Below are 114,086 nucleotides of genomic sequence, written 5' to 3' on the forward strand. Positions count from 1 at the left end.
ATTCATTTGAGTGAGTTTGGCGGCCATAGCGGCAGGGCAATTCCTGTACCCATACCGAACACAGAAGATAAGCCTGCCAGCGTTCCTTACTGTACTGAAGTACGAGAGTCTTCGGGAACTCTGGATCGCTGCCATCTCACTCATTTAACCTTATCTACTCTTTTTCTGAATTACAACTTTTAATATCAAGAGCTTTGAGTTTGTTTTTGTGTTTTCAACTTAATATTAACTCTTATAGCTCAGGTTTTGTTCTATTCAGTATGCATGCATTTCATGGTATGTAATCATCCATATGTACAGACAATATCATTAGAATAGAGGGTATTGCAGGGTTGGCATTCATATCGAAGTCTACCTTCTGTAGAGCATTGCTTTACCAATAATAAGCATATTTTCATCATTATTGTAATAAAAGAAGGAAATGTTCCCGCGCAAAGCGCGGTACATATCCTTAAAATATAAACTAAGGCAATCACTGTTCTTCTACTTGAGTAACGATCACATCTTCACCATGGACTCTTCTATGTGCTTCACGATTTGCAACTTCAATGAACTCTTCATTTGCAGTCTTTTTACCGCTGACCCATTTATCCATAATCACACATGTTACAAGGTCACCTGTCACATTTACAGCAGTACGGCTCATATCCAGTATCCTGTCAACTCCGATAATAAGTGCGATACCGGCAGTGGGTATACCAACACTGTTCAATATCATTGCAAGGATCACAATACCTACTCCTGGTGTTGATGGTGTACCTATGGAAGCTCCCACCACAGTGATCATGATAAGTACCAGTTCGCCGAAACCAAGGTCTATTCCAAATGCCTGTGCAAGGAAGACGGCTGCTATGCTCTGGTAGAGTGCTGTACCGTTCATGTTAATAGTAGCGCCAAGTGGAATAACGAACTGCGATATAGAAGGCCTTACATTCATGTTCTCTTCAGCTGTTTTGATGGACAATGGCATAACTGCAGCAGAGCTTGATGTAGAGAATGCAAGCAGTAATACATCTTTTATCGTTCTCAGGAATTCGATGGGGTTCTTTTTCGTAACTACCAGGATTATTAACATGTAGACAAAGAGCATTACTAATAATCCTAGAAGGACCGTGCCTACGTAGACCAACATTCCGGCAAGCGCATCGATACCGAGGTTCAGTGTGAACTTGCTGATAAGTCCAAATACCGCTATAGGTGCAAGTAACATGCTCCATCTGACCACTGTCATGCTCACTTCCTGTAATGATCCTAAAAGTTCCAGCAAGGGCTTTGATTGGGTTGGTGCCATAGAAACAAGAGCAACACCTATTATTATTGAGAAAATAACGACCTGTAACATTTGTCCTGTAGCAAGTGCACCTAATGGATTGGTTGGAAGTATCGTAGTGATCATGCCGGGAAGCTCGGATACTTCAGGAGTGGCGATAGTACTGTCATCTACCTGTGCTGCATCAGAGCTCATTGTGTTCTGGACAAGTTCGCTACTGATATAGGTCCCAGGGTTTATCGTCAATGCAAGTGTCAGTCCAATGAGTATGGCAAGTGCGGTCGTAATGAGGAAATATCCAACGGTACGAACACCTATCCTCTTCAGTTGTTCCATATCCTCGCCGGCAGCAATACCTCTGATAATGGATGCAAATACAAGAGGCACTACTATCATCTGTAGAAGTGCGAGGAAAACATATCCCGGAAGTGCCAGCCATTCACCAATGGTATATGACATATCCGGATCAATGAAGCCAGAAGAGGGTCCAAGAACAAGTCCGGTTACAATACCCAATAACATTCCTATTAGGATCTTCAGCCATAGGCGGCCTTTTACAAGTTCCTGAAGATGGTAATTAAGGTGTTTTAACGAACGCGGATGTATTAGGGTAAGAGGTTCCGGTAATTTATACCTGCTTGACATACCCATAAGTTATTTTTAATCATTTATGGGTTTATGGTTCTTCCAAGAAACTAAAAATGCTTATTGAACTATTTTCTGCGTAATATGCTCTCATCTATAGGGTAATATTCAGTAGCAGACCCAATAAGCTCTGCTGCCGTGTTCCTTTCGAACGAGTGAACTTCCACCCGGACGCCGCATGCTTTCAGGTGGTTCACAAGAGCTGTGAAATCTCCGTCACCACTGACAAGTACAACTGTATCTACCTTTTCCGATATCGCGATCGCATCAATGGCGATCCCCATATCCCAGTCACCTTTGGTAGATCCATCCGGTCTTATCTTGAGCTGTTTGGACCTGACCTCCCATCCGAAGTTCCTTAAATGATATTTGAACCCGGACTGGTCTATCTCTTCGGTCTCCACAAGGTAAGCGATAGCTCTTACAAGTTGTCTTCTTTTTAGTACGGTAGCAAGTAATTTCTCGTAATCCACACGACTATCAGAATAGATGTTCTTAGCAGAGTAGAACATGTTCTGGACATCCGCAAAAACAGCTATTCTCTGACTCTCGAATATATTATGCTCGTTATTGTGTGAATTGACCATGTTCCTTGTCTCCGTAGTATTGCTTTAATAAAAATGATATCATGTCCTCTTCCTATTTATCTGGACCTGCTCGTTTCGGGCGGGCAGACATTTATGCAAGTTTGCACTTTATATGTTTATTTAATATCATCAGGAGGAATAACATGGGTTTATTCAATAGGATGGGAACAGTAGTCAAGTCAAAAATGAACAAACTGATGGATCGTATGGAAGATCCCCGCGAGACACTGGATTACTCTTATGAAAAACAGCTTGAAATGCTTCAGGATGTAAAAAGAGGGGTTGCAGAGGTTGCTACATCCAAGAAGAGACTTCAGTTACAGCGCTCCAAATTATCACAGAGTATCGAGAAACTTGATTCACAGGCAAGGGAAGCTATCTCTGTCGACAGGGAGGACCTGGCACGTCTGGCACTTGAAAGGAAGAGTGGTCTCTCAGTCCAGATACAGGGCCTTGACCAGCAGATAGCTGATCTTGAGAAGGAACAGGAGAAACTTGTTGCAGCCGAGAAACGCCTGTCTACAAAGGTAGAGGTTTTCAGGACCAAGAAGGAGACCATCAAGGCCCAGTATTCTGCAGCCGAGGCACAGGTCAAGATCAACGAATCAGTTTCCGGTATCAGTGAAGAGATGGCAGATGTAGGTATGGCAATAGAAAGGGCTGAGAACAAGACCGATCAGATGAAAGCCCGTGCATCAGCACTCGATGAGCTTATCGAGGTAGGTACACTTGATGATCTCACCAGCAGTGGTGACGATATCGACAGGGAACTTGCAAAGATAAGTTCGGAGTCCAGTGTCGACCTTGAACTTGAGAAACTCAGAAAGGAGGCAGGCAAATGATTATAAGGATAGTGGGCGAAGGTCAATATGAAGTGCCAAGTGCCCTTTTTGATGAATTGAACGTAATTGATAACAGGATAGTTGACCTCGTCTCTAAGGGTGATGAAGAGGGTTACAAAATTGAGCTAGCCGGTCTCATCGAGAAGATAAAGATGAGTGGTAAGCAGCTTGATGATGCAGACATCGTAGAATCGGACATAATCGTTCCACCTGAGGACCTAACATTCGAGGAAGCAAAGGATGTCTTTACAGGTGTAGGGATACTTGAAGATTAAAAATAAGATCGGAGCAATTAAATGTTTCTTGCCTAAAAAGGCATGCTCCACAGGGGATACCATTTCCCCACTTCTTTTTCTATAGGAAGCTCTTTTTCCATAAGGGATTTCAATCTTAGTTCAAGTGTATTGTCCCTGTTGTTCTTTCCCTGAGGTGCGAATGGATAGTAACTTCCCTGCTTGAAGTTATATATCCAGTAGACAGGTCCTTTGCTCTCGAACCTGTAAACCGCACATAGTATCTGTTCACCGAACCCTTCTTCCACAAGTGTCTGGGATATCATGTGTATATTGGTCACAAGATCTTCAAAGTCCTTATCTTTGAGTATGACCCATAGAAAATTATACTCATCCTTTTCAATTGAGTACTCTGTGCCTGTTTCTTTGGTGCTGAACGCAAGGAGCTGCTCTATCTCTGCCCTTGCATTCTCATGTTTGGACATATCCATTGACTTGAAACATATGCCTGCAACAGCAGATGGTTTCAGGTTAAGGTTCATTTCAAGGGTTATGACTGCAGTTGAGATGGCAAAAAGCTTATCCATCTTTGCTTTCGGTACCTTGCTTCTTCCAAGCACCGAATCGATCATGTCGAGGAATCCCATCAGAGTTCGATCTCCCTCTGTAAGTCCTCAAGTGCAGCGATCCTCTTTTCCATTGAGGGATGTGTTGATAGCAGGTTCATCATGGAGCCGGATATCGCGGGTATTATGAAAAAGGCATTCATGCCTTCTACCTTACGCAGGTCCTCTGTGGGTACCTTTGCCATGGTGCCGCTGATCTTCCTGAGAGCTGATATAAGATTGGTGGGCTCTCCGGTGATAAGTGCAGAGCCTCTGTCCGCAGCAAATTCCCTGTATCTTGAAAGGGCACGTATAAGCAGGAAACTGATGACCCATACAAGTATGGAAACTATCCATATTGCTATGAGTGCTCCTCCATTTGAATCTCTGCGGTTGCCTCCGAAACCTCCGAAATAGAGGCTGTATCTTACGATGTAGAATGCAAGTGTTGAGATGAAACTTGCAATTGTCAGTATTGCCATATCTCTGTTCTTGACATGGCTTAGCTCGTGTGCGAGTACTGCTTCAAGCTCTCCCTGGTCGAGCCTGTGCATGAGGCCCGTGGTCACAGCGACAACAGCACTCTTAGGTCCTCTTCCGGTTGCGAAGGCATTAGGTACTGAAGTATCTACAATGGCAACTGTTGGCTTTGGCAGACCTGCTATAACACAGAGCCTGGTAATGGTCTCGTGGAGTTTTGGTTCCTCTGCTTCAGAAACTACCCTCGCACCTGTGGTCCAGAGAACAAGTTTGTCGGAGTAGTAGTACTGCGCTCCCATGAATATTGCGACGAAGAGGAGCATGAACATTGCGGAAGTGCCCATGTATGCCAGAAATGCTAGGAATCCTAAATAGACCGCAGCCAGCAGGAACATGGTGAACAACATTCTTCCTTCCAGCCCCAGATCTTTTTTCCATTCTACCATTTAAATACCTCATATTTGAAATTTATACAATGTATTATTGCTTCAGTATTTATAGTTCTTCTTCCAGAAGGGCTCCCTTCTGCCAGTCGTTGATGATCCTAATAGCAGCTCTGGTCTCATCGATAGCCCCTTTCTTCTTCAGGAAATTGCACTGTGTTCCTATCATCTCAAGTATATCGTAGGAATTCTCATCCGTGATCTTTACTTTATAGAATGATTCCAGTATCTCCTTGTTGTCCTCGACCATTCTTTCGATGATCTTCATAGCAACACCTATGGGGTCTTTGAGATGAGTGGAGTCCTTGACACCAAGCAATCCCTGTATGTACTCATCGTGCTCGTCCAGCGGGAACACACCAGGTGTGTCCAGGAAAACGATACGTGACCCTGCATTGACGATCTGCACACCCTTTGTATGTCCGGAGATTGCAGATGTTGAGGCTTTACCTCTTCCTGCAACACCATTGATCACTGATGATTTACCGGTATTTGGGTATCCGATACAACCAACTGTGATATTGCGGCCCTGGATGTCTGCTACTTCCAGTATCTTGTGTCTTAGCATTGTAGTACCGAACCTCTGCTTAGAGGAGACAAAGACCGCCGGAGCTGTCTTGGCCATGCGGGACTTTGCTTTTTCGAGCTTTTCCTTTGATACCAGATCACATTTGTTAAGAACTATAATGAACGGCTTCTTGATACGTTTCAGTTCCCGCTCGATCTCACTGTTCCTTGTATCATCTGGAAAACGTGCATCAACTACTTCTAGAAGGATGTCAGCTTTTTTAATGACGTCCTTCACTATCATTTTTTGACTTGCCATGATAAATTCTCAGTGTCAGAAAAGTGTTATTGAATATCTTAATTCTGTTCCCTCTTACTATTTGAAAGGTTATATTCTCTTTGATACGATGTACTTATGAGTGTTAAAGAATAAATTAAGCATGCTTATATTAGCATATTATGGAGCGTGCTCTATCAAATGGCAACAATATCTATTGACCCTCAATTATGCAGTCATTGCGGGATCTGTACACAAATATGTCCTCTCGGTATCATACTTCCAGGGGGAGAGGATGATATGCCTTTCATGCCGGATCCTATGGATGAGGTATGCGTAAAATGTGGTAACTGTGAAGCTTTTTGTCCTGAAGGGGCGATATCTCCATTATTCAGTACGAAACATTCTATTGTATCCGATCCACTATCAGATAACATGGATCCTGAGCAACTGGGTGCATATATGCGCGCACGCCGCTCTATACGGAACTACAAAGATGAGGTCGTTGATAAGGGAACTATTGAGGAGATTCTGGATATTGTCCGCTATTCTCCTTCAGGTATCAATATGCAGCCTGTCAACTGGCTCATTGTCCATGAACCTGATGAAGTGCGCAAGATCTCTGCACTTACTATAGACTGGATGCGTGATATCATTGACTCTGATATGGAACATCCAATGAAACCCATGATGTCATCTCTTGTCTCTGCTTATGATATGGGCGCAGACCCTATATGTCGTGGTGCTCCCCATCTTGCAATAGCCTATGGTGCAGGGAATCTGGCATATACGGATTGTGTGATCGCATTATCATGGTTCGAACTCTCAGCACCCTCATTTGGACTTGGTGCCTGTTGGGGAGGTTTCCTCAAGGTTGCAGCAAGTTCCTACCAGCCTCTGATAGATGAACTTGGACTTCCTGAGGGTAATTCTGTACAACATACAATGATGTTCGGTTATCCTGAATATAAGGTCCATAATATTCCAGGCAGGAATCCTGTGAAGATAACCTGGAAATAATTCCAGGACCTGTTTGTTTTATTTTGCGTTGCTACTTTATGCGGGCATTATTTATACTAGTTTATTATATTTCTACTGAATACTCAATTAGAGCATCTCTCAATAAATTTTAGGAATCCTTAAGTAGGATCTAAACACTAACATGGCACCATAAATGGAACTATCTAGTTTCAGTTTCATATATTCCTTGAGCAATGGTCCTAAAAATACAACAATAATGGTCGGTGTGGCTTTATACCTCGATCACAGAATCATCAAAATCGATAAGTTATGACACTATCTGATAAACCCCGGGTCCTTGTAGTAGATGACGAGCCAATGAACATTGAGCTTCTTCAGGCTTATCTGCAAATGGATTATGAAGTCCTCTCAGCACACGATGGATATGAAGCATTGGAAGTAGTTTCCAGAGAGGTTCCTGATATAATACTACTGGATGTTATGATGCCGGGTATCAATGGTTATCAGGTATGCGAGCAGATAAAAAGTTCTGAGAAGACCCGCTTTATCCCTATTGTTCTGGTCACGGCATTATCCGGAAGGGATGATCGTTTGAAAGGTATTGAGGCAAATGCCGATGATTTTCTGACCAAACCTGTTGACAGGCTTGAACTTAAAATGAGGGTAAAGTCCCTGCTCCGTATAAAGGACCTTCAGGATAATCTTGTAACAGAGCGCGACCAGATACAGAATTATCTGGATGTGGCAGCAGTAATGATGCTGGCTATTGATAATAATGGCATTATCACTCTCATAAATAAGAGGGGTCTGGATATACTTGGGTATGTGAGGGAAGAAGAAGTCCTGGGCAAAGACCTTTTTACTAATTTTATTCCTTCATCATCAAGGCTGGAGATAGAAGCTCATATATTTTCCACCTTTGACAATGATACGGAAAAGATCAATTATTATGAATGTCCGGTACTAACAAAGCAAAATGAACAGCGTATGGTATCGTGGTATTCGAAGCCTCTCATTGATGAAGATGGTAATGTTATGGGTGTTCTCTGCTCAGGTCAGGATATAACCCAGAGGAAAAAGGCAGAGGAGAAACTAAAAGAGAGGACTCGTGCCATGGAAGCTTCTATCGACGGGATGGCCATTATGGACAAAGATGGTGTTTACTCTTATGTTAACAATGCCCATGCACGTATCTTTGGGTATGGCAGTCCTGATGAGCTCATTGGAAATAAATGGGATGTACTTTATGAGGATGCTGAGGTCGAACGTTTCACCAATGAGATATTACCTGAGTTCCGTTCAAATGGTAAATGGAAAGGTGAACTTGTTGGAAAGAAAAAGGATGGGAACCTTTTCTTCCAGGAAATGTCAATAACTGTTCTTGATGATGGTTTTATCTCTGTGGTAAGGGATATATCCGAGCGTAAGGAAGTTGAAGCAAAACTTAGTAAGTATGCTTCTGAGCTCAAGAGCTCAAATGAACTAAAAGACCTCTTTACTGACATCTTACGTCATGACCTGCTGAATCCCGCAGGTGTTGTCAAAGGATTCACTGACATGCTTCTGTATGAGGAATCCGATGAGAACAAAAAGTACAAGCTCCAGCTGATAGACAATAATGTAACTCGCCTGATAGAGATGATAGAATCAGCTGCTAAATTTGCAAGGCTTGAGGACATCGATGAACTTGAGTTCAGGTCGAGCGATCTTACTGGTATCGTTCAGAACGTAGTAGAGGAGTTCGGACCGCAGCTCAAAAAGAAGGGAATTACTCTGGATATGAGGGTGGACCATCCATGTCCTGCAATTATCAATCCACTTATTGATGGCGTTTTTGTGAACTTTATCTCTAATGCCATAAAATATGGTCCTGCTGATAGTATCGTGGTAGTTGATGTGCAGGATATGGGGGACAAATGGAAGGTGATGGTGTCTGATTCCGGTGATGGTATCCCTGATAAGGATAAGGAACTGGTCTTTGACCGTTTTAACCGCCTGACCTCCAAGAAAAAAGCTGTGAAGGGTTCAGGTCTTGGTCTGGCCATTGCGAAGAGGATAATCGAACTTCATGGTGGAAATATAGGTGTCGAGGACAATCCTGCAGGAAAAGGAAGTGTTTTCTGGGCCACTGTAAAAAAGACATGAGGTTTATTTGCCTATATCCTCGTACCATATCTCAGGTTTTTCCTGAATGAAATCTCTCATAATGGTCTTGCATTCCTCTATGTCAAGATCGATCACTTCTACTCCGTGTTCTTTCATGAAGTCTGCCGCACCATCGAAGGTATCAGATTCACCAGCGATCACTTTTTTTATGCCGAACTGTACTATAGCTCCTGCACAGAGATAACAGGGCATCAGTGTGGAATATATGGTAGTATCATTGTATTTGCCGATCCTTCCTGCACTACGGATACAATCGATCTCAGCATGTGCAAGGGGATCATCATGCTGGACCCTTCTGTTATGTCCTCTTCCAATGATCTCTCCATCCTTCACAAGGACCGAGCCGATCGGTATGCCATCTTCTTCCAGTCCTTTCTTTGCTTCCTCGATAGCTGCTTGCATGAACCTGTCCATATTATTCCTCATTGTATTACCTGATGAACTGACTATATTATATGTCTATTATAATATATTGCTCGGTCTGCTTGCAGTAGCATGACTGTTATAAGGGTCAAAGAAAAACAGAAATTATAATTGTATGCTTGCGCATACTTTTGTTGATACTGATCAGAGTGTCAGCATAAGATTTCCAAAAAAGCAACTATCCTCATGTGCACTTATTGCAGCAGGCTTTAGTATGGAGATGCCTTTGTTCATTGTTTTTGATGCAGTGAGTATGTCCATAAGTGATAATTTTCCCTCTTCGAACCTGTCTCCTATGGTCTTCATGCCTTCAATGAAACCTTCTTCGATCACATCTACGGGATCGATCCCTGATCTGATGGTCTCCATTGCTGCATTTGTTGCTTCGGCATCATTGAAGTTTATCACTGAGTTCTTAGCTTTGTTGATAAGCTCCTTCTTTGTAGAATCATTATCGTTCATGATCTCATCATATCCTCATGCATTTTCTTCTAAGTGCGTAGTTTTGCCTTCAGGATGCTTTCACATCCAGTGTCCACTACCTTGTTTTCTGATATGAACTTAATCTACCGAAAATATATTTCAGTCAGTAAAATATATAGGTGCTATATTTTTTTGACATCTATAGAGCAATACAAAAAAGTGTGATGTTGAAAGGGCATAGTGCCAGATGATGGTACTATTGTCGGGCTATGTCCTTGTTTATCCTGAAGACACGATCGTTCTTACGAACGACATCATCAACAGCAAGTCCGATCTCATTTCCTCTTTCTATGGAATCTACCTTTTCCCCTTCATGGAGGATGGAATCGACTTCCTGTTCCAGATATGTGGTATTACCTTCAATGATGATCGTATCGCCTGTTTCCAGTCCCTGTTCCAGTAATTTGACCGCAGCAGCAGCTTTCTTGGGATAGTAATTTGTGACAACACCTACGGCTTCACGCTTTACAGGTGATGCATTCATGTCAAAGTCATATGCAAGGCTGTCCGGTCCTGGATATCCAAAATAGAAACCGGTTGAAAATCCCCTGTTGTATTCAAGTGCCATTCTTTCTTTAAGTGGTGTGACCTTGCTCTTTTCATATTTACCTTCTTTGAAAAGGTCCAGAGCATTGCGGTAGTATTCTGATATTGTGGCTGTATACCCTGGATTACGTAATCTTCCTTCCACTTTGAACGCATCGACGCCTGCATCCACAAGTTCAGGTATGTGTTCTATCATGCAGAGATCCTTTGCGCTCATCAGGTATTTTCCTTCGATATCAACGATGGCTCCATTATCTGAATGCAGGGACCATTCCCATCGGCATGGCTGGCTACATTCTCCGCAGTTCCCTGATTTTCCAAGTAAATATGCTGAAAGGTAACATCTTCCGGAGATGGCCTGGCACATTGCTCCGTGTACGAACACCTCAAGCTCGATCTCAGTATCTTCGCTTATCTCTTTTATCTGCGCAAGGCTGAGCTCCCTTGCAAGTACTACTCTGCTTGCTCCCAGTGACCTGTAGAACTCTGCTGTGACCTGGTTCGATACATTTGCCTGGGTGGAGATATGTACTCGCAGATCCTTGTCTGCTGCTTTTATGATCGTGGCAGGGTCCCATGCGATGATGGCATCCACATTTGCAGATGCAGCGCATTCAAGTACTTCATCCAGTTCATTCAGGTTATCCGGATATATTACTGAATTCACAGCAAGGTATCCGTTCATTCCGTTATTGTGTATCTCTTCAACGAAGTCTGCAAGGTTCTCGGTGCTGATCTCCTGTGCTCTGGATCTGAGGCTGAGCCTGTCAACTGAGAAATAGACCGCATCTGCATTTTCTCTGCATGCTTTCAGGGCTGCCAGGTTCCTTACACCCATCACAAGTTCCGGTATTTTGACTTCGTTCTTATCAAGGGACATTGCTGTATGGATTCAAATTAAGATTTAAATTACTTGTGTTGAAAGGACAAGTAAAATTGTTCAAAGAACAACTTTTGTTCGAATCCGGGAACATATATATACCATTAAACACTATATTGCAGTATCGAGCAAGATTAGGGTTGCCTAATATTGCGAGGGAATAAAAGAACAATAGCATTCGCCTGAATGTTGCTTTCTGTAAAAAACGATAGAGGTAAAAAATGGCTCCGATCATACCACTTGTAATGATGCCGGAAGGTAAGGACAGCAAGATAATTTCCATCAATGCAGGTAGTTCCTTGCTCAGTCGTCTCAGATCTATGGGTTTTATAGAGAACAGTCTTCTTAAGGTCAAGAAAGGCATCAACGGTTCTCTGATAGTTTCCATCAACGGGTGCGATTACGCACTTGGTATGGGAATGGCCTCTAAGATCATGGTGCAGGAATACTCTGTATAATACTTTTTTAATTATCCTTTTAATTTCTACACTTGCAGTAGCTGCAAGTCTTTATAATAATTGTAATAAAAAAAGTTGAAGCTCAATGAGCTTCGTTTAAAGATCATTCTTCTCTTTTATGGAATATGAATGCAAGCCCTATTATTGCAGCTACTGGTAGTGCAATTGTAGGGAATTCAGGTATCTCCTCAGTTCCTCCATTTTCTCCTGGGTCTTCTGGAAGATCATATCCATATTTGTAGACCGTTACATCGAAGTTATTACAATTTGCATTTTTGATCTTAATAGAATGTCTGACATTTTCAAGACCTGTTATCTTCAATGTCCTGATGGTCTGTTTATCGATGGATTGTGTCAGCTCTACGTTGGAATATGTGTTACCAGACCAGACTTTGTTCCCGTCCACATATACACGTGCGTATCCATCGTTCTTGTCACTTGCAAAAACGATGCAGAATTCAGTTGTTGCATCTTCTGTCTCAATGAGCATAAAGTCGCCATCATTTATTATCGCAAGCCTTCCATCCGGATCGGTCCAGGTGCTACCTGTGATGCTGGTTGAGAAATAGTTCTCAAATCCAGTTATTATTGATGCAGGGTTCCCGTAAACATAGATATCCGGTGTGGTATCCTGCTCTGTGTAGGACACTGTAGCTGCTGAAGCTGGTGCCGGGGCAGGTCCATATCCTGCTGAAGCTGTTCCAATTATCATTGATGCTGCAATTAGCATCAAAACTATCTTCTTTATATCGAATTTCATATTAAACCACCAAGTTTGATACGTGTCTCTCCTATCTCTGGAGCTGTATATATACATTCTGATTTAATTTTGAATGTTATAATGATACTCATCATCATTTGGGTGATCTTGGAAGGTTGCATGAGCTACGCTCATTGTGCAGATATGAGCGATATATGGTGATTCAATAAAAAAAGAAAAAAGATTTAGAATTGCTTCTTGTTGCCGCTTGGTCCCCTCATGTAGTTCCCAAACTCGGAATCAATAAGTTGTAAGCCATTGAAAACAGGTCCGTCCTTGCAGACCCGCAGACCTTTTTTATCCATGCAGCAGGCACCACAAACACCGATCCCACATTTGAAATACCTGTGAAGGCTGAACTCTGTCTTTTCAAGAGCATCCTCTTTCTCAAGCATTCCAAAAATAGCTTTCATCATCATCTCAGGACCACATGTGTATATCCTGTCATAGGCTTTGATGTCTGTCTCTGCAAGGATATCGGTCACAAAACCACATCTGTGTGCTGATCCATCGTCTGTTGTCAGGTGCAGTTCGCCGCATGATGTGAAATGGTCTACAAAGAGCAGTTCATCAGCATTTCTGGCCCCGAGTATGGTGCTCATACAAACACCTGTGGATGATGCGTATTCTGCAAGAAGTGCCAGAGGTACTGTTCCTACTCCTCCTGCGATAAGAAGTATCTTTTCATCCTTGTCCGGTAATGTGAATCCCTTTCCGAAAGGTCCTCTTATTCCGAGGGTATCGCCTTCTTTAAGTGCGAACATCTTTTCAGTTGCATCGCCTACCTTTTGCACAGTGATGGAATTCTTGCTTGACAGTCCCATTGGGATCTCGTCAACTCCTCGTATCCAGACCATGACGAATTGACCGGCAATTGCCTCGTCGAAATTCCTGTCGAACACGAATGTCCTTGTTGAGGGTGTTTCCTCGATAATTTTTGTTATTGTGACATCAATGGGGTACATTATATCCTCTCATGTGCAATTCCGATGATGTCTGATACATCACGGTATCCTTTTTCAGAAACGAACTTCTCGATACCCTGTGCAATTGAGCTGAAAACCTCAAGTCCTTCATAGACTGCAGAGCCTATCTGTACTGCACTGGCGCCAGCCATCATCATTTCGATGGTATCTTCCCATGTGTATATCCCGCCAACTCCTATTATGGGTATATCAAGGGCTGTGAACAGGTCATAGACACATTTCATTGCAACTGGCTTCACTGCATGTCCGGACAATCCACCGAACCTGTTCCCGAGTATTGGGTAGCCGCTGTTGATGTCTATTGCCATACCCTTTACGGTGTTGATGGCTACAACAGCATCGGCACCGCCTCTCTGTGCTGCCTCTCCTATTGAAACAATATCTGTGACATTAGGTGTGAGCTTCACCCACACGGGAATATCCACTGCATCTCTGACCGCGGCTGTTATGCTCTCAACTGCATCGGGATTGCTTCCAACGGATGCTCCATATCCAAGTGCATGAGGACAGCTTACATTCAGTTCGAAAGCATCAGGTTCAGACTCAATGAGTCCCAGTGCCACATCTACGAACTCTTCCTCAGTGCCACCGAATATGCTTGCAATGACTGGTGTGCCTGCTTCTTTCTTTGCGATAGCAAGCTCATTCTTGAAATCAGGGTAAGATGGATTTGGTAATCCCATTGCATTAAGGAATCCGTATCCAAGGTCTATCATGCTCGGATTCTTGTGACCTTCCTTTGGCTCAGGTCCAATGGATTTGGTTACGACAGCTCCTGCTCCTTCCTTTGCGACACGCACAAGGGATGCACCGGTGGTGCCCATTATCCCTGCGGCCAGAATGGTGGGATTCTCAAGCTCAATTCCTGTTATTTTAATCATATTGCCCCTGCACTTCTTCAGCAGTTCCTGCTTTTAACTGGCAGACCGCTCTCTGTACAAGTTCCTTGCCGCCCATTTGTACAAGAGCTTCTGCGAGTATCTTCGCGTTGATCTGGTAGTTCTCCGCAGGGATCACCTCATCTATGAGTACATGTTCTGTACCATCCAGTGCCAGTACTTCACAACGGATGCTTATTTCATTCTTGCTTATGAACTGTGCGAAGGAGCCGATCGGTGCAGTGCACCCTCCTTCTACATCAGCGGTCACGATGCGCTCGATCTCTGTCTCGATCCTGGTCTGCTGGTGATCAAGGTTGGATGTGACCTCTTCTGCCTCGGATCCGGCAGGTGTTACTACTGCTATGGTTCCCTGGTTTGCTGATGGGCAGAAATGTTTAGGGTCAAGGCGCTCAACATCCATTTCCCATCCCATTCTCTGAAGTCCTGCTTCAGCAAGGAGTATACCATCGTAAAGCCCTTCCTCAAGCTTTCTTATTCTGGTATTGATGTTACCTCTGAGGTCCTGTACATGAAGGTCTGGTCTGTATCTGAGTATCTGGGCTCTTCTACGCATGGATGTGGTTCCAAGGACCGATCCTTCCGGAAGCTCATCTATTCTTGAACCATCAACAGTTAGCAGTACATCATATGGTGAGTCACGCTTGAGCACCGCGGATGTTGAGAGTTCTGCAGGACGGACGGTTGGCAGGTCTTTCATAGAATGGACGGATATGTCTATCTCACCATCAAGCATCCTGTCATCCAGTTCTCTTACGAATGCTCCTACACCTGCAACCTCATGCAGGGGTCTGTCTGTAAAAGTGTCACCGGATGTCTTTATTATCTTCCTGGTCGTGCTGACTCCCAGTTCTGACAGAAGACCTTCTATGGTCTCTGTCTGTGCAAGGGCCAGTGCACTTCCGCGGGTTCCTATTATCATGTGAGTTCACCGTTCATTTAAGGTTTGCTTCGTATGCAGAGAGTGTCTTTTCAATATCATCCTCTGTGTGAGCAGTTGAAATGAAGTTTGTCTCGAATTGTGATGGAGGGACGAAAACACCGCTTTCAAGCATCTTGAAGAAGAACTTGATATACCCTTCTTTATCACATTTGAGGACTTCCTGGTAGTTCAGTGGCTTGTCTCCAAAGAATATCTTGAACATTGATGCGATACCAACGACATTATAATCAAGATTCAGGTCAGCAACGATCTCTGTCAACCTGCTTCTCATCATATCTCCGGTTGCGTTGAGCTTCTTGTGGACCTCTTCTTTCTCAAGTACATCCAGTACTGCAAGTCCTGCTGCAACTGATGCCGGACTTCCGCTGAAGGTTCCTGCCTGATAAACGCTTCCGGAAGGTGCGATCATTTCGATTATTTCCTTCTTTCCTCCGAAGACACCGATCGGCATTCCTCCGCCGACTATCTTACCAAGGGTTGTCATATCCGGTGTAACACCGAAGTATTCCTGTGCTCCACCCATTGCAAGTCTGAATCCTGTAATTACTTCGTCGAAGATGAGAACTACGTCATTCTCTTCAGTGACCTTGCGTACCTCTTTAAGATAGTCGCCTTCAGGAAGTACAGGTCCTATGTTACCCATTACAGGTTCCATTATGACCGCGGCCATATCGGTCTGGTTCTTTTCGATGAGCTGAGTAAGTGCTTCTATGTCGTTGAAATGTGTCTGTAATGTGTGTTTTGTAAAGTCCTCTGGGATCCCGAGTGAATCTGGCTTGCCAAGTGTTGTTGCACCTGATCCTGCCTTGACCAGAACTGCATCGTGTGCACCGTGGAATCCACCTTCGATCTTGATGAACTTGTTCTTGCCTGTGAATCCTCTTGCTGCACGGAGTGCGCTCATGGTTGCTTCAGTTCCTGTAGAAACAAATCTGAGCATGTCAATACTTGGGTAAATTGATGCTATCTTTTCAGCAAGGTTGACCTCAAGGTCTGTTGGAGTACCATAGAGCCATCCTTTCTCAAGCTGGGAGATTATTGCCTGCTTGATGATGGGATTTGCGTGTCCCAGTATGTTCGGACCATATGCAAGACAATAATCGATGTAATCATTTCCATCGATATCTCTTATCTTTGAACCATTTGCTGATTCTGTATAGAATGGGTATGGTTTGATAGCTCGTACCGGACTGCTGACCCCGCCTGGAAGGAGGGTCCTTGCTTTGTTGTATAGGTCTCTGGACTTTTCTAATGACATAAGAACACCTTGATCATTTTAACATCTGTGCCATATCCTTGGCAAAATAGGTAATTATCATATCGGCACCTGCACGTTTAATCGACATAAGTGATTCGTACATTGCCTGTTTCTCATCAAGCCAGCCATTCTGGGCTGCTGCTTTGAGCATTGAGTACTCTCCGCTGACATTGTATGCTGCTGTTGGTATCTGGAATTCGGTCTTGAGGCGGTATAGTATATCTAAATACGGAAGTGCTGGTTTGACCATGATTATGTCGGCACCTTCTTCAATATCAAGGGCAGCTTCCATAATCGCCTCGTCGGAGTTCGCAGGGTCCATCTGGTGGGTGGACCTGTCTCCGAAACAGCATCCTGATCCTGCTGCATCTCTGAAAGGACCATAGAATGATGAAGAGTATTTCGCAGCGTAGGACATAATGGGGATGTTGTGATAATTATTCTCATCAAGTGCACTGCGGATCGCACCTATCATCCCATCCATCATTCCTGATGGTGCCACCATATCAGCACCGGCCTTCACGTGACTCACTGCAGTCTTTCCGAGTAATGGGAGTGTGGGGTCGTTCATTATCTCTTGATTATCGTGGTCGACCATTCCACAATGTCCGTGACTGGTGTATTCGCACAGGCACACATCAGTTATCACAAGCATATCCTTTCCGAGCTCATTTTTTATCTCGCGGGTTGCACGCTGTACAACATCGTCATCGCCCCATGCAGAGCTTCCATGCTCGTCCTTTTTCTCCGGGATGCCGAAAAGTAATATTGCAGGTATGCCAAGGTCGGCAGCTTCCTTTGCCTCATCTGCGATCACCTCTACCGGCAGATTATAGATGCCAGGCATTGATGCGACTTCCTGTGGAGCATCAATTGTCTCATTGGCAAACACAGGATATATCAGGTCATTAACAGACAATGAAGTCTCACGTACCAGGTCTTTTATCTTGCCACTTCTCAGCCTTCTCATTCTGTGCTCGGGGAACATTTTACCAGCTCATCCTTTTCTTTTATAATGGATCTGTTTACGCTAAACACTCTGCCAACTGATTCAAGCAGCTCATCGTCACCGATCTCTGCTGCATACCTCAGTACTTTGGTAGGCTCTGCCAGCATTTTATTGATTATTGAGTGTGTGAGATCCTCTATGATCTGTTGCTCGGTCTCACCAATTGTATGATATGCACTAAGTTTTGTGAGGGCTTTCTCTTTCTCATTCACACGAAGTTTGTATGACTGCGCATACAATTCGGATACAAGTGCATCAGCCTTCTGCCTTTTGTATTGTTTAATAAGGAGATCGAACTCTTCATCGATAATGGCCTGGGCTTTCTTCGCCTCTTCCATTCTCAGCTCAAGGTTCTTCTCGTTTATTACCCTCAGGTTGTCTATATTATATAGTGTCACATGAGGTATGTCCGATATTGATGGATCGATATCCCTTGGGTTGGCAATATCTATCAGAAGCAGTTCCTTATCCCGTAAGCTCATTGCTTTTTCTATCTGCTCATGCTTCAGGACGTAGTGTGGAGCTCCGGTAGCACTGATGACAACATCTGCTCTTCTGAGGTTCTCCTCGATCTGGTCGAAATGAACTGCATGTCCTCCCATCTCATCTGCAAGTTCCTGTGCAGCAGCATATGTCCTGTTAGCAATGTACATCAGCTCGATCTCTCTGTGGGAAAGTGCACGTGTAACCAGTGTTCCCATCTCGCCAGTACCTATGACAAGTACCATCTTGTCCTTGAGGTCTCCAACGGTCTCTTCAGCAAGGTCTACGGATGCTGATGCAATAGAAAGTGCACCGCGGTTGATCTCTGTCTCGGTCCTGACACGTTTACCTACCTGGATGGCTTTGCTGAATGCTGTGTCCAGTGTCCTTCCGGAGGTTCCGAGTTTCTTTGCAACAAGATAGAGGTCCTTTATCTGTCCCAGGATCTGGTCTTCTCCTATTATCATGGATTCCAGACCTGATGCCAGCCTTAGCAGGTGCATGATGGATTCCTCGTGTTCGAAGAAGTCCACTATATTAGAAGAGAGTCCCATTTTCTTTGCGAACTGGAACAGGACAGTACTACCTTTTGGAGAGACGATATATATCTCCACGCGGTTGCATGTCTTCATAACAACACATTCACAGACCAACTCGTTGGAATGCAGGTCCTTAAGCATCTTTTCGATATCCCCGTCCCATGCTTCCTCGATCTCCTCTACAGTTGCTTTGGAATGGGTGATCACCATACTGGTTATCTCAGTCATGGGCACCTCTTATTAATATGATATCTTTAGTGGGAGTGTCTATGTACATGTTCATCTGACTTTCTCGCTTATTTTCTTCCTTACTATATCCTGTGCTATCTTAAACCCTTTTTCATAGGATTCTTCAAGGCCGTCCCATACTTCTTTGCTTTCCAGGATATCCCATAATATGTCCTTTCTGTCTCTCTGGTTAGGGACCTCTTTCTTCAGGTATGGTCTCATCTCGCCCTGTATCCTGATCATGTCTGCGAATTCAGGGGTGATGATCTTCTCTACCTGCTGCCTTGTGAACCTTGAAAATGCAGGGCTTGATCCGGTGGTGGATATACTGATGGTAAGGTCACCACGTTTTATCACTGCAGGAACTGTTACGTCTCCAATGGCATCAACTTCATTTGTGAGGATATTAAATGCCTTTGAAAGCTCCACTATCCTTTCATTGATCGTCCTGTCATTGGTGGCAGGTATTACAAGGAAAGCATCCTCTATGATCTTATTGACATCATCATCAGTAAGCTTTCCTGCATCTGCTTCTATGAGTGTGATGTGGTTCTTACGTTCCAGTTCAAAAAAAGTATCAGAAAAACTCCGGCTAACAACAGTTACACTTGAATATTCTGAGAACAGGTTAGCTTTCCTTTCTCCTACGGACCCACTTCCAAATATGACGACCTTTTTATCGCTCATATCTATCAGCAGTGGCAGGAAGTGGTTCTTGTCTTTCATATCTCCATCTCCGGGAATATCTGCCTTCTGCTTTTTCTGGAAATTAGTTAAAGATTGCGATTACAATCTAACTCCAGTTTTCTTGAATTCCCTGTCACTGAAAAGAAGTTTATAATCTTTGATGCATGTGGCTTCGGATATTCTTGCTGCAACTTCCTCACAATCTTCTTTTGTATAGGAATGTACCATTGTGAAAAGGTTGTAATCCCATCCTGCTGCCCTTGGTCTTTCATAGCAGTGTGTGACCTCTGAGAAATCTGCCATTATATTGCCGACTTCCTCTGTCCTTTCATCAGGAACGTTCCAGACGCACATCGCATTAGCTACGATCCCAACATCTCTGTGTCCTATGGAAGCACCGAATCTGCGGATCTCCTCTCTTTCTTTCATCTTCTTGAGGCGATCGATCACTTCCTGCTCGCTTATTCCAAGTTCGCCGGCAATTTCTGCAAATGGTGATCTTTTAAGTGGAATACCGTTCTGTGTCAGTCTTATTATCTTCTCATCGATGTCATCCATATTATCACCTGATATCGAACCTGACTCCTATCTTGAACAGTTTTTTTGTTGGCAGGTCTATGAACTCAAGTCCTGTCCTTTCTCTGAGTTCCTCTAATATAGTATCTATTCTGTCCCTGTTGGGTGCTGATATGGTGAACCAGACATTGAATCTCTCGGGACGATGGTAGTTATGGGATACTTCGTGGTATTCATTGATGTAACCTGCAACCTCGTCTACTTTTTCATCAGGAACTGTGACAGCCACCAGGGTGCTTGTGCCTCCAACTCCTTTACGGTTGATCACCGGTCCGATCTTCCTGACCGCACCTTCGGCGTGGAGTCTGTCAAGTCTTTTTATCACTTCATCTTCACTGATGCCCAATTCCTCTCCGAGCTTCTGATAAGGCTCTGTCTCCAAAGGAAAATCCAGCTGGATAGTATTGAGTATCTTCTTATCGGTATCATCAAGAGATATCATTTAAGATCACTGTTTTTTAGGTACGTATATGCAGTATGGCTCTTCCTCAAGGTAATCGCCTGTGGCGGCATATGCACGGGCACGGCAGCCACCGCATACTGTATTATATTCACATCTTCCACACTTGCCCTTAAGTTTTGAAACATCACGGAGGTCATTGAATACCTTTGAGTTCTCCCAGATGTCCTTAAAACTCTGTTCTTTTATGTTCCCTGCCAGTGCAGGAAGGTAACCGCAAGGGAATACATCGCCAGTACTGGATACAAAACAAAATCCAGTTCCTCCAAGACAACCCTTTGTCATTGCTTCATATCCGTGTGTCTTGACGCTGATCTCGATGCCTTCTTTCTCTGCTCTCTGGCGCATTATCCTGAAATAGTGTGGGGCACAGGTGGCCTTGAGCTGGATCCCTGCATCTTTTTGCTTATCGTAGAACCAGTTGAGTATTCTCTCGTATTCCACAGGTGGGATCTCGTCGTTCTCAAGTTCCTTTCCTCTTCCGGTGGGTACCAGGAGGAATATGTGAAGTGCATCAGCACCGAGTCCTTTTGCCATGTCAAGTATTGCTGGTATCTCGTCGATGGTGCGTTTTGTAATGGTGGGGTTTATCTGGAACCCTATGCCTGCTTCCTTAAGGTTCTCTATTCCTGTCAGAGCACCTTCAAATGCACCTGGCATACAGCGGAAATCATCATGTGTCTGCGGGCTTGAGCCGTCAAGGCTGATACTGACCCTTTGTATGCCGACACTTTTGATCTTGTCTGCCATTTCCGGTGTGACCAGTGTCCCGTTGGTAGCCATGGCAACACGAAGTCCTTTTTCTGTGGCATATTTTGCGATATCGAATATGTCATCCCTGACAAGCGGTTCACCTCCGCTTAGTATGAGGATGGGGTCTCCGATCTCCTTTATCTCATCGATGAAGTGGAGCGCTTCTTCAGTTGTAAGTTCGCCTTCGGGCTTTTTCTCGGTGGATGAGCCTCTGCAATGTTTGCATGAAAGGTTACATCCTGCTGTCGTTTCCCAGGCGATGAGTCTTGGAGGTTTTACCATAATTGATCATAAAAGTTTTTGTTCGTAGGTCTGCCCATATTACCTATATATAGGATGGAACTATACTACTGCACACCCATATTAATACTTGATTATCAGGGCAACTGCCTCAGTGTATATATTAGTTCACCCGTGTCTGTTATTTGCTACAAGGGTATATCTTAATGCTCATGAGGTGCAAAGGTTAACCTGATATAGAGGTGATTCTTTATAGGCGCACTAGAAATTGCATTCTCTATCACATGGATCGTACTGTCAGTATATATTGCATATTTGTTACGTTCTCGTATGGGGTTATTGCATCGATATCGCAGAATGGCAAAATGACAATGAGGCCATAATGAGGTGTTCTTATGGATAAAAAACAAAAAACGGTTCTTGCAGTTATTTTCATTGCTATTGTCGGCTTTGCGGGTCTATGGAATGTGGATCTTTCGCAGGGTTATCTTATGATATCTGATATCTCGTCGAATTCAGGCGATCATGTAGGTCATGATGTCAATACAATGGGCATGATCAAGAACGGAACACTGTCTATATCCACAGATGGTACTTCCTTTACACTTCAAGATATTGAAGATCCCTCTTATGAGTTGAATGTGGAATATACTGGTTCTCTTCCTGCAAATCTTGTGGAGGGCCAGAGTGTCAGTATCAGTGGTAAAATGGTTTCAGAGGGAATGGTTGAAGCAAACCAGATAGTTATGAGCTGTCCTTCGAAGTATTCTGAGTGATCAGGCGGTATATGATGTTACAAATAGATGATCTGGATGAGTATCAGCTTATCAAGGCTGCAAAGGATGAGATGGTCCGCTCTATGGATGACCGTTCCCAGATGAAGAGGATGTTACTTCATATATGCAGCTCCGGTGGGAAGAATATCAGGCCGGTCATGCTGGTGCTTTGTACTGATATGTGTGGTGGTGATCCAAAGAGCAGTGTCAATGCAGCACTTGCGATAGAGTTCATTCATTCTGCTTCACTTATCCATGATGACGTCCTTGACGGTGGTCTTATGCGCAGGGGTGTGGAATCTGCTCATGAGAAATATGGTATACCTGCAGCGATCCTTTGTGGGGATTTCCTGATATCCAAAGCTATCTCTCTGATATCCGGGTATGGTAACAGTGCTGTCAACGAGTTTGGAAGGGCTGGTATGTATATGGCCGAAGGTGAGACCATTGACATATCCAGTGCAAGTGAGGAATTCAGGGAAAAGAACTATTTTGAGTGTATCACTAAAAAGACCGGTTCTCTTTTTGCAGCAAGTGCTGCTATAGGTGCATATGTTGCATGTGCTGACGAGGATACTGCACTTAAATTAAGGTCATTTGGTGAGAATGTGGGCAATGCCTACCAGATCGTTGATGATCTACTTGAGTATCTTGATAAGCTCGAGGACAAGAGCTCTACCTATGAATCTGTTACATTGCCTCTTCTTTACAGGAGGGTAATGGACCATGATGCTGCTGTGGAGAAGACTGTGCAGCAGGTACGTCTTTGCGTGCAGAACGCAAAGGATATCCTTGCATCTTTCCCATCTTCGGATGCAAGAGAAAAACTGGAGCTGGTTACCGACCTCATTACGGTCGATATGCTCCCTGAAGATGTCCTTTAATGTTATTTAATTATCAGGTGACTTCATGAGGGTTTATGATAAATCAGTAATTAAAGTAAATGCTAGCACTGAGAATGGAAAAGTGGTCCTTGATACAGAGGGTCCGTTATCTCCTGTTGCAAAGCCTATTATTAAACGTATCAATAAGATCTTCCAGGAAGAGAAACCGATCTCTGTGGATGAGGATAATATTATCTTCTCCACATGGGCACCACCAATGCCAGGCGGGGTATTCAACAGGATGATCAGTGCACAGGTTGCATCTATCTTAAAGAAGAGGGTGCCTGATCAGTTCTCTATTGGTATTACGACCCATTGTCCATATGATTGCATCCACTGTGGTGCAGCTGGCACTGTGGCTGATCCTATTCTTACTGCCGATGAGATCAACAGCTCTATACAGCAGGCTATCGATCTTGGTTCGTATTATATAGCTTTTGATGGTGGAGAGACCCTTCTCAGGAAAGACCTTGAGCAAATGGTGGCACAGGTCGATAAGACCCGTGCAGTAGCTACTTGCTTTACATCAGGTTTCAGCTTGACCGAGCAAAGGGCTAAGGACCTAAAGGCAGCAGGTCTTTTTGCTGCTCATATGAGCCTTGACAGCCCTGATGAGGCTGAACATGATCGGGTCAGGGGAAAGGAAGGCGCTTTCAAAAACACTGTGGATGGTATAAAGCACATGGTGAATGCGGGTGTCCTTGCTGATCTGTTTGTGGTCGTATCTCCTGATAATATCGATGATCTCGATGGTTTCTACAACTTTGCTACAGATATGGGTATGCAGGAGATGTCCATATATGAGATCATAGCTGTTGGACGCTGGCTGGACCACGAGGATGAGGTTATGACCACTAAGGATGTTGCTCGTCTTGGCAAGTTCCAGAGTTCAATGAACAAGAAAGAGGATGGTCCAAGGGTTACTTCTTTCCCTAATTTCATGGGTCCTGATGAGTTCGGATGCTTTGCAGGCAGAAGATGGATGCATGCAACAGCTGGTGGGGATGTTCTCCCTTGTGCATATACGCCTTTGTCATTTGGTAATGTTCGTGAGGAAAAGCTTGCTGCCATATGGGAACGGATGGGTAAGCATGAGGCATACAATTGCTCTGCAGATTACTGTATGATGCGCAACCCTGAATTCAGAAGCAAATATATCCACACTATCCCGGAAGGAACACAGCTTCCGGTAAGACTTGATAAATCTATGCATTGATTATTAATGTTTATTAATCGTTATGTTTAGTTAACAAACAGTATCAGCAAACCACATCTTGAATATTGAATGGCAGAGGAATTCTGTCACTTTAATGATAAATCATTATCATTAGAAGCTAGCAGGTATCCTAAAAACCGAATACTTTATATGTGAGCTAGCAATAGGAGATGATGATTTATTCGGGATAATAAGCAATTCATCACATGAGGATTAGCATGGCCAAAGAAAAAATCTTGTCGGAAATCAAAGAGGCAGAAGACAATGCACGCAAAATGGTTGACGACGGTAAGAAAAACAAGAATGACCGTATCGCCAGTGCACGTGCCGAGGCCAGAGAGATCATAAAACAGGCCGAGGTAGATGCACAGAAATCTGCACAAAGTGCAATGGGATCTGCAGAAGAGTCTATCGCTTCAGATAAAGCAAAGATCGTCGAGAATGGGGAAAGTGAGGCAAAAGTTATTGCAAGCTCCGCTTCTTCCAAGGTCGATGAAGCTGTTAATTTAATAGTAAACGAGTTCGAGAGGGCAATACATGCTTGATCTAAAGCAGATGAATCGTGCCGTGATCGTTGGCCATAAAAGCATTTTTGAAGAGACGGTCGATGCTCTGCACAAAGCAAGTCTGTTCCAGATCGAAGATTTCAATGAAGATGATTCCGGTCTCCGCATAGGAAGACCTTTTGAGAATGTAGATGACGTTTCCAAGAAGCTGATCAAAATAAGGTCTATCGCCAGTTTACTCGGTGTAAAGGATACCGAGACTAAAAAGCAGGATAAGAAATCCCTTCTTGCTTCACTGGACGGGACCCTTGAGAAGCTGGATGCTGAACTTGATATCAAAGCTGGGCAGAAAAGCAAGCTTGAAGCAGAACTCAAAGAACTCGACTCTCTTAAGAAAGAACTACTTCCATTCAATAATATTCCTATTGATCTGGACCTTTATCGTGGTTATGAGCACCTTGCTGTTTTTGCAGGTATTGTAAAGGAAGATGTGGAATCTGCAGTTTCCAGGATCACTTCTTCATACGATATTGCATACGATGCAAAGGAAGGTACTTTAGTACTGTTCGTAGCTTCTGAGAAATCTGATGAGGTCGCAGATCTTCTTGCTGGATTCGGTTTCAGGGAACTCAGAGTTCCTGCCGAGAGTGGAGTACCATCACAACTGCTTTCCGGTCTTGTCTCCAAAGAGGCAGGATTGTTAAAACAGATCGGGTCTATCGATGCAGAAATGGAGTCACTTAAAGACAAATATTCTGACTTCATTCTGGCAAGCAATGAGCTCCTCTCTGTCGAAGCACAGAAAGCAGAGGCACCTCTCAGGGTAGCTACTTCCGAAAGCACATTCATTATAGATGGATGGGTTCCTGAAGCAGACTATGCTGAACTTGAGCGTGTCGTGAAAGCAGCAACTAACGGACGTGCATTTGTTTCCAAACAGGAGATGACAAAGGACGATGAAAAGATCGTACCTATCGAGTATAACAACTCCAAGGTAACTTCTCCATTCCAGGAAATAATGGACCTTTACGCACGACCAATGTATAAGGAACTTGATCCTACAGCATTGATATTCATTTCTTTCCCGCTCTTTTACGGAATGATACTTGGTGACATTGGATATGCATTGATATTGCTTGCAATGGCAGTCGGTATCAAGAAGGCTATCTCATCAGATGCGATAAAGCCTCTCATGAACATTCTCATATACTGTCAAATATCTACTTTGATATTTGGTGTGCTATATGGTGAGTTCCTGGGATTCTCTCTCGCAAGTCTTCATACAGAGCACGAAACAGTAGCAGGATTGATTCCTGGATTCGAAACGATCAATCTCTTTGCATCTCCTGTCGGGGATGAAATGATAACTTTCCCTGTTCACAGGACCCATCTTGTGATGACCATGATCATTGCGACCGCGCTTGTCGGTTTCATTCATATAAACATTGGTTATCTCCTTGGTTTCATCAATGAGAACAGGAAACACGGAATGTCAGCAGCTATTTTTGAAAAGGGCAGCTGGTTCGTTATTGAGCTTGGACTGATCATTGCAATACTTGGATATGCAGCAGTGCTTCCATCCGTTGCTACGATCGCAGGTGTCGTTGTCTTCTTAATAGGATTCGTAATGCTTCTCAAGGGAGAAGGTATCAAAGGACCTATCGAGTTGCCTTCACTTCTCAGTAACTCACTGTCTTACACTCGTATCATAGCTGTTGGATTGTCATCCATCTATATCGCGTCAACTGTCAACCTTATCGCTTTCGAGATGATATGGGAGCCAGGAACACCAATGGGTGGAGCAACAATAGGTGCAATTATAGTGTTCTTACTTGGACACGGATTAAATACTGTCCTGAGTATTATCGCCCCCGGTTTACACTCACTCAGGTTACAGTACGTAGAGTTCTTCGGAAAGTTCTACGAAGGAGGGGGACGCAAATACGATCCATTCGGATTTATTAGAAAATACACGGAGGAATAAGAAAATGGTAACAGAAGCAGTAACAACAATGGACGCATCTGGATTGAAAGCAATTGGAGCAGGACTCGCAGTAGGTCTTACAGGTATCGCATCCGCTCTTGCAGAAAAAGACATCGGTAGTGCAGCAATTGGTGCAATGGCTGAGAACGAGAGTCTCTTCGGTAAGGGTCTTATCCTGACTGTAATCCCAGAAACAATTGTTATCTTCGGACTCGTAGTCGCACTCTTGATCAAATAATTTAAGAGCGTATTCGCTCTTAAATTTTCCAAAGGTGTTGAGCATGGGACTTGAAACTGTTGTTAAAGATATCATGGACGCTGCCCAGTCCGAAGTATCCAAATTGGATTCTGAGGCTGATGCAGAGGTTTCCCTGATTCTGGATGAGGCAAAACAGAATGCTAAAAGAATTATGGGTGAGCGTCTTGCAAAAGCAGAGGACGATATTAAAAAGATCAAGCAGCAAGAAATATCCAGTGCAAATCTTGAAGTGAAGCGCACACTGCTCAATGCACGCAAGGAAATACTCGAAAAAGTATATGTCCAGGCTGTAGAGACCATATCCACGTTTTCTCCAGAGAAAAACGAAGAACTTCTCAAGGAACTCATTAGCAATAATGAGGCAAGCGGCACAAAGATCTATTCAAATGCCGATTCTGAAGAACTTGTCAAGAAGTTATCTTCTCTTGAATACGCTGGCAACATAAATTGTCTTGGCGGCGTTGTCATCGAGAACGAAGATGGTACTATCAGGTTGGATTATACCTACGATGTCATCCTTAAAAGCGTGAATGAGCGGTTGTTGAAACAGACATCTGATATCTTATTCGGGTGATTTCTAAATGCAGCTGTTGCAGAAATTTAAGCGTGGTAACAAAAAATCCCAACCAAAAGGACATGCAAACTACGCATATACTACAGCACGTGTACGTGCAATGAAAAGTAAGATTCTGCCAAAAGAGACCTATCCTAGGCTCATGAACATGAGCATTGATGAAATTACCAGATTCATTGAGGAATCTGAGTATAAACAGGATGTCGATGAACTAGCAAGGCAGTACGAAGGTGTAGATCTTATCGAGCATGCACTGAACAAGAATCTCGCTGTAACCTTTACGAAGTTACTTAGTATCTCTGAAGGTGATGTGAATTTCCTTGTCGGTGAACAACTCAAGAAATACGATATCTGGAGCATAAAGACCATTCTTCGTGGTAAATACTGTAATGCATCCACAGAGGAGATCCTTGACGCTATTGTTGCGGCAGGAAGGCTAAGTTATACTTTCCTTTCAGACCTCGCATCAAAGGCAACATATGAGGAAGTTATCTCTGAACTTGCAAATACAGAGTATTATCCAATATTGAAGAACTATGATGGTACAAATCTCTCAGATATTGAGAATCAGCTTGATAAAATGTACTATGCCGGGTTATTTGGCGCAATCGAAGAATCAAAATCCAAGGATCGCAAGTTATTTGCAGAATTCACTAGGATGGGAATCGATCTTAAGAACCTTATAACACTCTTCCGTTTGAAGAGATCCGGTATCACTGATCCTGAAATGATGGATCTGATGATCGATGGCGGACTCAAGTTGAAGCGTAAGGACATTGAGAAAATGATAACTCTTTCCCTTGCAGACTTCGTATCAGAACTTGAAAAATCCCCCTACTGGGATGTCATCGCAGATGTCGCAGATCCGGAAATGGTATCTCTGATCGGTGTCGAGAGTCAATTGAAAAAACACAGGCTTAAATCTGCAGCAAGCTTTTCGCACGTTTATCCGATCTCAATTGTACCAATTATGGACTACATGCTAAGCAAGAAGAATGAGGTTAATAACCTGCGGATAATTATACGTGGCAAAGCTGCCAACCTCGATGATGAGACTATCAAGGAACAGTTGGTGATCTGATGGAATTAGCAGTGGTCGGAAGTGGCGAGTTTGTAACAGGTTTCAGACTGGCCGGTGTCAAGAAGATATTTGAAGTTAATAATGGCGAACTTGAACCTACTGTAGAGATGATACTTGAGGATCGAGAAGTCGGCATTCTGGTAATGCACGGTGATGATCTGATCAAACTACCGGAGATGTTGAGAAACACTATCAATGACTCTGTTGAGCCAACAGTTGTGACTCTCGGGGGTAGTGGTGAAAGTTCGAACTTAAGGGAAAAAATAAAACAATCGGTAGGTGTAGATCTGTGGAAATGAAAGGTGAAATTTATCGTGTGGCCGGACCTGTCGTTACTATCATGGGTATCAAGCCAAAGATGTACGATGTGGTACATGTTGGTCACGAAGGCCTGATGGGCGAAGTCATCAGAATCGAAGGTGACAAAGCTACTGTTCAGGTATATGAGGATACATCTGGTATCAAACCAGGTGAACCTGTAGTGAACACTGGAATGTCTCTCTCAGTAGAGCTCGGTCCAGGTTTATTAGAAAGTATTTATGATGGTATTCAGAGACCTCTGAAAGTACTCCAGGAAAAGATGGGAGACTTTATTGACAGAGGTGTAACCGCAAACGGTCTTGACCGTGAAAGAGTATGGGAATTCAAGCCAACTGTATCAAGTGGCGATTCCGTAACTGGCGGTCAGACAATTGGTGTTGTACAGGAAACAGAGAACGTTGAGCACAAGATCATGATGCCTCCAACAGTTTCCGGTACAGTTGAAGAAATTAAGTCAGGAAAGTTCAAGGTTGACGAAACCGTATGTGTCCTTACAGACGGCACTGAAGTTTCCATGATGCAGAAGTGGCCTGTAAGAATGCCACGTCCAGTAGAGAAGAAGTTCATCCCAAGAAAACCTCTTATTACAGGTCAGAGGATCCTCGATGGTCTCTTCCCGGTTGCAAAGGGCGGTACAGCAGCTATCCCTGGTCCATTCGGTTCAGGAAAGACTGTTACACAGCAGCAGCTTGCAAAGTGGAGTGACACTGATATTGTGGTCTACATTGGATGTGGAGAGCGTGGAAACGAGATGGCTGATGTACTGAACGAGTTCCCTGAACTCCAGGACCCAAAGACCGGTCGTCCACTTATGGAACGTACAGTTCTTATCGCAAACACATCAAACATGCCAGTAGCTGCTCGTGAAGCATCTGTTTACACAGGTATCACAATTGCAGAATACTACCGTGACATGGGATACGATGTATCACTCATGGCTGATTCTTCATCCAGATGGGCAGAAGCAATGAGGGAAATTTCCTCAAGGCTTGAAGAAATGCCTGGTGAAGAAGGTTATCCAGCATATCTTTCTGCGAGGCTCTCTGAATTCTACGAGCGTGCAGGTGCAGTAAAGTCACTTGCAGCAGAAGAAGGTTCAATTACAGTTATTGGTGCAGTATCACCACCTGGTGGTGACTTCTCAGAGCCTGTTACACAGAATACACTCCGTATTGTAAAGGTATTCTGGGCACTGGATGCAAAGCTTGCACAGAGAAGGCACTTCCCATCCATTGACTGGCTTACAAGTTACAGTCTGTACACCCAGGGTCTTTCTGACTGGTTTGCAGAGAACGTTGCACCTGACTGGGTACCACTCAGAGACCATGCAATGGATCTTCTCCAGCAGGAATCCGAACTTCAGGAGATCGTACAGCTTGTCGGTTCCGATGCACTTCCGGAAGACCAGCAGCTTGTTCTTGAGATCTGCCGTATGCTCAGGGAATATTTCCTTCAGCAGAATGCGTTCCACCCTGTTGACACATACTGTCCATTCGATAAGCAGTACAAATTATTGAAAGCAATCTCCAAGTACAGTGACATGGCACAGGCATCACTGGAAGCAGGAATCCCAATGAAGGATATCCTTTCCATTGAGTCCAAGGACGAACTTGCCAAGGTCAAATTCGAAGAGAACTTCGATGATGCACTGAATGTTGTCATGGAAAAGATGGACAAGGAATTTGCAGCACTTGGAGGCAACTAAGATGACCAAGGAATATAAGACGATCACAGAGATCTCAGGACCATTGATGTTCCTCGAGAAGACCGAACCGGTAGGCTATGGTGAACTTGTTCACATCAACCTTCCAGACGGCACAACAAAGAGGGGTCAGGTCCTTGATACCTCAGCAGATGTTGTAGCAGTTCAGGTATTCGAAGGTACAGGTGGACTGAACGAGGAATCCGGTGTAGTATTCTCCGGCGAGACCATCAAGCTCCCTGTGTCAAAGGACATGCTCGGTCGTATCCTTTCAGGTTCAGGAGAACCACTGGATGGCGGACCACGTATCGTTCCTGAAGACAGGGTAGATGTAAACGGTGCATCAATGAACCCATATTCAAGGATGCCACCAGAGGACTTTATCCAGACAGGTATCTCAACAATTGATGGTACAAACACACTTGTCCGTGGACAGAAGCTTCCTATTTTCTCAGGATCAGGTCTTCCACACAACGAGATCGCACTTCAGATCGCACGTCAGGCAAAGGTTCCAGGTTCAGAAGAGCCTTTCGCAGTAGTATTCGCTGCAATGGGTATTACAAACGAAGAAGCCCAGTACTTCATGGAGGACTTCGAGAAGACCGGTGCTCTTGAAAGAGCTGTGGTTTTCCTTAACCTTGCAGACGACCCTGCTGTAGAACGTATCATCACACCAAGGATGGCTCTTACGGCTGCAGAGTACCTTGCATACGAACACGATATGCACGTACTTGTTATCCTTACTGATATCACAAACTACTGTGAAGCACTCCGTCAGATGGGTGCAGCTCGTGAAGAAGTACCAGGTAGACGTGGTTACCCAGGTTACATGTACACTGACCTTGCATCACTCTATGAGCGTGCAGGTGTTATCAAGGGAAGGAAAGGATCAGTCACACAATTCTCTATCCTTACCATGCCTGGTGACGATATCACCCACCCGATCCCTGATCTGTCAGGATATATCACAGAAGGTCAGATCGTAGTTTCCAGGGAACTTCACATGAAGGGTATCTACCCACCTATCAATGTGCTTCCATCCCTGTCACGTCTGATGAACTCAGGTATCGGTGACGGCAAGACAAGAGATGACCACAAGGCTGTATCTGACCAGATGTATGCTGGTTATGCAGAAGGTCGTGACCTCAGAGGTCTTGTAGCAATTGTAGGTAAAGAGGCATTGTCCGACAGAGATCAGAAGATCCTTGAGTTCGCTGACCTGTTCGAGGACAGATTCGTGCGTCAGGGAAGAGATGAGGACAGATCGATCGAAGATACTCTTCAGGTTGGCTGGGACATTCTTTCTGAACTTCCGGAAGCCTTGCTTACAAGGATCGATAACAAGTATATCGACAAGTACCACCCTGCTCACAAGAGCAACTAACTGAAAGGTGATCCAACATGGGCGTGAAAGATGTAAAACCAACTCGTTCAGAACTTATTGAGATCAAGAGAAAGATCAAACTCTCACAGAGTGGTCACAAGCTGCTCAAGATGAAGAGGGATGGTCTTATCCTTGAGTTCTTTGAGATCCTTAGTAAAGCAAAGGATGTAAGAACAGAGCTGGATGCCGCCTATGAAGGTGCCTCCCGTAAGATCGGTATTGCAAATGCTGTTGACGGTTCCATAACCGTAAAGTCCACAGCTTTTGCTCTTCAAAGCAAGCCTGAGATCGAGCTGGAAAGCCGTAACATCATGGGTGTCGTCGTTCCTAAGATCGAGTCATCCAGTGTTAAGAAGTCCATAAACGAACGTGGTTATGGTATTCTTGGTACCAGTTCATATACCGATGAGGCAGCAGACGCCTATGAAGATCTTGTAGAAAAGGTTATCCTTGCAGCAGAGATCGAGACAACCATGAAGAAACTTCTTGATGATATCGAGAAGACTAAAAGGCGTGTCAATGCTCTCGAATTCAAGGTAATACCTGAATATGAGGAAGCAATGAGCTTCATCAGGCTCCGTCTTGAAGAGATGGAAAGGGAAAACACCTTCAGACTAAAGAGGATCAAAGGATAATCCTTTGATATTCTTTTTTTATGGATGAAAGTTCAGAAGATCGGCCTAATATGGTCGATAGATTTTTTCTAAAATTGATGCAACCCGAGAACCTTGGAAGGATTCTCAGGTGGGCGTGGATAATATCTCTTTTGATGTTAGCACTTGGCTATATATTGATATTCAATAAATTGTCCGAATATATTAACTTCTGATCTGCAAAACATAGTTCATTAGTTAGACTTGATCTCTCTGAGAGCTTCAAGCACTTTTTCTGCATGTTCCTTTGTCCTTACATTGTCCCATATTCTGGCTATGTTTCCGTCGGGGTCTATAAGGAAGGTCGATCTCACTGTTCCAAGGTATTCTTTGCCATAATTCTTCTTTGTTCTCCAGACATCATATTTCTGGTGAACAGTGGTCTCTTCATCTGAGAGGAGAGTTATACCCAGTTCCTTTTTCTCGATGAATCTGATATGTGACTTGACACTGTCCTTGCTAACTCCAAGTATCGCTGCACCCTCTGATTCAAAATCCATTTTAAGTGCAGTGAAATCCTGTGCTTCTTTTGTACATCCTGAGGTATTGTCCCTTGGATAGAAATAAAGAACAAGCCAGTTACCTGTAAAGTCTTTAAGACATATCTCATTCTCATTCTGGTCAGGAAGGCAGAATTCCGGTGCTTTCTGGCCTTCTGTAAGTGAATTTTTGCTCATGGTATATCCTATATCTGTTTTCACTTAAAGATTTTAAGCGTATGGGTATCATAAGAAAAAAGGAAGGTGTTGGGCTGGTTCTAATTGATCGGGGGCAGAGTTGTAAGTTCTTTTAAGACCAACCCATGGTCTACCAGGCAACGACTGCATATATATTTGAGCATCAGTATATATATAGTGCCCAATAATCTATATTGGTAACTTATATTTGGGCGCAGCTTATGCAATCTAACAGAAAGGCCAGCATATATGGAGCAAATGAAAATGGGAATACTGGATATCCGTGATCTTTCGATCAGCTATGATGGGAAGTCTGTACTTTCAGAGTTCGATCTCTCTGTTTCAAAAGGAGAGAAGATCCTCATCAAAGGAAGATCCGGTATTGGAAAATCAACCATCTTCAGGTTGATAATGGGATTTGGCATTCAGGCATCAGGTGAAATCTTACTGGCTGGTATTCCGATAGATGCTGATAATATATGGGATGTCAGGAAAAAGGTTGCTTACGTATCCCAGGATACGGATATTACTGAGGGAAAGGTATCCGAACTGATCGATGAAGTTCTTTCGTTCAAAGCTAACAGGCTCAATATCAGCAAGGAAAACGTTGAAGCAATAATGTCTGACCTGTCACTTTCTCACAGGATATTGAATAAAGAGTATACCAGACTCTCAGGTGGGGAGAAACAGAGAATAGCCCTTGTTCTGGCATTACTTTCTGGTAAAGATGTCTTCCTGCTCGATGAGGTGACCGCTGAGCTTGATGTCACATTAAAACAGAAGGTAGTATCAATGTTCTTTGATAATCCTCAATGGACAGTCCTTTCAATATCTCATGACAGGGAATGGGAAGAAAAAGCTACGAATATCATTGACCTTTCAGGTAAGGTGAACTGATGGAAAGTTATGACATCAGTCTTGAAGGTATGTTCTTCTCGTTCTTCCTTCTGTTGATCCCTATCCTTATTAGTTATTATATGGGTCTGAAATTGATATCACCTACGATCGAAAGTGCTTTGCGTATGGTCCTTCAACTTCTCTTTGTAGGCTTCTTCCTTACTTTTGTGTTCGACCTGAACAATGCATTGCTGAATATTGCCTGGGTACTTGTGATGATCTTTGTGGCATCACATACAGTACTGAAGAGCGCAGAGCTGAGGGCGGGCAGGCTGCTTCCCATGCTTACGTTCTTTATGGTAGTTACGAATTTGACTATGCTGCTCTATTTCAACAGGTTCATAATAGACCTGAACAACCTTTTCGATGCAAGGTACTTCATTCCTATCGGGGGAATGGTACTTGGTAATTCCCTGAGGGCCAATATCATAGGCATGGAGAATTTCTGCAATGATATCAGGAGAAATGAGAATCGCTATCTTTTCCGTTTATCAATGGGTGCCGAAAAAACAGAGGCACTTGCTCCGTACCTGCGTAAAAGCGTAGGCGTAGCATTGAAACCTACTCTCGCTAACATGGCTACAATAGGCATTGTATTTCTTCCCGGGATGATGACAGGACAGATACTTGCCGGTGCAAGTCCGTTGGTTGCCATAGAGTATCAGATAGCGATAATGATAACTATCTTCGTAACGACAATTGTAAATGTACTGCTTGGTCTACTTGTCCTGATGCACAGGGGTTTTGATGAGTATGGTATGTTCAGGAAAGAAATGATGCGAAATTCCTGATAATCCTGGTTCACACGCTCAGATGTATTCCCTTTAGCTATGCTGTCCCATTTCTTCTCCTGGTCGTGGCAGCGTCAGATTATAATAGTATCCAATATCAGATCTTTATATACTTTTCAGGAGGTACAGTTCTATGCCGGTGATGACTTTCATTGCATGTCGTATGTTCGAGGATGAGATAGTTCATATTGTCGAGACAGATGATTCTATTAAGCATCTATTGATAGTGGATAATGAAGATTCAGGAGGGCTGGTGGATAAGCTCAATGATGCTGGCTGTAATTATTCCCTTGTTCCCGGCGATGGGATAACACAACACCTGGAGGGTGATGACATCACTCTTGTGGTGGAAATGCTTGAACTTGCTTTACATGCTACTCCGGAACATCTCAGGGAAGTGGTCTATGGGAAGGCACGTGAGATGTCAGAGTACTCTGATGGCATTCTTCTTTTCTATGGTCTATGTGGCAATGTGCTCGGCAAAGTTGATACAGAGCTTGCTGATCTTCCATGCCCGGTGCGTATACTAAAAGAAGATAATGGGGATGTTATAGACGATTGTATCGGTGCGGTACTTGGAAGCAGAGCTGCCTATCTTGAGAAACTAAAAAGTTTTCATGGAGTTGGCACTTTCTTCATGACGCCAATGTGGGCAGCACACTGGCGTGAAATGGTGGTGTCTGCTGGGATGACGCCTGATCCCGATGACATAAAGCTCTCAAAGTTCGTTTTTGACTATGCAGGCTACAAGAATGTTGCTAAAATGGATACAGGTCTGCATTATGAAAAGCAGTTCGAACCTAAGGTTGAAGAGTTTGCAAAACTCTTCGAATTCAATATCATTGATATGGAGGCAAGCCCAAAGCTGTTGGTTCGTTGTTATGAACAATTGAAAGATGAGGTTCTGAAAGTTCAGGGAGTCTGTTAATGGGTCTCTGCTCTAAAAAATAAATGGATAACTTCCATTATCCATTATTCGGGATCATACTATTAAGGAGATCATTCTCCTTTGCTGTACGTTCTTACGGACTCGACCTTCTCCCAGTCATAGTAGGTGTTGATCTTCTGACCGTCCTCTTCTTCGGTGATACGTACGAACTGTTCTCCCAGGAAAAGGATCGCTTTTGAATAGGTCTTTCCTTCATTGACCTGTATGCTTACTCCTTCTCTTAGTTTCCTTGACATCGTACCATGAAGTGGGGACGATGCGTACTCAAATACTTTTTCCCATGTATCTTTCATTTTTTCACCTTTCAATTCAAAATGGTCTTTTCAAATCATTTCATGTATGAGTTGTTTATTCATACATCGGATTCCTATGTGCTATTAGCTAGTATTTAAGTATATCTAAGTACTGATAAAGATGAACAATGTACTGTAACAAATTTGATTATAATATACTATACGCTAAGGGCGTAAAATAGCATCAAATGGTCTAAAAAATAGGATGAAATGCGTGCCTGCAGTGATCTTTAATCTATATATTCATCCCTGCGGGGAGAAAATACCTCTATTGCGATGGAATCCTCAAGTACTTCAGCCATATGTGGTATTTCAGAAGGTATGTTCCATGAATCTCCTGCTGTAACTTCATGTGTCTCAGCACCGATCGTCAGGAGCATCTTGCCTGATATCATATATCCGGTCTGTTCATGGATATGGTTGTGTTGTGGGAGTGAACTTCCCTCTTTCAGGATGAACTCTGTCATAAGTGTCTTATCCCCGTGAACGATCGCTTTCATCATAATTCCGGGAAGCACTTCCTTGTAACCTGATATTTCATGCTTACTGAACATGAGACATGTTTACAACTCATTATAATTTATTATTTTTCATCAGGATAAGTAAAAAAATAGGTTGATCTTTCCTTACCGGTTACGGTAAGCAAAGATATTCTCAGTTTTGATGTCAGTACATCATACTAATGGAAGGTTTTAAAAGTCCAACAGCACAAGTCGCTTTTTTCGATGCTGTACATTTAAAGCTCTGTGGCTTCGCATCAACTTGTTCGAATTCCTTCCAGACCCTGAAATGTCTGAAACGCTGCTGCGTCTTTCTGGACAACTTCCATTCCATATTCGATTCTCCATTTCTCTATTTTATAATTTGTTAGACCTTTTGTAAGGTCTTTATTTTCAATGAATGCTCTATCTTTCTCCCATATAAGGTAAACGCATGAAATCCATATGAATGGGTCATTTTTCCTGCTCATGGATGCGCAGAAACTATTTTGCCGTTATTCTGTTTGACCGATAACTGGATATTACGATCATGACCAATTCCTTTTCAACTCTTGATTATAATTATTAATAATTATAGTTATCGCCTGAAATATCCTTTCATAAACTCATAAATTCAATTTTTCGACATCCCAATGTCATCTTTTAGAAGATACTTCTTCTACGCAAATGATGAGCCTATGTGGTCAGATAGTGCAGGATGGCCCCTTGAAAACTTCCCTTATCAAATGCAGGTCTTCGGGTTTTCCAAAGATTATACAGACATCACCTGGATATATTGAGGTATCACCATCAGGATTTGTGATCGTCTCGTTCCCTCTGCGTATGGCAAGTATGGTCGCTTTATGTTTTGTCCTTATGTTCAGTTCCCTGAGCGTCCTTCCTCTCGCCAGGCAGTTCTCTCCTACTTTGAAGGTGCTGACCTCCATTCCCGGAAGCTCATCCTTCAGGTCGAAAACCCTCTCCTGGTCCATTGAATAGGATTTCCTGAGCATACAGTAGCCGTTGGCACGTATCTCCCTTGTGAACTTATCGATATCTTCCTCAGGCACAAGATACTTTTTGAGCAGACGGACAAATATCTCTACGGATGTTTCATATTCCTCAGGTATGACCTCATCGGCCCCAAGCTCATGGAGTCTCTTCATCTCAGTGATATAACGGGTCCTGGCAATGATGTATATTTCCGGGTTCTGATCTTTAGCTGTATTGATTATTTTTCTTGTTGCGACGAGATCGGATATTCCTACAACCAGTATTCTGGCAGAATCTATGTTCGCTGATCTCAATACAGCCTCGTGACTTGCATCACCATAGTGTATCCTTTCTCCTTTTTTCTTCTCATGGCGGACGGTCTCAGGGTTTGTTTCTATGATCACATATGGTATGCCTGCATTTCTTGCTGCATGCGATAATGTTTTTCCATTAAAACCATATCCGATTATGATAAGATGATCTTTGATCTGATCTTCTTTTTCTTTTGTGAGTCCATTTGCATAGAAACCATTGATAAGTTTCTGATACGGTACTGTCTTTATCACTCTATCTGAGATGCCATATGATGATGATGTTATGAATGGTGTAACTGCCATTGTTATGATAGAAACAGCAAGGAACTTCTGATACATGTCCTGATCAAGAAGGGAATATTCCAGCCCGAAGGTCGAGAGCACGAATGAGAATTCTCCCACCTGTGCAAGTGCAAGTCCGGTAATGATAATTGTTCTTAGTGGGTATCCGAGTATAAATGTTGCAAGACCTGCTGTGACAGATTTAATGATAATGACCGCAAGTGCCAGGCCAAGCAGGTAGAGAACGTTGTCGGTGAAAAATTCAATATTCAGAAGCATCCCTATGGACACAAAGAAGAAGCTCATGAAAATATCCCTGAAAGGCATGATATTTCCCATGGCCTGATGACTGTACTCTGATTCTGAAATGATCAGTCCTGCCATGAATGCTCCAAGTGCAAGTGATAGTCCTATGCTCGATGTGAGCCAGGCAGTTGCCAGACAGATGAATACGATACTCAGAAGGAATAATTCTCTGTTCCTGGTCTTTGCTATCTGGAACAGCAGAGATGGAATTATCCACCTTGCACTTACAAGGACAAGTACGATTATTCCTATGGCTTTGAGAAGGAACAGTGGTAATGTATCACTGGAAGCTGTAGATTCGCCGGCAAGAATGGGTGTTATAAGGATCATTGGCACGATAATAACATCCTGGAATATCAGAATTCCAAGAGATGTCCTGCCATGTGGTGTATCAAGTTCTGCCTTTTCCTGAAGCAATTTGAGAACTATGGCTGTACTACTAAGTGATATGAGAAATCCTATGAACAATGATGTATTGAAGCTGAGACCGAAATATCTGTCTATATAGTAAACAAGCATAATGGTTGTTAGTATCTGGACAGTTCCTCCAAGAAGGACCGATCTTTTGATGTCCCAGAGCTCTCTTATGGACATCTCCACACCAATTGTGAACAGAAGGAGGATTATACCTATCTCTGCCAGCGCCTCTACTTCACTGATACTGCTTATTATTCCCAGCCAGTGTGGTCCTGCAAGCATTCCTGTAACGAGAAATCCCAGGACAGAAGGTAACTTCATTTTGTTGAAGAGGAGCAATATGATTATAGATAGTCCGAAAATTATCCCTATGTCTGTAAATAGTGTTAATTCCATGTTCTTTTCACAACTTCCACTGTAAATATTTCAACTTCACATTAACAGTGGCTTTAGAATTTAAAAAAGATTGTGTCTGTCAGATGTATTCATGGAAAGATGGTCAAAAAAGAAAATGTAAAGAAAAATCAGGGAAGGCTTAGAGTCCGGCCCTCTCAACGATCACATCTGCAACTTCTTTTGCACTTTTAAATGGGAAATCACTTTCTTTTAGCAAAGTACCTGCTTCTCCGGCAGTTACTGCTACGTCTCCTGACCTGCATGTGGTGTCTGCTCCTGCAGGGAATGCAGCCAGGAGCTTTTCAGGGGTCTCGATTGGGAATGTTGCATCTGCAAGTCCGCCTATGATCTGGCTGTGAATATCTTCTTTTACGCTCATATTTTTATTATCTCCTGTATTGCTTTAGTTACTTCTATGGCTTATGATGCTGTTTTCTCCGGAGCGTATCAGCAATACCTAATACGACAGTTTTTAATATATACTTAATCGGCATTGAAATATAGTAACTACAATTGAGTATACTTGAATAACCTTCTACTATTATACAATAACCTTTATAATCCGGGAGATCTTATATCCATATATGCGACAAGACCACGATTATGAGTCCGAGCTTTCCGATATCCGGTTGAAGCTCTCGGATATTCACAATGACATACGTTCCTTTATTGATTCAACAGGTCATCAGCATCTTGATTCTGTCGTACGTAGTGTGAAGGATGACTATTCAGGTGTCATTGTTCGTCATCTTATGGATGATGCAGGAAAGGGACTTGAAAAGAATATGGTAAAGAAGTGTGAGATGCGTGGTGAATGTAAAGGTCTTCTATCCAATGTCCTGCAAAAGAATGCCGGTCTTATAATGAACGATACGGTCAATGAAGCCTCGATCGAAGAGAACCGTCTTGAACTAAAGAAGCTTCGTACCATGGTGCCTTATGACAAATGTGATATCTGTTTTGCAGAAGCTTCGGATATTATGTCCCGACAGGTAACTCTCATGCGTTCCATGAAGATATACGAGACAAATAGTGAAAAGAGGTATGATCTAAGCCAGCTCCCTCCTGAGGTAGTGGTGGATGATATTCTGGAACCTTTATGCCATCAGAAACGTTTTGATATACTCAAGGCCATCACCGGTGAGACCAGGAGCTTCTCTGCCCTGTCAAATCTCACAGGTCTTCGTGGTGGGAATCTCCTGTTCCATCTTCAAAAGTTAATGGAGAGCGGCATGATAATCCAACGACATGAGAGGGGAGATTATATGATAACAGGCAAAGGCTTCAAGGTCATGGAAGGGGTCAGTAGCATCTATTCCTCTCTGAACCCTCCGAAGGGAACAGAGAAAGAATAAAGCCTGTATCTTTGGATATCTTCATTTCTTTCCATTATTCCTATTTTCAAAAATAAGTCCGGTCACTGTTATTGCAACGAATGATAATAACACTCCAAATCCTGGTGTGGCTGCTCGTTCTTTGTTGCTGGCTCTGGTTCCTTCTTCTATGACCGAATTGAGCAAGATCTCTGCCGTGTCAAGTTCATCATTGGCACGTTCCATATTGTGAATTCCAAAGCTACCATCTGACTCCACTTTGCTGATATGGTACAATGCATTGTTATAGTTCTCAAGTTGTTCCTGATAACTTGAGTTGTCATCTATCAGTGCAAGTGCATCACTGGCATTCCCTTCAATGAGCTCTAAATCCTGTAGTCTTTCTTTTATTGCTTCCTGGTCAGTGGCAATGATATTTGAAAGTGCTATATCGTGGCAGTCATCACATTCATTATCTGGTGGATCATCGTCATCATGGCCTACGACGTGGCATTTCTTGCATATATTGCCAGAGTTCGGGTCTGAAAGCAATGCTGGCTGGATATCTAATGAATGCCCCGTAACAGTTGTCTCATTCCCTTCTATCATGGTTGCCATATGGCAGTCGGTACATCCAAGTTTTACTGCATGTACATCATTGGTGTATATGGATCCGTTATACATTTCCCATTGGGTATATCTGATCACTGTGGTGTTCCCATCAGGTTCAGCTCCTCCTGAATTATGGCAGCTTGCACAGAGCTCGGTGGATGTTGTTGTCCTAAGTTCAGCACTATGAGGTTCATGGCAGGCGACACAGGTGATCCTCCATTCGTTGATATCCTCTGGTTCGGGCATACTATCTTCACTCAGGTCGTACAGTTCACCATCCTCGATGTTCAGTATCGCACCTTCCGTACTTTTACAGGAAACACATGAGCTGCTGTTGATCACCTCAGTTTCCTCAATGTTAGAAGGTTCGGAATGGCTTGCCATTGTTCCGGGGTCGAATGTATCACTACTATATTCGTTCCACTCATTGTATGTCGTTTCGTGTTGGCCACTATGGCAACTCCCGCAAAGCTCAGCAGATATGTTGGACTTTGGTGTTGTTTCAGAAGGTGTTATGATATGTATCTCAAAACCCTCCACCGGAGGTTCGTGACACATTTCACACTCTGGTGATTCCCTCACCACTTCTCCATACTATTTACTGTAAAGCCGGGGAGTACTGGCGGCATGACATGGAAGGCATGACTCAACACCCGGTTTTGTATCCTGTACCACAGGTTCGGTATAATGGGGTGAATCTTTCCACATGTCGTATTCTTCCAGATGACACTCTTTGCAATCTTCAGTGGTTGCTGCTGTGGCTAAGTTTGCTGATATAAATGTCAATAGTAGAACGAGCAGAATTTTCCGGACCAATATCACATCTAACACCCTTTAAAAGTTGGAACTCTTCAGTATATAGGTGTTTGTGTATGATCGGTATTTACAGGCAGTGTATGTTGATGTATCTCAAAAAAAGGATGGCAAAGTATTGCTACTTTGCCCTGTAATATTGTATCTCAGATATGGAGCCTAATATCTCTTAGGTGGTCTGTGGTTCTGGAAGCACTCTCTGCAATATACAGGTCTGCCTTCAGTTGGTTTGAATGGTACCTCGGTCTCCTGGCCACAGTCGGAGCATGTTGCTTTGTGCATCTCTCTTGGACCACTGGGTCTGAAGTTACCTCCGCCTCTTCCGCCTCCGCGATTGCCACCTTTGAAGCCGCCTTCGTTCCTTCTGTTTCCATCTCTTGGACCGCCTCTGAAGCCACCACTGTTGTTGTCTCTCATATTTATGTTTCCTTTGTTGTTTATTTCTGACACGTTAACTCTGGGTCAAGATACTTCGCACGATCCGTTAATTTGATTCTACCAGGTCTACAATCATTGCAGCTGGAACATAGTCACAACTATTGGATACAGGTTACTTTGTGATCTCCCCTGGGACATCCTTGGTCGTGATGCTATGGCAGTTCTCATTGAGACGGGAACCTCTTATCCCGTAATCTATACGATGCTCTTTTTTAGCAATTAACCTAAAAGAAGTAGCCAAATGGAATTATCCCTTTCTTAACCCACAAGTAAGTTAACTGTCAATTTCAAAATTGGACGCAGAAATATAAAAAGCTATGCTTACCTGCTTTTATGAAGCTTATTTCATAGTGATCAGGTCGTTATGATCTGAACGCGATGTATCTGGTGGGAACCAGAGTCGTGGTAAAATAAAGTTACAAAGTTAAATACTTAATAAAAAAAAGAGAGGTTCAGACAGGTCTTCCGACTTCTGTCACCATTACGCTCTCTACGCCTTCGACTGCTGCAAAGGCCTGCTCTACACTTTCTGTACCGCCTTCAAGGTCTCCTACAATGACGACCATGATAATAGCCTTAAGGCCGAATGCGATAGGCTCTTCCTTGTGGGTGCCGTATTCTGCGCCTTCTGGCAGTGCTGCGATCAGATTGTCTTTGAGTGCTTCGAGGTCTGTTTCAACTGAAACAGGCATGATCTTAATAGTTGCGGCTACTTCTCCCATGTTACTCGCCTCATGCTCCTACAAAGCCACATTTTGGGCATGTATATGGGTTGCTCTGCTGCCTGCAGCTTGTACATCTTCCGAGCTCTTTGCCACAAACAGGGCATGGGAAACGTACATAGCCTGTTTCCACAAGACTCTTGTTGCATGTGGTACAATTATCGACTTTACTTGCCATTTATAATCTCCTTACTGTAAATAAATATATGATCAATATAAACACTGAAAAATCAGCATGTCAGTGATTTCAGTACATACGCAGTATATAATTTAAATATTCCCCTTGATGTGAGTGCCCAGGACAGTTTTTCCGATAACAGCATCAATAACCCTTTCCGGATACAGCCCATTGACAACGACACAGTCCATCATGTTCTTTATCAGGAATCCAGGTAGTGAGCTGTCGATACATGTTATTCCCATTCTTGACAGTTCTTTTGCAGTCATCCACTTCTGAATGATGTCATCCGCCATCACTCCATCCACATCAGTGACCTTGACAAAACGTGAACTGGTCTCCTTTGCAACCCATGCGGCAATGGTGTCTGAGGTCACGTCCCAAGAATGTGGTAGTATGTCGTTCTCCCTGAGCATTCTATAAGGTAACAGAACTGATACTCCATTTGGCATTTCATGGGGGTCGTTCACGGAGTTCACTCCTGTCTTATCAATAAGATAGTAAGCATATTGTTCCATTGAGAGGATAGCCATCCAGTGGGCTGCATCATCACTTATGGAGCATTTCTCACTCAATGTGCGTATGTGGTTGGCGAAAACCCCTCCTCCCGGTACGATAAGTATGGAGTCTGTATCCTCATTGTTCACAAAATGGTCCTGAAGCGCTTTTACTATGGATGTTGAATCTTCCATAAGACTTCCGCCAAGTTTCACAACAGCCCGCATTCCGTTCAACTCCTTTCCTATAATGTGTATGGTGGGTCCTGAATCTTGTAGGATATCAAGGTATCTGTTATGATATGACTTATTCTTTTCTGGGGTTATCGATATCTTCTTCAAGTATCCTTGCAGCAGCATATGCAGGGAATACCTTTGAGGTATCAGCTCCCCATATATCGGCAACTGAGGTGCATTCAAAACCAAGTCTGGTGGCTGCCTCCTTTATGAGGAACTCGCCAAGGCCTGCAGAGACTATCCTGTTAAGGCCGTTCTTCTCAGCAACAACAGCAATGGCTTCACTGAGAAGCGTTATCTGTCTCTCCTTTATCTGTTGGGCGATATTGTATATCTCCTCTGGGGATATCTCCGAAAGATCAGCACATACCACGCGTGCAAGCCTTCTCATAGCATCAGTTCTGGTCTTGCCGGCCCCGTCTGCGGTCTCGCACGTGTATAGTTCTTCTGTGATATCTCCGAGCAGGAGGTATGCATCAGCAGTTGTCGAGAAAAGTTCTGACGCAATGTTGCATTCGCCACTTGCCACATTCACTTTCTCAAGCAAGTATGCGATGTTTGTCCTCAGTGTTCCTGCATAGAACAGTTCGCTTCTGACAAGCCTTGAGAAGTCGGTAAGTCCTGCCACATGCTTTCCATCCTTTATGGGTATGATGTCGCTGGTTGTGCTTCCAACATCCACGAAAAGGCAATCTCCTATCTCTGAACCGATAAGTCTTGTGGATGCTGCCCAGTTCGCAGCAGCAAGATCACGCAGGTTCCCTGTATCTTCATAGAAGTGTCCGTTACTGTCAATGTATCTCACTTCACAATCAAATGCATCATTTACAGAGCGCATGATGAATCCGATCCCCTGCAACTTGTCCTCGAAACAGTCTGCAAGCTCTCCTGTCATCACTACACTGACCTTGTCGGGTCTTAGTTCATTTGCAATGTCCTCTAAAGAGGTTGGTAATGTGGTATCCTTCCACAATGGTATGTAATGAAGTTCTATTATCTCGCCATCGGCTGAAGCTATCTTTGTGTTAGCACCGCCAATATCTATGCCTATTATTCTCATATGATGTCCTCTATGTCATCTTTTGTGAAAGAGCACTCCCCTTCGAGCGTAACTGATGGGGGAAGTTCTCCGAACATATTCATTAACAGAAGTTCTCCTATCTCGTAGTTGAGTGTCCTTACAAGGCCGAATATAGCTGTTGTAGGTCTTGGGTTTACATCTATAACGTAAGGTCTGTCTCCATAGACTATGTCTATCCCGACATATCCATTACATCCAAGTATCTCAACTGTTCGTTTTGCTTCCTGGAAAACTTCGTTCTGGTATTCTGCTCTATAGGGTACCTGATTCCCCTTATAGTCGAATATTGTGTCACCGTTATCATCTATTATATCGATAAGTTGTTTGTTAAGGCTCAATGGAAGTGTGCTCTGTCCACATATCATACTTACACTGAGGTGCTCACCTTCGATATATTCGGTAGCTATGTACTCGTCATTTCCGTTGATATTCGAAGTGCACATTCTCACTCCTTCTGAAGCACAGCCATATCTGGGTTTTATCACGTATCTCTTATCAGATCCTGTACTGACGATCTCTGGAACATTGACCGAACCTGATCCCAGTATTTGTGTGCATGCAAGCTTATCGGCACAGTTCCTTACAGATGTTGCCGGACAACCAAGGTTGACTGTGTTGCTTTCTATTATTTCTGTCAGATCGCCCAGTAGTTCATCCGGGCCAATAACAAGTCCTGCATCACATTCAAGTGCATTTTTTTCCAGTACATCTTCGAAGGAACTTTCATTGGATATTACCGGCTGTCCACTCTTAAGTATGCTTTCTGCGGTCAGGTATGTCACTTCGTGTCCAAGACGCTGAAAACTGTCAGCAAGGGTGCTCAACATTGCTCTTCCTTCAAGAAGCAATGTACCTCCCAGTCCTATTCCCATGGCATATTCTGCAAGCAGTATCTTCATGTTGGATGCAACTGCATTATTTGATATATCCTTTCCTATTAATATTACTGTTCTTGAAGTTGTGGTGGGGGGTGCTGGGCGTTCTTTAATGGTGATAGTTCTAAATTATAATGGCGTTGTAATTTCAAACAATGTTATATTTTAGAGTGGATTTATGTTATATATCAAGCAAAACAAGTGGATATGTGCAACAGGGGATGGTATGAGTCCTCGGTTGTGTGTGCAACAATAAGTTGGTATGCGGGGGTACTTTCCAAAGTGGTATCTGAACCATGTATCTTTCTCGCTACTCTTAAGATACTGTTTCAGTCCATAGTGGGGTTGGAACGGGCCAATTGAATTAGGGGGGTGGAGTATCACTATGTTCGGTGGTACTATGTTTTCATAGTGCTTCACTCCTCTTTATGCCCTATTTATGATCGTTTTTCATGTAACAGGCGGATATCATGTCTGTCAATACGTCTCTTTGAGTCTATTTTGATCTCTATATCTCCTATCAGGGGAATATTTTAAAAATAAATATATACTATGATCGCTGATAGGGGGAATGGGATGAACATGGACGTGAATACTGATAATCCATTTGTACAGGCACTGGTGGTCTCTACTACAATGGCGATCTTTATGGTAGGTGTTGCCTTCGGACTTATGAATATGGCAACCAGTGGACTTGATGTCCCTATGCCTGTGATACTTCTTATATTTGCAGTTATCTTCATAGCAGGCTCGGTGTATTTTGAATCAAGAGGTGCGGATTATATGGGCTCTCTGGTAGGTGGGGCTATAGTGGCTCTGGTAGCAACATTCTCAACTACGGCTTTTTTCAGTGGTGTGAAGTATTCCATAGAAGGTGGGATCTCTGCTATTGGATGGGAGCAAGTTATATCTGCATTGGCAGTATGTATGATCGCAAGTATGTTCTTGATACGGGTTCTGCAGCATAAGTTGAAGGGTGTTCTCTGAACTGTGGTATGTTGTCAGTTCATAGGATCATTTTATCTTTTGTTGACTTCATTTCTGCAAAATAAGGCGTATATGCGAAAAGTATTTATAGAACTTCAAACAATCACTAGTTCGAATGCACATTACCGCGCATAGAAAATGCGGAGATATTGATAATGGCTGATGGACCAGAGAATTGTGAAGATTTAGATTCGAAACCGGTTGACGAAGGAACTACTGATAGCAACTCCGCTGAGGCTGAGGTTGCACAGCTTAAGGATAAGCTTCTGCGCCTGACAGCTGAGTTTGATAATTTCAGGAAAAGAAGTGCCCGGGAAAAAGAGGAATATCGTAAGTTTGCAGTCGAGCAGGTGATCATTGAGCTCCTTGAGGTCTATGATAACTTCGAGCGTGCTATCGAATCTGCAAAGCAGACCGAAGATATATCATCTGTTATCACGGGTGTTGAAATGGTCTTCAAACAATTTACAGGTATACTCGAGAAGGAAGGTCTTCAAAAGATAGAATGTGTCGGGCACGAGTTCGATCCGTTCCTTCACGAAGCGATGATGCATGTAGAACATCCTGACCACGATGAGAATACGGTGGTAGATGTCTGCAAGCCAGGGTATTATCTGCACACGAAGGTCATAAGACCTGCAATGGTGACCGTTTCAAAGAAAGCTGAGAAGTAGGATCTGGAATTAGAAGGTAAGGATACCTTCAATATAGATAAAACGCAATTATTAATGATATACTATAATTAATTCATATAAGAGGTAATAAAATGGGAAAGATATTGGGAATTGACCTGGGAACTACAAACTCCTGTATGGCTGTGATCGAAGGTGGAGAACCTACAATTATACCTAATGCAGAGGGAGGAAGAACCACTCCTTCAGTTGTAGGTTTCTCTAAGAAGGGTGAGAAACTTGTAGGTCAGGTTGCCAAGAGGCAGCTTATTACCAATGCCGATAACAGTGTAAGCTCTATCAAGAGGCACATCGGCGAGGGTGACTACAAAGTAACCCTTAATGACAAGGAATACTCTCCACAGGAAGTTTCTGCAATGATCCTTCGTAAGTTGAAGGAAGATGCGGAATCATACCTCGGCGAGACCATCACACAGGCTGTAATTACTGTCCCTGCATACTTCAATGACTCACAGAGACAGGCAACAAAGGATGCAGGTACAATTGCAGGTCTTGAGGTAATGAGAATTATCAACGAGCCAACAGCAGCATCACTTGCATATGGTCTTGACAAGGATGAAGAAGACCACAAAATACTCATCTACGACCTTGGTGGCGGTACATTCGATGTATCCATCCTTGAGCTTGGTGGAGGAGTATTCGAAGTTCTCTCAACTGCAGGTGACACTCACCTTGGTGGAGATGATTTCGATCAGAAGATCGTTGATTTCCTTATTGAGGAATTCAATAAGATCGAAGGCATCGACCTTTCAAAGGACAAGGCATCACTCCAGCGTTTGAAGGATGCTGCTGAGAAGGCAAAGATCGAGCTTTCCGGTGTAACTTCCACTAACATCAACCTTCCATTCATCACTGCAGATGCGAACGGTCAGCCAAAGCACATCGATATCGACCTCACAAGAGCACAGTTCGAGAAGATGACCGCTGATCTGCTTGACAAGACACTCGTGGCTGTCAATCAGGCAATGAAGGATGCAAAGGTATCTTCATCAGACATTGACAGAGTACTTCTTGTAGGAGGTTCCACAAGGATGCCTGCAGTAACGGAGCTTGTAAAGAAGGCAGCAGGAAAGGACCCATACAAGAACATCAATCCTGATGAAGCTGTAGCAGTTGGTGCAGCAATACAGGCTGGTGTACTTGGTGGCGAGGTCCACGATGTACTTCTGCTCGATGTCACGCCATTGACCCTTGGTATCGAAACACTCGGAGGGGTCTCAACACCTCTTATCGACAGGAACACTACCATCCCTACCAAGAAGAGCCAGATCTTCTCAACAGCAGCTGACAACCAGCCATCTGTGGAGATCCATGTACTTCAGGGTGAGAGAGGCGTTGCATCAGGTAACAAGTCACTGGGCAGGTTCACACTTGACGGTATTCCACCAGCACCAAGAGGACTTCCACAGATCGAGGTCACATTCGATATCGATGCGAACGGTATCCTTCATGTCACTGCAAAGGATATGGGAACCGGTAAGGAACAGTCCATATCAATCCAGAAGCCAGGTGGACTTACCGACGAGGAGATCGACCAGATGGTCAAGGATGCAGAGATGCATGCTGAAGAGGACAAGAAGCGCAAGGAAGAGGTTGAGGTCAAGAACACAGCCGAGTCCCTTGTGAACGCTGCTGAAAAGACCCTCAAGGAAGCTGACGAGATCGCAACCGATGAGCAGAGGTCAAAGATCGAGGCAGCTATCGAGGCTCTGAAGGCTGCTCTTGAAACCGACGATATCGAAGATATCAAGGCAAAGACAGAAGAACTTCAGACCGCAGTCTATGATGTGTCCGCTGCAATGTATCAGAAGGCACAGGAAGAAGCTGCAGCTGCAGCATCTGATGCAGAAGATACTGGATCTGCTGGTGACTCCGGAGAGGAGACCATCGTGGATGCAGACTACGAAGTTGTCGATGACGACAAGTAAGTTAAACATGGATAAACATAGTAAGATGCCCTGATAAGGGGTATCTTAATACCTTTAATTTTAATTTAATGAAAATCATATAGTATCATAGGAATCATCCATGTCCACTACACGCGATTATTATGAGATCCTGGGTATATCCAAGGATGCCACAGAGTCCGAGATAAAGAAAGCTTACAGAAAGCTTGCTATGCAATATCACCCGGACAAGAACAAGGAAGAAGATGCCGAAGCAAAGTTCAAGGAAATATCCGAGGCATATGCTGTCCTCTCGGACACTGAGAAGAGGGAACAGTATGACAGGTTCGGTCATGCAGGTATAGATGGCCGGTACAGTCAGGAGGATATCTTCAGAGGTGCAGACTTTGGTGGCTTCGATGACCTTGGTGATATACTTGGAGGTATCTTCGGTGGTGGCTTCGGTGGCTTTGGAGGTTTCGGTGGCGGACAAAGAAGACAGGGTCCTATGAGAGGCTCTGATCTGCGCTATGATCTGGGTATCACCCTTGAGGCAGCAGCAGATGGTGTAGAGACCACCATCAATGTTCCAAGGGCTGAGAACTGTGGGTCCTGTGATGGTACTGGTGCGAAAGCAGGTACAAGTCCAAAGACGTGTTCTACATGTCGTGGTTCAGGTCAGGTTACACAGGCACGTAATACTCCATTTGGAAGATTCATGTCAACAACTACCTGTAACGCCTGTCATGGACGCGGTCAGATCATCGAAGAACCATGTCCTGCATGTAAGGGCACAGGTAAGATGAAGAAGGTCCGTAAGATATCTGTCAAGGTGCCAAAGGGTGCAGATAATGGATTACGCCTCAAGATAAGAGGCGAAGGTGAGGAAGGAAGTCCAGGTGCACCATCTGGTGACCTCTATGTGGTCATACATGTGGAGCCACATGACAAGTTCCAGCGTGTTGGCGACGATATCCTGTATGAGCAACCTATATCTTTCACTATGGCTGCACTTGGTGGGAACGTAATGGTCCCGACACTTCATGGGAATGTGAAAATGAATATAAAGCCTGGAACACAGACACATTCTATCCTTCGTCTGAAGGGTAAGGGTATGCCTCATCTTCACGGACATTCACATGGTGACCAGTTGGTCAAGATCATCGTAAAGACGCCAACAAAGCTGACCGGGGAACAAAAGGAGCTTCTTGAGAAATATCAGGAGCTAGAAGGAAGTCCTGATGTAAAAGGTCCAAAGGGCGGAAAGGGCATATTTGAGAAGGTGAAGGGAGCTTTTGAGGCTGGAATATAGTCACTGTCCTCATAATTCCGATTCCCTCTTCTACTTTTTTTCTATTTAATTTTTTGGACATCTTTTTATATAGCCACACTAATTATGTGGTAAGATTTAAAAACCAATAAGCATATTATGCGGTTTTGTTTTCAGTTTCGCAAGTTTCATAGGAATGTCCTATATATGAGCTTTTGAAGGTATATTATGAAGATCGTAATAATTGGTGCTGGTGAAGTTGGTTATCATATTGCTAAAGCACTTTATCAGACAAACGATGTTGTTATCGTAGACCTGAACGAAGAAGCATGTCTTCGTGCAGACGAACTTGATGTCCATGTCATACACGGTAATGGTGCAAACGTATCTATTTTGCACGATGCTCTGGATGGCGCAGGTCTCCTGGTGGCAGTAACCGGGTCCGATGAAGTAAATATCGTTGCATGTATGGCTTCCAAGCTCACCGCTAAAGGTAAAAATAAACTAAAGACCGTAGCCAGGGTCAGTAATCCTGATTATATCGACCAGCCTGTGGCCAAGCGCCCTCAGATAGGTATCGATATTATGGTCTGTCCTGAACTCTCCCTCGCATCAGAGGTCGCACAGATCCTTGCTATTCCTTCGGCCATAGATGCTGAATACTTTGCAGGTGGTAAGGTGGAGATGATGGAATTCGTTGTTCCTGATGATCACTCTCTTGTGGGCAAACATATGCAGGACCTTCATCTCGCAAATTGCTGTATCATAAGTGCCCTTTTCAGAGATTCAGAGGTTATAATCCCACATGGCGAAGATACTATTGAAGGTAATGACCACATAGTTGTCATTGGGAAACCTGCTTCCATGAAAGAGGTCCGTGATCTCTTTGGTGAGAAAGTAGGAAAAAGAAGTAAGGTCATGATCATCGGTGGTGGGGTGGTAGGTTTCTATCTTGCAAAGATGGTTGCAAAGAGCGAGTTCGACCTTAAGATCATAGAGTCTGATAAAGAACGGTCTGCTGCTATCGCTGAAGAGCTTCCTGATGTTCTTGTTCTCAATGGTGATGGTACTGATATCAATCTTCTAAAGGAAGAAGGTGTCTCTGATATGGATGTCGTGATATCAGTGACCAATAGTGATGAGAAGAACCTTCTGTGTTCTCTGCTTGCCAAACAGCTTGGAGTGAAGAAAGTAATTGCAAGATCGGACAGGTCTGATTATGTTTCCCTCTTTGAGATGGTCGGTGTGGACAGTGCAGTAAGCCCTCGTCAGGCAACTGTAAATGAGGTGCTGAAACTGACCTTTGGTCAGGGTATCGAATCTATCACTACCATTGAAGGTGAGAAGGCCGAGATCATTGAATACACCACTTCCAAGAAGTCAAAGATCGTGGGCAGACCATTGAAGAATGTAAAATTCCCATCTGGTGCTATAGTCAGTATGGTTGTCCATAACGGTAATACTGTAGTCCCTCGTGGAGAATATGTGATAGAGGAGGGCGACAGAGTAGTTGTGTTCGCTCTACAGTCTGCCAATGCAGAGGTTGAGAGACTCTTCAAATAACCACCAGGGGGTTATGATCTGAATCATGGTGTAATACTTAACGTTCTTGGTGGACTTCTAAGGTTCCTGGGAGCCATAATGATGGTGCCGTTATTGGTAGCTTTCTATTATGGTGATCCGTTATACCCGTTCCTTGTGGCTGTTGTAGTTACAGGTCTTACAGGTATCCTTCTTTCGTACAGGTATAAAGAAGCTGATGAATGGAAGATCCGGGAAGGTTTTGCCATTGTAGCATTTGGATGGCTTGCAGCCGCTGCATTTGGTTCCATTCCCTATATGCTGGATGGTATCAGTCCTGTTAATGCTCTTTTTGAATCAATGTCCGGTTTTACTACGACCGGAGCTACCGTCCTGCTTGATATAGAAGCTCATTCAAAAAGTATATTGTTCTGGCGTGGGATGACCCAATGGATAGGTGGAATGGGTATCATCATGCTTTTCATTGCTATTCTCCCTAAGCTTGGTGTTGCCGGCAGGCAGTTGTTCAGGGCAGAAGCTCCTGGTCCCACTGAAGATAAGCTCAAACCAAGGATAAGGGAGACAGCTAAGATTCTGTGGCTGGTCTATCTATCTATCTCTCTGGCAGAGGTAGCAGCATTGTTGTTGGCCAAGCTTTCTCTGTACGATGCTATAAATCATACTTTCACTACAATGGCATGTGGTGGTTTTTCACCTTATGCTGACAGTATTGCGGCGTTCAACAGTCCTTTGGTTGAGGGTATTATAACTGTTTTCATGTTCATTTCAGGAGCTAACTTTGCTCTTCATTACAGGACACTTTACACTGACCGTAATAGTCTCTTAAAGGATGACGAGTTCAAGTTCTATTCATTTATTGTAATTGCTGCTACGGTCATATTGACCTTCAGTCTCTGGAACTCCATGGGTGAGACGATCTTTAATTCATTCAGGTATGCCGCATTCCAGGTTGTTTCTATTACCACTACTACTGGGTTTGCAACAGTGGACTTCAATCTGTGGACCGATTCTGCAAAGATCGTTCTGCTGGCTGTAATGTTCGTGGGTGGATGTGCTGGATCTACGTCCGGTGGAATAAAGGTTGTCAGGATATTTCTACTCATCAAGTATGCGCAGCGTGCTTTGTTCAAATCCATTCATCCAAAGGCTGTCAAGCCGATAAAGTTCAATAACAAGACCGTTCCGGATGATGTAATGCAGGCGATCGTCTCTTTTGTGGTGATCTATCTGATGATATTCGGAATATCCACAGGACTGCTTTCCCTCATGGGTATGGATATCATGAGCTCACTTACATCTTCGATCGCAACACTTGGTAATATCGGCCCCGGTTTCAATCTTGTAGGTCCCATGGCGAACTTTGATGTAGTACCATTTGTAGGAAAGCTGTTGCTTATAGCTAATATGTGGATAGGCAGACTTGAGGTTTTCACAGTGATCGTACTGTTGACCCCTGAATTCTGGAGACGCTGATCTCCAGGGTTCAAATACCTTTTTTAGCAGTTCCTAAAATATATCCGACGTGTTTTCTTGTTGACCTTTTATTAAATAGTATTCTTTTTCCTTTATCCAGTCTTGAAAACCGTCTTCTGATATCTTTGCTTAATATCGTATATTTTAACATTCTCAGGATCATGGCGGTTGTTCTCAGGATACCGCCCATGGCTTTAAATGTGCCCAACATATCCCTGATCCTTTCAAAAGGCCTGTGTTTGTAGATATTTATATCCTTTGATCCTGTTCTTTTGAAATAATGCTCCCATTCTTCTGGTGTGTGTATATTGAACTGGAGTCCGGTAACTTCTGTGAAAATAGTTTCAGCTTCATCTATTTTTGCTTTAATATGAGGTTCGATGTTACTATCTCTATACATCTCATTAATGCCAAGATATCCTTCTGGTCCGATAACTCTCATAAATTCTTCAAAGGCTCTTTCCTTATCAAGGAATTGCGAAACAAATTCTGTGATCACGATGTCAAAGGAAGCTTCTGAAAACGGTAAATTATATGCATCACCTGTAAGGAATTCTGTCTTGTTTTCAATGTTCTCATCAAAAGCCCTTATTCTTGCATTTTTCACAGATCCCTCTGCAATATCTACTCCAATAACAGAACATCCTTTTCTCTTTGAGAGGTAACATGCACTAAAACCGCTTCCACATCCTACTATCAATACTTTGCTCGTTCTATCTATGTGGCACAGGTTGGCGAGCTCTTCAGTTGATCGTGGTCCTCCAACATGGAAATATGGAACACCAAGATAACTCATAAAGCTATAATAGTCCATTTCTTCAATTTCAGAAATTGACAGTTTTCTATTGTCCATGATGTTTCTCCATAGAATATACTGACATATTTCTATGGGGGATGTAAAAGCATTGTGCAGAATACGGGAAATAAGTAAAAAAAAGAAGATAAAGTGACCGTTTAAGGTCACTTGTCACGTTCAAAGTCAAGTTCGTACTTGACAACGTTCTTGAAAAGGACCCTCAGGTCCCACAGGAGTTTCTTGTTTGCCTTGAAGAGGGCATACAATAGGTCCAGCAGGCTCATACTGGAAAAGTTAACACCTTCCAGTGAATGTGCCAGTGAGTTGATCTCCTTGTCTGTAAAGGCTGTGAAAGTATCCTTTACTATGAGGCTGTTATCTATCTCATATCCAATAGATTCGCGCCATCTTTTCTCATACTCCTGAAGTGCATTGGTGGAAACATCACCTTTTGAAATAGCATTGTATGCAACCTCGCCGGCCATTTTACCTGCTTCCATAGCATTGATGATGCCTCCTCCTGTTATAGGGTCGGATTGCCTTGCTGCATCTCCAATGAGCATGAGTCCGTTAGCTATGGTCTTCTCTATGGTACCACTTACCGGTACTCCGCCTACGTCCATCTCCAGTATCTTAGCATCAGGATAGTTCTTCTGAACGAACTCGTTCAGATAATCAATAGCATGCTTTTCGCCTGATTCGCTACCAAGGATTCCGATACCTACGTTCGCAAGGTCTCCTCCCTTGGGGAAAAGCCACACGTATCCGGCAGGTGCGATATCATTTCCAAGATAGAAATAGCAGTAATCCTGGTCCATGCCTGTACCGCTCATAAGGTACTGGGCACATGTTTCAATGTCTTTTGGTTTCAGGGATGTATCAATACCTGCCCATCTACCGATCTTGGATTCCACTCCATCTGCACCGATAACTATCTTGGCACGGATGTCGTGTAACTCGCCAAGGTGCATGACCTTAATACCCTTGACAAAACCGTTCTCCATGATAAGATCGGTAGCTCTGGTCTTGACCATGACCTCTGCACCGGCCTTAGCACTTTCATATGCCAGTGCCCTGTCAAAGAGCTTACGTTCAAGCACATATCCTACCTCTCCACCTGCGATCTCTTCTGACATCTCTACCATGGTGCCGTCAGGTGCGAATATGCGTGACCCCTTAACGTCTGCACAGATCCAGCGGTGATCAGGTTCTATATGCTTTCTCAGCCATATCTTGCTGACCCCTTCTGCACATCTTACAGGGTCCCCTATCTCCTGTCTTTTTTCGATCAGTAGTACACTAAGACCTTTTTGAGCTGCTGTTTTTGCTGCGATAGAGCCAGCTGGTCCTGCACCAACGATCACGACGTCATACTCGCTCTTCACTTTTTCACCTCAATAGCACCAACAGGGCATATCTTTGCACAGATGCCGCAGGAAGTACATGTATCATTAGCTTCTACCCAGGTTTCGACCAATTCAAGTGCGCCAAAAGGACATACACCTACGCATGCGCCACAATATCCGCATTTGAACTTATTTATCTCAATGGTCACTATTATCACCTATAGATTTGTATAATTCGTCTCTAATAGTTTAAAAGGAAATATATCTTTCTGATACTTAAATTAGAATAACATTGGATCAGGAAGTCCTTATAGTCTAAGGACTATATTTGTTTTATGCATCAGAAGAACTGATCTTTGCTCTTGTCTTACCAGTTTCCATATCAAACCTTTCCAGAACGTATTCTTTTGATCTTCCATGTCCGTGTAGCATTATCTCCACAAGGTCATGGGGTTCATCGATATCAGTGCTCAGAAGGAAAGAATCGTATATATAGGTTGAACATTCCCTGTCCTTTGCTATATTGCAGTGGTTCAGGAAACTGGATCCGTAATATTTAACATGGAAATTGGAGGGGTCCTTTACAAAAATAACATTTGTGCCTCCTCCTTTTCCAGGAACGATAACTACATCCTCTGGTCTGGAAGTTATGTCTTTTATGTGTTCTGCCCTCACAAGGGGAAGATCGGCCATGATTATGAATATTGGCTCTTTCTCGTGGCTCAGGTATTCATTTATGGCCTCGTTCAGATCGTTCTCATCCAGCACTACATTCACTTGAAGGTCTTTTGGTACTCCATTATCAGGAGTTGTGAGGATATCTATTTCCTCTATCTCTGCATCCTGGATACTGGTTACAACATCTCTTAGCATCAGCTCTACGAAACTCTCACGCTCTTCAAGGGTGAGTGCAGGTGAAAGCCTTGATTTGGCGTTCTTTTTCTTGTATGGTATCAATGCTTTTGTCATACTGCCTCATAAAGTGCATTTCTGAGCTTTGGTGTTCTACCTGTCTCTTGTATCATCCATTTAAGCTCATTTGCAGGAGTGTACTCTCCATTGGTTCCACCTGATGCAAGGGTGATCTGGTCTTCTATAAGGGTGCCACCAAGATCATTGGCACCACATGACAGTGCTACTTGCGCCAGTTTCTTTCCAAGCTTGACCCAGGCTGCCTGTATATTGTCTACGTGTTTATGTAGTATTATCCTTGAAATTGCATGTATCTGAAGGTCATCAATGCCCGTTGTCATGAATTTCCCGGACCTGATCATCTCTTCTCCTATCTTGTTGTTATAAGGCATAAATGGCATGGGTATGAGCTCAGTAAAGCCTCCGGTGCGCTGTTGTATGTCCCTTATGGTAAAGATATGGTCCAGCCTTTCCTCTATGGTCTCAACATGTCCATACATCATGGTCGAGTTTGTTCGCAGACCTGCATTATGTGATGCTTCTATTGTATCGGCCCATTCTCCGGCTGTCAGCTTAGTAGGGCAGATTATCTTTCGGACACGGTCCACTAGTATCTCTGCGGAGGTTCCGGTCAAAGTTCCGACACCCGAATCCACAAGGATGGTGAATGCTTCATCCAGTGTCATATTGTCTCTGTTGGCTGCGTAGAATACTTCCATGGGTGAAAGGGCATGGATGTTCATGCTGGGGTAGTCTGACCTGATGGAGTCAAAGAGCTCAGCATAATAATCCATAGTCAGCTGGGGTATGTATCCGCCCTGGACACACACTTCAATAGCTCCTGAATCATGTGCTTTCCCAACTTCTTCCAGTACATCCTCAATTGAAAGTACGTATCCCTTTTCTGTCTTGAATGCGCAGAATCCGCAGGTTCCTGAGCACATATTTGTGAGGTATATGTTCCGGTTCACAACATAGGTCACATCGTCACCTACGGCTCTGGAGCGCAGGTCATCTGCAAGAGAAAAAAGTTCAAAGGGATTTGCTTCCATCAGGATGATGGCCTCTTCTTTGCTGATATTCCCTTTGTATGCATTATCTAGTATGTCATCAGTGATTACAGAGAACATTTTTTCCTCAGGCGACCTTGAGTCCCATGCGTTCCTGATCAGTGTTGATTATTGGTTTATAGGTGGTGTTCCTCTGAAGAGGCTGCCTTCCGGATGAATTGATGAACCATTCAAGTTCCTCTGCTGACATGAACTGTCCATTGGTCGAACCTGCAGACGCTGATATCTTCTCTTCCATGAGAGTTCCACCAAGGTCATTGACACCGCAATAGAGAGCTACTTGTGCCAGTTTCTTTCCGAGTTTGACCCAGCTTGCCTGAATGTTCTTTATGTGAGTGTTAAGTATGATACGTGCAAGGGCATATAACTGAAGGTCCTGCATGCCCGGGGTTGCATATCTTCCCTGACTGATCATCTCATTGCCGATCTTGTTATTGTAGGGCATGAATGTAAGTGGTACGAACTCAAGGAAACCGCCAGTCTTTTCCTGAATATCTCTTACCAGCATGATGTGGTCGATACGCTCTTCAATGGTCTCCACATGTCCGTACATGATGGTTGCTGTTGTGTTGATGCCTGTCTGGTGTGCTTGTGTGATCACATCGACCCATTCGTCAGCCTTGAGCTTATTTGGGCATATTATGTTCCTGACTCTGTCCGACAATATCTCAGCAGCAGTCCCTGGCATTGTGTCGAGACCTGCTTCCTTGAGCATTACAAGTGCTTCACCAACTGGTATGCCACTCTGTTTAGCTGCATGGTATACTTCCATAGGTGAGAATGCATGTGTGTGTATGTGTGGGAACTCTGCTTTGACAGCTCTTATGATGTCTGTATAGAAATTGATGTCAACATTCGGTAGCAGTCCTCCCTGGATGCATACTTCAGTGGCTCCCTGGCTTTCAGCATCTCTTACTTTTTCAAGTATCTGTGGGATGTCCATAATGTATCCTGTGTTGTCGCAGAAAGCACAGAACCCACAGTTTGCGATACAGCGATTGGTAAAATTGATATTGCGATTGACCACATAGGTCACGGTGTCACCTACTGTCTCATAGCGTAACCTGTCAGCAAGTTCGAAGAGCTTGAAAGGCGGCACTTCCAGCAGGAAAAGCGCATCTTCTTTTGTGGTCTTGCCTTCATATGCACGTTCTATGATATCATCCGGGATAGTAGTAGGGTTCATATTTTTTCTCCGTTACTTATCTTTATATTTAAATTGTGTGCCCCACACTCATGTTCTGCGATAGCCATCCTCATCTGCAAAGCTTTCGATGAGGTCTTTCAGGGTATCGCTGTACCACCCCTTCTTAATGTATTGTGGATATATCGGAAGCCTCTCCTTAAGAGGCACTTCGCGTACCATTTCTTTCAGCTCGGATACACTTGGCCACTCTGTCTCAGGATTGATCCAGTCCTTGGTCGTAGGTGATATCCCTCCAAGGTCGCTGGCACCACACTGTATCAGGACATAAGGGTCGATCAGATTAGGTGCTACCTGAATAGCCACATCTTCGGGAAGTATCTCCCTTGCGATAAGGATCATCTGCATCATCTCCTCTTCAGTAGGTGCAGGCATATCTGCCATGGGCGTATCTGGTTTAGGAGTGAAGTTCTGTATGATGACCTCCTGTATGTGACCATACTCTTCGTGTATCTCTGTAATTGCCAGGAGGGAATTTATCCTGTCATCAAGGGTTTCGCCAATTCCGATGAGAAGACCTGTGGTAAATGGTATGTTCAGATCACCTGCATAGCGTATTGTCTTGATCCTCTGTGACGGTACCTTTCCGGGAGACCCATGGTGCGCTGCAAGGTCTGCAGTCGTTTCGAGCATCAGCCCCATGCTGGCGTTCAATGGTTTTAGCTTTTCCATTTCTGTGTAGTTCAATACACCTGCATTGGTATGTGGCAGAAGACCATTATCAATGGCGATCCTGCATAGTTCGCAGATATAATCCACAGTATTGGAATATCCAAGTTCATTAAGCCATTCCTTATATTCAGGAACTTCTTCCGCGTATTCCCCAAAAGTAAAAAGAACTTCTGTACATCCTGCTTTTTTCCCCTGTTCAAGTATAGGGATGATCTCCTCTATCTTCATTAATTTAGCCTCGGGATCATGAGGCTCACGTCTGAAAGTGCAATACCCACATTTGTTGCGGCAGACGTTTGTTACTGGTATGAAGACATTTTTGCAGAATGTTACATATTCATTCATAATTAGTTTCCTGATTGGATCCGCAATTACATAAGTCTATTTACTTATCGTTTTTATAAGGCCAGTTATATCAAAATATCCTGCATAGAGTTCCTGATACCCAGTGCGATCCCTTCTACTTCGATACCACCTTTGCCTTTTGCTCCATCTCCTACTACATATAGGTTTGGTATCGGTGTCTTGTTCTTGATATCTGCACCAGATGGGGATCTGTTCACTGGCCAGTCGTTGGAATATGATTGTATGAGGAGTACTTCGTATTCCTTTCCTGCAAATATGTCCTTAAGATCCTCAAGTCCAAGTTCTATCTCTCTGTCAAGGTCTTTCATATCATCCCAGTGTACACATTGATGCGCCATTGTAAGGTGTTTACCTTCTGGTGCAAGGCTTGGATCGACATTTGTGACCTCATTTATTCCGTTCACTCTCTTTGCATAAGGTGTGAGCAGTACTCCGCCATGGCCGATAAGTGGTTTGTCGGATGACAGGCAGATCTTGATGCCTGCCGATGGCTTCAGTTCACTGGCTCTCTTTGCATAGTTATCAACACCTTCAACACCTGTATCCTCACCGATCAGCTTTGCTGTTGCAGGGTGTCCTATGTCACTTAATACAAGGTCTGCGTTGTGTACTTCTCCGTCGACAATGATGCCTGTGACCTTTCCGTCTTCCACTTTAAGTTCACTTACTTCTGCGGAGGTGTATATGGTCCCTCCATTTGCTCTTACAACATCTGCAAGTGCATCTGTGATCGCCTTACAGCCACCCATTGGTACTCCTGGTCCGCCAAAGTGGTAAAGGTTCTCTATTATCGCAAAACCTTCTTCAACTGGTACATCTGCGGCTCTGAGGCTCAATGCCCATCCAAAGAATGCATCTGAGATGCGGTATGTCCAGTCCTGGGCAATGTGTTCTCTGCACCATTGTTCAAAGGATCTTCCTGATGGAGGGTTCTTTCTGGTGCTTATAACATAGTATATCAGTTTGATACGGTTAATTATTGAGAATGGTGTCTTGAAATCCTCAAAAAGGAGGTCCTTATGCCCATATTTATAGTCAGTATCTCCTCTTTTCCTTGGTATCCTTATGACCGCAACAGGTTTTTTGCGCACGATCTCTACATTAACACCAACGTCTTTGAGGAGTTGTGCCAGCGGACCTGTCGGACCATGTGGCAGCATATGTAGTGCTCCGGTGCTTAGCTGAAATCCTTTATGATCGAAGTTTGTGAACCTTCCGCCGATCACGGGAAGACGTTCAAATACCTCTACATCATATCCTTCCTTTGATAACTTAGCCGCGCTAAGCAATCCTCCAAGACCTGAACCGATTATTATTGCTTTCATCCTATGCCTCAATTGCCTTGACCGGACAGTATGCAATGCATGTCCCGCAATCCACGCATGCGGATGTCATTGTTGCCTTTCCCCTTACTTCAATGGCATCGAAGTTACAAAACGCAGTGCATTGACCGCATCCTACACAGTTTTCATTCACTCTCATAGTATATTCACCGGATTTCATTGTATAAGGTTTTCAACAATAAAAAGCCTTATTGTTCTCTTTTTCTTCTCGATTGATAAATGCTGGTTCGTTTTTTGAGTGATATTTTTTCAACTAGTGTACTAATATTGATCATTTCGCCGGTCAAACAGAAATATTTATTATTATAGACATATAATTATATTATCATGGATGAAGTTGACCTTGCGATTTTGGAACATCTATGCAAGAATTCAAGGATGCACAGCACGGAGATCGCAACTGATCTGGACCTGGCGACCTCTACAGTGCATAAAAGAATAGAGAAGATGCGTGAAGTGGGTACGATCAAGGAGTTCACCGTCAAGGTAGATACTGCAGAAGTAGGGCTCAATGTTACTACTTTCATAGGTGTTAATATAGAACAGAACAAAAGGATCAATATATTGAACCGATTGAAGACCATTGATGATGTACTCGAGATCTACGAGCTTCTTGAGCCATATGATCTTCTTTTGAAAGTAAGGACATTTGATATTCACTCGCTGAAGGAGAATGTTCTCCAGGTTATCGGAAATATGGATGGAGTAAAGGATTCTCAGAGTATACTGACAACTAAATGTCACAAAGAGAGAAGTTGTACTATTCTTCGTAAATAATGACTTCGCACCACCACTATAATGATTATTCATTAAGAATATTGGGAATCTATATATAGTTACAGATCAGTTTACTTTTAGGTGGACTTATGAAGAAAGAAGTGATCCAGGTAGTCTCCAGGGACAACGGAGAGTTGACGTCTAAGAAGGTCAAAGCTGCACCGTATGAATTCACCATGGCCACACGTGCTAAATGGGAGATGGTGATCTCTAATGAGAATATGGAGATCCGTGCAGGTGAATTCAAGAAGGTCAATGTGAAAGAGATCCCTCTTGATCCGGACATGGTTGCGCTTCCATGTACATTCTCTCACCATGCAGTGGTCTCGCTGATCAAGGTAGGTGCCAAGGGTGGTGCCAAACCTGTGGATAGTGAGCGTATTATAAACTCTGCATATGTGCTGGGTCAGGAAAGCGGAAAGATAAGGGAGGGGGACCTGCTGGCAGTGCTCAATATCTTCCCTATAATGTTCACTCGTGAGGCTATGACCCCACGTTCTCTTTGAGGATACGGAGTGGTATAAATGGAAACTTGTGTTATATGCGGAGAACTGCAGGATTCCAGGCATTATGACGGATATAATATCTGTACTACCTGTGCAGATATTATGGAAGATGTCATGGGAGAATATTTCCTGCATACGATCTGGAAAAGTGAGCCAAGGGCACATGCGGCTTATCTGAACTATCTCAACAATACTACTGGATATGCATCTGATTACAAGAAGCTCTCCCGTGGTTCCGATAAATATACAAATGATATAAGCGCACGTGTTTCTGATGCACTGATAAAGGCGACCGATCGTTCATCTAATAAACGATACATCGAGCACATGCAGAAGGTCATTGAGTGGCTAAAGGCAACACCACACTTCTATCATTCCTATTTCAAGGAATACTATGTATGTCCTGGATGTGATGCATCCATATTTGATAAGTATACGCGTAAGGATGTTGGTGATTGGATGGTGATATCTTGTTCTGAGTGTGATTCGGTCATCAAGAAGTATTTCTCACCGAAAAGTATCTGATCAACTTTTTTCTTTTCCTTAATTTTTCCGGGACAATTGATCATTGGATATCTTGTATTCATTTCTGTGCCGGGGCAAGATCTTCAATATTGTTGTTTATGGAAGTGATCGGACCACCAGATGGAAGTGATCATCTGTGTGTACGACCTGTCCGGTATTCATCTCATTGTGTCGCTAGTTGGACATTGTTGCGATAAATTGGAGGTGCCAGTGGGGATGGCAATGTTCTCCTGAATTGCATAAAATAGCATGAATGTGTCTATTGTATTCGATATTACTGTTCTGTTAAAAGACATATTCGCATGGTCTGAATTGTCAGTATTCCATATTGTACAGTGGTGGCATGATCTCTGTGCAGGAACTGGGACATTTTCCTTTGCCATCTCATATTAGATCTTTGGTTTCTTTCAATGTCCCCTACTATCGTAATTGAGATAATTTAAATATGATGAATTATTATCAATTATTAGAACTTTATCTATTGAAAAATATGTCTACAGATATTGTTTCTCTATCCATGGTCGTAGTGCTGTTTGTGTTTATCGTACACGAAGGTGTTTTATACAAATAGTCTATCTACCTTTATAACTTTCAGGAGAATAGTTTATGTCAGGAATAATCGATATTAGTAACATAGCCAATAGTTACATACCGGTTGCAATAATTCTCATAGTGGCATTAGTGATGCCTCCTATAACAATGCTTATCATCAAAGTGTTAAGCCCAAGGAGTAAAGCATCAGCAAAGTACACGACATATGAGGCTGGTTCCTTACCAATAGGTAATGCCAGAATACAGTTCAATGTCGAATACTATCTATATGCCATTGCTTTTGTTCTCTTTGATATTGAAGTCCTTTTCCTTTACCCCTGGACTACAATCTTCAAGGGACATGATATCACTTATACCGCAACCGTTGAAATGCTAGTCTTTATTTTTGTTGTATTGTTTGGCTACGTTTATTTGATCAAGAAGGAGGCTCTTAAATGGATGAAATAGAGCAGACAGAAGTCGAACAAAATGATGTCATAGACGTTGGGTATACTGACGTTCCGGGCACGATGCTTACCGACTCTAATGCGATCTGTGATTTCATTAAGAAAACAAAGGTCCAGGATGTTCTCAACTGGGGTCGTAAGAACTCTTTATGGTTCATGGTCAACGCAATGGGTTGTTGTGGTGTAGAGCTGCTTGCTACAGGTATGGCTCACTACGATACTGACCGTTTCGGTATTATCCCACGTAACTCCCCAAGACACGCTGATGTATTGATCATCAGTGGTTATGTAACAAAGAAGTACCTTCCAGCTTTGAAGAGGATCTGGGACCAGATGCCTGCACCAAAGTGGGTTATATGCTTCGGAGACTGTGCGATCAGCGGTGGTCCTTTCTATGAATCCTACAGCACTCATCAGAATGTTGATGAAGTATTCCCTGTAGATGTTTTCGTTCCGGGATGTCCTCCAAGATGTGAAGCTCTGATCCAGGGATTTGTTGAGCTCCAGAAAAAGATCGAAGCAAAGAAGGACAAAGGTACTGATTATTGAGGTGAATTGATGGACGCTAATTCTATTATCTCTTCACTTACAGGCAAGTTCCCTGAAGACATCTATGATGCAGATATCGAATCTGACATAAGGGTCATTGCTAAAGTGAAGCCGGAAAATGTAGTGGAAGTATGCCGCTACCTCAAAGAAGACCTGTCTTTCGGACATCTCTGCTGTGAATTCGGAGCAGACTATCCTGACAGGAATGAGATCGAAGTAATATATGTAATAGGTTCATACGATCATCCGGTCGTCCTTACCATGAAGGCAATCCTTCCAAGGGACGCTCCAGAGGTTGAATCCGTAGTGCCTGTTTACTGGAATGCGAACTGGTACGAAAGAGAAACGTACGAACTGTTTGGTGTGAAGTATCTTAACCACCCCAACCTTAAGCCTCTTGTACTTCCACAGGAGATGCTCGGTGAGTGGCCATTACGTAAGGATTACGAAGGCTTCCCCAACAAGACAGCCAGGAATTTAGTGTGAGGGTTAATTATGGATGAAACAGTTGGACCTTCTGAAATGATAGTACACCTTGGCCCGCAACACCCCATGATGCCAGGACCATTCAGGCTGAATGCGAAATTGAGGGGTGAGACCGTTGTGGACTCCGAGGTCGAGATGGGCTGGATCCACAAAGGAATTGAAAAGATCCTTGAAAGTAAGACATATCTCCAGGGTATAACCATTGTTGACAGGATATGCTACCTTGCAGCTATGACCAACGAAGAGGCATATGTTGGTAGTGTTGAGAAGCTTGCAGGTATCGAAGTGCCTGAAAGAGCACAATATATCCGTGTAATTATGGAAGAACTTTCAAGATTACAGAGCCACCTGCTTGGTATGGGTGAATACGCATCCTTTGTTGGTTTTGTAAGTATGTTCATGTATACCATCAGGGACAGAGAAGATGTGATGTCTCTTATTGACTCCGTTACCGGAGCACGTGTCACACACAGTTTCCTGCGTTATGGTGGTGTAAAGGACGACCTTCCTGATGGATTCAAAGACGATGTTGAATACGTTTTTGGAAACCTTAAAAAGGCAATTGACAATTATGAGGAATTGTACAGTACCGATCAGATCTACAAGGCAAGAACTAAGGGTATAGGTGTTCTTACTGCAGATGTTGCAAAGGACCTCGGTGTCTCAGGACCACCACTCAGGGCAACAGGTGTTGCTTTTGATATCCGTAAGGATGAGCCTTATCTTGTATACAAGGACCTTGATTTCAAGGTATGTACACAGACAGATGGTGATGTTTACGCAAGGATCCAGGTACGTCTGGATGAGATGCGTGAGAGTATGTACATCATAGAACAGTGTCTTGACCAGATCCCTTCAGGACCGATCTTCCCGGAGGATACTCCGTATGGAAAGAGGTCACCTGTAATGAGAGTTCCAGCCGGAGAGGTTTTCCACCGTGTTGAGGATCCAAGAGGAGAAATGGGATTCTATATGGTATCCGATGGATCGGACAAACCATATCGTGTAAAGATAAGAGGACCTGTGTACCCTACCCTTCAGACACTACCACCATTGATAAAAGGCGTGACCGTTGCTGATATCGTGGCAATTGCCGGAAGTATGGACACATGTACCAGTGAGGTTGACAGGTGATCATGATGATGGATATAGAAGCAATAATCTATAATCCTCTTCTAAGAGGTATCCTGGGATTATGTATCATGGGTGCCGTTTTTGGTGGAGCCTGTGTAGCTGTCTGGTTCGAGCGTAAACTCTCTGCAGATGTACAGCAGAGGTATGGTCCTATGAGAGTAGGTCCACACGGATTACTTCAGCTCGTTGCTGATGCTATCAAGTTGTTCACGAAAGAAGATATCATACCTAAGAATGCTGACAGGATATTATTCGTTTCAGCACCGATCCTTCTTATGGGATCTGTTTTCCTGATGCTTGTGGCAATGCCTTTTGGTGCTATAATTATAGATGGCGAGAGCTATGTGATCGCAGCAACTGAGATGGATATAAGTGTCCTTTATATTGAGGCCATGTCCGCAATTTCCATTATCGGTATTTTCATGGTTGCATACAGTGCAAATAACAAGTATTCTGTTCTTGGAGCTTTCAGGAACTTTGCACGTATGATCGGATACGAAGTTCCTCTTGGTATCTGTATTGTAAGTGTTGCCATCATGGCAGGTTCACTTAACATAGTAGATATCGCTGAGGCACAGAGCCCTCTGTGGTTCATAATAATGCAGCCTCTGGGAGCTATTGTATTCTTCATTGCTCTTATGGCTGATATGGGTCGTCTTCCTTTTGACCAGAACGAGTCCGAGGAAGAGCTCATCGCAGGTTGGATGACCGAGTACACAAGTATGAGATTCGGTTACTGTTTCTTTGCAGAATATATTCACCTGATCCTTGGTTCAATGCTTGTAGTACTATTGTTCCTTGGTGGATGGAATCTGCCTGCATTCCTGACCGATATAACTATCCTTGGTATAATCCTTCCAACAGTGTTCTTCCTGTTGAAGGTAGCTCTGGTGATACTCTTTATCATCATGATCAGATGGGCTGTTCCAAGGTACAGGATCGATCAGGTAGTAGACCTGAGCTGGAAAAAACTTCTACCATTGTCCCTTCTTAACCTTGGATGGGTTATCGGACTTGGTCTGCTGGGGGTATACTAAATGGTTATTAAAAATATTATAACAGCAGTTAAGAATATTTATTTCGGCCCTCCTGTTACAAGAATGTGTCCGGAAGTACCAACAAAACTTTCCGACAGGTTCAGGGGTTTACAAAAACTGGATAAGACCAAATGTATAGGTTGTGGAATATGTGCCAACACATGTCCAAATAATGCTATTAAGATAGTCAGGGCACGTATCAACCCGGACAGCGACAAGCAGAGATGGTTCCCTGCAATAGACATCGGTCACTGTCTGTTCTGTGGTCTTTGTATCGACCAGTGTCCAAAGGACGCACTTGAAAGCACAAAGGTATACCTGACAGGTGTGATCCGCTGGAACCATGAGGATCTTCTCTTCACACCAGACATGCTGGCAAGGGAAGTTGACATAAATGCTGAGGCAGAAGCCGGTGAGGAGGTGAGCAGATGGACCCCACAATAGGCTCGATAATTGAATTGCTGATATTTGTGATCCTGGCTCTTATATCGATAGTGTTCGCAGTATTCGTAGTAACAGCTAAGGACGTAGTAAGGGCAGCCATTGCACTTGTAGTTACAATGTTTATCATTGCAGCTTTCTACATAATGCTAAATGCGCAGTTCCTTGGTGTTGCTCAGGTACTGGTGTACATCGGTGCAGTAGGTGTATTGATACTGTTCGCTGTAATGCTTACTAAGAAGGAGTTTGGTACAGATGCTGAATAAAGAAATATCATTTACGGCAATGGATATTGCCACATCTGTGTACGACTACTTTAAGCCACGTATATTTGGAATGATAATTGCCGCTCTGTTCATGACAATAATGATAGTGACAATTTTCTTCACAAGCTGGCCTGCAGTAGACCAACTCCCTCAGAACATTGAGGATCAGAGTAACATTGAGGCTATCGGAGTTATGATCTTTACTGATTTCGTGGTTCCGTTCGAAATAATGTCTATCGTACTGTTATCCTCATTGATGGGTGCTATATACATGGCAAAAGGAGATGATGGCAAATGATACCAGTCGCACTTTATCTTGCTGTTGCAGCAGTCATATTCTCCATAGGTCTCTATGGACTGATGACACAGCGCAGTGGTATTCGTATTCTCATGTGCGTGGAACTCATGCTCAATGCCGCTAACCTTAATCTTGTGGCATTCTCAAGCTACCATGATGATCTTACAGGACAGGTATTTGCACTGTTCTCTATCGCACTGGCAGCCTGTGAGGCAGCGATCGGCTTTGCTATACTGATGGCTCTTTACAGAATGAAGGATACGATCAGTCTTGATCATATTAACATACTGAGGTGGTAAAAATGGCAGTAGAAAACCTAGCATTCTTAATTCCGGTTCTGCCTGCACTGGCATTTGTGCTGACGTTCTTCCTTGGGAAGAAACTGCCAAATGGTGGTTCAATAATTCCAATAACAGCTATTGCAATATCATTTGTGATATCACTGTTAATTACATTGAAACTGCTTGCAAACCCTGAAGAGGTAGTGAGCCAGTCATACAGCTGGTTTGCCATGCTCAACATAGGTATCCTTGTTGATCCACTGGCAGCAGTCATGCTTACAATGGTAACATTCGCAAGTCTGCTTATCCACATCTACTCTACAGGTTACATGTCACACGACAAGGCACCTTCCAGGTACTTTGCTGAGACAGCACTTTTCACAGCTTCAATGCTTGGTCTGATCCTTTCAGACAACATCCTCCAGCTCTTCATTTGCTGGGAACTTGTGGGTGTCTGTTCATATCTTCTCATTGGATTCTGGTTTGAGAAGCCATCTGCTGCAACAGCAGCAAAGAAGGCTTTCCTGACCACCAGGATCGGTGACGTTATGTTCCTTACAGGTATAATCGTCCTGTTCGCAGACCTCTATAAAATGTTCAATGGTACCATCCCTGATGGTGTCTTTATACTCAGGTTCGATGAGATCTTTGCTCACATCCCTGAAATTGCAGCGATCAACTCCACTATCCTTGGAATGGAGGTCAGCCACATCACACTGATAACACTCCTGTTCTTCGGTGGTGCTGTTGGTAAGTCAGGTCAGTTCCCACTTCATGTGTGGCTCCCTGATGCAATGGAAGGTCCAACAACCGTTTCAGCTCTTATACACGCAGCAACAATGGTTACAGCTGGTGTCTATCTGGTAGCAAGAACATTCCCAATGTTCATCGCAGCTCCTGATTCACTCATGGTTGTAGCATATGTAGGTGCATTCACTGCATTGTTCGCAGGAACAATGGGTATTGTGATGAACGACCTTAAGCGTGTACTCGCATACTCCACCGTAAGTCAGCTCGGTTACATGATGCTCGGTCTTGGTGTAGGTGCAGCGGTCGGTGCTGAAGCAGTCGGAATATCAATATTCCACCTGGTCAACCACGCATTCTTCAAGGCTCTTCTCTTCCTGTGTGCAGGTAGCGTGATCCACGCAGTAGGTACACATGATATGAGACAGCTTGGAGGTGTCGCAAAGGTAATGCCAATAACTGCAGCAACAATGATCATCGCATCACTGGCGCTTACAGGTATGGGTATCCCTGGTACATCTATAGGTACAAGTGGTTTCTTCAGTAAGGATGCTATCATCGAGAGCGCATACCTCTTTGGAGAATCTACAGGCACATGGTTGCCATACTTGTTCTCAATTGCAGCAGCTCTGCTTACTTCACTGTACATTTTCAGACTTGTCTTTATGACATTTTATGGAAAGCCACGTACAGATTATGGAGGACATGAGTCTCCTGCATCAATGACGATCCCACTCTCAATATTTGCACTGCTTGCACTGATCTTCGGTGGTCTTACCGCAGAGAAGTTCAACACATTTGTAAGTGAGACATTCGTGAACAATTTCGTACACGTGGATATCCATGAACTCGCAACACTTGGTGGTTATCACCTTGTAGAACATGCAGGACACGAACCATTGCTTGTACTCTGGATGCCACTGATCGTAGCACTTGCCGGTCTGGTAATTGCCTATCTGGTATACGGACTTAAGATCGTCAACATGGACAGCCTTGTTTCAAGAAACAACCCAATTTACAAACTCCTGTACAACAGGTACTATCAGAATTCCATATTCACCAACTTTGTCTCAGTAAAAGTGATCTATGAAGGATTTGCTTTTGCAGGACGTGCAGTTGACAGAGGATTCGACTGGACAGTAAAATGGTTCAGCGACCTTGCGATCGAATCTGGTGAATCCCTGCGTCAGTTCCAGACAGGAGCAGTACAGAATTATGCCACAGCAGTAATTACCGGAGTAAGTCTTCTGGTCATTCTCGTTAAAGTGGTAATGGAGGTACTCTAATGATGCCGATACTTTCAATGATCGTGCTGATACCTCTGATATTCGCAGCACTTGCATTATTCACAAAAACAAAAGAACAGGCAAGAGTAATAGCACTTGCCGGCACTGTTATCGTACTGTTACTTACAGTATACATGTACGTTAACTTCGACAGCACTATAGCAGATAACCAATTCGAGGAACTTGCACAGTGGGTACCATCCCTTGGAATTACCTACCACCTCGGTGTTGACGGGATCGCAATGCCATTGATCCTTCTCAATGCAATTGTACTTCCTTTCCTTGTTCTCTTCACATGGAACGATGAAAGGAAATCACCAAACAGGTTCTATGCATGTATACTCGCAACAGAGGGTGCAGTTATCGGTGTATTCACCGCACTGGACTTCTTCCTGTTCTACATATTCTGGGAACTTACACTCGTACCGCTCTTCTTCATGGTGAGCATATGGGGAGGACCCAACAAGCATAAAGCAGCAATTAAGTTCTTTATCTATACTCACGTGGCGTCCCTTGTGATGCTTCTAGGTATATTCGGACTTTACTTCGCAGCATGGGACATGACCGGAACTCCAACGTTGGATATACCAACGCTTATCAGCCAGTTCCAGTTCATTGAATCCGGCGCAGCAAAGGATATGATCTTCCTTGCACTGCTCTTTGGTTTCATTGTCAAGATCCCAAGTTTCCCATTCCACTCATGGCAACCAGATGCATATACTGAGGCACCAACTGCCGGTAGTGTACTCTTTGTCATGCTTAAGATCGGTGGATACGGTCTCTTTAAGGTCATGCTTCCAATGTTGCCATTTACAGCATCACCAAACCTGATGATCACCATCATGGCAGTTCTTGGTTCAGTAAGTGTGCTCTACGGTGCATTCCTTGCACTATCACAGAAGGACCTCAAGAGAATGGTTGCATACTCCAGTGTAAGCCACATGGGCTACGTAACACTCGGCGCAGCCGGTCTGGTATCACTCTCCGTTTCCGGAGCAATGTTCCAGCAGTTCTCACACGGACTTATCATGAGCGTTATGTTCATGTCATGTGGTATTATCAAGAACACAACAGGCACAAGGATCATCAACGACCTTGGAGGTCTTGCCCAGAAGATGCCAAAACTGGCAGTCATTATGGTAATGACCTTCATGGCATCCCTTGGACTTCCAGGTCTCAGTGGTTTCATTGCTGAAGTATCCGTACTCGCAGGAAGCTTTGTGAACCTGCCATCATATGTGATGATCGCAGTATCTGCTATCGTGATCACTGCAGCATATCACCTGTGGGCTCTTCAGAGGGCAATGTTTGGTGTCTATAATGAGAAACTCGGTACAGTTACAGATATCGATACCTTCCAGACAGTTTCGATGGGAGTTATTGCAATACTCGTACTGTACTTCGGACTTAACCCAAGCCCGGTGCTTGAAATGATGTTGACAAACTCAGATCAGATAGTCAGCCTTATGGCTGTAATGGGGGTGTAAGGTATGGATCTAATGTTATTCGCACCTGAAATTTCCCTTGTGGTCACAGGACTGGCAGTATTGCTTATCGGATTATTCATTCCGACAGACTCAAAGAAGATCCTTGGTTACCTTGCAGCACTTGGTGTTCTGGTAGCCCTGTTCTTCACAGTCTCAAGTCTGGGGACCGAAGCAACAGCATTCAATGACACGGTATCTATCGATGCCCTGTCACAGTTCTTCAAAATAGTGTTCCTTGTGGTCGCATTGCTCTTTACGATCTCAGGTATCAAGTACACTGAAGGAAACAGCCACACAGAAGAGTTCTTCACACTCGGACTCTTCGCAACGATCGGTATGATGTTCGTTGCATCTGCAAACGACCTCATGGTTCTCTTCGTTGGATTCGAACTTGCAAGTCTTGCAACCTATGCACTCGCAGGATTTGAGAAGAAGAATGCCAAGTCACTGGAAGCAGCTATGAAATACTTCATCATAGGCTCACTTTCAGCAGCACTTATGCTCCTTGGTATATCATATGTCTACGGAGCAACAGGAACCACAAGTATCCCTGGAATTGCAGCAAACGCAAGTGTGCTCGTAGGAAGTCCAATGGGACTTGTAGCAGTAGTTCTCCTGATGGCAGGATTCGGTTTCAAGATCGCTCTTGTACCATTCCACATGTGGGCACCTGACACATATCAGGGTTCACCATCAGTAGTATCCGCACTGCTTGCAGCAGGCTCAAAGAAGATGGGTATCGTAGCAGCTCTCAAGGTATTTGTGGTTGCACTCATAGCACTTCAGGCTGAATGGCAGACCGCATTTGCAATACTTGCAGTCATCACAATGACCTACGGTAACATGGTAGCCCTTAAGCAGACAAGTGTAAAGAGAATGCTTGCATACTCCTCACTTGCACAGGCAGGTTACATCACAATGGCATTTGTGGTACTTACACCAATGGCACTTGGCGGTGGTATATTCTATGCACTGTCACACGGTTTCATGAAGGCAGGAGCTTTCATTGCAACAGCAGCTGTGACATACATGGTACTCTCCGAGAACAAGGATTCAACTGACCCGGACCACATCGATAACTTCAGAGGTCTTGGAAAGAGAATGCCGGTAACTGCTCTCTCAATGACAGTGTTCGTATTTGCACTGGCAGGTATCCCGCTCACAGCAGGTTACATGAGCAAGTTCATTCTGTTCTCATCAACCATCCAGTCAGGATTTGTATGGCTTGCAATAATTGCAATACTTAACAGTGCAATTTCACTTGGCTACTATGCAAAGATCGTCAAGTACATGTACTTCCTTCCAACAGACAGCGAGAAGGTCTCAGAACCATTACCATACACCGTTGCAATGATCATTGCAGTGATCGGTGTACTTGCAATAGGTTTCTGGTCCGAACCAGTCGTCTACTGGGCAATGGAAGCAGCAAAGGTACTCGTTGGAGGTATGTAATATGACAGATTGTGATCTTTGTGGAGTTGGAATCCCAACAGTCGTTCCTGTAAGGGTACTCAAACCAAAGTATGTTCACTCCTATCCACATGGGATGTGGCAGGGTCTTTGTGAAGGATGCCTTAATGCCGGAAAGAAAACCCATGATGCACAGGCTGAATCACCAAGCTGCGGTACAGCAGGTAAGTGTGACTTCTGCGGTGCTATTGCACAGCTCTATGATGTGACCATCAGCAGACCTTCATTCTCAAAGGGTGCTGAAGAGGACACATTGGGTCTCTGCAAGAAGTGCCTCGAATCAATAAACGAGTCACATGAAGCATGGGAAAAGCAGAAGGCTGAAGACGAACACGCACACCATTAAATTTTAAAATAGAGACCGGCTTTGGCCGGTCAGCTCTTTTCTTTTTTTGGATTATTTGTTTTTATTGTTGCTCTCTATATAGCGCTTATTTAATATCGGATTTGTAGAATTATGCAATTGCTATAATTTTGGATTCATCAATTTTCATTATGGATTACTAAAGCCATCCCGGAGGGTCCGGCGAAGCCGGCGCTTTCCCAGAAGATGAAACAAAACAATTTGCGTAGTACTTTTGAATGTGTTATTCACAAAATTATTGTGTACTTCCCAGACTTGGAAGCAAAAATCCAATTATTTTTTGAAATATTTCTATGCAGTGATATTGGAATGTGCCGCCTTCTGCGGATGGTTTCCTTGTTTTTAGTTTGTAGATCGTTTTTGTGTAACTCGATCAGTAAAAAAGCAGATACACTACACCCGTGAGCGCCAGACTTGTAATCCCCATCACAACTCCACCCAGCGTATAACTTCTCAGAACCTCGGATGTTTCCAGTTCCGCCAGATCCTTGTATATCCAGAAGAACGGGTCATTGAAGTGCGATATAAGGAAGGTTCCTGAAGCCATTGAAAAGAGCACTATCTCAGGCGGCAGTCCAAGAACTGGTACAAGAGGTATTACAATTGATGGTGCGACCAGCATTGTAACAACACGGGAACCCTGAACACTTTGTATGGCAACGGCAATGAGGAATGGAACAAGTATCGCAGGTAATGGCAGTCCTGAAAGGAGAGTTCCCATTTCCTGTCCAACGCCTGTCATTGCAAGGGTGGCACCAAGTGCTCCTCCTCCACACATATCAAGGATAACAACACCACTTCGTTTGATCGCTTTTTCCACCCATTCTCTTACGTGACCGAAGCTGTATTGTCTGTAGGCAAAGACTATTGCCATGACAACTCCAATGAGTAGTGCCATGTCAGGTTCACCCATAATATCAAAAAGGGCTATATTTGTAAAGACCTCTGCAAGTATCAGAGCTACTGGAACTGCTATTGGTGAGTATGCAGCAATTCTTCCAGGTAGGATGATCCCTTCATTCTCAATTCCAGTCCCATTTTCATTGATAATGATATCCATGTTTCCTGTACTGCAGAATTTTCTGGCATAGAAATATCCCACAAATGATACTATCAGTGCCATGATAATTCCGGGGATCAGTATGTCACTATTATTTATCCCCAGTTCCGATACTGCAGAATACACAACAGGTGAAGGATAGACAAGGTTGTATGAAGCCAGTGTACCAAAGACGAGCACAGATGCGGTAAGAACCTTTGGTAGCTCTTTTTTGATCCTTATCTCCTTTGCCACAGGGATGAATATAACGTAAGCAAGGATACAGCACATGAGTGGAACTGAGAAGATGAACCCAAGGATGTTAAGTCCGAAAAGTGGTTTTCTTGAGATACTTATTATATCGCTTGCGATCAGCCTTGCTCCGCCGGTCCTGTGCAGAACAAGTCCTATTATGCTTCCGGCAGCGATTATTATGGCAAAATGAGAGAATACTCTTCCCATTCCGCTTGTGATGGCATCAATGGTCCCGGCAGCTTCTCCTGCGAGTACTCCTGTGATGACGGATGTTAAGATCAGTCCCAGAAAGGGATGTATCCTGAGCTTTGCAGTAAGAAAGAGTATTATGATCAGAGAAAAAAGAAAAATGATTATTGGATACATCAATAGATGATCGGTTTTATGACGGTATATAGTTAACTCCTTCTTCTGATAACTCTACAATGGATGATCAATATACAAAGAATAACACTACCAACCGTTGCAAGCGGCACATTCCAGCACTGCTATGAAGTACCTTTCATGTTTGTAGGCTATCAATTTTATGTTATGTTTTTCATCGCGGTTCTTAATTACCTGTCTGCAGAGAACTAGGTAAGGAGTATATATTTCATTCATCTTTTTGACTGCATTTTTTCGAATAGTGCCGGCTTCGCCGTGCTCCTTCGGGCTCGTCTAAGTATTCACTATTTTCGATCACTCTAACTTGATCAAAAAGAAAGTCAATTGCAAGCAGAAAACTGCCATGAGATAAATACTAAAATAAAGCCAGTTTGTCAACTGGCTTCAAAATAAAAAAGAGGTTTAATGTTCTAATCCTCAACGTAAAGCAGGTAAAGGCAGCTGTTCTCTCTCATTTCCATGAATCCCTGGGTTTCGGAGATCCCGGCTTTTTCCAGTAATACCTTCTTCCATGATTCAGGTGGGAGTGCTATCTTTCCGGTGTATGCCTTTGCTGCTATCTGGGCATATTGCAATGGTTTTCCGCCGATCCTTATCCTCTTCGCAACTTCCTTACGGTATGTCTGGTGCATCATACATGCACTGTGTGCAGCGGAAGGTTGGATAGTGTGGTTATAGTGGTCGGTAGCTTCCATGTGTACAGGGTTAAAATTGCCTATACGCTTGATGTATTCCCTGATAGCCTTGGAGAATGGACATACTTTAGTGACAAAACCATACTCACTTATCTGTCCTATGTGTTCGAATGATGAAAGTACGGATTCACCATTGGTCACAGCGTTGACGAAGTCATCCCATGTCTTATATTCTTCTTCCGGAACGGATTTGGCAAGGGATTCAGCCTGTCCTACCATATAATTGGTAAAACCTTCTACACCCTGTTTATCAGATATATCCTCAAAGAAAAGGTACACTGATACATCAACAAAAGGATTTGAACCAATATTTTCAGCCATATTATCACCCTTAATCGATTATCTCTTCGCCTGCACTCTTACCTTTCACAATGAGGGCAAAGACACAGGATGCATTACGCAGTATGCTCTTGATATGTCTCTCATCAACATTGATCCTTGCGAGGTTCTCAGGCACCATCTTCACTTCACCTGTCATTCCTTTGTTTGCCAGTTGCAGGCATTCAAGGGCCTGTTTTGCAACAGTTATATTGTTTGCTGCGACTTCTCTGAATTTCTGGTGTGTGATACAGTAATTTGAGACTGCTGAATCTTTGATACGGTTGTTGTAGCTGTCAGCAACATCTGTATCAGAATCAGGGATCGGTCCTATTCTGGAAATATACCTTCCCATTGTAGGTGCCATAGGGCACACTTTAAGTGCATATACATAGCCGATGACATCTCCATCCTTATCAGTGATAGCAAGGTCTGTCTGGACATTCACGTCTCCTTCAACAGTAAGGGACGTTCTTCCATCCTTCATTGCTACATTGAAGGCAGGCCATCCTACGTATGCCTCTTTCCCCATCCTTTCAGCATAGCTCTCACCTACGCGAAGCCAATATTCAACGACACCTTCAGTCCCTGCCTTGCTGACCATATCATCAACAAGCGAGTATATTGCAATGTCCATCATAGTTATAGATCTCCTTTATCATCTCAAGTATAATTTGTATTTATACAATATTTATATATTAATTGTCTTCATGGTTTTTATTCTTTACCATTGAATTTATTAAAAAATATTAAATTAGGTTTATTTTAATCCATTTAAGTTCGGGATTATCAGGATACAACTGTCCGGTAGTTGCATTATCTTCCTCTATTATCTGTGAAGCTTCTTCTTCGGACCTCACACTCATCTCAAATGTTTCTTCACCTGCGACATCATAGCGAAGGAAAAGCCTGCCACTTTCTGTCATGATAAGTCTGACAGAATCCTTGTTGCAGGTTTCAAGTCCAAGCTCATGTCCTCTCTGGCTTTTTGCTGTCCATACCGCTACCTCTGTTTCAGCATTATATGAAGCATCAACACCATCATTATCCAGCACAGTTCTGTTCTCTTCCTTATCAGAATCTGTAGTAACGTTATTCTCAAGAGAATATGACATCTCGCCTGAGCTCATATCTCCTGAAAGGAAGAGCGTAGCTCCTGTAGAGTAGTCTTCGTCTGCACCGCTCTTTACAAGGGAATGCAGCATCCTGGTGAATGTAGTGTCTCTGTCACGGTCATCTGTATTTGACCGTTCAAGATGCTGTGTCCATATATTTTTCATAAAGGTCAACCATTGAATATTTTGTATATTATTAGCTCATCCAAGCATTTTCATGATAGAGCCCTGTAACTTGTCAAGTGATGGTCCATCAAGTAAAAGGAACATATCACCGTATATCGTTCCGGCTCCTACATCTTTCTCTGAGGAATAGACCACGAACATTGTTTCAATGTTCAATATCTTTGCAGGTTCTGTTCCTATCTTTGTCATTCCTTTGTCAAGTATATCCTTGATGTGACCGAGACTTATGTCCGGTACGGAATGAAGTAATTTCAGATCAAGGAATGATGAGAGTGAGTTAAGATATGATCCTGCGATTATATTCCCGGTTTCAAGGAGTGCAGATTCATAAAGGTTTGGATCCTCGTCATGCTCAAAACCCTGTAACAACAGGTTACTAAGATAAACAGCATTGCTAAATTCGAACATCAACATTACAAGACCGTTAAGGTCCCCATGAATTGGTATCATTATACCGGTCATGGTTATCGAACCCGGGATCATATCGATAATGGCAGATGGTTCAAATAATCGTGCATCTGATAGGTTAAGCTGGACCCTCTTCTCTATTAGTTTTGAAAGGGATGTAGTTGCATTTCCCATCCCGATGCTTCCTATTTCCTTGAAAGCATCAATTGAGAAACTGTCCAGTTCTTTGTTCATCCTATCTCTCCATTATATCATTCAAGTATGACCTCTACATCCGGCTCCATGTAGAATTTCTCTCCTACATAGAATCTGATGTACTCTTCCTTTCCACCTTTTATCAGGCGTATCTTTGCACCTTCTTCTTCAGCAAGGTTCAGGAACAGGCCTTCAATACGGGAAATGGTCTGTTCATCATGTGCAGCCTTGTTGATCATTCCAATAAGTAGCAGTTCGCTTGTTGCAAATCTCTCTGCCATCTCAGACATGAACTCATAGCACTTCTGTTCGCCTTCAGCTATGAGTAACTGGGTTATTGGCTCAAAGATCACTGCACAGCCTTTTGGGAGCTTGCTGGTGAGTTCAAAGAACTTATCAAGTTCATCATCAGGTAATTTTATGATGCCATCTTCATTACTGACTTCTTTACAGGTCGTCGAGATCTCTATGAACTTCATTGCACCAATGTCCATAAGGTCTCCGATCTTCTCCTTGTACATCGCAGTACGAGGTTGCGTGGATACGAGGACAGTGTTGACCATCTCTCCGTAAAGACGCAGACTTATCTCAATGACAGAATCCTCATACCTGCTCTTAGGTGTATATTCTATCAGAGTGGACCTGCTGAGCAGAGTGGATATCTGTTCGACCTCAGGGATATTCTCATTATCTTCTTCTGAACTTGTGAATACCATTCCTTCAATAAGGAAATCTCCGAGTTTTTCCCTTGGAATGGTCTCAAAGGCCTGGAATATCAGTATTCCGGCACCAGCAAAAATACCCGTATAGACCGCACTCCAGAATCCCATGAACAGTAGTATCATCTCAGTGATGTCGGTATCTTGTGAGCTTATGGCTATTGAAGGGAATATGGATGTAGTGATAAGGAATATGGCTGTCAAAGCAAGGAGCAACCAGGCGATAGATCCCCTTTTTGTCTCAAAGTAAACCTTGACCCAGAAGTATATCGCTGCCAATCCGCATGCCATCGATATAGAAACGAAGATTATGTGTATTATTGTTATATCCGGAGTTAACATCCTGCTGCCACCTATGATCAGTCCTTATCATCTATATAATTACTGTGTATATATTAATATACTTTTATGCCTTTAAGCGCACTCTTGACAGTAAGCTCTCCGTTTTCTGTGTCAAGTATTATCGTACGTCCGTAGTTCTGTCCTGTATCTTCTGCAATAATGGGAATCTTAAGTTCTTTCAGTAACTTCTTGGTGGCGGCTACATTCCTCTCTCCTATATTGAGCTGAGTGCTGGAATTAAAGGAGAACATACTTGCTCCGCCTGCTATCTTTGCTTTTGTACGGTGTCTGTAGGCACCCTCTTCCACCATGGCATCCATGAGTGCAGGTATGCCAGTGTCTGCAAACTTTGCAATGTTATCTTTAGACCTTGCCTGTTCAATACTCGGGAGCATGATATGTACCATCCCGCCAACGCCAGTGCTCTTATCATATAGCGAGATGCCTACACATGATCCCAGTCCAAGGGTTGTGAGCTTCAAAGGCTTCTTCGCCACCGCACTATCGGCCATTCCCACTATTATCATGTTTATCTCGAACGCATTTCTTCTATCCTTCCAAGTATGGTCTGCAATGAAGCTGAATCCAGCAGCATGTACATATCACCGCTCAGACTATGGGATTCATCTTCACCTACTATCTCGAACAGGGTTGTCAGACCAAAAATGTGTTCCATCTTTCCGCTGATATGCTGCTTTGCTTTAGCGAATATCTCATCAGGGCTTCCTTCAGATATCTTTGGTATTGAAGGTATGATCGAGAGATTCAGGAATTTTGAGAGTGCATTATAGTAACTTCCTGCAAGAATGTTAGCAACTTCCACAAAGGCTGATGTCTTCAGATACTCATCATCTTCCTGGTCAGTATCTTTAAGGAGCATTTCAGCCAGTATCTCAGAATGCTGTTTTCTAACGATGAGTATGAAACCACCGTTCATGTCACCCATTACTCTGACAATGGCTCCTACCCTATCGGTATCCTCTTTAGTGGTTATGTCTTTGCTGTCAAGTAATGTGAGGGATGAACTGCTAACCTTTATAGATTGGTCCACAAGTTGTGAAAGGGCTGTTGTTGCATTCCCCATCCCAATATTTCCCACTTCGTTCAATGCATCATAATAGAATTTATCAAGTACTATGTTCATTCATCTCACTCCTTTCATATCATCCTGTCGATCCTCTCAAGCACAACATCCATCGAATCAGGATCGAACAATGTCAGGAATATTCCATCCATCTGGTGTCCTTCGATCATGAACAATGTATCAAAGAGCAATGCATGCTCTGCCTTTTTGCTCATTTCTATCAATATGTGGTCAATTATGGCGCCAAGCATATCGAATGTCTGCATAGGGGTAGATATCTTGATGTTAAGTCCCAGAAAATCTGAAAGAGAACTGACATAAGATCCTGCCAGTATGTGTCCAACCTCTTCTATGAGCGATTGGTTCAACGGGCTGAGAATATCGATATCTTCTTCGCCGGTTATTGTGGAACAGATGGTCTTGACAGAGCTTTCAGAGATCATCATCATGATGTATCCGTCCACATCTCCAGCAACCTGCATGATGACTCCGGAGACAATGGTATCCGCTCCGCCTGCAACTTCTGGTACTTTCTCAATAAGCTCCACTTTAAGGTCAGGTACCTCTATCTTTACCTCTTTCGAGATCATCTTGGAGAGGGAAGTGACAGCGTTACCAATACCTATATTGGCTACTTCTCTTAATGCGCTGATCTGTATCTCTGTCAGATCCGATATATTATATTTCATGTGTGATCTCCTGAATTGTATTTCGAGTTATTGTCACTTCCAAAAGAACATCAGCTATCATTTCTGGTAGATCCTCTCCTTGGAATTGTATGCTTTGAACATGTCCTTTGAAGGGCCAAGCAGGGTCTCTGTCTTGCCCATTACGAAGAACCCATCTTTTGAAAGTGCATTATAGAAATCCATGTAGAGCTGTTCCTGAAGCTCCTTCTGGAAGTAAATAGTGACATTCCTGCAGAACACTGCATCGAAACCACTCATCTTCGGACCGGATATAAGGTCCTGTTTTCTGAACTGTGCTATCTTTTTCAGTTCATCGTTGATGACGTAGTCGTTCCCTTCCTTTGTGAAGTACTTTTTCAGAAAAGCAGGTCTTACATCTTTGATCTCAAGGCTGGAGTAGAGTCCTTTCTGTGCCTTTGCAAGACTATCTTTATCGATATCAGTTCCCGTGATCTTGATATTGTACTTCTTGAATTCATCGCCCAGAATATGGTGTAACAACATTGCGATAGAATATGCTTCAACACCGATGGAACACCCTGCACTCCATATGCGTATGGAACGAAGTCCGGTGCTCTTAGCTTTGATGATAGCAGGAAGAACATCTTTCTCGATCAGGTCATATACCTCGGGATTCCTGAAGAAATTAGTAACATTGACCGTCAGGGTTTCCATAAGTTCCGGCCATTCATCTTTGTTTGATTGAAGTGCATTCAGGTAATCTTTATAGTTCTTAGAATTGGTTGCACGTAACCTGACATCTATTCTTCTCTTGAAATGTGAATCCTTATATTGTTCACAGTTAAATCCAAGTTTTTTATGTATGAGCTTTTTGAGTGCTTCATAGTCTTCATCTTTTTTTTGCATGGTATCAAGCATTTTTATCCCTCTACAAATTCTATTGTTACATTGTTTCCATCTCTCAGCGGGGTTGTAAACCTGGCCGGAACATTGTTCACAAGAAGCCTCATGCTCTTGCCAACAAGTTCTTCCTTTTTAATATCCATAAATTCGAACAGATCTGAAAGAATAGGGTCTGCTTCATCCCCGTTTTTGAACTTGACAGTATCGCCATCACTTACTTTGGCCGAAAGGTCCACTTTCTTTCCATTAAGGGTGATAACAGGCATTGAACCATTGAATATCACATCCTTTCCGTTCAGATTCACGGTTATCTTTCTGCCTTCTTCCGGTTCTCCAAGAATATTTTCAAGCCTGTATTCGAACTCGGTCTTCTTAATGTCGAGAATATCGCCATCTTCGAGCATGGTGGAAGAGAATTCTGAAGTATCCACTATTCGGTCATTGAGTTTCACGACATATTTCGTACTGCCAAAGTGCTGTATACGGTTATTTACGATGACACTGATCATTTCCGCTTCAGCGGGATCATATTCATTGTTAAGTATATCCTGCAGGCTGGCATTTCTTATCACTACCTGTGCCCTGTCAGGAACATTATCGTTAATAGAAGCCTTTTTGTCATTGATAGTTACAAAAGGGCTAAGTTCTGTGGCCTTGCCATTTGAAGTGATCGTTATGCTTTCCATTACATCTGATCTCTCAACAAGGTCCTTTATTTTCACATGTGCATTCTTTCCATCGATCGGAGCCTTGAACTCAATGGTCGCACCTTTATTCACCGGGTCTCCAAGATTGGCCTTTTTACCATCGACCAATATCTTTGCGTGTTCTCCCATTTCTCCTTCTATGGTGACGAACTCCGAGTTGACATTGAAACTGAGTGCCATTCCCGGACGTGGATATAGACGTTTGATCTTTGCAGCCACCAGCGCGTCCATAACGGATAATCCATTCACGTCCATGAGGTGTATCTCTGAACCGTTCACAGTAGCATCGATAAACTCTATGCCTTCGTTCAGGATCCCCATACGTGCTATCCCGATAGGTGTTATCATATCGGTACCGTTGATCATCCCGGTGTTATCTGAGAATTCCTCCACTTGTTTTGGAAGGCGTGAACCTATCCTTTGGGTGGGAAGTTCCAGATGTTTTGAGATGTGCTCCTTTAGTCCTGCTGTCTGTGAGCCCCCGCCAACAAGAACAACCGCTCTTGGTATCTTGCTGTTCAGTTCTTTGATCTCCTCTACGATATGGAGTGCAAGTTTATCGACCTCTGGTTCGATGTCTGATATGATCTGACTTACAGGGACCTCTGAGGTGACACCGAAGATGTCTTCCAGCTCGATCATCTCTTTTGTTGTCAGGGATTGTTTTATCATCTCTCCCTTTTTAAAATCCACAAGATACTTGTCACATATAAAATCCGTGATCTCATCACCTGCTTCAGGTACCATTCCATATCCAATGACCGTTCCGTTATCGGTAATGGCTATATCTGAGGTTCCTGCACCGACATCCACAAGTGCGATATTGAGTTTCCTCATATCAGCAGGTATTGCTACATTCAATGCAGCTATAGGTTCCAGTGTGACACTGGATGCTTCAAGTCCGCATCTGTCAAGGACTGCGAACATACTATTGATAACAGCTTCCGGGAGGAATGTTGCAAGCACCTCCACGGAGATAGAACTTCCTTTCTGACCTACTATGTTAGCTATTCTCTGGCCATCTAGTTCGTAACTGACAACCGAATATCCAACACAATTGAATCCTTCATTGATCCCAAGTTCATTGCCAGCCCTTGCGACGGCTTCGAACTCAAGCTCAGAAATATCCATTCTTGTAATTTCTCTGTACGGTATTTCCAGGGAGAGCTTTACTTTTGATGTTCTCAGTGCTCTACCTGCAACCGCGACAGATACTTTTGATAGTTCATGCCCAATTTGTCTTTCCAGGTCGGTCTTCACCGCATCCACTACTCTGGCAACTTTCTCAACATCATGGATCTGTCCATCCTGCATGCTACGCTCATTATGTTCGTATATGCAGGCTGCTTTGATATTGAGCTGCTCATTGTCTGTGATGAGCCCGACAACGGTCCTCGTTCCGATATCCAGAGCAAAGTGGGCACTGTTCATCTTATCCCATCATCTTCTTCATGATAGCTGCCATGATTATATCTGTAGCTTCAGGTTCGAAAAGCATGTTGAACTCATTCTTTGAATTTGTAGATGGTATCAGACATTCGCCTTTTACAACTATGAACTGATCAGCAAGATCACCTATCTCTTTCTTGATGAAATCGCCTACTCCTTCCATATTGACCTCGATGCTTGGATCACCGACCGTCATATCAATTCCGAGGAACTCATTCACTACACGCATGTATGCACTACAGAGATTGACTCCCATTTCACGGAGTTTCCTTTGCTGTGGTTCTTCTATCTTGGATGTTGAACCGATCGGCTTTTTCATAAGCAGGTCGGAAAATGATAGTGCAGAGAATTTAGGGAGCAGTATAAGTGTTCCACCGTTAACTTCACCTGATATGTGAAGGTGGATACCCACAACGCTTTTGTTCTTTCCTTCTTCATTGCTCTTTGCGATTATATCGTCCAGACTCAGCATTTCAACAACTGGGATATCTATTTTTACGTCCCTGCTTACCATTTTTGAAAGCGAGGTTGCCAGGTGGCCCATTCCAATGTTTCCTGCTTCTTGAAATGCTCCTTTTGCCATTTCGTCCATTTCTGCCATATTATTCCCTCATATTTAGATCAATGTAGCAATATCCAGGATAAGTGCGACACTTCCATCCCCGAGGATCGTTGCACCCGCAAATCCTTTCATATTCTTCAATATTTTATTATCAAGTGTTTTAATTATTACTTCCTGCTGTCCCAGAAGGTCGTCGACTACAAATCCGATGTTATTTCCCATCTTCTCTACAACTACGACTATGAGATTTTCTTTCTCTTCCGGTTCAGTAGGACAGTTCAGTACATCATGCAGTCTAAGGAGTGGTAGTACCTCACCTCTGAGCATGATGACTTCCTTACCTTCTATTGTCTTTATGTCACTGGCCTTGATCCCGACATCACGAATGACGTTACCAAGCGGTATGGCATATGTTTCATCGCTTACGGTGACCATAAGTGACTGGATAATGGCCACTGTCAATGGTAGCTGGAGTCTCATAATGCTGCCCTGTCCTGGTACAGAAGTTATTTTCACACTTCCACCGAGAGCTTCTATCTTTGTTTTGACAGCATCCATGCCCACGCCTCTTCCTGAGATGTCGGTGACGGTCTTAGCTCCGCTAAAGCCAGGCATGAAAATAAGGTTCAAAGCATCTGCATCAGAGAGTTTATCTACTTCTTCTCTGGTAAGTAATCCTTTCTTGACAGCCACGTCTCTTAGATGAGCAGGGTCCATTCCCTTTCCATCATCCTCTACTTCAATAAGGACACTGTTCCTCTGACGTGAGGCAGCCAGTCTTACAAGACCTGCTATAGGTTTTCCGATATTTTGACGTTCCTCTTCAGGTTCGATCCCATGGTCTACTGCATTACGGAGCAGGTGAACAAGTGGGTCTCCTATCTCATCGAGTACCGTCCTGTCAAGTTCGATCTCTTTTCCTTCGATGATGAGATTTATCTGCTTACCTTCGGATTTAGCAAGGTCTCTTACCATTCTTGGGAATCTGCTGAATATCTGGTCTATCGGGACCATTCTGGATTCCATAACCTCTGTCTGTATCTCATTGGTGAGGCGGTCAAGGTTGGCAAGTGATTCATCGAGATCTTTCGCATTAAGGTCAGAAGCAAGCTGGTTCAACCTGATCTTGTTGATAATGAGTTCTCCAACGAGGTTCATCAGATTGTCAAGTCTTTCTATATTCACCCTGACACTCTGTATGCTCTTCACGGCATCCGATCTCTTTACACCTGATCCTGTTGTCTGCTGAGCTTCAGATTCTGTTTCTTTAACCACTTCTTCTTTCTCATCAGACCCGGCAGTTTCTGATATGGTGGTCGGTATGATCTCTTTGATCTCCGATATCTTCTTCAGGGTCTCAATGATCTGTTCATCAGTGGTCTTTGTTGCAAATATTACTGTGAATTCTAGGTCGAACTTCTCGTCCTCAAGCTCTGCTTCGTCCGGTACACATTTGATGATCTCTCCCATCTTTGTGACATTTATCAGTACCAGTGTGGATCTGGCGGATTTAAGGACACATGAATCATCAAGAACTACTTTCAGGGATACGACTCTGTTCCCATCACCTGATGCGGTCGCAATGGCCTGCTTTTCACTTTCTGACAAGTCTATATCCGTTTGTGGTATGACTTCCTCTTCCGGTTCAAGCTCTGTGCCTACGTCGGCTTCAATGGTCTCGATACTTTCAGCCACAGTGCTTGCTATATCATTCACTGGAAGAGTACCTTCCATTGCTTTTGTGAGTGTGCCCTGAAGTGTACTTATATCGATAGTTTCCCCACTGTCCACAGTCTCTACCAGAGCTTCCAGGGTATCAAGACATTCAAAGAGAACATCGATAAGCCCATTGCTCACGGCTACCTGTGACTTTCTTACCATGTCCATGAGGTTCTCCATCTCATGGGTCAGTTCTGCAATGGTGTTGAATCCCATAGTTGCTGACATTCCTTTCAACGTATGGGCTGAACGGAACATGGTATTGATGTATTCCAGGTCCTTGGGATTCTGTTCGAGTCCCAGTAATGAATCGTTAAGTTGTTGCAGGTGCTCTTCAGACTCTGCTTTAAATATTTCTTTATATTCTGACATATCCATGGTCACACCAACCCTGGGATCACAATGATCTTCTTCTTTTTCAAAAACATTTTAATCACCGGAGGAATTCAGCATACGTAAGATCTCACCCGATATTCTGTTCAGTGGTACGATACTGTCTGCAAGACCTCTTTGTACGACTGCTTTTGGCATACCATAGACAACACAGGACTTCTCATCCTCTGCAATTGCCTTTCCACCGGCACCCTTTATCTCCTCTACGCCATCTGCGCCATCAGCACCCATTCCTGTCAGAACAGCGCTTACGATGTTCGACCCGTATATCGGGACCAATGACTTGAAAAGTATATTTGCACAAGGCCTTACTCCCTGTTCACGGGGATTCTGGTTGAGCGAGACCACTTCGTGGTATACGCCTCCTTTTTCCTTCGAGACTATCTCCATATGATAATTTCCAGGTGCAAGGTAGGCATGTCCTGCATGAAGTACATCTCCTTCCTTAGCTTCTGTTACAGTTAATTGGGATTGTCCGTCAAGTCTTTGTGCAAGAGATGCTGTAAATCCGGCAGGCATATGCTGGACTATCACCACTGGTACTTTCAGGTCACCAGGTAATTTTGGGATCACCTGTTCAAGTGCACGGGGTCCGCCTGTTGAAGATGCAATCGCAATGATCTTGCTATTTGCATGATGTACGCTCTTTCTTGCAACCGGTTTCTTTTTAGTAGTACGCAAGGCTCTACCTTCATTCTCACGTGATTTTTTCACGTGTTCTTCCATGAACCCGAGTTTCTTCAGGTCCACCTTAGAGGCCATTTTTACTTTAATGCGGATCTCTTTAGCAATATCCGCGATGTTCAAACTTATATTTCCTGATGGTTTCTGTATGAAATCCACTGCTCCATATTCAAATGCGCTTAGTGTACTCTCTGCTGACTTGGAGTCGATCGCTGTTAACATCACTACTGGTGTTGGACATTCACTCATGATATATCCCAGAGCATGCAGTCCGTCAAGTACTGGCATCTCAACATCAAGAGTTACAACATCAGGTCTGTACTTTTCGACCTTTTCTACGGCTTCAAGCCCATTCCTGGCAGTAGCTATTACTTTTATCTCAGGGTCTTCTGTCAGGATGTCCGAGACAACTTTACGCATTAGTGCGGAGTCATCGACTACAAGTACATTGATGGTCATATTAGATTACTTTTCCAATAACTTCCAGCACCTTAGCTGCATCGAATGGCTTAACTATGAAGTCCTGTGCACCGGTTTTGAGTGCATCTGTGACCACGGACTGCTGCCCAATGGATGAGCACATAACTACCTTTGCGGCAGGATCCATTTCCATGATCTTCTTCAAAGCATCGATACCTTCCATATTAGGCATCACAATATCCATGAAGACCAGTTCAGGTTTCACTTGTGGATACTTGTTCACAGCATCGAGACCATCGACGCATTCGGCAACTACTTCATGACCATTTTTTGTTAAAATGTCCTTGATGACCATGCGCATGAATGCAGCATCGTCTACAATCATTACTTTTACCATTTTATTCATATCTCCCATGTTTGGTATCATAATAGGTGTGCAAAAATTGCACTGTATATCGGTATATCGTGGATTGTATCTCCACGTTATTATATAGAGGATTATATAATATATTAATTTATTGTTCCTGGCATTTTCGCTTTTATATAGTATGCTTGATATGTCATATCAAATTAATATTGTTGAAAAAAAAGACCAATCTTCTGTGCAAATTATACCTTCAAAGTATCTATTGTTATATTAGATACAATATTATATATACTATTAATATTCGGCATGTATGCCAATATAATTTATAATGTGCTCTTGGTTTGTTTGATAAAAAAAGCTTAATGGGTTAGCTTGCTATGGAAAGCAATATTATAAGCATGCAGAATCTTACAAGTATACTTATTCCTGTGGAAAAGGCAACTATCCTTATTCCGATCCGGGGGCCAAATATGGATATGTATCGTGGTAAAAGAGTACGTACACTGAACATAGGCAGCATGAACATACTTCCAAGCATGAGCACTATCATTGCCTGTATGTTCGAGATCCCATTGTTACTGATCATGGGGCCTAAAAGTGATATTCCCAGTATCGGGCTTGCAACATAACTTGTAAGTGGGACGATACTTTCCGATGGTATCCCGAATATCTCAGCCAGTGGTAATACACTGAATATCTCAAAGGCTCCTTTCTCCCTGAGAATGAACACAAGTGTTGTCATTGAAAGATATATGACCGCTATCTTTGTGAACAGCTTACGGTTACGCTTCAGTGAGCCTTTGACAGCATCTTTCAGGGTCACCTTCTTCGATGCTATATTCTCATCGTACATACACCTGTTCTTCGTCAGGAATATCCTGCTGAGAATTATGACCGCACTTACCTTGACAATAGCTGTCAATATGAATACCATTACATAGAACCCACCGACCACAGGACCCAGTGCAGGAAGCACTATGGGTATCTGGTATGTTATTATCTCCCTTACATATGCAGGTGTGCTGTTGAGCAATGCACAGAGCATGGTCTCTTTTTCATCGATGCATCCTCCTTCCTTGAAGTTGACCACCATTCCGTTTGCTGCTACGGTAGAACCAAGAGATACCAGAAATGCTGAAGCACATGTGTCAGGAAGATTGGTGTATTTGAAAAGAGGTCTGACAAGACCTGCAAATCTCTGCATGAACCCAAGTTCGATAAGGATGCCTGTTCCGAAAAGTCCCACAAAGATCATTATAAGTATGGGGACCGCAAAATCGAGCACATCGAGGAAGATGGAGAACATGAGATATTGTACGGGTCAGGAAGTAGATTAAATTATCTCTTACTTCCCTGATGATGCCGAATTTAATTGCTGACACTATTATACTGTATACGCGATAGAAAAACCTTATATTGATGATAACGTATTGAAGGGTGGTGATCGAGTGAAAAAGAACCTTATGGATATTCTGGCATGTCCTGTATGTAAAGGGGACCTTGTCCTCAACATAGAGAAAGAGGACACAAATGAGGTTATATCGGGCACCCTGTACTGTTCTGTCTGTGATGAATACTACCCTATAGAGGATGGAATACCAAATATGCTTCCTCCTGATCTCAGGGAATGATAATAGCGAGGAAATTCAATTGCAGCAGGTGCATATTAACAGACTGGGAGTTAATTCGATAGAATTCGAGATGGATACGGTTGAGTTGCCGTTATCTCCCGGCGAGGAACGTAGCTTTGAGATCGTGATGATCAACTACGGTGCACCGACACATGTCAATATATCAGTGAGTGATATTCTAAGGGAAAATATCACTATTCTTGAAGACAATCCATATGTTAAACATGAGGAGTATATTCCTTTGATAGCAAGGATCCCTTATGATGGCAGATTATATTCAAAAGGACAGGTCTTCATTACTGTTGGATACGGTTCAAAAAGAGAGGCTTTTGACCTGAACCTGGGTCATCCGGGGCCAAATGAAAAGAGTTTCGTAGTAGATGTTGATGAGTCATTGTATAAGCCTGCACAGGTATCCAAAGCAGTAAAACCTTCAAAACCATCAAAACCCTCTTCTTCGGGTATGTATGATAAGGACCACTGGAGTGCTCAGCTTCCGACCATTTCGGCTGAAATGGTACGATCGGTATTTGGAATGGCTGCTCCGCATTCATCAATGATCATCAGACTGGTCCTTTTAGTGTTGGTATTATCTGTTCTTGCTGTTGTTATCAGATCGGTTGATCTTTCACAGTTCTTTACTTTTTATCCGTCAGTGGTCTATTCTATATTACTGACGTTCTTTATGGTTTATCTGTTAATACGACTTCCAAATATTCGAAAATAATCAAGGTAGATGATCAATATGAAATATATCATAGTAACTGGCGGAGTAATGAGTGGGTTAGGAAAAGGAATTACTACTGCTTCTATCGGGCGTAATCTCAAGAACAAGGGATATAAGGTTACAGCGATCAAGATCGATCCTTACATAAATATCGATGCAGGTACTATGAGTCCTTTCCAGCATGGAGAGGTATTCGTTCTAAAGGACGGAGGAGAAGTGGACCTGGATCTTGGTAACTATGAACGTTTCCTTGATACCGAGCTTACAAGAGAACACAATCTCACCACCGGAAAGGTGTATGAGGCTGTTATATCCAAGGAACGCAGGGGTGAATACCTCGGCAAGACCGTGCAGATCATACCTCATATTACCAATGAGATCAAGGACAGGATCCGTAGGGTAGCTGCAAAGAGCGGTGCTGATATCTGCCTTATAGAGGTCGGTGGTACTGTTGGTGATATCGAAAGTATGCCTTTCCTTGAGGCAGTAAGGCAGATGCACAGGGAAGAGCCAAAGGAGAATCTGGCTTTCGTTCATGTCACACTTGTACCTATGGACCCACAGGGTGACCAGAAGACCAAACCAACACAACACTCTGTAAAAGAGCTAAGGGAACTTGGTCTCAAACCCAATATTATAGTAACAAGATGTCCTGAACCACTGCTTGAAAGTACCATCTCTAAGATCTCACTGTTCTGTGATGTATCTGAAGAGGCTGTGATCAGTGCTCATGATGCAGATGATATCTATGAAGTACCTTTAATGCTTGAAAAGGAAGGACTTACTGATTTCCTGATGAAACACCTTGATCTCAACTCTGCCGGATCAGATGATTCATGGGCCAATATGGTTGACAGGATGCACAATCTCAAAGGTGAGGTAAAGATCGGTATTGTAGGAAAATACACACATCTTGAGGACTCATATCTCAGTATCAGTGCTTCTATAAAACATGCTGCGATCGAATGTGGTGTGAATTATGATGTCTGCTGGATCAACGCCGAGTCCTTTGAAGAAGATCCTGATTCCATTTCCTCACTTTCAGAGTATGATGGTATCCTTGTTCCAGGAGGTTTTGGTGAAAGAGGTACTGAGGGTAAGATAATGGCTATACAGTTTGCCAGGGAGAACGATATCCCTTACCTTGGTCTTTGTCTTGGTATGCAGCTTTCTGTCATAGAGTTTGCCAGAAATGTAGCAGGTCTTGAGAATGCCAACAGTACCGAGTTCGATGAGGACACACCATATCCTGTGATCGATATTCTTCCGGAACAGGAGAATGTAGTGGACATGGGTGCAACGATGCGTCTTGGTGACTACTATGCAGATCTTAAAGAAGGTTCACTGGCAGAGGAAATATATGGCCAGTCCCAGATAATAGAACGTCACAGACACAGATACGAGGTCAATCCTAACTATGTTGAAAGGATCGAGGCCAGCGGAATGGTTTTCTCAGGTAAGAACAGGAACAGAATGGAAATTGCAGAGATACCTGGCAAGAAATTCTTCTTTGCATCACAGTTCCATCCTGAATTCAAGTCCAGACCTGCCAGACCATCACCACCATTCAAGGCATTCATCCAGTCAATGCTGGACTAAAAAAAGTAGATATATAAGAAAAAGCCCCAAATGTGGGCTTTTAACTCATTTTTAAAGGTTCTGTCTTCATGTACTCTCTGAGCACAGTGGTCGCATAACTTCCCTTCGGAAGGGAAAACGTCAGTGTTGCTTTACTTTTTCCAGGATTCAATTCGTCTTCTCCGGTCTTAAAAACAGGTTCACAGTGAAGTAAGATCTCCCTTCGCAGACCTCTGGATGAGAGTGCAGACAGTTTTGCTATTTTGAACTGCTCCTGCTTCATGCCTGTCTCATTGAATATCTCTTTCTCTATATCCCCGGGTATTTCTGATGCGAATTCGGTCTCATATCCTGCAAGAGGTGCTGTAACAAAAGCTCTTCTCCTTTTGAGAAGATTGTTCATGCCACTTACATTATCTTCGTTCGCTTCCTGCACCTTTTTAACATCGGGAAGTCCTTCTTTGTTCTTGAAGCAAAGGATATCTCCCGGATATGCTTTGTCAAGAGCCAGACCTTTCTCTATTCTTTTGCATATTATGCGGTTGAAGATGTATGACTGGTAAGCATGTATGAACATCCTGCTGATGTTCTCTGAAAGAACAGTAAATGACCCGACAAAATCTCCTGGATTCTCCACAAGGTAATGCATCATAGCTCTCTCATACCTGAGACGCAGTGGATATCTCTTGAGACCTTCTACAAAATCCCTTGTTTCCATCACATAGTCCCTTACTTCTTTCACATCATCTGTTTCATCCGGGAAGGACTGGGCAATATATGTGAGGGCAGCTGTTTCAAAATCCTCTTTGAGGATATGTTCTCCTATTGTATGGGTTACAGGTCTGATCGCCCCAAATCTCTGTATGCCGAAGAAATTAGGAACGCCACCAAAGGAACGTATCTCATCTGTAGTTTCCTGAAGTGTTCTTTCCAGTTCTGCAGGTTTGAGGTCTATATCCCTTATCGTTATACTGAACTCGTTACCATAGAGGTCGCCAAGTCCTATCGACCGGCTGGACCTTCCAATGACCTTCAGTTCTACATCTTTCAGGTGGAATCCCTCGATATCTTCTTCCGAGATATCATATATGCTTATCTTCTGGGTGGTCCTGGCCCTTTTATCCTTGGTTCCGGCAAATCCTATTCTCTTCTGGCTGATGCCAAGTTTGCGGGACATGTCCCTTATAAGGTGGTGCATATCCCAGTTAGTCTTTGTAATTTCAAGTATGAGGTGTTTCCCGCTGTCGCCTTCTTCGCGGTTGGTGATCTCATTGACTATGAAATCCTCTGGTTCCTGTCTGAGCACACCTCCAATACCTTCGGTGTGTGTACTGTAAAGCTCAATTCCCATCTTCTTTTCGATCGGTGGTATCATTTATTATCATCCTGTTATTCCTGGGGTGCAATATCGATAACTGTGACCGTACTAGTGTTCAGGAATGTCCAGCCCTTATCAGTTGGAGCGGTTCCCCCCGGGAGTCCGCCTGCATATATGCTTGATGTCGGGTCCAGCATTAGCCATGAACCGTACTGGTCAGTTGTGTAGTATATCGGTACTGAACCGTAGTATTCTCCAATTGCACTTGCTATTTCTTCAGTATCATTGCCAATATATACTGCTGTAAATGCATGTGTGTCTGTAAGGTAGACCCTTGAGGTCCCTCCAATGGACTCGATCAATGATGAAAGAAGTATTGCATAGTCATCACAATCGCCAGCTTCTACCTGGATGGTCTCTCCTGGTGTGGACCAAAGGTCCTTTCCTCTGGGGTCACTTATGTATAATATATTCTTTTTCGTGTCATCGAAAAGAGCGCATATCTGGTATATGTTATACTGGCCCGGATATTTCTTTGCCGAGGCAGCAGCCATAGTGCGTACATCTACGTCATATGGGTCTATCATATCATTGACCAGAGTGAAGAGACTTTCAGGGTTCGATGTGTATTTTGGATCCTGTATGTCAACACTTTTCGAGACATCTATGGTGATGTCATCAAAATCCTGTGTTTTGTAGTCATGCCATCTCTCGGTGTCTGTCTGTGCCATCATTGACATCCGTGGTCTGAGCTCCAGTTCATTGACATCATCCGGTACATCCAGGGATATGATCCCTATATTCTTTTCTTCCCCTGGTTCAATGCTGACCCCTGTATCCTGCAGTACAAGTTCATTATCTGCTACCATCAGAAAACCGAACTGGTATATGAAAATAGAAGTGTCTCCCATGTTCTTTACATAGACACTGATAACACTCTCACTATTCTCGTAGAATTGTGTGTAAACATAGTAACTTGATACTTCAAATCCGGGTGACCTGTCAGTGAGATCATCCGGGACCTCTTCGTACTTATCGACCTGCTGTTCAGTTGTGACAGGGACCGTAAGGTCGTTACTATCAAGCTGGTAATAGTCCTCGCTCTGGAAAATATTCACAGATGAAGGATTGAAAATGTCCCCTACTTTGTTCATAGGTTCTGTGAGGCATCCTGAGGAGAACACCGCTCCTGCCAATGCTATACACAATATTATCCTCATCAGTAAATTCGTTTTTGTATTATTTTTCATACTAACCCCCGGGAGCGAACGTGGATCTTGCACACTGATCACAGAAGCTTCAGGTCACCTGTAACTCTGTCAAGGTCCTCTTCCTTCGCAGGTCCGATACCAAGCACTGTAACTGTTCCGGGTGCTATTTCCGTACGTCCTGCATCCTGTATGAGTGCGGTTGGTAGTCCTTCTCTTCTTGCAACTTCCTTCAGTTCGAAGAGATCCTTTAGTTTCGGTACCCTGAGTACCACTTTCTTCTGGCCGCCTTCTTTCCATTTATCAAGGGTATTGCGGTCGGCCCATTCAGATGCAGATACTGCAGCATGTGCAACCTGTACGGCAAGTTTGCCTTTGGATAGTTTAAGATCGTCCCTGATAACAATGCACTGTTTATATTCGCTCATTTTTATCCTTTTTCCAGACAGTTATAGCCTGTTCTCTATGGTGTCTAGTATATGTTCTGCAACGTTGATGTTCAGGGAACTGTAGATCCCTGCTCCCGACGGAGTAGCATTGACCTCAAGGACATAGCATCCTTCTTCACCTTCTATCAGATCCACTCCAGCGTACACAGCTCCGATAGCATCAGCGGCATCAATGCAGATACGTTCCTGTTCTGCTGTAAGTTCACATCTCTGTGGGCTGCCACCCTGGCTGAGATTGTTTATCCAGCAGCCATCAGGTGCTTTTCGATAGATAGAGCCAGCGATCTTTCCGTCGATAACGAATGCCCGGATATCCCTGCCGGGGTTCTCTATGAATTCCTGTATATAAACAATTCCTTTTTCTCCTATATAAGATGATACAAGGTCATAGACTTCCGCAGGGCAAGATGTTCCGTCCGGGGCCAGAACTACATTGTCCTTTATGCGTTCTATCCCGATCCCCTTGTATCCGAAAACAGGTTTGAGGACAACATCTCCTAATTTACTGATGATCTCTATTGCTGAATCGGTGTCCTGTGTGACAAAGGTATGTGGTGTGGGAATGCCTGCTTCTGATATAAGGCAGCTTGCATGGAACTTGTTTGCTGCATTCTGTATTGCAGCAGGTGGGTTGATCATTATCTTTCCGTTCTTGGCCAGGTCCTGAAGCACGTCAAAACGGAAAAGATGAGCATCATTGCTGCCAGATCCCATATCCCTTATGATGAGCGCATCAAGGTCTGAAAGGTCTGTTCCGTTGGTCGTATGTTTAACATCTCTGGAAATATATGTTTCCAGTTTTCCAAGGTCCGGACAGACGGTCTGGAAACCTCTTTTTTCTGCCTCACTTATCAATGCATTCGCGGTCCAGTCATTTGGATCAGTGACCACGATCCCCAGTTTCTTCATGTGTGGCCATTAAAGTGTTCTGTGTTATTAGATTTGTTGCTTATATCCAGGTCATGGTAAGTTTTCATCTTCCATCCATTTTCATGGCAATACATCCGGGAATATCTATGACGTTCCTGACGGCATCTATTATAATTCCATCCGCAGTAGCAACTACCTTTTTTCCATCACATGTCTTCAGGTCATGATCAACATGTTTTGATGTTCCTGCATTGCCTTTTATGGATAATTCCTTCATCCTGCTCCTGATAAATGAAGCCAGTTCACCACTATGTTTCATCTGGGTGTCAAGAAGGATATCAGCCTGTTCCACCTCTGCCACGGCAAGAAAAGATAACATTTTTTCCACAGCTCTGCTTGTGAATATGTCGTTGGAATGATTTCTGAAAACTCCTCGTACATCCCTCAAAAAAGAATCATCTGCAACAAACGTTCTTTCTTCCCGAAGCAGGCTTTCCAGTGTAATGAGCACATTATATCCGTCTACCAGGACCGTTCTTCCTTTTAGTTGTTCACATCGAAGTTTCTTTTTTTTACGTTCAGAGGCTGTGGCAGATGAACATACAGTACGGGCAAGTATGTATCTTTCAGTCTGTGGGATCCTGTGATGGTCACAGACAAATCTGATGGCACTATCTTTTCGATATCCTCTTTCCAGAAGGTAGCGGATATCTGTGGCAGCTTCATCTATTCTTCTATGTGTTCTATTCTCTTCCGGGAGATTCTTTTCTGGCATCAGGCATCTAGTTCAATTCTGTACTTTTGAGAATTATATGTGTCGGGACACTATTATACTGGACCTTGCCCAATATCTGAATGCAGATGGTTTTGATGCTTCTTTACATGACATGTATTTGTTAATGGTCATTTTTATACGTTGAATTGCATATTTCGCGCTTTGTTTATATAGAGTAAATATTATACTGTCATATAAGTTCGAGATAGTGTTTCTCTAACCGCTATATTAGCTAATGTATATTCTATGAGTGAACGGGATGGATGAGCAAAAGAAAGGAAAGGTACTGGTAGTCGATGACGAGGCTATGAATGTCAGGCTGCTCGAAGCATATCTTATACATGATTATGATATTATTTCTGCATCTGGTGGAGTTGAGGCTTTGGAAAAGGTCGAGGCTCACAACCCGGATATAATCCTTCTTGACCTCATGATGCCTGATATCACCGGTTATGAGGTTTGTAAAAGACTCAAGAATAGTGAAAAGACACGTTTTATCCCGATCATCATGGTCACAGCTCTCTCAAGCCTTGAGGACCGTATCAAAGGTATCAATGCAGGAGCAGATGACTTTCTGACAAAACCACTTGACAGGCTTGAGATCAAGACAAGGGTAGGTTCTCTTCTGCGGATCAAGAAGCTTCATGATGAGCTCATCGCTGAAAGGGATCAGGCACAGAACTATCTGGACCTTGCAGGTGTAATGCTCCTTGTTCTCGATGAGAATGGTATAGTGAAGCTGATCAACCGGAAGGGCTGCGATATACTCGGTTATGATGAAGATGAAGTGATCGGCAGTGACTGGTTCGACAGTTATGTTCCCGAGATATTCAGGGACCATGCCCGTGATGGTTTCCATAAGTTACTTTCGACCGAGAACGCAAAGAATGGATATTTTGAAGTTCCTTTCATCAATAGCAATCAGCAGAAGAGAATAATGAGCTGGAACAATATCGTTCTAAAGGATCCTGAGGGTATCATCAATGGTCTGCTTGTGTCAGGTGAAGATATAACAGAAAGGCTGGATGCGGAATCCAAGATCAAAAGAGCGAACGAGTATCTGGACAATCTGTTAAAGACATCTCCAATAGCCATACTTTCCCTTGATAATAAAAAGAAGATCGTAACAGCCAATAAGAATGCGGCAGACCTTCTTGGTTACGATGTAAGTGAACTTATCGCAAGGCATGTACGTGATCTTGCAGATGATGTGGATCAGCTTGAATTCGCTGATAAGAAAGACTTTGAGATGGTGTTCTTCACCAAGCACGGTGAAAAAGTACGGATGAACGTCTCAACCTCGCTCCTTGAGGAGGAAGGTGAAAAGCAGGGTCTTATAGTTACACTACAGGACCGCTCTCGTCTGAGGGGTTTGTTCATCACTCCTCTGACAGAAGATGTAGAAAAGGATACTGAGGACACAGAGGTAGAGCTGGAAAGTGGTTATGTCTATCTTCTTGATAGCGAACATCAGGAACAAAGCTATCCGATATTCTCCGAACTTGTCAAGAGTGGAAAACCCGGACTCTGTATAACAAGAAGGAATCCTGATAAAGTACGTAATATGTATGGTATCACAAAGACCCCTATTGTGTGGTTGACAAAGAACAAGATAGAGGGTCAGCAATCGATAGATTCCACTGAGATCTTCAGGATCTATCCTACTATTGCGGATTTTGTCGAGAAGGTGGATGATGGTGTGATCCTGATGGATGGTCTCGAATATCTGATACTTGATAATGACATCATGTCAGTGGTCAAGCTAATTGAGCAGACCAACGATACTATAATGGCTTCCGGTTCCCGAATGATCCTGCAACTGGACCCTGAGGTTCTGGAAAAGAAAGAGTTCCATCTGTTAAAAAGGTGGATGAGGTCCATATCGGGCGAGTAGGCAGGTTCCATATTCCTTGCCATTAAAGATATATATTATTTTTACGCTATTATACTTACTTCTTTTTTTATGGACATTGGAAAGAAAGAGGGGTATAATGCGATTTGTGGATACAATAGAAGGATTGAACGAGGTCTTTGAGACCGATATACCCAAAAATAGTGTTGTGCTGGTTACAGGTGCAGCGGGTACATTGAAGTCCGGGTTTACATTTCAGGTTCTTTCAAACTATCTTGAGCAGAAAGATGAGTATGGCCTGTATATAACTCTGGAACAGAGCAAAGAGAACCATCTTCAGAATATGGACAGCATGGGCATAGCCCTGTCTAACAGGTTGCATATATCTGATTTTAGTGATTACAGAGTTCTTTATGATGATTTCTCCGATGACCTGTTGAGTATCCTTGAAGAGAATATCCTTCAGTTCAAGAAGAATATCGGTGAGAAATGTACATGCATAGCTATTGATTCTCTTGGGGCGCTTTATTCTCTTTTAGATGTTGAACCCCGGGACCTGAGGAAAAGCATGTATAAAATGCTTGAGACATTCAGGCGTGAAAAGTTCACTACATTCCTGATCCTTGAAGAAGAGAAATTATCAGGCATGGCAGACCCCTCAACTGGTATGGAAGGTTATCTTGCGGACGGTATAATCGAACTTGGTCTTCAGCTCAAGGGAAATGTTGCCAACAGGTATCTGAGGGTAAGGAAGATGAGAGCATCATCTCATAGTATGGAACCATGGATCCTTACGGTATCGGACAAAGGTCTGAAGGTCTATAAAGGTAACTTCTAAGCTCAATACTAATATTTTTATATACAGACCTTGCATACCTCTGTTATATATTTAAGGGGGTTTAAAGGGTATGTTCACACAGTTCAACCAGGCATTTTTCAATCTATTGTTACAACTGTTATCAGTTATAGTACTGGCAGTTGCGGTTTCACAGGTTTCGAAGGACCCAATGCGCAAACACTGCCATCTTGTAAGCGTTGCCGTGTTACTTCAACTTCTGTCTATCCTTGCCTTTATGTTCCCTTCCATGTCAACCCTCCGTGATATAGGGGTAGGCTCTTCCCTTCAGACACAGATGTACCTTCATCACTTTGCAGGTCTTGTGGTGATCTTGTTCTCCGTATACATCAAGCTTGCAGTGGATGGCAGGATAAGGCATATAGTGAACCCGTTCTCTCTGATGAAAATAACCCTTGCTATCTGGATCCTTGTATTTATCGGAGGTCTCAGTCTCTATTTCTCTCTCTGGGAAGGCATTTCTTTTATCTGATCACCTGCGGTCAACTACGCGCTTTGGTCTGCCTTTAACACGATAGAATTCCAGATCTCCTGGTCTTGCATAGTTGAACAGAATGTTCAGGCTTCCGTCTATGTAAGAGTTCTCCAGCCCTTTCTTATAGGCAAAGAAGGAGCTGAGGAAGTTATCTTTGATGAGTTCCTCATCACATCTTTGCATATCATTGCACTCCATACTGACCCGCAGGGTTGTTTCGCCTTCATCATCCCCTCCGTAAAGGAAAGCCTCGTATTCGCCGGTGAGGTACTCCATGTTCTCTCTCTGGAAAACACCTTTCTCGATATCTACCCTGTTAAATGGGGTTCCTGATACCCAGAAGGTCTCAGCCTCCCTTTCAGGGTTCATTATCTTCATATGCGTTCTTCCACAGGCACATTTGTCCCGGCTCATAACCACTGTGGTGTCTTCAGTGTCATAGTTGATGAGCACGTTACCACCTTTTGCTCCTACTGGCAACAATGTTGTGAGCACAGCCCTCCCACATTCACCATCTTTTACGAACTTGTCCATGTGCGGGTCATATACATCAAGATGAATTAGGTCCTCTGGAACATGCAGGCCACTGATGTCGGTGCATTCTCCACACATGGTCCCTTCTGTGCTGCCGTATGTGTTGTATACCTCACAATCCCATATCTCGGAGACATAGTTCCTTGATTCTTCTGCAAAGCTCTCACCTCCTATTACCAGACGCTCGATGCTGGAACTTTTAGGATCAATTCCCTGGTCTTTCATTCTTTTAGCAAGGCGGATGAGTTTGAAGATACTACCGACTATGGAAGTAGGTTTGTAAGAGTCCATGATCCTTACCGGGAATGTACATTTACCCTCTGGTATCATGGTCATACCAATGCTTTTGGCTGCAAGTGTCATGGTGTTCGCTCCTACGTTCATACCATAGGATGCACACACGATCACACGGTCCTCTGGCCCGAAACCCTGTGACCTGAAACTCCTTGCATATTTCTCTGCGTATCGTTCCCAGTCGTTCCATGTAAGGAAGAATGATTTTGGTGTTCCGCTGGTCCCGCTGGTCTCATGAACCGTGAAAACATCTTTCCAGTCAACTGTTCTGAATCCAAAGTCCTCTTTCTCAGGAGGCTGGTTCTCACGTATGATCTTTCCCGATATGATGGGAAGTTCCAGAAGGTCTTCATGGGACTGGATATCAGATGGTTTGATATTGTTCTCTCTGAACCATCTCTTATAGAAAAGTGAGTTCTCTGCTGCATAGTTAACAGTGTATTTTATCCGTTCTTCTACAAGCGCGTCGAGCTCGCTTCTTTCCATTGTCTCTATTTCGGGGTTATAGAAGTTCCCTGTGGTCATATAGTTCAACTCTGTGTTATATGTGTGAAAGTGCTTCTATCTGCTCTTTGATCTCTTCCTTGTCGTTGGATGGCAGTTTGCATGTATGGTCCTGGCATATATGGATCGTTGTCTTTCCATCTTTCATTTCCATATCCTTGGTGAAAGCTGCTATTTCTGATATCTTTTCCATTTCGTTCATCTTTTTGAGAAGCAGGACCTTTTCAGGGATGAATCTCTCATTTATGAATTCGATCATATCTCTAGTATCTGTTCCATCCTGGTCACCTACGATCACCATTTCTACAGATGGCTTCAGGGCAATATCCACAGCTGACATGAATTGTGTGTAACCTATGGGTGCAGAACTGACCTTATCAGCAAAGCTCTTCATTGTCTTAAGTGCAATATCTTCAAGTTCGGGATCACCGGTTATCTTTGCCAGCTTAAGGAGGTTCATGATACAGACGGAGTTGCCTGAAGGGATGGCACCGTCGTAAACCTCTTTGCTGCGGAATATGAGTTCTTCTGCTTCGTCAGAAGTGTGGAAGAACCCTCCTTTCTCGTTATCAATGAAGTGGGTGAGAAGATAGTTGTTCAATTTTAATGCCTGTTCCAGATACTCGGTCCTGAAATTCGTCTGATAAAGTTCTATTAGTCCCCATGTAAAGAATGCATAGTCTTCCAGGAAAGCATCGATAGCAGCTTCTCCATCTCGATATCTGTGCTTCATCTTCCCATCGGTTCCGGTCATTTCCTTCATGAAGAAGTCTGCTGCATTCGTTGCCATTTCTGCATATCCATGGTCATTGAACGCCTGTGCAGCTTTGCATAGTGCTACGATAGCAAGTCCGTTCCAGTCAGAGAGTATCTTATCATCCTTTGAAGGATGGATACGCTTTTCTCTTTCGTTGAAGAGCTTTCTTCTTGCACGCTCGATGGTTATTATGATATCTTCCATATGTTCTGGCTTCTCTGCTGTGATCTCGTCCATGCTTCTTGTCATATGGGGTATATTCATTCCACGGAGCACATTGCTGTGTTCTTCGACAAAGTTACCTTCAGTTTCGATGTTGAACACTTCATTGAAAATGGTGGCATCTTCCTCTCCAAGCAGGTCGTCGATCTCATCTGCCATCCATGTGTAGAACTTTCCTTCTTCTCCCTCGCTATCAGCATCTTCAGCTGAATAGAATCCTCCATCAGGAGAGAGCATATCTCTTTTAAGGTAGGTCAGTATCTCCTTTGCAGTGTCCCTGTAGGCTGGGTTTCCTGTTGCCTGGAATGTTTCAGCGAGTGCTATGATCATCAATGACTGGTCATACAGCATCTTTTCAAAATGAGGTAGTAGCCAGTGTCTGTCTGTAGAGTATCGGTGGAAGCCAAAACCTATCTGGTCGTAGACACCTCCCATCCTCATTGATGCAAGTGTCCTTTCCACCATTTCCAGTGCATTTGCATTTCCGGTCCTTCTCCAGTATCTGAGAAGGAATGTCAGGTGGTGTGGTGTAGGAAATTTAGGTGCTCTTCCAAATCCTGCGTACTCATGGTCAAAGCTTCCTTCCAGTTGCTGGTACGCAAGGTGTAACATATTGCTATCTATGTCCGTACCAAGTTCTTTTTCTTCATATGATGATACTGCAGCAGTGATCCCGTTGGCACTGTTGGTAAGTTCCCCACGCTTGTTCCTCCAGAGGTCTGCAATAATGGGTACCATCTCAAGCATACCTGGCATTCCCTGCCTGCTTTCTCTTGGGATGTATGTGGCTGCATAGAATGGTTTTTTCTCAGGTGTCATAAGAATGGTCAGTGGCCATCCTCCTCTTCCTGTAAGCGCCTGGCATACTGACATGTAGATATTATCTATATCCGGTCTCTCCTCACGGTCGACCTTTATGCAGACAAAGGAATCATTCAGAAGCCGGGCGACACTTTCGTTCTCAAAGGATTCCTTTTCCATTACATGACACCAGTGACATGTGGAATAGCCGATCGACAGGAATATTGGTCTGTCCTCTTCTTTTGCCTTCTTGAATGCTTCTTCTCCCCAGGGATACCAGTCCACAGGATTGCGGGCATGTTGCAGAAGATAAGGACTTTTTTCATTAATTAGCCTGTTATTCTGATCTGGAACTATATTTTCTTCAGTTGTCAATGTATCACTCCCGGCATATAATTTGTTTTTCAGTACGCATATATTAGGTTCGATCTTAAAATAATCTCCTGTGAGCATGCCTTCAAATTATGTTTTTTACAACTTCTTCACATTACAGATCGTATATATCATAATGAGCATCACTTTTGAGAGTGCACGAAAGTTTATATAGTACTCTAAACTTAACGATAAACTAGGTAACATTTGGATTATTGCAAAAAAAGGTGGTACAATTTATGGATAAAAGATTGATCTTACCGATCATTATTATGTTTGCCTCAGTGCTGCTACTTAGCGGCCTTATTAATTTCCAGGCAGGCCAGGCACAGGAGGATCCTGATGCCGGTGACGTGTTTCCAATAGTGGATGACCCTACGGTCGTCACTCAGAAAGCAGATACTTCCCCTGCAAAACAGACAACTGCAACTTCTAATAACTCAAGTCTGGTAGCTCCGGCACCAGCACCAACAGCCACATATTATGGTGGTGGCGTTTTCTCCTCAAGTTCTGTAGATGATGATGAGAAGAAGACAACTGTAGCTGAGACAGAGGAAAAGACCACTGTCATTGTCGTAGCAGATTTCTCATATGAGACTGACTGCCTGACAGCTAATTTCACTGATCTTTCAGAGAATGCAACTTCATGGGACTGGGACTTTGGTGATGGAACAGTTTCAGAATTGCAGAACCCTGAGCACACTTATACTGCAAATGGTTCATACACTGTCAGTCTGGTAGCTTACGCTGATGACACTTCCAATAATGCTTCGACCGAGAAACTTGTGATCGTCGAATGCAGTGAGGAAGAAGAAACAGAAGGACCAACAAAGGAAGAACCAACAAAAGAATATCCAGAGGAGATCCCTGAGTTCCCTACTGTAGCAATACCTATGGTAGCGATCATCGGTATGGCATTCTTCTTCAGCAGAAAACAATGATCTGGTAGGATAGGAAACATGAAAACCGTCGAAAGGCGGTTTTCAATACATTACTTTTGTGAAGCCACCTATCTGTTTTTTACAGATCCCTGCGTGCATACTTTCATCTTTTATTAGTTGTTCCATATCAGACAGGAAGTCACTGGCATCATTTTCTTCAGGGAGCAGCTCTTTTATTATTTCGGGATCAGTATTGCTCATATCCTTGTAAACGTTCATTGCTAATATTTCATACTTCATAATTATCCTGAACATCTCAGGACTTGCCAGTCCGTCAAAGTCGAATATGTGTTTTGGGAGCCCGGGTGGTGCTTCTGTCGGGATATTGATATTCCCTTTTATGAGCCATTTCTTTATAATCTCTCCATGCTGGTCAGAATCATGTGATAATGTCTCAAGTGCTGCTACATTATCTTCCATCATCTCGATGCGTGCTTCCCATGTCCCAAGTTGCTCCATTTCAGCTTCTATCCAGTACATTCTCTGGAGCAGTTTTTCAAGGCTTATCTTATCTTTGATCACTGGCAAAATTATTCCTCTTAATTATATATGTTATTTTTATATTTATCCTTTTTGAAAAAAACGACGATGGGTTTTTATAATTATATGTTCTTTAAGTATTCCTTCAATAATACTGGAGTATTATTAGCTACCTATCACTAATTATCTGGAGGATTATCTATCAGTGCAATTGCTTTGTTAAGTAGTGGTCTTGATTCTGTTACTGCTGTGACCATGGTCCAGCAGCAGATGGATGTCAGGATGGCACTTATATTCAACTATGGTCAGCGTTCAGTTGAACGTGAGATCCAGAATGCGATCAAGGTCTGTGAAGAACTGGAAATAGAATATCGCATACTTGACATTACATGGATGAAGGAAATAACCAACACATCCCTTGTGAATACAGATTCTGAAGTACCTTCTATTAGTATGGATGAGATCGCTGATGATGCAGACCCCTCTATTACTATTGAATCTGCTAAAGCTGTCTGGGTACCGAACAGGAATGGTATTCTAATAAACATTGCAGCAGCCTATGCCGAAAGCATGGATTGCGAGTGCGTTGTTGTGGGCTTCAACAAAGAGGAAGCAGTGACCTTCCCTGACAACTCTGCAGAGTTCATTACTGCAATGGATGATTCTCTCTCCTATTCAACACAGAATGGTGTAAAGGTGTATGCACCTTTGATCGGAATGGACAAGAAAGAGATCGTTTCAAAGGCAATGGAGCTTAAGGCTCCTCTTGAATACAGCTGGAGCTGTTATCATGGTGCAGATGTACCATGTGGCGAATGTGAAAGCTGTACCAGAAGAAGAAGGGCATTCGAAGCTGCAGGTGTCAAAGACCCCCTCCTTGAAAGGCTTGGAGAATAAAGAACATTCAACATTTGGTGTAACTAATGGAATGCATAATCCTTGATAATACCACAGATTATGATGGTAGCCAGATATCATCTCTCTGGGCCTACAATCTTGCAGATGTTCAGTCAGACTCGATAATTGCATTCAGAGGTGGCTGTGATGTTAAGATCGAGCATATGATCGATCTTGAGGACAAGAAACAGGGAGATATGATATTCTCCACTGATATGGTCCACTTCATCATAGAGCACTTTGACTCTACCGACCTGAAACTGGTATATGCAAGACAACGTCTGTTCACTGCAATAGTCAAAGAGATCCTTTCGGAATATCGTTCTGATATTTTAAGAAAAGGTGATGATCTTTTCGTGGATGATAAAAAGCTCACCGTGTCTATTGCCAGTACATCAGCGGTTTCGCAGAAGATCCATTTCGGGATAAATGTAGTGCATGATCATTACGGTAGTTTTGAGGACCTTGGACTTGGTAGTGATGACGTTCCTCTCGTAATGGAGTACATTGCCAGACTTTACTATAATGAGTTCATCGATATCGAGAAAGACCTTCGCAAATCCAGGCCATTGGATGTGATATGATGGAAGCATCCCTCAGTGAGATATTCTGCTCTGTGCAGGGTGAAGGTCCATATGTAGGATACAGGCAGGCATTTGTCCGTTTTACCGGATGCAACCTGAAGTGTAACTATTGTGACACTCCTGTAGGTGCTACAGAATATTGTAAATTCGAGGAAGTTCCGGGTAGCAATGTGTTCAGGGATGTTAAAAATCCTCTCTCCCCTTCAGAGGTAAGCGAGATGGTGAATTCCTATTCATCTCTGCATTCAGTATCGCTTACCGGCGGTGAACCTCTCTTATGTGCTGATTTCATATCTTCGATGGAGACCAATGCTCCACTTTATCTTGAATCCAATATGACCCTTCCTCATATGGCCAAGAAAGTGAAGGACAAGGTGTCCTATGTTTCAGGAGATGTGAAGCTTCTTCCCCATTCATTGCTTGATGATCCGGAACTGCATCTTGACAGGACCATTGAGTGTTTCAGGACACTTAGGACAACAAAGGACAGGGATTGCTTCTGTAAGATAGTAGTGACCAGGGATACATCAGCTGATGAGATAGAGGGCGTTGTAGGTGCAATTTCAGGCTATATATCAAGCCTTATACTACAACCTGTTACACAGAAGGATATGCAGCCTGAACCAGGATATATGCTGGAATTGCAGGAGTCCTTCCTTAATGAAGTTAATACTAGAATAATACCACAGACCCACAAAATGTGGGGGTGCTTATAATGAAAATGAGACTTGGAGTAATCGATCATATTGATAGTGCCCATTATCTTCCAGGGCATGAGACTTGCGGAATAGTACACGGACACACCTACAGGACGGAGATCGTCATTGAGGGAGAGAAAAAGGAAACCGGAATGGTCATGGATTTCTATGAGATCAAAAAGGTCATAAAAGAGGTCCTTAAGGAGTACGATCATGTGCTTCTGAATGACATACTGGAGTTCCCAAGTGTCGAGAACCTGTGTGAGCATGTACACGCAAAGATGTCTTCACGGCTTGCTTTCCCTATGTCTGTAAAGATGTGGGAAGGCGAAGGTAAGTGGTGTGAAATAAGTACCCTTTAAGAGGGTCCATACAAAAGTATATCTAGTAGTTTCCCTTAAATTGAGCCGTGTTTATTGGAGCTGCTAAGAGCTATAGGAGCTATTAAAATGGAAAATGAAAAAGACGTTTGTGAAATAGAAATTTCCAAGGATGAAGATGTCAAGAGAATGATCGCACAACATCCTTGTTATTCCAAAGAAGCCCAGCACAAGTTCGGCAGGATCCACCTTGCAGTAGCTCCGAAATGCAATATTCAGTGTAATTATTGTGATCGTAAGTTCGACTGCGTAAATGAGAGCAGACCTGGTGTTACCAGCGAAGTACTGAGCCCACAGGCAGCTCTTGAAAAGACAAAGCAGGTACTGGAAGCCTATCCTTTCATAAAGGTAGTTGGTGTTGCAGGGCCTGGAGACCCATTGGCAAACGATGAGACCTTTGAGACACTGGAGCTTATCAAGAAAGAGTTCCCTGATGTAACTCTCTGTCTGAGTACAAATGGACTGAACCTTCCTGATAAGATGCCTGAGCTTCTAAGGGTCGGAGTTACTACGCTGACCGTGACCATGAATGCAATTGATCCTGAGATCGAGGCACAGATGGTAAGTCACGTATCTTACAATGGGAAGATCTACCGTGGTCTTGAAGCCGGCGAGATAATGGTGAAGAAGCAGCTTGAAGGTATCAAGATGGCTGTGGAGGCAGGTCTTGTTGTAAAGGTCAACACAGTGCTTGTACCCGGTATCAATGATGAGCACATAATTGAGCTTGCTAAGAAGATCAATGAGCTTGGTGTCTTTATCATGAATGTGATGCCACTTATCTGTCAGGCACAGTTCGCTGATAAGGTCGCACCGACACCAGCAGAATGTAAGGCTATTCAGGACAAGTGTGCTCCTTATGTCCAGCAGATGAGACATTGCCGTCAGTGCAGGTCCGATGCATATGGTCTTATAGGCCAGGATATGTCACAGATGAGTGAAGAGCGCAGGAATGTCATTAAGCTCGACGCAAAAAAGAAGACTTGTTCAGGTGAGAAGGCTTAAGCCTTTTCACTGAAATTTTACTATATACAACTATTAATTCTATTATCATCGTGCAGGTGTTTTTTTGAATATTGAAGAGCTTGCAGCAAGTTTAAGGGACTTTGAAGGGGTCACCCGAAAAAAGCCAATTGCAGACATAGTGAGCATTTTTGAATCTGTCCGGTCCGAATACGGCGAGGTCATCGATGATTTTGGAGATGATGCTGCAGTAATTGATATTGGCACAGATGATGTAATACTCTTTGCGGCAGATGCAATCTGGGGCAGGATAGTCAATAAGAGTCCATGGTGGACAGGTTACACTTCAGTTGTTGTGAATGTGAACGATATCTCTGCAATGGGGGGCCGTCCTCTTGCAATGGTCAATGTCATGGCTTCCAGTGACCTTGAGTCTACTGAGGAGATCATGCGTGGTATACGGGATGGTATAAAGAAGTTCGGTGTACCTATGGTCGGAGGCCACATGCATCCTGACACTCCATACAACTCTCTTGCTGTTGCTATCATTGGTATCGCAAAGAAGGACTGTGTTATCAGAAGTGACAGTGCAAGACCCGGAGATCTTGTCATAGTTGCCTATGATATGGATGGCAGGGTTGGAAAGAACTCTCCATATAGCTGGGATACTACTTCTTTTAAGGAAGCAGATGTGGTTCGTGAGCGTTTCATGGTCATGCAGGAGATCGGGGAAAAGAAACTGGTGACCGCTGGGAAGGACATTAGCAACCCTGGTACTATCGGCACACTCGGTATGCTCTGTGAAGTGAGCAGGGTGGGTGCTTCAGTGGACCTTACAAAGATACCAAGGCCTGAAGATATAGACTTTGACCAATGGCTTAAGATATATCCGGCAACAGGTTATGTTGTCACTGCTAAAGAAGAGAATGCTGCTGAATGTATTGAGGTTTTTGAGAATGCAGGTCTCAAAGCAGCAGTTGTCGGTAATATCAATGATAGTCAGCTAATTGACGTCTATGATGATACCGGAAAGGCTATTGCCTTTGATCTGAAAAATGATAATATAACAGGAATATGAAAGGACAGGCAAGTTGCCTGTACTGATCCATATTATTTATTTTTATAATCTCAATTTATGGCCTAATCGCTGTTAGCCCATTCAGTCAGTTCTTCGTGAAGGAACTTCTCTGCAGCCTGAACTTCAGAGAGGACACCTCTGAGGGCTATTACTTCTCTCTCATCAATATCCACGATATGGACGCTTATCTTCCTTTCAACTGGTTCAAGTTCAAATTCTTCGACAAGGTCGTAGATGATGTATGATGGAGTTCCTGGTGGGATTATAAGGTCATAAAGGTTTTCAAGATCTTTCTCAAGAGGTTTTATTGCCTTTTTATCCTTTGATTTCTCAAGATCTTCAAGTGTTAATTTTTTTGCCAATGTGATCACCGTCTTTTCTGAATTGATGGTGGAATACACATAAAAAGTGATCGCTGCATTTTGAGGGGGTTTAACTATTAATACTGTTAATTACAAATTTGCAGATAGTTATGGTATGTGAGATGAAAATGATATTTGGAGGCTATAAATGAGACTGATAGGTCTATCAGATGAACAGGGCCAGATAAGGATCGAGTTTGGCGGATGCAATATGAAATGTCCTTACTGTGTTCATATACACCAGCCTAAAAAGGAATGGACAGTTGATGAAGTGCTGGATTATGCAGGTAAGTCCACCACAGAGAATGTCTATCTTGGAGGTGCAGAACCAACGTTACAAAAGGACCTTCTTCCGCTTATCGAAGGTCTTCACAAGATCGGAAAACGTGTCATATTGAAATCCAATGGTATGAAGCCGGACATTCTTGAAAGTGCAGTTCCTTTCGTTCATGGTTTTGTGCTTGAGATCAAGGCTCCGGGTGATGATATTGAGGGAATTATGGAGCTTACCGGTATGTCACGGGAGCGTACTGAGAATTATGTGAAGCTTCTCAGGGAATCCATGGATATTGCTAAGAAGAAATGGCTCAGGGTCTGGATAAGGGTGATACCTGAGTATGTGAATGCTGAAACGATGCCGAGGATCCTGCCTGATCTTGAAGGTGCCTCAGAGGTAATGTTGTACCAGTTCATGAGCAATCCGGATTTCGATTTGCCTTTCATGGGTCATGAAGGACCTACGCCTTCCTGGAGGGAGATGAAGGGATTGGGTGAGATGATACTTGGAACGGTCCCTCAGGTAAGACTTGTAGGTGAAAGGGGAAAACTTGTGTTGAAGAAGTGAATCTTTTAGGTGGTGCCGGGGCTGGCTTTTTATAGGGGCACCGGTACATTTATTCGTCTGAAGAATGTTATATAGGGTGATCGAAATGCAGGAATACAAGTTAAAGCGTGGTTTTAAACCCGAGATGGATAGGATTCATGAATGCCTCGAAGAGGCTTTCCCAAGTGAGATCAAAGAAGAGGATGGTAAGTTCGTTACTTCTTATGGTGTTCTTTCCAAGATCACTGTGTGGATAGAAGGTAAGAAGCTGGCTGTTGATACTGTGGCTGATACTACTCTTACAGATGATGAGCTTATTCTTGATTCTAATAAACGTTTCAGGGATTTCCTTTTGGGTGCTACTGGATACACTGCTAAGGAACGCCTGAAGCAGGCAAAGAAGGAAGTTTCCAAGTAATTTTCATTCCTTTTCTCTTTTTGGCACAGGGATAGTCTAACATGGAATTCCTCGAAAAACTGAAGAGCTTTGAGATTCCCACATGCCTCAGGGTGTGTGCAGGAACTGATGGTTCGGTGACCTTTCTGCTGGAGATAATGACCAAACATCCTACTGCGGTTGTTACAGAGTACCAGCATATCATTCCGGCAGATGAGAAGATGGCAGACATCTTTGGAGTTGATGTTGGAGCGGATATCAATGAGCGTGTGGTCACTCTCATTGCAGGTGATACTCCTTATGTATTCGCCCGCTCTCTGTCAGCTATTGAGAACATGCCTGATGTCGTTCGCTGTGATCTGATGAAGGCCGATATCCCAATAGGCAGGATTCTTCGTGATCATAATATCGAGACCAGAAGGGACTTTGAAAGCATTGATATCGAGGATGATGAGCCTCTTTTCGGAGCGCAAAAGGTGCTATCCCGTTCATACCGTATCGTTCATCATAATGGTGTCCTGATGTGGATCAACGAGAAGTTTCCTGTTGATGACCGCTGGTGCTTATAAATCATCCCTCTTCCAACCGAAAACTTATTAATTGATCATGTCTATCAGAGGAGAGCACCCCAATACTCATTCTGTGCCTCGGTGGCTTAGGGGTATAGCGCGTCCTTGGTAAGGACGAGGTCGTGGGTTCAAATCCCACCCGAGGCTCTTTCTACTAATGATTCAAATCCCTTAGTTAATCTTTTGTCTTCAAATATTAAATACCTGAAAATGCCGGAAAGCATGTATATTATTTTCTAAATGTCCACATGCTGTATCATATGTTCCCCAGGCACATGCATTACCCAGAATAATATTCTTGAGTACTATATCGGGATGCAGATCATGGGGTTGTGTTTCAATGAAAGGCTGCACATCGTATGTTGTCAATGCAGATGTTCTGTGTTCTTTGCGGTATTGGTCAATCTTGTTGTATAGCTCCTGTTCATTCTTTACCGGGTCGGAAGTTTTGATCATGTAAAATGAGTATGACCTTTGTATATATGGTGATGTGCCAGGCGCGGTGAAAGTGATAATAAGGGATCATTTGTCCTGTGGGTCTATTATTTTACTGATCATATCGCCACATTTATAAAAAACACATATTAAAAAGATTTATATGCAATCAACTTATTTTTGCAAACGGTGGTATGATTTCCGATAGTATAAAGATAGTGTTCATCATCTTTTTGTATCTGTTGATGATGCTTTCTATTGTTCTGGTGGCAGGACTTAGTGGTCGCTGAGCGTAGCTTGCGAAAGAATGACATTGATAGTTCAGTGTTTTCTCTGGTCTGATCAATGGTCGAATGCTTTATTCATAGTGTTGTATTACGCTAGTTGCCCTCATTCTCATAGATCTCATTGGTCCTGTTCATTATTAAATAGCTTACCGGATGGTAGAGTTTTTAATACTGTTATTGCATTTCATACTTGAATGCTTATTATAATGGGGAGTCATCATGACAAAAATAGCTTATCTTTATGTGTTTGATACAATGGCAGATTGGGAACCGGGTTTTTTGATAGGTGAACTGAATACGGGCAGGTATTTCCAGAAAGATGCGGAGAAATACATTGTCAGAACCGTTGGTATCACAAAAGATCCTGTAGTTACTATGGGTGGAGTACGAATTTCACCGGATATCGGTATTGATGAGTTCAAGACAGCTGATGCTGGTGTGTTGATACTTCCTGGTGGGAATACATGGCTTGAGGATATTCACGATCCTTTGCTGGATAAAGTAAATGAGTTCCTGGATACAGGTATCCTTGTGGCAGCCATATGCGGTGCAACAATGGGTCTTGCAAAGTATCAACTTCTTGATAGCAGACCTCATACCAGTAATGACCTCGGCTA

The 114,086-nt window shown here is 43.3% G+C and carries 129 protein-coding genes, 1 tRNA gene, 1 rRNA gene and 1 pseudogene (1 of these 132 running past the window's edge); 63 read left to right on the plus strand and 69 right to left on the minus strand.

Annotation, left to right across the window (positions count from 1 at the left end):
• Positions 1-15 precede the first annotated feature (15 nt).
• Positions 16-137, plus strand: a 5S ribosomal RNA gene (rrf, locus tag BM008_RS00005).
• 335 nt (positions 138-472) lie between these two features.
• Here rrf and BM008_RS00010 read toward each other — a convergent pair.
• Positions 473-1,915: a dicarboxylate/amino acid:cation symporter gene (locus BM008_RS00010; protein ID WP_091934004.1), complete on the minus strand. Its 1,443-nt coding sequence runs from the start codon at positions 1,913-1,915 to the stop codon at positions 473-475.
• 68 nt (positions 1,916-1,983) lie between these two features.
• Entirely contained in the window at positions 1,984-2,502 is a 519-nt protein-coding gene (locus BM008_RS00015) for a LabA-like NYN domain-containing protein (RefSeq protein ID WP_091931456.1), read from the minus strand.
• Positions 2,503-2,645: 143 nt separating this feature from the next.
• Between BM008_RS00015 and BM008_RS00020 the strand changes: the two genes are divergently transcribed.
• Together BM008_RS00020 and pspAA are read left to right on the plus strand one after the other, a co-directional pair.
• Positions 2,646-3,344, plus strand: coding sequence for a PspA/IM30 family protein (locus tag BM008_RS00020; protein WP_091931459.1), 699 nt, complete (start codon positions 2,646-2,648; stop codon positions 3,342-3,344).
• Positions 3,341-3,619: a PspA-associated protein PspAA gene (gene pspAA / locus BM008_RS00025; protein ID WP_091931462.1), complete on the plus strand. Its 279-nt coding sequence runs from the start codon at positions 3,341-3,343 to the stop codon at positions 3,617-3,619. The genes BM008_RS00020 and pspAA overlap by 4 nt, the downstream gene beginning before the upstream one ends.
• A 32-nt stretch (positions 3,620-3,651) precedes the next feature.
• On the opposite strand, the gene pspAB is transcribed toward pspAA, so the two are convergent.
• From pspAB to BM008_RS00040, 3 genes are read right to left on the minus strand one after another with little or no spacing between them, the layout of a single operon-like run.
• Positions 3,652-4,224, minus strand: coding sequence for a PspA-associated protein PspAB (pspAB, locus tag BM008_RS00030; RefSeq protein WP_091931465.1), 573 nt, complete (start codon positions 4,222-4,224; stop codon positions 3,652-3,654).
• On the minus strand, positions 4,224-5,108 hold the full coding sequence (gene htpX, locus BM008_RS00035) for a zinc metalloprotease HtpX (protein WP_091931467.1): 885 nt from the start codon (positions 5,106-5,108) through the stop codon (positions 4,224-4,226). Before htpX ends, pspAB begins: the two co-directional genes overlap by 1 nt.
• A 49-nt stretch (positions 5,109-5,157) precedes the next feature.
• Positions 5,158-5,931 (minus strand): GTPase, encoded by a 774-nt coding sequence (locus BM008_RS00040; protein WP_091931470.1) that lies wholly within the window; start codon positions 5,929-5,931, stop codon positions 5,158-5,160.
• Positions 5,932-6,090: 159 nt separating this feature from the next.
• On the opposite strand from BM008_RS00040, the gene BM008_RS00045 reads away from it, so the two are divergent.
• Together BM008_RS00045 and BM008_RS00050 are read left to right on the plus strand one after the other, a co-directional pair.
• Complete coding sequence (locus tag BM008_RS00045; protein WP_091931473.1) at positions 6,091-6,909, plus strand: nitroreductase family protein; 819 nt, start codon at positions 6,091-6,093, stop codon at positions 6,907-6,909.
• 270 nt (positions 6,910-7,179) lie between these two features.
• Positions 7,180-9,015 carry a PAS domain S-box protein gene (locus BM008_RS00050; protein WP_091931475.1) on the plus strand — a complete coding sequence of 612 codons (1,836 nt, stop codon included), beginning with the start codon at positions 7,180-7,182 and terminating at the stop codon, positions 9,013-9,015.
• Between the two features lie 3 nt (positions 9,016-9,018).
• Here BM008_RS00050 and BM008_RS00055 read toward each other — a convergent pair whose 3' ends face one another.
• The 3 genes from BM008_RS00055 to BM008_RS00065 form a co-directional block, all read right to left on the minus strand.
• Positions 9,019-9,462, minus strand: a complete 444-nt coding sequence (locus BM008_RS00055; RefSeq protein ID WP_245747788.1) for a nucleoside deaminase — start codon at positions 9,460-9,462, stop codon at positions 9,019-9,021.
• Between the two features lie 141 nt (positions 9,463-9,603).
• Positions 9,604-9,921 (minus strand): cobalamin B12-binding domain-containing protein, encoded by a 318-nt coding sequence (locus tag BM008_RS00060; protein WP_091931478.1) that lies wholly within the window; start codon positions 9,919-9,921, stop codon positions 9,604-9,606.
• Positions 9,922-10,138: 217 nt separating this feature from the next.
• Positions 10,139-11,368, minus strand: coding sequence for a peptidase U32 family protein (locus tag BM008_RS00065; protein WP_091931481.1), 1,230 nt, complete (start codon positions 11,366-11,368; stop codon positions 10,139-10,141).
• 221 nt (positions 11,369-11,589) lie between these two features.
• Here BM008_RS00065 and BM008_RS00070 point away from each other — a divergent pair, with 221 nt between their 5' ends.
• The gene (locus tag BM008_RS00070) at positions 11,590-11,826 is read left to right on the plus strand and encodes a FeoA family protein (RefSeq protein ID WP_091931483.1); all 237 of its coding nucleotides are present in this window, start codon (positions 11,590-11,592) and stop codon (positions 11,824-11,826) included.
• Positions 11,827-11,929: 103 nt separating this feature from the next.
• On the opposite strand, the gene BM008_RS15080 is transcribed toward BM008_RS00070, so the two are convergent.
• The 11 genes from BM008_RS15080 to ahbD all read right to left on the minus strand — a co-directional run bounded on the left by BM008_RS15080 (position 11,930) and on the right by ahbD (position 21,689).
• Positions 11,930-12,586: a PEF-CTERM sorting domain-containing protein gene (locus tag BM008_RS15080; RefSeq protein ID WP_245747790.1), complete on the minus strand. Its 657-nt coding sequence runs from the start codon at positions 12,584-12,586 to the stop codon at positions 11,930-11,932.
• Between the two features lie 185 nt (positions 12,587-12,771).
• The gene (locus BM008_RS00080; RefSeq protein ID WP_091931488.1) at positions 12,772-13,551 is read right to left on the minus strand and encodes a dihydroorotate dehydrogenase electron transfer subunit; all 780 of its coding nucleotides are present in this window, start codon (positions 13,549-13,551) and stop codon (positions 12,772-12,774) included.
• The gene (locus BM008_RS00085; protein WP_091931490.1) at positions 13,551-14,453 is read right to left on the minus strand and encodes a dihydroorotate dehydrogenase; all 903 of its coding nucleotides are present in this window, start codon (positions 14,451-14,453) and stop codon (positions 13,551-13,553) included. The genes BM008_RS00080 and BM008_RS00085 overlap by 1 nt, the downstream gene beginning before the upstream one ends.
• Positions 14,446-15,393 carry a hydroxymethylbilane synthase gene (gene hemC, locus BM008_RS00090; RefSeq protein WP_091931493.1) on the minus strand — a complete coding sequence of 316 codons (948 nt, stop codon included), beginning with the start codon at positions 15,391-15,393 and terminating at the stop codon, positions 14,446-14,448. The genes BM008_RS00085 and hemC overlap by 8 nt, the downstream gene beginning before the upstream one ends.
• A 13-nt stretch (positions 15,394-15,406) precedes the next feature.
• Entirely contained in the window at positions 15,407-16,672 is a 1,266-nt protein-coding gene (hemL, locus tag BM008_RS00095; RefSeq protein ID WP_091931496.1) for a glutamate-1-semialdehyde 2,1-aminomutase, read from the minus strand.
• 13 nt (positions 16,673-16,685) lie between these two features.
• On the minus strand, positions 16,686-17,660 hold the full coding sequence (gene hemB, locus BM008_RS00100) for a porphobilinogen synthase (protein ID WP_091931498.1): 975 nt from the start codon (positions 17,658-17,660) through the stop codon (positions 16,686-16,688).
• Positions 17,639-18,931, minus strand: a complete 1,293-nt coding sequence (gene hemA, locus BM008_RS00105; protein ID WP_091931500.1) for a glutamyl-tRNA reductase — start codon at positions 18,929-18,931, stop codon at positions 17,639-17,641. Before hemA ends, hemB begins: the two co-directional genes overlap by 22 nt.
• 51 nt (positions 18,932-18,982) lie before the next feature.
• Positions 18,983-19,657, minus strand: a complete 675-nt coding sequence (locus BM008_RS00110; RefSeq protein ID WP_091931502.1) for a precorrin-2 dehydrogenase/sirohydrochlorin ferrochelatase family protein — start codon at positions 19,655-19,657, stop codon at positions 18,983-18,985.
• A gap of 60 nt (positions 19,658-19,717) precedes the next feature.
• Positions 19,718-20,176 (minus strand): siroheme decarboxylase subunit beta, encoded by a 459-nt coding sequence (gene ahbB, locus BM008_RS00115; RefSeq protein WP_091931504.1) that lies wholly within the window; start codon positions 20,174-20,176, stop codon positions 19,718-19,720.
• A 4-nt stretch (positions 20,177-20,180) separates the two neighbouring features.
• Positions 20,181-20,636, minus strand: coding sequence for a siroheme decarboxylase subunit alpha (gene ahbA / locus BM008_RS00120; protein WP_091931506.1), 456 nt, complete (start codon positions 20,634-20,636; stop codon positions 20,181-20,183).
• Positions 20,637-20,642: 6 nt separating this feature from the next.
• On the minus strand, positions 20,643-21,689 hold the full coding sequence (ahbD, locus tag BM008_RS00125; protein ID WP_091931508.1) for a heme b synthase: 1,047 nt from the start codon (positions 21,687-21,689) through the stop codon (positions 20,643-20,645).
• Positions 21,690-21,914: 225 nt separating this feature from the next.
• Here ahbD and BM008_RS15280 point away from each other — a divergent pair, with 225 nt between their 5' ends.
• From BM008_RS15280 to BM008_RS00185, 13 genes are all read left to right on the plus strand, one after another.
• Positions 21,915-22,016 carry a hypothetical protein gene (locus BM008_RS15280; protein WP_394328907.1) on the plus strand — a complete coding sequence of 34 codons (102 nt, stop codon included), beginning with the start codon at positions 21,915-21,917 and terminating at the stop codon, positions 22,014-22,016.
• A gap of 26 nt (positions 22,017-22,042) precedes the next feature.
• Positions 22,043-22,423: a cytochrome c maturation protein CcmE domain-containing protein gene (locus BM008_RS00130; protein WP_091931510.1), complete on the plus strand. Its 381-nt coding sequence runs from the start codon at positions 22,043-22,045 to the stop codon at positions 22,421-22,423.
• Between the two features lie 11 nt (positions 22,424-22,434).
• Positions 22,435-23,307, plus strand: a complete 873-nt coding sequence (locus BM008_RS00135) for a polyprenyl synthetase family protein (RefSeq protein ID WP_342707549.1) — start codon at positions 22,435-22,437, stop codon at positions 23,305-23,307.
• A gap of 25 nt (positions 23,308-23,332) precedes the next feature.
• Positions 23,333-24,523 (plus strand): radical SAM/SPASM domain-containing protein, encoded by a 1,191-nt coding sequence (locus BM008_RS00140; RefSeq protein ID WP_091931512.1) that lies wholly within the window; start codon positions 23,333-23,335, stop codon positions 24,521-24,523.
• A gap of 218 nt (positions 24,524-24,741) precedes the next feature.
• A complete protein-coding gene (ahaH, locus tag BM008_RS00145) occupies positions 24,742-25,068 on the plus strand; it encodes an ATP synthase archaeal subunit H (protein ID WP_091931514.1) in 327 nt (108 codons plus the stop codon).
• Positions 25,061-27,013, plus strand: a complete 1,953-nt coding sequence (locus tag BM008_RS00150; RefSeq protein WP_091931517.1) for a V-type ATP synthase subunit I — start codon at positions 25,061-25,063, stop codon at positions 27,011-27,013. Before ahaH ends, BM008_RS00150 begins: the two co-directional genes overlap by 8 nt.
• Positions 27,014-27,017: 4 nt before the next feature.
• Positions 27,018-27,251, plus strand: a complete 234-nt coding sequence (locus BM008_RS00155) for a V-type ATP synthase subunit K (protein ID WP_177187911.1) — start codon at positions 27,018-27,020, stop codon at positions 27,249-27,251.
• A gap of 43 nt (positions 27,252-27,294) precedes the next feature.
• The gene (locus tag BM008_RS00160) at positions 27,295-27,846 is read left to right on the plus strand and encodes a V-type ATP synthase subunit E (protein WP_091931520.1); all 552 of its coding nucleotides are present in this window, start codon (positions 27,295-27,297) and stop codon (positions 27,844-27,846) included.
• A gap of 7 nt (positions 27,847-27,853) precedes the next feature.
• Complete coding sequence (locus BM008_RS00165; protein WP_091931523.1) at positions 27,854-28,927, plus strand: V-type ATP synthase subunit C; 1,074 nt, start codon at positions 27,854-27,856, stop codon at positions 28,925-28,927.
• Positions 28,927-29,226, plus strand: coding sequence for a V-type ATP synthase subunit F (locus BM008_RS00170; RefSeq protein ID WP_091931525.1), 300 nt, complete (start codon positions 28,927-28,929; stop codon positions 29,224-29,226). The genes BM008_RS00165 and BM008_RS00170 overlap by 1 nt, the downstream gene beginning before the upstream one ends.
• On the plus strand, positions 29,217-30,953 hold the full coding sequence (locus BM008_RS00175; RefSeq protein WP_091931528.1) for an ATP synthase subunit A: 1,737 nt from the start codon (positions 29,217-29,219) through the stop codon (positions 30,951-30,953). The genes BM008_RS00170 and BM008_RS00175 overlap by 10 nt, the downstream gene beginning before the upstream one ends.
• A gap of 1 nt (position 30,954) precedes the next feature.
• On the plus strand, positions 30,955-32,334 hold the full coding sequence (locus BM008_RS00180; RefSeq protein ID WP_091931530.1) for an ATP synthase subunit B: 1,380 nt from the start codon (positions 30,955-30,957) through the stop codon (positions 32,332-32,334).
• 17 nt (positions 32,335-32,351) lie between these two features.
• Positions 32,352-32,969 carry a V-type ATP synthase subunit D gene (locus BM008_RS00185; protein ID WP_091931533.1) on the plus strand — a complete coding sequence of 206 codons (618 nt, stop codon included), beginning with the start codon at positions 32,352-32,354 and terminating at the stop codon, positions 32,967-32,969.
• Between the two features lie 212 nt (positions 32,970-33,181).
• On the opposite strand, the gene bcp is transcribed toward BM008_RS00185, so the two are convergent.
• Positions 33,182-33,664 carry a thioredoxin-dependent thiol peroxidase gene (gene bcp / locus BM008_RS00190; protein WP_091931536.1) on the minus strand — a complete coding sequence of 161 codons (483 nt, stop codon included), beginning with the start codon at positions 33,662-33,664 and terminating at the stop codon, positions 33,182-33,184.
• Between the two features lie 264 nt (positions 33,665-33,928).
• Here bcp and BM008_RS00195 point away from each other — a divergent pair, with 264 nt between their 5' ends.
• From BM008_RS00195 to BM008_RS00205, 3 genes are all read left to right on the plus strand, one after another.
• A complete protein-coding gene (locus BM008_RS00195) occupies positions 33,929-34,561 on the plus strand; it encodes an ABC transporter ATP-binding protein (RefSeq protein WP_177187912.1) in 633 nt (210 codons plus the stop codon).
• Positions 34,561-35,352 carry an ABC transporter permease gene (locus tag BM008_RS00200; protein WP_091931542.1) on the plus strand — a complete coding sequence of 264 codons (792 nt, stop codon included), beginning with the start codon at positions 34,561-34,563 and terminating at the stop codon, positions 35,350-35,352. Before BM008_RS00195 ends, BM008_RS00200 begins: the two co-directional genes overlap by 1 nt.
• Before the next feature lie 133 nt (positions 35,353-35,485).
• Positions 35,486-36,280 carry a DUF1638 domain-containing protein gene (locus tag BM008_RS00205; RefSeq protein WP_091931545.1) on the plus strand — a complete coding sequence of 265 codons (795 nt, stop codon included), beginning with the start codon at positions 35,486-35,488 and terminating at the stop codon, positions 36,278-36,280.
• Between the two features lie 71 nt (positions 36,281-36,351).
• On the opposite strand, the gene BM008_RS00210 is transcribed toward BM008_RS00205, so the two are convergent.
• The 5 genes from BM008_RS00210 to BM008_RS00230 all read right to left on the minus strand — a co-directional run bounded on the left by BM008_RS00210 (position 36,352) and on the right by BM008_RS00230 (position 40,160).
• Positions 36,352-36,594: a hypothetical protein gene (locus tag BM008_RS00210; RefSeq protein WP_091931547.1), complete on the minus strand. Its 243-nt coding sequence runs from the start codon at positions 36,592-36,594 to the stop codon at positions 36,352-36,354.
• A gap of 230 nt (positions 36,595-36,824) precedes the next feature.
• Complete coding sequence (locus BM008_RS00215; protein WP_091931551.1) at positions 36,825-37,148, minus strand: cupin domain-containing protein; 324 nt, start codon at positions 37,146-37,148, stop codon at positions 36,825-36,827.
• A 203-nt stretch (positions 37,149-37,351) separates the two neighbouring features.
• Positions 37,352-37,564: a hypothetical protein gene (locus BM008_RS00220; protein WP_091931554.1), complete on the minus strand. Its 213-nt coding sequence runs from the start codon at positions 37,562-37,564 to the stop codon at positions 37,352-37,354.
• 213 nt (positions 37,565-37,777) lie between these two features.
• Entirely contained in the window at positions 37,778-39,781 is a 2,004-nt protein-coding gene (locus tag BM008_RS00225; RefSeq protein ID WP_091931557.1) for a monovalent cation:proton antiporter family protein, read from the minus strand.
• A gap of 139 nt (positions 39,782-39,920) precedes the next feature.
• Entirely contained in the window at positions 39,921-40,160 is a 240-nt protein-coding gene (locus BM008_RS00230; protein WP_091931560.1) for an MTH865 family protein, read from the minus strand.
• Positions 40,161-40,365: 205 nt separating this feature from the next.
• Between BM008_RS00230 and BM008_RS00235 the strand changes: the two genes are divergently transcribed.
• A complete protein-coding gene (locus BM008_RS00235; protein WP_091931562.1) occupies positions 40,366-41,136 on the plus strand; it encodes a winged helix-turn-helix domain-containing protein in 771 nt (256 codons plus the stop codon).
• Between the two features lie 21 nt (positions 41,137-41,157).
• Here the strand turns inward: BM008_RS00235 and BM008_RS00240 are convergent, their stop codons facing one another.
• The 9 genes from BM008_RS00240 to BM008_RS00270 form a co-directional block, all read right to left on the minus strand.
• A complete protein-coding gene (locus BM008_RS00240) occupies positions 41,158-42,288 on the minus strand; it encodes an ammonia-forming cytochrome c nitrite reductase subunit c552 (RefSeq protein WP_143072230.1) in 1,131 nt (376 codons plus the stop codon).
• A gap of 12 nt (positions 42,289-42,300) precedes the next feature.
• Positions 42,301-42,537 (minus strand): hypothetical protein, encoded by a 237-nt coding sequence (locus BM008_RS14670; RefSeq protein ID WP_143072231.1) that lies wholly within the window; start codon positions 42,535-42,537, stop codon positions 42,301-42,303.
• Between the two features lie 141 nt (positions 42,538-42,678).
• Positions 42,679-42,936, minus strand: coding sequence for a CxxC-x17-CxxC domain-containing protein (locus BM008_RS00245; protein WP_091934017.1), 258 nt, complete (start codon positions 42,934-42,936; stop codon positions 42,679-42,681).
• Positions 42,937-43,069: 133 nt separating this feature from the next.
• Positions 43,070-43,198, minus strand: a complete 129-nt coding sequence (locus tag BM008_RS15175; protein WP_281246257.1) for a hypothetical protein — start codon at positions 43,196-43,198, stop codon at positions 43,070-43,072.
• Positions 43,199-43,409: 211 nt separating this feature from the next.
• On the minus strand, positions 43,410-43,679 hold the full coding sequence (locus tag BM008_RS00250; protein WP_091931568.1) for an elongation factor 1-beta: 270 nt from the start codon (positions 43,677-43,679) through the stop codon (positions 43,410-43,412).
• 10 nt (positions 43,680-43,689) lie between these two features.
• A complete protein-coding gene (locus BM008_RS00255) occupies positions 43,690-43,857 on the minus strand; it encodes a zinc finger domain-containing protein (protein ID WP_091931571.1) in 168 nt (55 codons plus the stop codon).
• Positions 43,858-43,949: 92 nt separating this feature from the next.
• Positions 43,950-44,582: an amino acid kinase family protein gene (locus tag BM008_RS00260; protein WP_091934020.1), complete on the minus strand. Its 633-nt coding sequence runs from the start codon at positions 44,580-44,582 to the stop codon at positions 43,950-43,952.
• Between the two features lie 79 nt (positions 44,583-44,661).
• Positions 44,662-45,651, minus strand: coding sequence for a hydantoinase/oxoprolinase family protein (locus BM008_RS00265; protein WP_091931573.1), 990 nt, complete (start codon positions 45,649-45,651; stop codon positions 44,662-44,664).
• Complete coding sequence (locus BM008_RS00270; RefSeq protein WP_177187913.1) at positions 45,648-46,571, minus strand: ATP-grasp domain-containing protein; 924 nt, start codon at positions 46,569-46,571, stop codon at positions 45,648-45,650. The genes BM008_RS00265 and BM008_RS00270 overlap by 4 nt, the downstream gene beginning before the upstream one ends.
• A gap of 552 nt (positions 46,572-47,123) precedes the next feature.
• On the opposite strand from BM008_RS00270, the gene BM008_RS00275 reads away from it, so the two are divergent.
• From BM008_RS00275 to BM008_RS00300, 6 genes are all read left to right on the plus strand, one after another.
• A complete protein-coding gene (locus BM008_RS00275; protein ID WP_091931576.1) occupies positions 47,124-47,534 on the plus strand; it encodes a heat-shock protein in 411 nt (136 codons plus the stop codon).
• A gap of 155 nt (positions 47,535-47,689) precedes the next feature.
• On the plus strand, positions 47,690-48,208 hold the full coding sequence (grpE, locus tag BM008_RS00280) for a nucleotide exchange factor GrpE (protein WP_091931579.1): 519 nt from the start codon (positions 47,690-47,692) through the stop codon (positions 48,206-48,208).
• Between the two features lie 92 nt (positions 48,209-48,300).
• Entirely contained in the window at positions 48,301-50,154 is a 1,854-nt protein-coding gene (dnaK, locus tag BM008_RS00285; protein WP_091931582.1) for a molecular chaperone DnaK, read from the plus strand.
• 100 nt (positions 50,155-50,254) lie between these two features.
• A complete protein-coding gene (dnaJ, locus tag BM008_RS00290) occupies positions 50,255-51,424 on the plus strand; it encodes a molecular chaperone DnaJ (RefSeq protein ID WP_091931584.1) in 1,170 nt (389 codons plus the stop codon).
• Positions 51,425-51,610: 186 nt separating this feature from the next.
• Positions 51,611-52,945, plus strand: coding sequence for a Trk system potassium transporter TrkA (gene trkA, locus BM008_RS00295; protein ID WP_091931587.1), 1,335 nt, complete (start codon positions 51,611-51,613; stop codon positions 52,943-52,945).
• A gap of 78 nt (positions 52,946-53,023) precedes the next feature.
• Entirely contained in the window at positions 53,024-54,397 is a 1,374-nt protein-coding gene (locus BM008_RS00300; protein WP_394328903.1) for a TrkH family potassium uptake protein, read from the plus strand.
• Between the two features lie 10 nt (positions 54,398-54,407).
• Here BM008_RS00300 and BM008_RS00305 read toward each other — a convergent pair whose 3' ends face one another.
• The 9 genes from BM008_RS00305 to BM008_RS00345 all read right to left on the minus strand — a co-directional run bounded on the left by BM008_RS00305 (position 54,408) and on the right by BM008_RS00345 (position 62,245).
• Entirely contained in the window at positions 54,408-55,250 is an 843-nt protein-coding gene (locus BM008_RS00305; protein ID WP_091931594.1) for a class I SAM-dependent methyltransferase, read from the minus strand.
• 107 nt (positions 55,251-55,357) lie between these two features.
• Positions 55,358-56,578 carry an NAD(P)/FAD-dependent oxidoreductase gene (locus BM008_RS00310; RefSeq protein ID WP_091931595.1) on the minus strand — a complete coding sequence of 407 codons (1,221 nt, stop codon included), beginning with the start codon at positions 56,576-56,578 and terminating at the stop codon, positions 55,358-55,360.
• Positions 56,575-56,748, minus strand: a complete 174-nt coding sequence (locus BM008_RS00315; protein WP_091931598.1) for a 4Fe-4S binding protein — start codon at positions 56,746-56,748, stop codon at positions 56,575-56,577. The genes BM008_RS00310 and BM008_RS00315 overlap by 4 nt, the downstream gene beginning before the upstream one ends.
• A 124-nt stretch (positions 56,749-56,872) precedes the next feature.
• The gene (cofC, locus tag BM008_RS00320) at positions 56,873-57,508 is read right to left on the minus strand and encodes a 2-phospho-L-lactate guanylyltransferase (protein WP_091931601.1); all 636 of its coding nucleotides are present in this window, start codon (positions 57,506-57,508) and stop codon (positions 56,873-56,875) included.
• Positions 57,505-58,581, minus strand: a complete 1,077-nt coding sequence (gene cofH, locus BM008_RS00325) for a 5-amino-6-(D-ribitylamino)uracil--L-tyrosine 4-hydroxyphenyl transferase CofH (RefSeq protein ID WP_091931603.1) — start codon at positions 58,579-58,581, stop codon at positions 57,505-57,507. The genes cofC and cofH (BM008_RS00325) overlap by 4 nt, the downstream gene beginning before the upstream one ends.
• 7 nt (positions 58,582-58,588) lie before the next feature.
• The gene (cofH, locus tag BM008_RS00330; RefSeq protein ID WP_091931606.1) at positions 58,589-59,707 is read right to left on the minus strand and encodes a 5-amino-6-(D-ribitylamino)uracil--L-tyrosine 4-hydroxyphenyl transferase CofH; all 1,119 of its coding nucleotides are present in this window, start codon (positions 59,705-59,707) and stop codon (positions 58,589-58,591) included.
• A gap of 48 nt (positions 59,708-59,755) precedes the next feature.
• A complete protein-coding gene (gene cofG / locus BM008_RS00335) occupies positions 59,756-60,742 on the minus strand; it encodes a 7,8-didemethyl-8-hydroxy-5-deazariboflavin synthase subunit CofG (RefSeq protein WP_091931609.1) in 987 nt (328 codons plus the stop codon).
• 65 nt (positions 60,743-60,807) lie between these two features.
• Positions 60,808-62,088 (minus strand): phytoene desaturase family protein, encoded by a 1,281-nt coding sequence (locus BM008_RS00340; protein WP_091931612.1) that lies wholly within the window; start codon positions 62,086-62,088, stop codon positions 60,808-60,810.
• 1 nt (position 62,089) lies between these two features.
• Positions 62,090-62,245 carry a 4Fe-4S binding protein gene (locus BM008_RS00345; protein WP_091934025.1) on the minus strand — a complete coding sequence of 52 codons (156 nt, stop codon included), beginning with the start codon at positions 62,243-62,245 and terminating at the stop codon, positions 62,090-62,092.
• Positions 62,246-62,433: 188 nt separating this feature from the next.
• Here BM008_RS00345 and BM008_RS00350 point away from each other — a divergent pair, with 188 nt between their 5' ends.
• The 16 genes from BM008_RS00350 to fpoO all read left to right on the plus strand — a co-directional run bounded on the left by BM008_RS00350 (position 62,434) and on the right by fpoO (position 74,740).
• Positions 62,434-62,883 carry an Lrp/AsnC family transcriptional regulator gene (locus BM008_RS00350; protein WP_091931615.1) on the plus strand — a complete coding sequence of 150 codons (450 nt, stop codon included), beginning with the start codon at positions 62,434-62,436 and terminating at the stop codon, positions 62,881-62,883.
• Between the two features lie 89 nt (positions 62,884-62,972).
• Complete coding sequence (locus BM008_RS00355; protein ID WP_091931618.1) at positions 62,973-63,389, plus strand: DUF22 domain-containing protein; 417 nt, start codon at positions 62,973-62,975, stop codon at positions 63,387-63,389.
• 18 nt (positions 63,390-63,407) lie between these two features.
• Complete coding sequence (locus tag BM008_RS00360) at positions 63,408-63,914, plus strand: hypothetical protein (RefSeq protein ID WP_091931620.1); 507 nt, start codon at positions 63,408-63,410, stop codon at positions 63,912-63,914.
• Between the two features lie 606 nt (positions 63,915-64,520).
• The gene (fpoA, locus tag BM008_RS00365) at positions 64,521-64,913 is read left to right on the plus strand and encodes a F420H2 dehydrogenase subunit FpoA (RefSeq protein ID WP_091931622.1); all 393 of its coding nucleotides are present in this window, start codon (positions 64,521-64,523) and stop codon (positions 64,911-64,913) included.
• Entirely contained in the window at positions 64,901-65,461 is a 561-nt protein-coding gene (fpoB, locus tag BM008_RS00370; RefSeq protein ID WP_091931624.1) for a F(420)H(2) dehydrogenase subunit B, read from the plus strand. Before fpoA ends, fpoB begins: the two co-directional genes overlap by 13 nt.
• A 9-nt stretch (positions 65,462-65,470) precedes the next feature.
• Positions 65,471-65,947: a F420H2 dehydrogenase subunit FpoC gene (gene fpoC, locus BM008_RS00375; RefSeq protein ID WP_091931627.1), complete on the plus strand. Its 477-nt coding sequence runs from the start codon at positions 65,471-65,473 to the stop codon at positions 65,945-65,947.
• Between the two features lie 9 nt (positions 65,948-65,956).
• Positions 65,957-67,081: a F420H2 dehydrogenase subunit FpoD gene (gene fpoD, locus BM008_RS00380; RefSeq protein ID WP_091931629.1), complete on the plus strand. Its 1,125-nt coding sequence runs from the start codon at positions 65,957-65,959 to the stop codon at positions 67,079-67,081.
• Between the two features lie 2 nt (positions 67,082-67,083).
• Positions 67,084-68,118 (plus strand): F420H2 dehydrogenase subunit FpoH, encoded by a 1,035-nt coding sequence (gene fpoH / locus BM008_RS00385; RefSeq protein ID WP_245747892.1) that lies wholly within the window; start codon positions 67,084-67,086, stop codon positions 68,116-68,118.
• The gene (fpoI, locus tag BM008_RS00390) at positions 68,119-68,562 is read left to right on the plus strand and encodes a F420H2 dehydrogenase subunit FpoI (protein WP_091931632.1); all 444 of its coding nucleotides are present in this window, start codon (positions 68,119-68,121) and stop codon (positions 68,560-68,562) included. It begins immediately after the preceding gene.
• Positions 68,547-68,825, plus strand: coding sequence for an NADH-quinone oxidoreductase subunit J (locus BM008_RS15180; RefSeq protein ID WP_091931634.1), 279 nt, complete (start codon positions 68,547-68,549; stop codon positions 68,823-68,825). Before fpoI ends, BM008_RS15180 begins: the two co-directional genes overlap by 16 nt.
• On the plus strand, positions 68,815-69,123 hold the full coding sequence (gene fpoJ, locus BM008_RS15185; RefSeq protein WP_091931637.1) for a F420H2 dehydrogenase subunit FpoJ: 309 nt from the start codon (positions 68,815-68,817) through the stop codon (positions 69,121-69,123). The genes BM008_RS15180 and fpoJ overlap by 11 nt, the downstream gene beginning before the upstream one ends.
• Positions 69,120-69,422 (plus strand): F420H2 dehydrogenase subunit FpoK, encoded by a 303-nt coding sequence (gene fpoK, locus BM008_RS00405; protein WP_091931638.1) that lies wholly within the window; start codon positions 69,120-69,122, stop codon positions 69,420-69,422. The genes fpoJ and fpoK overlap by 4 nt, the downstream gene beginning before the upstream one ends.
• A gap of 2 nt (positions 69,423-69,424) precedes the next feature.
• Positions 69,425-71,437: a F420H2 dehydrogenase subunit FpoL gene (gene fpoL, locus BM008_RS00410; RefSeq protein ID WP_177187914.1), complete on the plus strand. Its 2,013-nt coding sequence runs from the start codon at positions 69,425-69,427 to the stop codon at positions 71,435-71,437.
• A complete protein-coding gene (gene fpoM, locus BM008_RS00415) occupies positions 71,437-72,924 on the plus strand; it encodes a F(420)H(2) dehydrogenase subunit M (protein ID WP_091931643.1) in 1,488 nt (495 codons plus the stop codon). Before fpoL ends, fpoM begins: the two co-directional genes overlap by 1 nt.
• A 3-nt stretch (positions 72,925-72,927) precedes the next feature.
• Positions 72,928-74,376 (plus strand): F(420)H(2) dehydrogenase subunit N, encoded by a 1,449-nt coding sequence (fpoN, locus tag BM008_RS00420; protein WP_091931646.1) that lies wholly within the window; start codon positions 72,928-72,930, stop codon positions 74,374-74,376.
• Position 74,377: 1 nt separating this feature from the next.
• Positions 74,378-74,740, plus strand: a complete 363-nt coding sequence (gene fpoO, locus BM008_RS00425; protein WP_091931650.1) for a F420H2 dehydrogenase subunit FpoO — start codon at positions 74,378-74,380, stop codon at positions 74,738-74,740.
• 391 nt (positions 74,741-75,131) lie between these two features.
• Here the strand turns inward: fpoO and BM008_RS00430 are convergent, their stop codons facing one another.
• The 16 genes from BM008_RS00430 to BM008_RS00505 form a co-directional block, all read right to left on the minus strand.
• Positions 75,132-76,418: a GntP family permease gene (locus BM008_RS00430; protein ID WP_091931653.1), complete on the minus strand. Its 1,287-nt coding sequence runs from the start codon at positions 76,416-76,418 to the stop codon at positions 75,132-75,134.
• Between the two features lie 428 nt (positions 76,419-76,846).
• Positions 76,847-77,452 carry a hypothetical protein gene (locus BM008_RS00435; protein ID WP_091931655.1) on the minus strand — a complete coding sequence of 202 codons (606 nt, stop codon included), beginning with the start codon at positions 77,450-77,452 and terminating at the stop codon, positions 76,847-76,849.
• Between the two features lie 10 nt (positions 77,453-77,462).
• Positions 77,463-78,089, minus strand: a complete 627-nt coding sequence (locus tag BM008_RS00440) for a hypothetical protein (RefSeq protein ID WP_091931658.1) — start codon at positions 78,087-78,089, stop codon at positions 77,463-77,465.
• Between the two features lie 109 nt (positions 78,090-78,198).
• Positions 78,199-78,729 carry a hypothetical protein gene (locus BM008_RS00445; RefSeq protein WP_091931660.1) on the minus strand — a complete coding sequence of 177 codons (531 nt, stop codon included), beginning with the start codon at positions 78,727-78,729 and terminating at the stop codon, positions 78,199-78,201.
• A 36-nt stretch (positions 78,730-78,765) separates the two neighbouring features.
• On the minus strand, positions 78,766-79,392 hold the full coding sequence (locus BM008_RS00450) for a chemotaxis protein CheC (protein WP_091931663.1): 627 nt from the start codon (positions 79,390-79,392) through the stop codon (positions 78,766-78,768).
• A 17-nt stretch (positions 79,393-79,409) separates the two neighbouring features.
• Positions 79,410-80,363 carry a DUF3795 domain-containing protein gene (locus tag BM008_RS00455; RefSeq protein WP_245747792.1) on the minus strand — a complete coding sequence of 318 codons (954 nt, stop codon included), beginning with the start codon at positions 80,361-80,363 and terminating at the stop codon, positions 79,410-79,412.
• Between the two features lie 104 nt (positions 80,364-80,467).
• Positions 80,468-80,941: a chemotaxis protein CheD gene (locus BM008_RS00460; protein ID WP_091931669.1), complete on the minus strand. Its 474-nt coding sequence runs from the start codon at positions 80,939-80,941 to the stop codon at positions 80,468-80,470.
• Between the two features lie 2 nt (positions 80,942-80,943).
• Positions 80,944-81,558: a chemotaxis protein CheC gene (locus tag BM008_RS00465; protein WP_091931672.1), complete on the minus strand. Its 615-nt coding sequence runs from the start codon at positions 81,556-81,558 to the stop codon at positions 80,944-80,946.
• A gap of 14 nt (positions 81,559-81,572) precedes the next feature.
• Positions 81,573-82,187: a chemotaxis protein CheC gene (locus tag BM008_RS00470; protein ID WP_091931675.1), complete on the minus strand. Its 615-nt coding sequence runs from the start codon at positions 82,185-82,187 to the stop codon at positions 81,573-81,575.
• Between the two features lie 57 nt (positions 82,188-82,244).
• A complete protein-coding gene (locus tag BM008_RS00475) occupies positions 82,245-83,066 on the minus strand; it encodes a CheR family methyltransferase (RefSeq protein ID WP_091931677.1) in 822 nt (273 codons plus the stop codon).
• Positions 83,067-83,068: 2 nt separating this feature from the next.
• A complete protein-coding gene (locus BM008_RS00480; protein WP_091931680.1) occupies positions 83,069-85,189 on the minus strand; it encodes a cell division protein FtsA in 2,121 nt (706 codons plus the stop codon).
• 1 nt (position 85,190) lies between these two features.
• Positions 85,191-85,808: a chemotaxis protein CheC gene (locus BM008_RS00485; RefSeq protein ID WP_091931683.1), complete on the minus strand. Its 618-nt coding sequence runs from the start codon at positions 85,806-85,808 to the stop codon at positions 85,191-85,193.
• A gap of 15 nt (positions 85,809-85,823) precedes the next feature.
• Complete coding sequence (locus BM008_RS00490; RefSeq protein WP_245747794.1) at positions 85,824-87,860, minus strand: chemotaxis protein CheA; 2,037 nt, start codon at positions 87,858-87,860, stop codon at positions 85,824-85,826.
• Between the two features lie 57 nt (positions 87,861-87,917).
• The gene (locus BM008_RS00495; protein WP_091931688.1) at positions 87,918-89,024 is read right to left on the minus strand and encodes a protein-glutamate methylesterase/protein-glutamine glutaminase; all 1,107 of its coding nucleotides are present in this window, start codon (positions 89,022-89,024) and stop codon (positions 87,918-87,920) included.
• A 1-nt stretch (position 89,025) separates the two neighbouring features.
• Complete coding sequence (locus tag BM008_RS00500; protein ID WP_091931690.1) at positions 89,026-89,382, minus strand: response regulator; 357 nt, start codon at positions 89,380-89,382, stop codon at positions 89,026-89,028.
• Between the two features lie 337 nt (positions 89,383-89,719).
• On the minus strand, positions 89,720-90,658 hold the full coding sequence (locus BM008_RS00505; protein ID WP_091931693.1) for a nucleoside recognition domain-containing protein: 939 nt from the start codon (positions 90,656-90,658) through the stop codon (positions 89,720-89,722).
• A 142-nt stretch (positions 90,659-90,800) separates the two neighbouring features.
• Here BM008_RS00505 and BM008_RS00510 point away from each other — a divergent pair, with 142 nt between their 5' ends.
• From BM008_RS00510 to pyrG, 3 genes are read left to right on the plus strand one after another with little or no spacing between them, the layout of a single operon-like run.
• The gene (locus BM008_RS00510; protein ID WP_177187915.1) at positions 90,801-90,983 is read left to right on the plus strand and encodes a methytransferase partner Trm112; all 183 of its coding nucleotides are present in this window, start codon (positions 90,801-90,803) and stop codon (positions 90,981-90,983) included.
• Positions 90,984-91,011: 28 nt separating this feature from the next.
• Positions 91,012-91,710, plus strand: a complete 699-nt coding sequence (locus tag BM008_RS00515) for a DUF7524 family protein (protein WP_449288716.1) — start codon at positions 91,012-91,014, stop codon at positions 91,708-91,710.
• Between the two features lie 18 nt (positions 91,711-91,728).
• On the plus strand, positions 91,729-93,309 hold the full coding sequence (pyrG, locus tag BM008_RS00520; RefSeq protein ID WP_091934034.1) for a glutamine hydrolyzing CTP synthase: 1,581 nt from the start codon (positions 91,729-91,731) through the stop codon (positions 93,307-93,309).
• A gap of 40 nt (positions 93,310-93,349) precedes the next feature.
• On the opposite strand, the gene truD is transcribed toward pyrG, so the two are convergent.
• The 5 genes from truD to BM008_RS00545 all read right to left on the minus strand — a co-directional run bounded on the left by truD (position 93,350) and on the right by BM008_RS00545 (position 97,908).
• On the minus strand, positions 93,350-94,663 hold the full coding sequence (gene truD, locus BM008_RS00525; protein ID WP_091931698.1) for a tRNA pseudouridine(13) synthase TruD: 1,314 nt from the start codon (positions 94,661-94,663) through the stop codon (positions 93,350-93,352).
• Between the two features lie 14 nt (positions 94,664-94,677).
• Positions 94,678-95,856 carry a transglutaminase-like domain-containing protein gene (locus BM008_RS00530; protein WP_143072232.1) on the minus strand — a complete coding sequence of 393 codons (1,179 nt, stop codon included), beginning with the start codon at positions 95,854-95,856 and terminating at the stop codon, positions 94,678-94,680.
• Positions 95,857-95,894: 38 nt separating this feature from the next.
• A complete protein-coding gene (pth2, locus tag BM008_RS00535; RefSeq protein ID WP_091931704.1) occupies positions 95,895-96,242 on the minus strand; it encodes a peptidyl-tRNA hydrolase Pth2 in 348 nt (115 codons plus the stop codon).
• A 21-nt stretch (positions 96,243-96,263) separates the two neighbouring features.
• Positions 96,264-97,172 (minus strand): tetrahydromethanopterin:alpha-L-glutamate ligase, encoded by a 909-nt coding sequence (gene mptN, locus BM008_RS00540; RefSeq protein WP_091931707.1) that lies wholly within the window; start codon positions 97,170-97,172, stop codon positions 96,264-96,266.
• Between the two features lie 64 nt (positions 97,173-97,236).
• Positions 97,237-97,908 carry a DUF434 domain-containing protein gene (locus BM008_RS00545; RefSeq protein ID WP_091931710.1) on the minus strand — a complete coding sequence of 224 codons (672 nt, stop codon included), beginning with the start codon at positions 97,906-97,908 and terminating at the stop codon, positions 97,237-97,239.
• A gap of 259 nt (positions 97,909-98,167) precedes the next feature.
• On the opposite strand from BM008_RS00545, the gene BM008_RS00550 reads away from it, so the two are divergent.
• The 3 genes from BM008_RS00550 to BM008_RS00560 all read left to right on the plus strand — a co-directional run bounded on the left by BM008_RS00550 (position 98,168) and on the right by BM008_RS00560 (position 101,088).
• Positions 98,168-99,802 (plus strand): DUF835 domain-containing protein, encoded by a 1,635-nt coding sequence (locus BM008_RS00550; RefSeq protein ID WP_091931712.1) that lies wholly within the window; start codon positions 98,168-98,170, stop codon positions 99,800-99,802.
• Between the two features lie 97 nt (positions 99,803-99,899).
• Positions 99,900-100,598, plus strand: a complete 699-nt coding sequence (locus tag BM008_RS00555; protein WP_091931715.1) for an RAD55 family ATPase — start codon at positions 99,900-99,902, stop codon at positions 100,596-100,598.
• A 70-nt stretch (positions 100,599-100,668) separates the two neighbouring features.
• A complete protein-coding gene (locus BM008_RS00560; protein WP_091931718.1) occupies positions 100,669-101,088 on the plus strand; it encodes a hypothetical protein in 420 nt (139 codons plus the stop codon).
• Here the strand turns inward: BM008_RS00560 and ftsA are convergent, their stop codons facing one another.
• Positions 101,089-102,444: a coenzyme F390 synthetase gene (ftsA, locus tag BM008_RS00565; protein ID WP_091931720.1), complete on the minus strand. Its 1,356-nt coding sequence runs from the start codon at positions 102,442-102,444 to the stop codon at positions 101,089-101,091. It lies immediately after the preceding gene.
• Positions 102,445-104,074: 1,630 nt separating this feature from the next.
• Positions 104,075-104,656 (minus strand): annotated as a pseudogene (locus BM008_RS15285) (thioredoxin domain-containing protein); the annotation flags it as partial.
• Between the two features lie 158 nt (positions 104,657-104,814).
• On the opposite strand from BM008_RS15285, the gene BM008_RS00575 reads away from it, so the two are divergent.
• Positions 104,815-105,516 (plus strand): PKD domain-containing protein, encoded by a 702-nt coding sequence (locus BM008_RS00575; protein ID WP_091931725.1) that lies wholly within the window; start codon positions 104,815-104,817, stop codon positions 105,514-105,516.
• Between the two features lie 42 nt (positions 105,517-105,558).
• Here the strand turns inward: BM008_RS00575 and BM008_RS00580 are convergent, their stop codons facing one another.
• Positions 105,559-106,038 (minus strand): hypothetical protein, encoded by a 480-nt coding sequence (locus BM008_RS00580; protein ID WP_245747893.1) that lies wholly within the window; start codon positions 106,036-106,038, stop codon positions 105,559-105,561.
• A gap of 159 nt (positions 106,039-106,197) precedes the next feature.
• On the opposite strand from BM008_RS00580, the gene queC reads away from it, so the two are divergent.
• The 6 genes from queC to BM008_RS00610 all read left to right on the plus strand — a co-directional run bounded on the left by queC (position 106,198) and on the right by BM008_RS00610 (position 110,596).
• Positions 106,198-106,893 carry a 7-cyano-7-deazaguanine synthase QueC gene (gene queC / locus BM008_RS00585; RefSeq protein WP_091931731.1) on the plus strand — a complete coding sequence of 232 codons (696 nt, stop codon included), beginning with the start codon at positions 106,198-106,200 and terminating at the stop codon, positions 106,891-106,893.
• A gap of 26 nt (positions 106,894-106,919) precedes the next feature.
• Entirely contained in the window at positions 106,920-107,477 is a 558-nt protein-coding gene (locus tag BM008_RS00590; protein ID WP_091931735.1) for a DUF366 family protein, read from the plus strand.
• Positions 107,474-108,193 (plus strand): 7-carboxy-7-deazaguanine synthase QueE, encoded by a 720-nt coding sequence (locus tag BM008_RS00595; RefSeq protein ID WP_342707551.1) that lies wholly within the window; start codon positions 107,474-107,476, stop codon positions 108,191-108,193. The genes BM008_RS00590 and BM008_RS00595 overlap by 4 nt, the downstream gene beginning before the upstream one ends.
• Positions 108,190-108,537 (plus strand): 6-carboxytetrahydropterin synthase QueD, encoded by a 348-nt coding sequence (queD, locus tag BM008_RS00600; RefSeq protein ID WP_091934037.1) that lies wholly within the window; start codon positions 108,190-108,192, stop codon positions 108,535-108,537. Before BM008_RS00595 ends, queD begins: the two co-directional genes overlap by 4 nt.
• 87 nt (positions 108,538-108,624) lie before the next feature.
• On the plus strand, positions 108,625-109,560 hold the full coding sequence (nifB, locus tag BM008_RS00605) for a nitrogenase cofactor biosynthesis protein NifB (RefSeq protein WP_091931740.1): 936 nt from the start codon (positions 108,625-108,627) through the stop codon (positions 109,558-109,560).
• 64 nt (positions 109,561-109,624) lie between these two features.
• Entirely contained in the window at positions 109,625-110,596 is a 972-nt protein-coding gene (locus tag BM008_RS00610) for a methanogenesis marker 2 protein (RefSeq protein ID WP_091931743.1), read from the plus strand.
• Positions 110,597-110,658: 62 nt separating this feature from the next.
• Here the strand turns inward: BM008_RS00610 and BM008_RS00615 are convergent, their stop codons facing one another.
• Positions 110,659-110,967 carry a hypothetical protein gene (locus BM008_RS00615; protein ID WP_394328904.1) on the minus strand — a complete coding sequence of 103 codons (309 nt, stop codon included), beginning with the start codon at positions 110,965-110,967 and terminating at the stop codon, positions 110,659-110,661.
• A gap of 139 nt (positions 110,968-111,106) precedes the next feature.
• Here BM008_RS00615 and BM008_RS00620 point away from each other — a divergent pair, with 139 nt between their 5' ends.
• From BM008_RS00620 to BM008_RS00635, 4 genes are all read left to right on the plus strand, one after another.
• On the plus strand, positions 111,107-111,802 hold the full coding sequence (locus BM008_RS00620; protein ID WP_091931748.1) for a radical SAM protein: 696 nt from the start codon (positions 111,107-111,109) through the stop codon (positions 111,800-111,802).
• An 85-nt stretch (positions 111,803-111,887) separates the two neighbouring features.
• Positions 111,888-112,199, plus strand: coding sequence for a DUF5611 family protein (locus BM008_RS00625; protein ID WP_091931750.1), 312 nt, complete (start codon positions 111,888-111,890; stop codon positions 112,197-112,199).
• Between the two features lie 41 nt (positions 112,200-112,240).
• Entirely contained in the window at positions 112,241-112,747 is a 507-nt protein-coding gene (locus BM008_RS00630) for a chorismate--pyruvate lyase family protein (protein WP_091931753.1), read from the plus strand.
• A 75-nt stretch (positions 112,748-112,822) separates the two neighbouring features.
• Positions 112,823-112,894 (plus strand) — tRNA-Thr (locus BM008_RS00635).
• Positions 112,895-112,936: 42 nt separating this feature from the next.
• On the opposite strand, the gene BM008_RS00640 is transcribed toward BM008_RS00635, so the two are convergent.
• A complete protein-coding gene (locus BM008_RS00640) occupies positions 112,937-113,203 on the minus strand; it encodes a hypothetical protein (RefSeq protein WP_091931756.1) in 267 nt (88 codons plus the stop codon).
• 485 nt (positions 113,204-113,688) lie between these two features.
• Between BM008_RS00640 and BM008_RS00645 the strand changes: the two genes are divergently transcribed.
• Positions 113,689-114,086 carry the 5' portion of a type 1 glutamine amidotransferase family protein gene (locus BM008_RS00645; protein WP_218146674.1) on the plus strand. 232 nt of this gene lie beyond the right edge of the window, so only the first 398 of its 630 coding nucleotides appear in the window; it begins with the start codon at positions 113,689-113,691; the stop codon falls past the right edge of the window.

Origin of the sequence: Methanolobus profundi (assembly GCF_900114835.1) — an archaeon.
Taxonomy (GTDB): Archaea; Halobacteriota; Methanosarcinia; order Methanosarcinales; family Methanosarcinaceae; genus Methanolobus; species Methanolobus profundi.

Excerpts from the sequence above, each read along its gene's own strand:
- BM008_RS00010 (WP_091934004.1), bottom strand. The coding sequence starts at position 1,915 with ATGTCAAGCAGGTATAAATTACCGGAACCTCTTACCCTAATACATCCG.
- BM008_RS00015 (WP_091931456.1), bottom strand. The coding sequence starts at position 2,502 with ATGGTCAATTCACACAATAACGAGCATAATATATTCGAGAGTCAGAGA.
- BM008_RS00020 (WP_091931459.1), top strand. The coding sequence starts at position 2,646 with ATGGGTTTATTCAATAGGATGGGAACAGTAGTCAAGTCAAAAATGAAC.
- pspAA (WP_091931462.1), top strand. The coding sequence starts at position 3,341 with ATGATTATAAGGATAGTGGGCGAAGGTCAATATGAAGTGCCAAGTGCC.
- pspAB (WP_091931465.1), bottom strand. The coding sequence starts at position 4,224 with ATGGGATTCCTCGACATGATCGATTCGGTGCTTGGAAGAAGCAAGGTA.
- htpX (WP_091931467.1), bottom strand. The coding sequence starts at position 5,108 with ATGGTAGAATGGAAAAAAGATCTGGGGCTGGAAGGAAGAATGTTGTTC.
- BM008_RS00040 (WP_091931470.1), bottom strand. The coding sequence starts at position 5,931 with ATGGCAAGTCAAAAAATGATAGTGAAGGACGTCATTAAAAAAGCTGAC.
- BM008_RS00045 (WP_091931473.1), top strand. The coding sequence starts at position 6,091 with ATGGCAACAATATCTATTGACCCTCAATTATGCAGTCATTGCGGGATC.
- BM008_RS00050 (WP_091931475.1), top strand. The coding sequence starts at position 7,180 with ATGACACTATCTGATAAACCCCGGGTCCTTGTAGTAGATGACGAGCCA.
- BM008_RS00055 (WP_245747788.1), bottom strand. The coding sequence starts at position 9,462 with ATGAGGAATAATATGGACAGGTTCATGCAAGCAGCTATCGAGGAAGCA.
- BM008_RS00060 (WP_091931478.1), bottom strand. The coding sequence starts at position 9,921 with ATGAACGATAATGATTCTACAAAGAAGGAGCTTATCAACAAAGCTAAG.
- BM008_RS00065 (WP_091931481.1), bottom strand. The coding sequence starts at position 11,368 with ATGTCCCTTGATAAGAACGAAGTCAAAATACCGGAACTTGTGATGGGT.
- BM008_RS00070 (WP_091931483.1), top strand. The coding sequence starts at position 11,590 with ATGGCTCCGATCATACCACTTGTAATGATGCCGGAAGGTAAGGACAGC.
- BM008_RS15080 (WP_245747790.1), bottom strand. The coding sequence starts at position 12,586 with ATGAAATTCGATATAAAGAAGATAGTTTTGATGCTAATTGCAGCATCA.
- BM008_RS00080 (WP_091931488.1), bottom strand. The coding sequence starts at position 13,551 with ATGTACCCCATTGATGTCACAATAACAAAAATTATCGAGGAAACACCC.
- BM008_RS00085 (WP_091931490.1), bottom strand. The coding sequence starts at position 14,453 with ATGATTAAAATAACAGGAATTGAGCTTGAGAATCCCACCATTCTGGCC.
- hemC (WP_091931493.1), bottom strand. The coding sequence starts at position 15,393 with ATGATAATAGGAACCCGCGGAAGTGCACTGGCCCTTGCACAGACAGAG.
- hemL (WP_091931496.1), bottom strand. The coding sequence starts at position 16,672 with ATGTCATTAGAAAAGTCCAGAGACCTATACAACAAAGCAAGGACCCTC.
- hemB (WP_091931498.1), bottom strand. The coding sequence starts at position 17,660 with ATGTTCCCCGAGCACAGAATGAGAAGGCTGAGAAGTGGCAAGATAAAA.
- hemA (WP_091931500.1), bottom strand. The coding sequence starts at position 18,931 with ATGACTGAGATAACCAGTATGGTGATCACCCATTCCAAAGCAACTGTA.
- BM008_RS00110 (WP_091931502.1), bottom strand. The coding sequence starts at position 19,657 with ATGAAAGACAAGAACCACTTCCTGCCACTGCTGATAGATATGAGCGAT.
- ahbB (WP_091931504.1), bottom strand. The coding sequence starts at position 20,176 with ATGGATGACATCGATGAGAAGATAATAAGACTGACACAGAACGGTATT.
- ahbA (WP_091931506.1), bottom strand. The coding sequence starts at position 20,636 with ATGATATCTCTTGATGATACCGATAAGAAGATACTCAATACTATCCAG.
- ahbD (WP_091931508.1), bottom strand. The coding sequence starts at position 21,689 with ATGGTAAAACCTCCAAGACTCATCGCCTGGGAAACGACAGCAGGATGT.
- BM008_RS00130 (WP_091931510.1), top strand. The coding sequence starts at position 22,043 with ATGGATAAAAAACAAAAAACGGTTCTTGCAGTTATTTTCATTGCTATT.
- BM008_RS00135 (WP_342707549.1), top strand. The coding sequence starts at position 22,435 with ATGATGTTACAAATAGATGATCTGGATGAGTATCAGCTTATCAAGGCT.
- BM008_RS00140 (WP_091931512.1), top strand. The coding sequence starts at position 23,333 with ATGAGGGTTTATGATAAATCAGTAATTAAAGTAAATGCTAGCACTGAG.
- ahaH (WP_091931514.1), top strand. The coding sequence starts at position 24,742 with ATGGCCAAAGAAAAAATCTTGTCGGAAATCAAAGAGGCAGAAGACAAT.
- BM008_RS00150 (WP_091931517.1), top strand. The coding sequence starts at position 25,061 with ATGCTTGATCTAAAGCAGATGAATCGTGCCGTGATCGTTGGCCATAAA.
- BM008_RS00155 (WP_177187911.1), top strand. The coding sequence starts at position 27,018 with ATGGTAACAGAAGCAGTAACAACAATGGACGCATCTGGATTGAAAGCA.
- BM008_RS00160 (WP_091931520.1), top strand. The coding sequence starts at position 27,295 with ATGGGACTTGAAACTGTTGTTAAAGATATCATGGACGCTGCCCAGTCC.
- BM008_RS00165 (WP_091931523.1), top strand. The coding sequence starts at position 27,854 with ATGCAGCTGTTGCAGAAATTTAAGCGTGGTAACAAAAAATCCCAACCA.
- BM008_RS00170 (WP_091931525.1), top strand. The coding sequence starts at position 28,927 with ATGGAATTAGCAGTGGTCGGAAGTGGCGAGTTTGTAACAGGTTTCAGA.
- BM008_RS00180 (WP_091931530.1), top strand. The coding sequence starts at position 30,955 with ATGACCAAGGAATATAAGACGATCACAGAGATCTCAGGACCATTGATG.
- BM008_RS00185 (WP_091931533.1), top strand. The coding sequence starts at position 32,352 with ATGGGCGTGAAAGATGTAAAACCAACTCGTTCAGAACTTATTGAGATC.
- bcp (WP_091931536.1), bottom strand. The coding sequence starts at position 33,664 with ATGAGCAAAAATTCACTTACAGAAGGCCAGAAAGCACCGGAATTCTGC.
- BM008_RS00195 (WP_177187912.1), top strand. The coding sequence starts at position 33,929 with ATGGGAATACTGGATATCCGTGATCTTTCGATCAGCTATGATGGGAAG.
- BM008_RS00200 (WP_091931542.1), top strand. The coding sequence starts at position 34,561 with ATGGAAAGTTATGACATCAGTCTTGAAGGTATGTTCTTCTCGTTCTTC.
- BM008_RS00205 (WP_091931545.1), top strand. The coding sequence starts at position 35,486 with ATGCCGGTGATGACTTTCATTGCATGTCGTATGTTCGAGGATGAGATA.
- BM008_RS00210 (WP_091931547.1), bottom strand. The coding sequence starts at position 36,594 with ATGAAAGATACATGGGAAAAAGTATTTGAGTACGCATCGTCCCCACTT.
- BM008_RS00215 (WP_091931551.1), bottom strand. The coding sequence starts at position 37,148 with ATGTTCAGTAAGCATGAAATATCAGGTTACAAGGAAGTGCTTCCCGGA.
- BM008_RS00220 (WP_091931554.1), bottom strand. The coding sequence starts at position 37,564 with ATGAGCAGGAAAAATGACCCATTCATATGGATTTCATGCGTTTACCTT.
- BM008_RS00225 (WP_091931557.1), bottom strand. The coding sequence starts at position 39,781 with ATGGAATTAACACTATTTACAGACATAGGGATAATTTTCGGACTATCT.
- BM008_RS00230 (WP_091931560.1), bottom strand. The coding sequence starts at position 40,160 with ATGAGCGTAAAAGAAGATATTCACAGCCAGATCATAGGCGGACTTGCA.
- BM008_RS00235 (WP_091931562.1), top strand. The coding sequence starts at position 40,366 with ATGCGACAAGACCACGATTATGAGTCCGAGCTTTCCGATATCCGGTTG.
- BM008_RS00245 (WP_091934017.1), bottom strand. The coding sequence starts at position 42,936 with ATGAGAGACAACAACAGTGGTGGCTTCAGAGGCGGTCCAAGAGATGGA.
- BM008_RS00250 (WP_091931568.1), bottom strand. The coding sequence starts at position 43,679 with ATGGGAGAAGTAGCCGCAACTATTAAGATCATGCCTGTTTCAGTTGAA.
- BM008_RS00255 (WP_091931571.1), bottom strand. The coding sequence starts at position 43,857 with ATGGCAAGTAAAGTCGATAATTGTACCACATGCAACAAGAGTCTTGTG.
- BM008_RS00260 (WP_091934020.1), bottom strand. The coding sequence starts at position 44,582 with ATGCGGGCTGTTGTGAAACTTGGCGGAAGTCTTATGGAAGATTCAACA.
- BM008_RS00265 (WP_091931573.1), bottom strand. The coding sequence starts at position 45,651 with ATGAGAATAATAGGCATAGATATTGGCGGTGCTAACACAAAGATAGCT.
- BM008_RS00270 (WP_177187913.1), bottom strand. The coding sequence starts at position 46,571 with ATGAAGATACTGCTTGCAGAATATGCCATGGGAATAGGACTGGGAGGT.
- BM008_RS00275 (WP_091931576.1), top strand. The coding sequence starts at position 47,124 with ATGAACATGGACGTGAATACTGATAATCCATTTGTACAGGCACTGGTG.
- grpE (WP_091931579.1), top strand. The coding sequence starts at position 47,690 with ATGGCTGATGGACCAGAGAATTGTGAAGATTTAGATTCGAAACCGGTT.
- dnaK (WP_091931582.1), top strand. The coding sequence starts at position 48,301 with ATGGGAAAGATATTGGGAATTGACCTGGGAACTACAAACTCCTGTATG.
- dnaJ (WP_091931584.1), top strand. The coding sequence starts at position 50,255 with ATGTCCACTACACGCGATTATTATGAGATCCTGGGTATATCCAAGGAT.
- trkA (WP_091931587.1), top strand. The coding sequence starts at position 51,611 with ATGAAGATCGTAATAATTGGTGCTGGTGAAGTTGGTTATCATATTGCT.
- BM008_RS00300 (WP_394328903.1), top strand. The coding sequence starts at position 53,024 with ATGATGGTGCCGTTATTGGTAGCTTTCTATTATGGTGATCCGTTATAC.
- BM008_RS00305 (WP_091931594.1), bottom strand. The coding sequence starts at position 55,250 with ATGGACAATAGAAAACTGTCAATTTCTGAAATTGAAGAAATGGACTAT.
- cofC (WP_091931601.1), bottom strand. The coding sequence starts at position 57,508 with ATGACAAAAGCATTGATACCATACAAGAAAAAGAACGCCAAATCAAGG.
- cofH (WP_091931603.1), bottom strand. The coding sequence starts at position 58,581 with ATGTTCTCTGTAATCACTGATGACATACTAGATAATGCATACAAAGGG.
- cofH (WP_091931606.1), bottom strand. The coding sequence starts at position 59,707 with ATGAACCCTACTACTATCCCGGATGATATCATAGAACGTGCATATGAA.
- cofG (WP_091931609.1), bottom strand. The coding sequence starts at position 60,742 with ATGAATGAATATGTAACATTCTGCAAAAATGTCTTCATACCAGTAACA.
- BM008_RS00340 (WP_091931612.1), bottom strand. The coding sequence starts at position 62,088 with ATGAAAGCAATAATAATCGGTTCAGGTCTTGGAGGATTGCTTAGCGCG.
- BM008_RS00345 (WP_091934025.1), bottom strand. The coding sequence starts at position 62,245 with ATGAGAGTGAATGAAAACTGTGTAGGATGCGGTCAATGCACTGCGTTT.
- BM008_RS00350 (WP_091931615.1), top strand. The coding sequence starts at position 62,434 with ATGGATGAAGTTGACCTTGCGATTTTGGAACATCTATGCAAGAATTCA.
- BM008_RS00355 (WP_091931618.1), top strand. The coding sequence starts at position 62,973 with ATGAAGAAAGAAGTGATCCAGGTAGTCTCCAGGGACAACGGAGAGTTG.
- BM008_RS00360 (WP_091931620.1), top strand. The coding sequence starts at position 63,408 with ATGGAAACTTGTGTTATATGCGGAGAACTGCAGGATTCCAGGCATTAT.
- fpoA (WP_091931622.1), top strand. The coding sequence starts at position 64,521 with ATGTCAGGAATAATCGATATTAGTAACATAGCCAATAGTTACATACCG.
- fpoB (WP_091931624.1), top strand. The coding sequence starts at position 64,901 with ATGGATGAAATAGAGCAGACAGAAGTCGAACAAAATGATGTCATAGAC.
- fpoC (WP_091931627.1), top strand. The coding sequence starts at position 65,471 with ATGGACGCTAATTCTATTATCTCTTCACTTACAGGCAAGTTCCCTGAA.
- fpoD (WP_091931629.1), top strand. The coding sequence starts at position 65,957 with ATGGATGAAACAGTTGGACCTTCTGAAATGATAGTACACCTTGGCCCG.
- fpoH (WP_245747892.1), top strand. The coding sequence starts at position 67,084 with ATGATGATGGATATAGAAGCAATAATCTATAATCCTCTTCTAAGAGGT.
- fpoI (WP_091931632.1), top strand. The coding sequence starts at position 68,119 with ATGGTTATTAAAAATATTATAACAGCAGTTAAGAATATTTATTTCGGC.
- BM008_RS15180 (WP_091931634.1), top strand. The coding sequence starts at position 68,547 with ATGGACCCCACAATAGGCTCGATAATTGAATTGCTGATATTTGTGATC.
- fpoJ (WP_091931637.1), top strand. The coding sequence starts at position 68,815 with ATGCTGAATAAAGAAATATCATTTACGGCAATGGATATTGCCACATCT.
- fpoK (WP_091931638.1), top strand. The coding sequence starts at position 69,120 with ATGATACCAGTCGCACTTTATCTTGCTGTTGCAGCAGTCATATTCTCC.
- fpoL (WP_177187914.1), top strand. The coding sequence starts at position 69,425 with ATGGCAGTAGAAAACCTAGCATTCTTAATTCCGGTTCTGCCTGCACTG.
- fpoM (WP_091931643.1), top strand. The coding sequence starts at position 71,437 with ATGATGCCGATACTTTCAATGATCGTGCTGATACCTCTGATATTCGCA.
- fpoN (WP_091931646.1), top strand. The coding sequence starts at position 72,928 with ATGGATCTAATGTTATTCGCACCTGAAATTTCCCTTGTGGTCACAGGA.
- fpoO (WP_091931650.1), top strand. The coding sequence starts at position 74,378 with ATGACAGATTGTGATCTTTGTGGAGTTGGAATCCCAACAGTCGTTCCT.
- BM008_RS00430 (WP_091931653.1), bottom strand. The coding sequence starts at position 76,418 with ATGTATCCAATAATCATTTTTCTTTTTTCTCTGATCATAATACTCTTT.
- BM008_RS00435 (WP_091931655.1), bottom strand. The coding sequence starts at position 77,452 with ATGGCTGAAAATATTGGTTCAAATCCTTTTGTTGATGTATCAGTGTAC.
- BM008_RS00440 (WP_091931658.1), bottom strand. The coding sequence starts at position 78,089 with ATGATGGACATTGCAATATACTCGCTTGTTGATGATATGGTCAGCAAG.
- BM008_RS00445 (WP_091931660.1), bottom strand. The coding sequence starts at position 78,729 with ATGAAAAATATATGGACACAGCATCTTGAACGGTCAAATACAGATGAC.
- BM008_RS00450 (WP_091931663.1), bottom strand. The coding sequence starts at position 79,392 with ATGAACAAAGAACTGGACAGTTTCTCAATTGATGCTTTCAAGGAAATA.
- BM008_RS00455 (WP_245747792.1), bottom strand. The coding sequence starts at position 80,363 with ATGGCATGCGGATTGGCAGCGATATACTTCTGGGTCAAGGTTTACTTT.
- BM008_RS00460 (WP_091931669.1), bottom strand. The coding sequence starts at position 80,941 with ATGATAATAGTGGGAATGGCCGATAGTGCGGTGGCGAAGAAGCCTTTG.
- BM008_RS00465 (WP_091931672.1), bottom strand. The coding sequence starts at position 81,558 with ATGAACATAGTACTTGATAAATTCTATTATGATGCATTGAACGAAGTG.
- BM008_RS00470 (WP_091931675.1), bottom strand. The coding sequence starts at position 82,187 with ATGAAATATAATATATCGGATCTGACAGAGATACAGATCAGCGCATTA.
- BM008_RS00475 (WP_091931677.1), bottom strand. The coding sequence starts at position 83,066 with ATGCTTGATACCATGCAAAAAAAAGATGAAGACTATGAAGCACTCAAA.
- BM008_RS00480 (WP_091931680.1), bottom strand. The coding sequence starts at position 85,189 with ATGAACAGTGCCCACTTTGCTCTGGATATCGGAACGAGGACCGTTGTC.
- BM008_RS00485 (WP_091931683.1), bottom strand. The coding sequence starts at position 85,808 with ATGGCAGAAATGGACGAAATGGCAAAAGGAGCATTTCAAGAAGCAGGA.
- BM008_RS00490 (WP_245747794.1), bottom strand. The coding sequence starts at position 87,860 with ATGTCAGAATATAAAGAAATATTTAAAGCAGAGTCTGAAGAGCACCTG.
- BM008_RS00495 (WP_091931688.1), bottom strand. The coding sequence starts at position 89,024 with ATGACCATCAATGTACTTGTAGTCGATGACTCCGCACTAATGCGTAAA.
- BM008_RS00500 (WP_091931690.1), bottom strand. The coding sequence starts at position 89,382 with ATGGTAAAAGTAATGATTGTAGACGATGCTGCATTCATGCGCATGGTC.
- BM008_RS00505 (WP_091931693.1), bottom strand. The coding sequence starts at position 90,658 with ATGTTCTCCATCTTCCTCGATGTGCTCGATTTTGCGGTCCCCATACTT.
- pyrG (WP_091934034.1), top strand. The coding sequence starts at position 91,729 with ATGAAATATATCATAGTAACTGGCGGAGTAATGAGTGGGTTAGGAAAA.
- truD (WP_091931698.1), bottom strand. The coding sequence starts at position 94,663 with ATGATACCACCGATCGAAAAGAAGATGGGAATTGAGCTTTACAGTACA.
- BM008_RS00530 (WP_143072232.1), bottom strand. The coding sequence starts at position 95,856 with ATGAAAAATAATACAAAAACGAATTTACTGATGAGGATAATATTGTGT.
- pth2 (WP_091931704.1), bottom strand. The coding sequence starts at position 96,242 with ATGAGCGAATATAAACAGTGCATTGTTATCAGGGACGATCTTAAACTA.
- mptN (WP_091931707.1), bottom strand. The coding sequence starts at position 97,172 with ATGAAGAAACTGGGGATCGTGGTCACTGATCCAAATGACTGGACCGCG.
- BM008_RS00545 (WP_091931710.1), bottom strand. The coding sequence starts at position 97,908 with ATGCCAGAAAAGAATCTCCCGGAAGAGAATAGAACACATAGAAGAATA.
- BM008_RS00550 (WP_091931712.1), top strand. The coding sequence starts at position 98,168 with ATGGATGAGCAAAAGAAAGGAAAGGTACTGGTAGTCGATGACGAGGCT.
- BM008_RS00555 (WP_091931715.1), top strand. The coding sequence starts at position 99,900 with ATGCGATTTGTGGATACAATAGAAGGATTGAACGAGGTCTTTGAGACC.
- BM008_RS00560 (WP_091931718.1), top strand. The coding sequence starts at position 100,669 with ATGTTCACACAGTTCAACCAGGCATTTTTCAATCTATTGTTACAACTG.
- ftsA (WP_091931720.1), bottom strand. The coding sequence starts at position 102,444 with ATGACCACAGGGAACTTCTATAACCCCGAAATAGAGACAATGGAAAGA.
- BM008_RS00575 (WP_091931725.1), top strand. The coding sequence starts at position 104,815 with ATGGATAAAAGATTGATCTTACCGATCATTATTATGTTTGCCTCAGTG.
- BM008_RS00590 (WP_091931735.1), top strand. The coding sequence starts at position 106,920 with ATGGAATGCATAATCCTTGATAATACCACAGATTATGATGGTAGCCAG.
- BM008_RS00595 (WP_342707551.1), top strand. The coding sequence starts at position 107,474 with ATGATGGAAGCATCCCTCAGTGAGATATTCTGCTCTGTGCAGGGTGAA.
- nifB (WP_091931740.1), top strand. The coding sequence starts at position 108,625 with ATGGAAAATGAAAAAGACGTTTGTGAAATAGAAATTTCCAAGGATGAA.
- BM008_RS00620 (WP_091931748.1), top strand. The coding sequence starts at position 111,107 with ATGAGACTGATAGGTCTATCAGATGAACAGGGCCAGATAAGGATCGAG.
- BM008_RS00625 (WP_091931750.1), top strand. The coding sequence starts at position 111,888 with ATGCAGGAATACAAGTTAAAGCGTGGTTTTAAACCCGAGATGGATAGG.
- BM008_RS00630 (WP_091931753.1), top strand. The coding sequence starts at position 112,241 with ATGGAATTCCTCGAAAAACTGAAGAGCTTTGAGATTCCCACATGCCTC.
- BM008_RS00640 (WP_091931756.1), bottom strand. The coding sequence starts at position 113,203 with ATGATCAAAACTTCCGACCCGGTAAAGAATGAACAGGAGCTATACAAC.